Annotated in this window: 104 protein-coding genes; 52 read left to right on the top strand and 52 right to left on the bottom strand. The window is 60.2% G+C overall.

The features are described 5' to 3' along the window. The 4 genes from B5D49_RS09695 to B5D49_RS09675 all read right to left on the bottom strand — a co-directional run. A partial coding sequence (locus tag B5D49_RS09695) for an RHS repeat domain-containing protein (RefSeq protein WP_200806789.1) occupies positions 1 to 655 on the bottom strand: 655 nt, incomplete at its 3' end. Between the two features lie 997 nt (positions 656 to 1652). Beyond that, positions 1653 to 1883: a hypothetical protein gene (locus tag B5D49_RS09685; RefSeq protein WP_078717495.1), complete on the bottom strand. Its 231-nt coding sequence runs from the start codon at positions 1881 to 1883 to the stop codon at positions 1653 to 1655. 121 nt (positions 1884 to 2004) lie between these two features. Further along, the gene (locus tag B5D49_RS09680; protein WP_078717494.1) at positions 2005 to 2400 is read right to left on the bottom strand and encodes a DUF2784 domain-containing protein; all 396 of its coding nucleotides are present in this window, start codon (positions 2398 to 2400) and stop codon (positions 2005 to 2007) included. Between the two features lie 49 nt (positions 2401 to 2449). After that, the gene (locus B5D49_RS09675; protein WP_078717493.1) at positions 2450 to 3373 is read right to left on the bottom strand and encodes an alpha/beta hydrolase; all 924 of its coding nucleotides are present in this window, start codon (positions 3371 to 3373) and stop codon (positions 2450 to 2452) included. A gap of 259 nt (positions 3374 to 3632) precedes the next feature. Here B5D49_RS09675 and B5D49_RS09670 point away from each other — a divergent pair, with 259 nt between their 5' ends. After that, positions 3633 to 4016, top strand: coding sequence for a hypothetical protein (locus tag B5D49_RS09670; RefSeq protein WP_078717492.1), 384 nt, complete (start codon positions 3633 to 3635; stop codon positions 4014 to 4016). Between the two features lie 74 nt (positions 4017 to 4090). Here B5D49_RS09670 and B5D49_RS09665 read toward each other — a convergent pair whose 3' ends face one another. The 4 genes from B5D49_RS09665 to B5D49_RS14755 form a co-directional block, all read right to left on the bottom strand. Continuing rightward, positions 4091 to 4624, bottom strand: a complete 534-nt coding sequence (locus tag B5D49_RS09665) for a PsbP-related protein (RefSeq protein ID WP_078717491.1) — start codon at positions 4622 to 4624, stop codon at positions 4091 to 4093. A gap of 116 nt (positions 4625 to 4740) precedes the next feature. Beyond that, positions 4741 to 5481, bottom strand: a complete 741-nt coding sequence (locus tag B5D49_RS09660; RefSeq protein ID WP_078717490.1) for an SIR2 family NAD-dependent protein deacylase — start codon at positions 5479 to 5481, stop codon at positions 4741 to 4743. Between the two features lie 470 nt (positions 5482 to 5951). Further along, positions 5952 to 6632, bottom strand: a complete 681-nt coding sequence (locus B5D49_RS09655) for a response regulator (RefSeq protein ID WP_234990675.1) — start codon at positions 6630 to 6632, stop codon at positions 5952 to 5954. Beyond that, positions 6629 to 6832 carry a hypothetical protein gene (locus B5D49_RS14755; protein ID WP_144019379.1) on the bottom strand — a complete coding sequence of 68 codons (204 nt, stop codon included), beginning with the start codon at positions 6830 to 6832 and terminating at the stop codon, positions 6629 to 6631. The genes B5D49_RS09655 and B5D49_RS14755 overlap by 4 nt, the downstream gene beginning before the upstream one ends. Positions 6833 to 7046: 214 nt before the next feature. Here B5D49_RS14755 and B5D49_RS09650 point away from each other — a divergent pair, with 214 nt between their 5' ends. Beyond that, positions 7047 to 7949, top strand: a complete 903-nt coding sequence (locus B5D49_RS09650) for a M23 family metallopeptidase (protein WP_078717489.1) — start codon at positions 7047 to 7049, stop codon at positions 7947 to 7949. Positions 7950 to 8107: 158 nt separating this feature from the next. Here B5D49_RS09650 and B5D49_RS09645 read toward each other — a convergent pair whose 3' ends face one another. From B5D49_RS09645 to B5D49_RS09610, 8 genes are all read right to left on the bottom strand, one after another. Next, entirely contained in the window at positions 8108 to 8620 is a 513-nt protein-coding gene (locus B5D49_RS09645) for a hypothetical protein (protein WP_078717488.1), read from the bottom strand. A gap of 17 nt (positions 8621 to 8637) precedes the next feature. Beyond that, a complete protein-coding gene (locus tag B5D49_RS09640; protein WP_078717487.1) occupies positions 8638 to 9624 on the bottom strand; it encodes an HD-GYP domain-containing protein in 987 nt (328 codons plus the stop codon). A 153-nt stretch (positions 9625 to 9777) separates the two neighbouring features. Beyond that, positions 9778 to 13029, bottom strand: a complete 3252-nt coding sequence (locus B5D49_RS09635; RefSeq protein WP_078717486.1) for a PAS domain S-box protein — start codon at positions 13027 to 13029, stop codon at positions 9778 to 9780. A gap of 85 nt (positions 13030 to 13114) precedes the next feature. After that, positions 13115 to 14347 (bottom strand): lytic transglycosylase domain-containing protein, encoded by a 1233-nt coding sequence (locus B5D49_RS09630; RefSeq protein ID WP_234990674.1) that lies wholly within the window; start codon positions 14345 to 14347, stop codon positions 13115 to 13117. A 172-nt stretch (positions 14348 to 14519) separates the two neighbouring features. Further along, positions 14520 to 14855: a hypothetical protein gene (locus B5D49_RS09625; RefSeq protein WP_078717485.1), complete on the bottom strand. Its 336-nt coding sequence runs from the start codon at positions 14853 to 14855 to the stop codon at positions 14520 to 14522. Between the two features lie 12 nt (positions 14856 to 14867). Then, complete coding sequence (locus B5D49_RS09620; RefSeq protein WP_078717484.1) at positions 14868 to 16238, bottom strand: hypothetical protein; 1371 nt, start codon at positions 16236 to 16238, stop codon at positions 14868 to 14870. Positions 16239 to 16345: 107 nt separating this feature from the next. Continuing rightward, entirely contained in the window at positions 16346 to 16837 is a 492-nt protein-coding gene (locus tag B5D49_RS09615) for a hypothetical protein (protein WP_078717483.1), read from the bottom strand. Positions 16838 to 16937: 100 nt separating this feature from the next. Further along, complete coding sequence (locus B5D49_RS09610) at positions 16938 to 19055, bottom strand: phage tail protein (protein ID WP_078717482.1); 2118 nt, start codon at positions 19053 to 19055, stop codon at positions 16938 to 16940. A gap of 323 nt (positions 19056 to 19378) precedes the next feature. Here B5D49_RS09610 and B5D49_RS09605 point away from each other — a divergent pair, with 323 nt between their 5' ends. From B5D49_RS09605 to B5D49_RS09590, 4 genes are read left to right on the top strand one after another with little or no spacing between them, the layout of a single operon-like run. After that, positions 19379 to 19924 (top strand): cupin domain-containing protein, encoded by a 546-nt coding sequence (locus tag B5D49_RS09605; protein WP_078717481.1) that lies wholly within the window; start codon positions 19379 to 19381, stop codon positions 19922 to 19924. A 24-nt stretch (positions 19925 to 19948) separates the two neighbouring features. Continuing rightward, complete coding sequence (locus B5D49_RS09600) at positions 19949 to 20851, top strand: TraB/GumN family protein (protein ID WP_159447196.1); 903 nt, start codon at positions 19949 to 19951, stop codon at positions 20849 to 20851. Positions 20852 to 20859: 8 nt separating this feature from the next. Then, positions 20860 to 21513, top strand: coding sequence for a cyclase family protein (locus B5D49_RS09595; RefSeq protein ID WP_078717479.1), 654 nt, complete (start codon positions 20860 to 20862; stop codon positions 21511 to 21513). 32 nt (positions 21514 to 21545) lie between these two features. Continuing rightward, complete coding sequence (locus tag B5D49_RS09590; protein WP_078717478.1) at positions 21546 to 21785, top strand: SlyX family protein; 240 nt, start codon at positions 21546 to 21548, stop codon at positions 21783 to 21785. Between the two features lie 44 nt (positions 21786 to 21829). On the opposite strand, the gene B5D49_RS09585 is transcribed toward B5D49_RS09590, so the two are convergent. Then, complete coding sequence (locus B5D49_RS09585; RefSeq protein ID WP_159447195.1) at positions 21830 to 22720, bottom strand: putative phage abortive infection protein; 891 nt, start codon at positions 22718 to 22720, stop codon at positions 21830 to 21832. Between the two features lie 206 nt (positions 22721 to 22926). Here B5D49_RS09585 and B5D49_RS09580 point away from each other — a divergent pair, with 206 nt between their 5' ends. Continuing rightward, positions 22927 to 23427 carry an ImmA/IrrE family metallo-endopeptidase gene (locus B5D49_RS09580; protein WP_078717476.1) on the top strand — a complete coding sequence of 167 codons (501 nt, stop codon included), beginning with the start codon at positions 22927 to 22929 and terminating at the stop codon, positions 23425 to 23427. 72 nt (positions 23428 to 23499) lie between these two features. Continuing rightward, positions 23500 to 24219 (top strand): queuosine precursor transporter, encoded by a 720-nt coding sequence (locus B5D49_RS09575; RefSeq protein WP_078717475.1) that lies wholly within the window; start codon positions 23500 to 23502, stop codon positions 24217 to 24219. A 107-nt stretch (positions 24220 to 24326) separates the two neighbouring features. On the opposite strand, the gene B5D49_RS09570 is transcribed toward B5D49_RS09575, so the two are convergent. The 3 genes from B5D49_RS09570 to B5D49_RS09560 form a co-directional block, all read right to left on the bottom strand. Next, on the bottom strand, positions 24327 to 25067 hold the full coding sequence (locus B5D49_RS09570; protein WP_078717474.1) for an SPOR domain-containing protein: 741 nt from the start codon (positions 25065 to 25067) through the stop codon (positions 24327 to 24329). Between the two features lie 91 nt (positions 25068 to 25158). Next, on the bottom strand, positions 25159 to 26808 hold the full coding sequence (argS, locus tag B5D49_RS09565; RefSeq protein WP_078717473.1) for an arginine--tRNA ligase: 1650 nt from the start codon (positions 26806 to 26808) through the stop codon (positions 25159 to 25161). A 27-nt stretch (positions 26809 to 26835) separates the two neighbouring features. Further along, positions 26836 to 27768 (bottom strand): ACP S-malonyltransferase, encoded by a 933-nt coding sequence (locus B5D49_RS09560; protein WP_078717472.1) that lies wholly within the window; start codon positions 27766 to 27768, stop codon positions 26836 to 26838. Between the two features lie 259 nt (positions 27769 to 28027). Here B5D49_RS09560 and B5D49_RS09555 point away from each other — a divergent pair, with 259 nt between their 5' ends. After that, positions 28028 to 30043, top strand: a complete 2016-nt coding sequence (locus B5D49_RS09555; RefSeq protein WP_078717471.1) for an asparagine synthase-related protein — start codon at positions 28028 to 28030, stop codon at positions 30041 to 30043. Between the two features lie 15 nt (positions 30044 to 30058). On the opposite strand, the gene B5D49_RS09550 is transcribed toward B5D49_RS09555, so the two are convergent. Both B5D49_RS09550 and B5D49_RS09545 read right to left on the bottom strand, forming a co-directional pair. Then, positions 30059 to 30448 (bottom strand): hypothetical protein, encoded by a 390-nt coding sequence (locus B5D49_RS09550; RefSeq protein ID WP_078717470.1) that lies wholly within the window; start codon positions 30446 to 30448, stop codon positions 30059 to 30061. Positions 30449 to 30483: 35 nt separating this feature from the next. Next, entirely contained in the window at positions 30484 to 31716 is a 1233-nt protein-coding gene (locus B5D49_RS09545; RefSeq protein WP_078717469.1) for an HD-GYP domain-containing protein, read from the bottom strand. Positions 31717 to 31896: 180 nt separating this feature from the next. Between B5D49_RS09545 and B5D49_RS09540 the strand changes: the two genes are divergently transcribed. Beyond that, a complete protein-coding gene (locus B5D49_RS09540; RefSeq protein ID WP_078717468.1) occupies positions 31897 to 33429 on the top strand; it encodes a PP2C family protein-serine/threonine phosphatase in 1533 nt (510 codons plus the stop codon). 14 nt (positions 33430 to 33443) lie between these two features. Here the strand turns inward: B5D49_RS09540 and B5D49_RS15115 are convergent, their stop codons facing one another. The 3 genes from B5D49_RS15115 to B5D49_RS09525 form a co-directional block, all read right to left on the bottom strand. After that, complete coding sequence (locus tag B5D49_RS15115) at positions 33444 to 34076, bottom strand: CatB-related O-acetyltransferase (RefSeq protein ID WP_144019376.1); 633 nt, start codon at positions 34074 to 34076, stop codon at positions 33444 to 33446. 163 nt (positions 34077 to 34239) lie between these two features. Continuing rightward, positions 34240 to 34947, bottom strand: a complete 708-nt coding sequence (locus B5D49_RS09530; protein WP_078717466.1) for a hypothetical protein — start codon at positions 34945 to 34947, stop codon at positions 34240 to 34242. Between the two features lie 33 nt (positions 34948 to 34980). Beyond that, a complete protein-coding gene (locus B5D49_RS09525) occupies positions 34981 to 35175 on the bottom strand; it encodes a hypothetical protein (RefSeq protein ID WP_078717465.1) in 195 nt (64 codons plus the stop codon). A 264-nt stretch (positions 35176 to 35439) separates the two neighbouring features. Between B5D49_RS09525 and B5D49_RS09515 the strand changes: the two genes are divergently transcribed. From B5D49_RS09515 to B5D49_RS09495, 4 genes are all read left to right on the top strand, one after another. Further along, a complete protein-coding gene (locus B5D49_RS09515) occupies positions 35440 to 35895 on the top strand; it encodes a hypothetical protein (protein WP_144019373.1) in 456 nt (151 codons plus the stop codon). A 107-nt stretch (positions 35896 to 36002) separates the two neighbouring features. Then, complete coding sequence (locus B5D49_RS09510; RefSeq protein WP_144019370.1) at positions 36003 to 36455, top strand: hypothetical protein; 453 nt, start codon at positions 36003 to 36005, stop codon at positions 36453 to 36455. 474 nt (positions 36456 to 36929) lie between these two features. Beyond that, positions 36930 to 37652 (top strand): substrate-binding periplasmic protein, encoded by a 723-nt coding sequence (locus B5D49_RS09500; protein ID WP_159447194.1) that lies wholly within the window; start codon positions 36930 to 36932, stop codon positions 37650 to 37652. 79 nt (positions 37653 to 37731) lie between these two features. Beyond that, a complete protein-coding gene (locus B5D49_RS09495) occupies positions 37732 to 38586 on the top strand; it encodes a hypothetical protein (protein ID WP_078717459.1) in 855 nt (284 codons plus the stop codon). 55 nt (positions 38587 to 38641) lie between these two features. On the opposite strand, the gene B5D49_RS09490 is transcribed toward B5D49_RS09495, so the two are convergent. Beyond that, positions 38642 to 39235, bottom strand: coding sequence for a hypothetical protein (locus B5D49_RS09490; protein ID WP_078717458.1), 594 nt, complete (start codon positions 39233 to 39235; stop codon positions 38642 to 38644). 143 nt (positions 39236 to 39378) lie between these two features. Between B5D49_RS09490 and B5D49_RS09485 the strand changes: the two genes are divergently transcribed. Further along, on the top strand, positions 39379 to 39729 hold the full coding sequence (locus B5D49_RS09485; protein ID WP_078717457.1) for a carboxypeptidase regulatory-like domain-containing protein: 351 nt from the start codon (positions 39379 to 39381) through the stop codon (positions 39727 to 39729). An 83-nt stretch (positions 39730 to 39812) separates the two neighbouring features. Next, a complete protein-coding gene (locus B5D49_RS09480; protein ID WP_078717456.1) occupies positions 39813 to 40898 on the top strand; it encodes a protein-glutamate methylesterase/protein-glutamine glutaminase in 1086 nt (361 codons plus the stop codon). Between the two features lie 58 nt (positions 40899 to 40956). Here the strand turns inward: B5D49_RS09480 and B5D49_RS09475 are convergent, their stop codons facing one another. Beyond that, positions 40957 to 41184 (bottom strand): hypothetical protein, encoded by a 228-nt coding sequence (locus B5D49_RS09475; RefSeq protein WP_078717455.1) that lies wholly within the window; start codon positions 41182 to 41184, stop codon positions 40957 to 40959. Then, complete coding sequence (locus tag B5D49_RS09470) at positions 41181 to 41597, bottom strand: DUF5675 family protein (RefSeq protein ID WP_078717454.1); 417 nt, start codon at positions 41595 to 41597, stop codon at positions 41181 to 41183. The genes B5D49_RS09475 and B5D49_RS09470 overlap by 4 nt, the downstream gene beginning before the upstream one ends. Before the next feature lie 230 nt (positions 41598 to 41827). Here B5D49_RS09470 and B5D49_RS09465 point away from each other — a divergent pair, with 230 nt between their 5' ends. The 4 genes from B5D49_RS09465 to B5D49_RS09450 all read left to right on the top strand — a co-directional run bounded on the left by B5D49_RS09465 (position 41828) and on the right by B5D49_RS09450 (position 44959). Further along, positions 41828 to 42577 carry a S24 family peptidase gene (locus B5D49_RS09465; RefSeq protein ID WP_078717453.1) on the top strand — a complete coding sequence of 250 codons (750 nt, stop codon included), beginning with the start codon at positions 41828 to 41830 and terminating at the stop codon, positions 42575 to 42577. Between the two features lie 86 nt (positions 42578 to 42663). After that, positions 42664 to 43461, top strand: a complete 798-nt coding sequence (locus B5D49_RS09460) for a 2-amino-3,7-dideoxy-D-threo-hept-6-ulosonate synthase (RefSeq protein ID WP_078717452.1) — start codon at positions 42664 to 42666, stop codon at positions 43459 to 43461. 19 nt (positions 43462 to 43480) lie between these two features. After that, positions 43481 to 43882, top strand: a complete 402-nt coding sequence (locus B5D49_RS09455) for a DUF6941 family protein (RefSeq protein WP_078717451.1) — start codon at positions 43481 to 43483, stop codon at positions 43880 to 43882. Positions 43883 to 44113: 231 nt separating this feature from the next. After that, a complete protein-coding gene (locus tag B5D49_RS09450; RefSeq protein ID WP_159447193.1) occupies positions 44114 to 44959 on the top strand; it encodes a substrate-binding periplasmic protein in 846 nt (281 codons plus the stop codon). 87 nt (positions 44960 to 45046) lie between these two features. On the opposite strand, the gene B5D49_RS09445 is transcribed toward B5D49_RS09450, so the two are convergent. Then, a complete protein-coding gene (locus B5D49_RS09445) occupies positions 45047 to 45604 on the bottom strand; it encodes a hypothetical protein (RefSeq protein ID WP_078717449.1) in 558 nt (185 codons plus the stop codon). Positions 45605 to 45894: 290 nt separating this feature from the next. Between B5D49_RS09445 and B5D49_RS09440 the strand changes: the two genes are divergently transcribed. Next, the gene (locus B5D49_RS09440; protein WP_078717448.1) at positions 45895 to 46605 is read left to right on the top strand and encodes a hypothetical protein; all 711 of its coding nucleotides are present in this window, start codon (positions 45895 to 45897) and stop codon (positions 46603 to 46605) included. 3 nt (positions 46606 to 46608) lie between these two features. Here B5D49_RS09440 and B5D49_RS09435 read toward each other — a convergent pair whose 3' ends face one another. The 3 genes from B5D49_RS09435 to B5D49_RS09425 are packed head-to-tail and all read right to left on the bottom strand — an operon-like array spanning position 46609 to position 49971. Then, on the bottom strand, positions 46609 to 46983 hold the full coding sequence (locus B5D49_RS09435; RefSeq protein ID WP_078717447.1) for a hypothetical protein: 375 nt from the start codon (positions 46981 to 46983) through the stop codon (positions 46609 to 46611). A 22-nt stretch (positions 46984 to 47005) separates the two neighbouring features. Further along, positions 47006 to 49231, bottom strand: coding sequence for a HEAT repeat domain-containing protein (locus B5D49_RS09430; RefSeq protein WP_078717446.1), 2226 nt, complete (start codon positions 49229 to 49231; stop codon positions 47006 to 47008). Beyond that, entirely contained in the window at positions 49198 to 49971 is a 774-nt protein-coding gene (locus B5D49_RS09425) for a hypothetical protein (RefSeq protein WP_078717445.1), read from the bottom strand. Before B5D49_RS09425 ends, B5D49_RS09430 begins: the two co-directional genes overlap by 34 nt. A 149-nt stretch (positions 49972 to 50120) precedes the next feature. Between B5D49_RS09425 and B5D49_RS09420 the strand changes: the two genes are divergently transcribed. Then, positions 50121 to 50501: a hypothetical protein gene (locus tag B5D49_RS09420; RefSeq protein WP_144019367.1), complete on the top strand. Its 381-nt coding sequence runs from the start codon at positions 50121 to 50123 to the stop codon at positions 50499 to 50501. Between the two features lie 48 nt (positions 50502 to 50549). Next, positions 50550 to 51608 carry a TRAP transporter substrate-binding protein gene (locus B5D49_RS09415; RefSeq protein ID WP_078717443.1) on the top strand — a complete coding sequence of 353 codons (1059 nt, stop codon included), beginning with the start codon at positions 50550 to 50552 and terminating at the stop codon, positions 51606 to 51608. Here the strand turns inward: B5D49_RS09415 and B5D49_RS09410 are convergent. The 6 genes from B5D49_RS09410 to B5D49_RS14875 all read right to left on the bottom strand — a co-directional run bounded on the left by B5D49_RS09410 (position 51548) and on the right by B5D49_RS14875 (position 55084). Next, positions 51548 to 51991 carry a hypothetical protein gene (locus B5D49_RS09410; RefSeq protein ID WP_159447192.1) on the bottom strand — a complete coding sequence of 148 codons (444 nt, stop codon included), beginning with the start codon at positions 51989 to 51991 and terminating at the stop codon, positions 51548 to 51550. The genes B5D49_RS09415 and B5D49_RS09410 overlap by 61 nt on opposite strands. 2 nt (positions 51992 to 51993) lie before the next feature. Further along, a complete protein-coding gene (locus B5D49_RS09405; RefSeq protein ID WP_078717441.1) occupies positions 51994 to 53451 on the bottom strand; it encodes a hypothetical protein in 1458 nt (485 codons plus the stop codon). Between the two features lie 162 nt (positions 53452 to 53613). After that, positions 53614 to 54063, bottom strand: coding sequence for a hypothetical protein (locus tag B5D49_RS09395; protein WP_078717439.1), 450 nt, complete (start codon positions 54061 to 54063; stop codon positions 53614 to 53616). Then, positions 54063 to 54329 carry a hypothetical protein gene (locus B5D49_RS09390; RefSeq protein WP_078717438.1) on the bottom strand — a complete coding sequence of 89 codons (267 nt, stop codon included), beginning with the start codon at positions 54327 to 54329 and terminating at the stop codon, positions 54063 to 54065. Before B5D49_RS09390 ends, B5D49_RS09395 begins: the two co-directional genes overlap by 1 nt. After that, the gene (locus B5D49_RS09385) at positions 54326 to 54757 is read right to left on the bottom strand and encodes a hypothetical protein (RefSeq protein ID WP_078717437.1); all 432 of its coding nucleotides are present in this window, start codon (positions 54755 to 54757) and stop codon (positions 54326 to 54328) included. Before B5D49_RS09385 ends, B5D49_RS09390 begins: the two co-directional genes overlap by 4 nt. 165 nt (positions 54758 to 54922) lie before the next feature. Further along, positions 54923 to 55084, bottom strand: a complete 162-nt coding sequence (locus B5D49_RS14875; RefSeq protein WP_159447191.1) for a hypothetical protein — start codon at positions 55082 to 55084, stop codon at positions 54923 to 54925. A gap of 187 nt (positions 55085 to 55271) precedes the next feature. Here B5D49_RS14875 and B5D49_RS09380 point away from each other — a divergent pair, with 187 nt between their 5' ends. The 5 genes from B5D49_RS09380 to B5D49_RS09360 all read left to right on the top strand — a co-directional run bounded on the left by B5D49_RS09380 (position 55272) and on the right by B5D49_RS09360 (position 62797). Then, positions 55272 to 56843, top strand: coding sequence for a flagellar hook protein FlgE (locus B5D49_RS09380; RefSeq protein ID WP_078717436.1), 1572 nt, complete (start codon positions 55272 to 55274; stop codon positions 56841 to 56843). A gap of 851 nt (positions 56844 to 57694) precedes the next feature. Then, positions 57695 to 59035: an MFS transporter gene (locus B5D49_RS09375; RefSeq protein ID WP_078717435.1), complete on the top strand. Its 1341-nt coding sequence runs from the start codon at positions 57695 to 57697 to the stop codon at positions 59033 to 59035. Positions 59036 to 59190: 155 nt separating this feature from the next. Continuing rightward, positions 59191 to 60090 carry a sugar phosphate isomerase/epimerase family protein gene (locus B5D49_RS09370; RefSeq protein WP_078717434.1) on the top strand — a complete coding sequence of 300 codons (900 nt, stop codon included), beginning with the start codon at positions 59191 to 59193 and terminating at the stop codon, positions 60088 to 60090. A gap of 72 nt (positions 60091 to 60162) precedes the next feature. Continuing rightward, a complete protein-coding gene (locus B5D49_RS09365; RefSeq protein WP_078717433.1) occupies positions 60163 to 61797 on the top strand; it encodes a BCCT family transporter in 1635 nt (544 codons plus the stop codon). Between the two features lie 571 nt (positions 61798 to 62368). Next, complete coding sequence (locus B5D49_RS09360; RefSeq protein WP_078717432.1) at positions 62369 to 62797, top strand: Hpt domain-containing protein; 429 nt, start codon at positions 62369 to 62371, stop codon at positions 62795 to 62797. A gap of 105 nt (positions 62798 to 62902) precedes the next feature. On the opposite strand, the gene B5D49_RS09355 is transcribed toward B5D49_RS09360, so the two are convergent. Together B5D49_RS09355 and B5D49_RS09350 are read right to left on the bottom strand one after the other, a co-directional pair. Further along, entirely contained in the window at positions 62903 to 63463 is a 561-nt protein-coding gene (locus B5D49_RS09355) for an OmpH family outer membrane protein (RefSeq protein WP_078717431.1), read from the bottom strand. Between the two features lie 25 nt (positions 63464 to 63488). After that, positions 63489 to 64511, bottom strand: coding sequence for an FAD:protein FMN transferase (locus tag B5D49_RS09350; RefSeq protein ID WP_078717501.1), 1023 nt, complete (start codon positions 64509 to 64511; stop codon positions 63489 to 63491). 154 nt (positions 64512 to 64665) lie between these two features. On the opposite strand from B5D49_RS09350, the gene B5D49_RS09345 reads away from it, so the two are divergent. From B5D49_RS09345 to B5D49_RS09325, 5 genes are all read left to right on the top strand, one after another. After that, positions 64666 to 65736 carry an OmpA family protein gene (locus B5D49_RS09345; RefSeq protein ID WP_159447190.1) on the top strand — a complete coding sequence of 357 codons (1071 nt, stop codon included), beginning with the start codon at positions 64666 to 64668 and terminating at the stop codon, positions 65734 to 65736. 488 nt (positions 65737 to 66224) lie between these two features. Next, positions 66225 to 66422, top strand: coding sequence for a flagellar biosynthesis anti-sigma factor FlgM (locus B5D49_RS09340; RefSeq protein WP_144019364.1), 198 nt, complete (start codon positions 66225 to 66227; stop codon positions 66420 to 66422). A gap of 585 nt (positions 66423 to 67007) precedes the next feature. Next, positions 67008 to 68210, top strand: a complete 1203-nt coding sequence (locus B5D49_RS09335) for a PhoH family protein (protein ID WP_078717428.1) — start codon at positions 67008 to 67010, stop codon at positions 68208 to 68210. Between the two features lie 233 nt (positions 68211 to 68443). Then, positions 68444 to 68944, top strand: coding sequence for a bactofilin family protein (locus B5D49_RS09330; protein ID WP_078717427.1), 501 nt, complete (start codon positions 68444 to 68446; stop codon positions 68942 to 68944). A 1481-nt stretch (positions 68945 to 70425) separates the two neighbouring features. Beyond that, positions 70426 to 70785, top strand: a complete 360-nt coding sequence (locus tag B5D49_RS09325; RefSeq protein WP_078717426.1) for a hypothetical protein — start codon at positions 70426 to 70428, stop codon at positions 70783 to 70785. 356 nt (positions 70786 to 71141) lie between these two features. Here B5D49_RS09325 and B5D49_RS09320 read toward each other — a convergent pair whose 3' ends face one another. From B5D49_RS09320 to hflK, 7 genes are all read right to left on the bottom strand, one after another. Next, positions 71142 to 72653 carry a P-loop ATPase, Sll1717 family gene (locus B5D49_RS09320; RefSeq protein WP_200806788.1) on the bottom strand — a complete coding sequence of 504 codons (1512 nt, stop codon included), beginning with the start codon at positions 72651 to 72653 and terminating at the stop codon, positions 71142 to 71144. 542 nt (positions 72654 to 73195) lie between these two features. Next, entirely contained in the window at positions 73196 to 74158 is a 963-nt protein-coding gene (locus tag B5D49_RS09315) for a hypothetical protein (RefSeq protein ID WP_078717425.1), read from the bottom strand. Positions 74159 to 74166: 8 nt separating this feature from the next. After that, positions 74167 to 74541, bottom strand: a complete 375-nt coding sequence (locus tag B5D49_RS09310; RefSeq protein ID WP_078717424.1) for a VanZ family protein — start codon at positions 74539 to 74541, stop codon at positions 74167 to 74169. Then, positions 74538 to 75389 carry a 3-methyl-2-oxobutanoate hydroxymethyltransferase gene (gene panB / locus B5D49_RS09305; RefSeq protein WP_078717423.1) on the bottom strand — a complete coding sequence of 284 codons (852 nt, stop codon included), beginning with the start codon at positions 75387 to 75389 and terminating at the stop codon, positions 74538 to 74540. Before panB ends, B5D49_RS09310 begins: the two co-directional genes overlap by 4 nt. 135 nt (positions 75390 to 75524) lie before the next feature. Further along, positions 75525 to 76247: a LexA family transcriptional regulator gene (locus B5D49_RS09300; RefSeq protein WP_078717422.1), complete on the bottom strand. Its 723-nt coding sequence runs from the start codon at positions 76245 to 76247 to the stop codon at positions 75525 to 75527. Positions 76248 to 76719: 472 nt separating this feature from the next. Further along, on the bottom strand, positions 76720 to 77571 hold the full coding sequence (gene hflC / locus B5D49_RS09295; protein WP_078717421.1) for a protease modulator HflC: 852 nt from the start codon (positions 77569 to 77571) through the stop codon (positions 76720 to 76722). Continuing rightward, entirely contained in the window at positions 77568 to 78662 is a 1095-nt protein-coding gene (gene hflK, locus B5D49_RS09290; protein ID WP_078717420.1) for an FtsH protease activity modulator HflK, read from the bottom strand. The genes hflC and hflK overlap by 4 nt, the downstream gene beginning before the upstream one ends. An 80-nt stretch (positions 78663 to 78742) precedes the next feature. Between hflK and B5D49_RS09285 the strand changes: the two genes are divergently transcribed. The 6 genes from B5D49_RS09285 (at position 78743) to B5D49_RS09260 (ending at position 84711) form a co-directional block, all read left to right on the top strand. Next, on the top strand, positions 78743 to 80137 hold the full coding sequence (locus tag B5D49_RS09285; protein ID WP_078717499.1) for a phosphomannomutase/phosphoglucomutase: 1395 nt from the start codon (positions 78743 to 78745) through the stop codon (positions 80135 to 80137). A 130-nt stretch (positions 80138 to 80267) separates the two neighbouring features. Beyond that, positions 80268 to 80798, top strand: coding sequence for a hypothetical protein (locus B5D49_RS09280; RefSeq protein ID WP_078717419.1), 531 nt, complete (start codon positions 80268 to 80270; stop codon positions 80796 to 80798). Further along, the gene (locus tag B5D49_RS09275) at positions 80795 to 81868 is read left to right on the top strand and encodes an efflux RND transporter periplasmic adaptor subunit (RefSeq protein ID WP_078717418.1); all 1074 of its coding nucleotides are present in this window, start codon (positions 80795 to 80797) and stop codon (positions 81866 to 81868) included. Before B5D49_RS09280 ends, B5D49_RS09275 begins: the two co-directional genes overlap by 4 nt. A gap of 56 nt (positions 81869 to 81924) precedes the next feature. Further along, positions 81925 to 82587, top strand: coding sequence for an ABC transporter ATP-binding protein (locus B5D49_RS09270; protein WP_234990677.1), 663 nt, complete (start codon positions 81925 to 81927; stop codon positions 82585 to 82587). A 121-nt stretch (positions 82588 to 82708) separates the two neighbouring features. Continuing rightward, positions 82709 to 83674 carry a phosphotransferase gene (locus tag B5D49_RS09265; protein ID WP_159447189.1) on the top strand — a complete coding sequence of 322 codons (966 nt, stop codon included), beginning with the start codon at positions 82709 to 82711 and terminating at the stop codon, positions 83672 to 83674. Then, positions 83671 to 84711, top strand: coding sequence for a TIGR00341 family protein (locus tag B5D49_RS09260; protein ID WP_078717415.1), 1041 nt, complete (start codon positions 83671 to 83673; stop codon positions 84709 to 84711). The genes B5D49_RS09265 and B5D49_RS09260 overlap by 4 nt, the downstream gene beginning before the upstream one ends. A 43-nt stretch (positions 84712 to 84754) precedes the next feature. On the opposite strand, the gene B5D49_RS09255 is transcribed toward B5D49_RS09260, so the two are convergent. The 3 genes from B5D49_RS09255 to B5D49_RS09245 all read right to left on the bottom strand — a co-directional run bounded on the left by B5D49_RS09255 (position 84755) and on the right by B5D49_RS09245 (position 87158). Further along, on the bottom strand, positions 84755 to 85222 hold the full coding sequence (locus B5D49_RS09255; RefSeq protein WP_078717414.1) for a hypothetical protein: 468 nt from the start codon (positions 85220 to 85222) through the stop codon (positions 84755 to 84757). Between the two features lie 110 nt (positions 85223 to 85332). Further along, a complete protein-coding gene (trhA, locus tag B5D49_RS09250) occupies positions 85333 to 86010 on the bottom strand; it encodes a PAQR family membrane homeostasis protein TrhA (protein ID WP_234990673.1) in 678 nt (225 codons plus the stop codon). Between the two features lie 182 nt (positions 86011 to 86192). Beyond that, positions 86193 to 87158 carry a tRNA (adenine-N1)-methyltransferase gene (locus B5D49_RS09245; protein ID WP_078717413.1) on the bottom strand — a complete coding sequence of 322 codons (966 nt, stop codon included), beginning with the start codon at positions 87156 to 87158 and terminating at the stop codon, positions 86193 to 86195. Between the two features lie 96 nt (positions 87159 to 87254). On the opposite strand from B5D49_RS09245, the gene B5D49_RS09240 reads away from it, so the two are divergent. From B5D49_RS09240 to rsgA, 9 genes are all read left to right on the top strand, one after another. Next, positions 87255 to 88187, top strand: coding sequence for a radical SAM protein (locus B5D49_RS09240; RefSeq protein ID WP_078717412.1), 933 nt, complete (start codon positions 87255 to 87257; stop codon positions 88185 to 88187). 348 nt (positions 88188 to 88535) lie between these two features. Further along, positions 88536 to 90002 carry an Rne/Rng family ribonuclease gene (locus B5D49_RS09230; protein ID WP_078717410.1) on the top strand — a complete coding sequence of 489 codons (1467 nt, stop codon included), beginning with the start codon at positions 88536 to 88538 and terminating at the stop codon, positions 90000 to 90002. A 79-nt stretch (positions 90003 to 90081) separates the two neighbouring features. Further along, on the top strand, positions 90082 to 90693 hold the full coding sequence (locus B5D49_RS09225) for an epoxyqueuosine reductase QueH (RefSeq protein WP_078717409.1): 612 nt from the start codon (positions 90082 to 90084) through the stop codon (positions 90691 to 90693). Then, entirely contained in the window at positions 90665 to 91321 is a 657-nt protein-coding gene (locus tag B5D49_RS09220; protein ID WP_078717408.1) for a flavodoxin family protein, read from the top strand. The genes B5D49_RS09225 and B5D49_RS09220 overlap by 29 nt, the downstream gene beginning before the upstream one ends. A 15-nt stretch (positions 91322 to 91336) precedes the next feature. Continuing rightward, positions 91337 to 92551, top strand: a complete 1215-nt coding sequence (hemW, locus tag B5D49_RS09215; RefSeq protein WP_078717407.1) for a radical SAM family heme chaperone HemW — start codon at positions 91337 to 91339, stop codon at positions 92549 to 92551. A 60-nt stretch (positions 92552 to 92611) separates the two neighbouring features. Then, positions 92612 to 93601: a UDP-glucose 4-epimerase GalE gene (gene galE, locus B5D49_RS09210; RefSeq protein ID WP_078717406.1), complete on the top strand. Its 990-nt coding sequence runs from the start codon at positions 92612 to 92614 to the stop codon at positions 93599 to 93601. A 90-nt stretch (positions 93602 to 93691) separates the two neighbouring features. Next, a complete protein-coding gene (locus tag B5D49_RS09205; RefSeq protein ID WP_078717405.1) occupies positions 93692 to 94813 on the top strand; it encodes an NADH:flavin oxidoreductase in 1122 nt (373 codons plus the stop codon). Continuing rightward, positions 94810 to 95145 carry a TraR/DksA family transcriptional regulator gene (locus tag B5D49_RS09200; RefSeq protein ID WP_078717404.1) on the top strand — a complete coding sequence of 112 codons (336 nt, stop codon included), beginning with the start codon at positions 94810 to 94812 and terminating at the stop codon, positions 95143 to 95145. Before B5D49_RS09205 ends, B5D49_RS09200 begins: the two co-directional genes overlap by 4 nt. 388 nt (positions 95146 to 95533) lie before the next feature. Beyond that, positions 95534 to 96664: a ribosome small subunit-dependent GTPase A gene (gene rsgA / locus B5D49_RS09195; RefSeq protein ID WP_078717403.1), complete on the top strand. Its 1131-nt coding sequence runs from the start codon at positions 95534 to 95536 to the stop codon at positions 96662 to 96664. 114 nt (positions 96665 to 96778) lie between these two features. Here rsgA and B5D49_RS09190 read toward each other — a convergent pair whose 3' ends face one another. Further along, entirely contained in the window at positions 96779 to 97945 is a 1167-nt protein-coding gene (locus B5D49_RS09190) for a sensor histidine kinase (RefSeq protein ID WP_078717402.1), read from the bottom strand. 99 nt (positions 97946 to 98044) lie between these two features. Between B5D49_RS09190 and B5D49_RS09185 the strand changes: the two genes are divergently transcribed. Further along, positions 98045 to 99319: an ABC transporter permease gene (locus B5D49_RS09185; protein WP_234990672.1), complete on the top strand. Its 1275-nt coding sequence runs from the start codon at positions 98045 to 98047 to the stop codon at positions 99317 to 99319. Between the two features lie 146 nt (positions 99320 to 99465). Here B5D49_RS09185 and B5D49_RS09180 read toward each other — a convergent pair whose 3' ends face one another. Further along, complete coding sequence (locus tag B5D49_RS09180) at positions 99466 to 101424, bottom strand: methyl-accepting chemotaxis protein (RefSeq protein WP_159447188.1); 1959 nt, start codon at positions 101422 to 101424, stop codon at positions 99466 to 99468. 307 nt (positions 101425 to 101731) lie between these two features. Here B5D49_RS09180 and B5D49_RS09175 point away from each other — a divergent pair, with 307 nt between their 5' ends. From B5D49_RS09175 to B5D49_RS09165, 3 genes are all read left to right on the top strand, one after another. Continuing rightward, the gene (locus B5D49_RS09175; protein WP_078717400.1) at positions 101732 to 102601 is read left to right on the top strand and encodes a hypothetical protein; all 870 of its coding nucleotides are present in this window, start codon (positions 101732 to 101734) and stop codon (positions 102599 to 102601) included. Beyond that, positions 102598 to 103056, top strand: a complete 459-nt coding sequence (gene rnhA, locus B5D49_RS09170) for a ribonuclease HI (RefSeq protein WP_078717399.1) — start codon at positions 102598 to 102600, stop codon at positions 103054 to 103056. Before B5D49_RS09175 ends, rnhA begins: the two co-directional genes overlap by 4 nt. 79 nt (positions 103057 to 103135) lie before the next feature. After that, entirely contained in the window at positions 103136 to 104383 is a 1248-nt protein-coding gene (locus B5D49_RS09165; RefSeq protein ID WP_159447187.1) for a PAS domain-containing protein, read from the top strand. The last annotated feature ends 232 nt before the right edge of the window (positions 104384 to 104615 follow it).

Genomic DNA, 104615 nt, shown 5'->3' with positions numbered 1-104615 from the left:
CACCTCTATTTACGCTTTGCTCAAGACCCCAAATTGTAGAAGCCGTCGGAGCATCATTCTGTTGGATCTTGTTTTTGCCAACAATACTGAGCTGAGGCTGAGCGAGATCAACGCGCGTTTTAGGGGATGGAATGTTCCGCGTGTCGTTAACGGAATCCTTTTTTTCGAATTTGCCGTGTAGCCCTGTTTTGTCCACGGCGTTGACTGGGTCATCCAGGCAGTAGCCATACCAATCCGGGTCACCCCCTGCCGCGCCAAGGGGGTCTTGCGCGGTGAAGCGGCCGGTATCGGGTTCATAGTCCCGCCAGCCAAAGCGTACCAAGCCGGTATCATGGTCGTGCAGCCCTCCCGCAAAGCCCAAGGGGCAGGGCAGGTACGGGTTGGAGTCGCGAATCACATTTCCAAAACTATCGTACCAAATTTCTTTTATCATTTTTTGATTTGGTTCTTCAACAGCGCGAACGCTGCCAACTTGGTCCGTGTGCAGGTGCAGTGCGATGCCGTTGTCTTGCCGGACTAAGCCCATGGGTCGCCCTTTTCTCTCATAGACTACGGTCCACCAGTGTCCGTCATGCATCCAAGCCGCCAAATGAAATCGGTCATGCCATTGATATTGTTCGATCAATTCATCATCAACAAGTTTTCCGATGTGCAACCCCTTTCCGTCGCCCTGCCGAGTCATATGTATATCGTTCCACGCCAACCCCATTCTGAGCTACTTCACTTAGACGACCGGACTCGTCATAGCCATACCGCCATTCTACCGACCGCCCGTTGATGTCTTCTTTTTTGGTACGAATGCGTCCTCGTTCATCTCGTTCCAATCGCACTGAATAAATGTTTGCCATCGCGCTGTTCTCCTATGGAATTAGTTCGTATTCACAAGTAGTTGGGTGAGCAGAAAATACCACGGGTTTCAATGCTGGGATGCAAAAGGATGGGGATAGGAATGTAAAAAGACAATATTTCCCTGTTGACAAGGGAACGCTGAAATGCGGCAGGCATGACCATGCCTGGACCAAAGAAACAATCAATTACTCCGAGGTTCCTTTCCATCCCCTACGTCCCCGGCCGCGCGAAAGCGCGAGACCGGTAAACGGGATTCCAAAGGGTCGCGGACCCTTTGGCCGCCGGAGGCCTGCCTTTGAGATTTCGGGTAGCGGCGGGCATTGCTGTTCACCCGCTAGATACAGAGCCGGGCAGCGTAAACAAAGCCGGATGGTTATGTCGGAAAGTGGCGTAGAGAGGGGGGGAATGGAAAGAACAAAAAAAAGGTGCGCGGGACCGGTGACCGGCATGTCCTGCCGCTTGGCCTTTTGGGTTCGGGCTGGGCTGGACCTGATTATCCGCGCACGTGCTGATGCTGTGCTGAGGGCGACTCAGTTCGCCAGATTTGTGGAAAGGCGTCGGTTTCTATTTCCTCCTACCCTCCGTTGCGGTCCTGGCGTATCCCGGGTGTTCCGGGACGGGTCCAACGTTGATTCCAATATAGCCCTGTCCGGAAATCCTGTCCAGTGCTTTTCAGGGTTCGGAGTGCAGGTCATGGAAAAAGACCCCTGCCAAGGCCGCGAAAGGGGCGGGTGCCGTGAGCAGGCGGAATCACATCCGCTGCTGGGGCGGATGGTTGCTGGTCAACCGGTGGTTGGGGCGGTTTATTCGTCCCCGAACGGATCAGCGATCAAGCTGGCCACGCGGTCCGCGTTCAGGCTGTGGACTTTGTCCAGGTCTTCGATGTTCAGACCGATGCCGTCCGGGTCAAGCCCTTCCGGACCGGCTTTTTCTGCCGACTTTCCAGGCAGGTGCAATGTGCCGGTGCGAGCCTCTTGGATTTTGCCGGGCGCGAGATTTTCCAGGGAAAGACGGTCGATAGTGCCGATATTCATGCTTTCTGCCTCCTTGCGATAGCTGCCGTGGAACGCATTGGGACCACCTGGACAGAAGCAAGGAGCGTGCAGTGTTTTGAAAAACGTTTGTTTTTGGTGTGTTAGCCTGCGCGGGTAGGCATTATTTTCCGCGCCAGTTTACGGGGACGAGGATCAGGCACAGCAGGATGGCGAGGAAGATTACCGTGTAAAGCGCAGTGAACGCGGAATCCGGCCATGTAAAATAGAACAGCTTTTCAGCCCAGTAGTGCATGAACGACCCCTCGTACCGGGGGTCGCGGCCTGCGAGCTGCCGCAGTTGATATTCCCAGCGTGTCAGCGGGCAGACCCATCCGGCCAGGGCTTCCAGCAAAACAATGCCCATGGCGGCCAGGTGCGCGCCGCGAAACCAGCGGTTGCGGACCCACGGTCTGTCCAGGATCCGGCCCGCGATGATTGCGCCCAGCCCGGCCACAATGAACAGGGCAAAGCAAACGTGCAGAACAAGCAGGGCGTCGGCCAGAAAACCATACAGCATGCAGCATCGTCCGCGTTTAAATGTTTTGTGTTGAGTAGTTAAAAGATCGTCAGCTATCGTTGCGTTCCGATGTGAGCGTTCGGGAAACAAAGGCGTCCAGCCCTTGGTCATAGGCCGGACCCGTGAGCAGGTAGCCCTGGTTGTGGCTGCCCTGAATGGTCAGGAAATCCTTTGGACCCTGGTAGGTCGCATAGAGCGATTGCCCCAGGTCAAAGGGGACCAGCTCGTCTTCCGGACTGTGGATAACGAGCAGGGGAAGGCCGACACGGGCAAGGGACGGGAGCAGTTCCAATGTGCCATAGGTATGCCGGGCCAACAGACGGACCGGGAGCCAGGGGTAGAGGCGCGCACCCACGTCCGGCAGGGAGGTGAAGGTGGATTCCAGTACCAGTGCGGCCGGTTGGCGTCCCTGTGCTGCGAGGTCCGCTGCAAGACGCGCGGCCACGCCGCCGCCCAGCGAGCGCCCCATGAGGATGATCCGCTTCGGTGAAATGCCCCGTTCAGTAACGAGCCAATCCCAACAAGCCAGAGCATCGGTGCGGGTTTGTTCCTCTCCGGGATGTCCGCTGCTTTCCCCGTATCCCTGATAGTCAAAGGCCAACACGTTCAGGCCAAGGCGGTGCAGGATCTGGATGGTTTCCAAGCGATGGCCGAGGTTTCCGGCATTGCCGTGGCAGAACAGCACGGTTCCGCGGGCAAGGTTGCCCTCCGGCGCGGGCATGGGCGATGCGGACGTGCCTGGGCCGGATGCAGGCACAAACCAGGCCCGGATGCGCTGGGTGGTTTCCTGGTGCGCAGAGTCGATCCAGAGCGGTTCGTAGGCCAGGCCGATATCCGAGGGCGTGGCCGTCACAGTGGCCGAGGGATGATAGACCAGACGGGATTGAAACAGGGCCATACCCGCAACCACGAGCAGCCAGAGCGCGGCGCCCACGCCGAGAAGCCATTGCAGCAGGGTGAGGAGGGTGTGCATGTGTGTTCTCCGTGTCCGCGGGCAAAGGGTGCCGAGGCGCGGCCGTTGGGTCCAAAGCCCTGGATGCGCTTTGCGCCGCAGGGGTGTGTCAATGTAGCTGAAAGCCGGACCAAAGACCATGACCGCACATTGGCCAAAGGGGTCAAGTTATTTCCCGACCCGGCCGATGAGAGGGTGCGGTATCCGGCAGGACCGGCCGGATGCCTCCTGATGGCGGGGGCGAGAGATGTTCCCGCTGGAACGTGCACAAGGAGGTGCCATGGGACAGGTCATTGCTCTGAAGGAGTATCGCGGGCGGCGCTTGCCCGATCCGGAACCGGTTTCCATTCAGCGTCCCCGTTTTACGGCCGGGGATGTTTGGGGACGTGACTACACCGAGGAGGAGGCCATCCTCTACGGCGTGTTCAAGGTGCGGGACGCCCTGCTCTATTACACGGAGTACGACCCCGGGCTGGACCGGCTCCTGCTGGATGTGCTGGAGGCCGCCTACCGGCTTGAGGAGCTGGGCCAGGGCCACCTGCGCCGATGCGTGACGCCGCTGAAGGAACACATCCTTGACCACATGGATGAAACCAACGTGAAACATATGAAGACAGCGCTGATTTTGTTGGATCTTATCGAAAAGTCGCCAACATACAAATAGACGGTCAATGACCGAACAAAAAACGGCTTTCCGCGAATACGGAAAGCCGTTTTTTTGCGACTCGGGCGTGGTCGTCAGATCAGACGCAGGGAGCGGCCGGCTTGATCGAAAATGCCTTCGTAGTCTGCGAACTGTTCGTTCTGACAGCCGCCCGTGACCACATAGGCCATGTTGTCTTGAATGGTGGCGAATCCCACCAGGGTGAGTTGCTGTCCGTCAATGACGATGCTGTATTGGAAGCGGACCGCGTCGCGTCCGTCGATGGTTTCGTTTTGCTGGCCCAGGAACTCAAACTTGGGCATGACCTGCTTCATGACGATGCGGGCCTGTTGCAGATATTGCTCCGGGGTCATGCTGGAGTTGAGTTTTTCGCTGGTGACGCCGAAGTTGGGGCGGCCCTTGGCGCTTTCTCCCGGTTCGGCAAAGCTTACCAGCGTTCCCATGCCGTGCATTTCTTCCCAGTCCTGGGGATAGGCGATGGCAAAGCCGTTGCTTTCGTCCTCGTAGAGCGCGAACCCGTCGGGGACGCCGTTGGAACAGGCGCAAAGCAGGGTCAGGGAACACAGGCAAATGAAAAGAACGCGTTGTTTCCAGGCATGCGTGGCCATGGGTCTCTCCTTGTGGCGCGGCCCGGGCCGCGTTTCAGCGTCATTTCACCCTGAAATGACGTCAGATTCAGAGCGGTTGATAGCACACGGGACCGCGCCCCACAACCGAAAGCGCATCAGCCGATCACTGCCTGACGCAGCGTCTCCAGGGTGGCACCGGCCGGACCTTGAAGAAAGATGTCCGTGACGGAATCCGTATAGGCCGAGGGTTGCACATTGACTTCAATGACGGCCGCGCCGGCGCGTTTGGCCATGGGCGGGATGCGGGCCGCGGGATGGACATTGCCCGAGGTGCCGATCACGAGTATGGCCTCGCATTTTTGTGCCGCAAGATGGGAAAACTGCATGGCGTCTTCGGGGATAGGCTCGCCAAAGAACACGATGTCCGGCTTGAGCAGGCCGCCGCAGATGGGGCAGGGCGGGGGCAGGGTGTTTAATGAAACCTGATCCGCCGGGGTTTTGCGGCGGCATTGCAGACAGTCGAGCTGACCGAGTCCGCCGTGGTATTCATGCACTTCCACGCTGCCCGCCCGTTGGTGCAGTGCGTCGATATTCTGGGTGATGACCGCGTGCAGCCTTCCTGCGGCTTCCAGCCCGGCCAGGGCGAGGTGCGCCTTGTTGGGCTGGGCGTGTTCCAATGTGTCGTAGAAAAGTTCCTTGATCAGGGGCCAGCACTGTTCCGGATGCTGCACAAAGTGGCGTTTGTCAAAGTAGTTGGGATCATGCCGCTCCCAAAGGCCGCCCGGTCCGCGGAACGGAGCGATGCCGGATTCCACGGAGATTCCGGCTCCGGTAAAGGCGATGGTGTAGCGGGATGTTCGCAGCAGATCCGCGGCGCGCTGCAACGATTCGGACATGGTGGAGCCTCCATTTTGGGACAATGCGCCGGATGGCCGCATGTCGGTTGGACCGTATCCGAAGCTGTACCGAGGGGCAGGGGCGGACGTCAACAGAGGGAGAAGGGTGGGAAGGCAAAAGCACGGCCCGGAAAAACAGCAGGGGGGCACGGGGTCGTGGTGCTGTTCTTCCGGGCCGCGTGGTCCCCTGAGTGGGGAGGCCGAGGCCTCGTGAACAAAATTTGCCCAAAAAGGCAGGCGCTGTCGATAGGGGGGACTCCCGATTTCTTGGGCGAAAGACCCGATGTCGCGGCCTGGCGTCCGGGAGGGAGCCTGAGGATTGATTGTTGGTTGGATTCGGGAAAGCGGGAAAAAAGAGCCGACCCTGCCTGCTGTTCCATGAAAAGCAAACAGGGGGATCCCGCAGCGGGAAACACGGCCCGCGCAAAATGTACCGCACTAGGTTCCGTGGTGCGAGGCAGGAGCCTTTGTCAGCCGGCCCAGGTGTCCAGGTCGATGAGGCCGAGTTTTGCCGCGTAGCGGACCAGCTCCACCGTGCTTTGCAGGCCGAGCTTCTTCATGATGTTGGCGCGATGGTTTTCCACGGTTTTGGGGCTGATGTAGAGCCGCTCGGCCACTTCTTTGGTCACAAGTCCTTCGGCCAGCAGGCGCATGACTTCCTGCTCGCGCGGGGTAAGCAGCTTGTAGGGATCGTCGGAACCGGCCTGGCGGCCGTTGCGGGATTTGAGCAGCTTGTCCACCACCTCGCCGGAAAGGGCGCTGTCCAGGAAAATTTGTCCTCTGGCCACGTTGTTCAGGCCGCGGATCAAGCCCTCGCTTGCGGAATCCTTGACCATGTATCCAGTGGCTCCGGCCTGGAACGCCTCGACGATGTAATCGGCGTTGGCGTGCATGCTCACGATGATGAATTGGATTTCCGGCATGATCTGGCGCAGTTCACGAATAAAGGCAATGCCGTTTTTCCCGGGCATGGTAATGTCCACGAGCATGATGTCGGGACGTACGTCCTTGACCAAGCTCAAGGCCTCCTGGGCTGTTCCCGCTTCACCGCAGACGCGGAACCGATCGCTCCGCCCGATGAGCGCCTTGAGCCCCTCGCGAAACAGAGGGTGGTCGTCCACGATCATGACTCGGTGCATTTGTTCTTTCATGTGCGTATCACTTGTTGTTGCCTGTGGTCGTTGCGCAGGTGTGTTTCAAAGGGAGTGGTGTGCGGCTCGTGAAACGGGTGGCCGCCCATGTCGTTGAAACCGGGAGCCAGTGAGCCGATGGAACGAACACCAGAGCTGAACCCGACACGGTACGGCTCGACGAGATGATACATGGTTCCCGAAACAACGATCCTTCGCACGAGGACTGTAGCTCCTGGGGCAAGAAAAATCCAGAAGGGAACAGCCTCGTAATCACGACCTTGATTGTAATGACGCATCCATCTATAGAAGGTGGAGTCGAAAAGGCACGGACGCAGTGGAACAACAGAATTCCGCCGGGACCGCAACGAGCAAATGGAGAGGATTTCAACCGGTTGAAGGCAACCACCGGTCCCGGAGGCTGATCAGGGTCTTATGCTGGGTGCAAATTACCATTTCACCATTTTGGACGCGCAAGGAAAACGGGTAGTTGCACTGCATACCCGAACCGCGACCCTGTTGTTTCTTTTGGCGTTGGTGCTGGTGCTCGGTTTTGGAGCCGGATATCAGATGGTGCGCTATACCCATGTGCAGGACATGCTTGCCGAGCAGCATGCGCTTGCCGCGTTGCGCGGGCAGCTTTCAAGCGCTGTTTTGTCCCGTTCCGCGCAATTGCGGAACATGGAATACCATGTGGGCCGCATCAAGGACTTCAATACGAAGTTGCGGGTGATGTTGGCCATCGGCTCGCCTGTGGACGCCAGAACAGCCCTTGCCCATGATGAAATACCAGGCCGGGGCATGCGCCTGTTGCCCGTGCTGCTTGGGCGCAACCACCTGCGGAATTTAGGCCGCCGTGCCGACAGCGTCTACCAGGCCATGCTTTCGGAGGAGATCCAGCAACAGCGCATCGTGCATGCCGTTTCCGAACAGATGGAGAACCTGGCCACGATTCCCGTGATCGTCCCCACCCAGGGGCGGTTCTCCTCACCGTTTGGCTGGCGAACCGATCCATTTACCGGAGGGCGGCGTTTTCATAAGGGAATCGACATCACCGCACGCACCGGAACGCCGGTGCGGGTCACGGCCAACGGCGTGGTGGAGCAGGCCGCTCATTCGCCTTCCTATGGATTGGTCATCGTGGTGCGTCATAGCGACACCCTGCGGACCCGCTACGCGCATTTGAGCAAATTCGTGGTTGCGGAAGGGCAGCGCGTGCTTCGCGGCCAGGTCATCGGGCGGGTGGGGAATACCGGCCGCAGCGTTGCGCCGCACCTGCACTATGAGGTGCACCTGCATAACAAGCCTGTGAATCCGAGAAATTACATTCTTCAATAGCCACGGTTTTTCCGTGCTTCATGAAAACGCCCCCGGTCGCGCCAAGCGCGGAACCGGGGGCTGATTTTGCTGGCGATCGTCTGTCTGCCATGGGGGGGGGAGGGGACGGATCCTTTTGTCTTGCGCAACAGCCGGCTGCGATGAGTCCAACGCTTCGCTTATTCTTCGGGCGCCTGTTCCAGGGTGTAGGTCAGGGCGTGCAACTCCGAGTCGGGCACGGGACCAAGGGTCACGGAAAAGGTGTCCCAGGTCCAGCCGTAGAGGTGGCCGACCTGGCGGCCCGGGCCGAATTGATCAATGAGCTGGTCCTTGAGCAGAAAGGCGTTCACGTCGCCCTGGGCAGTGACCACCACGGAGCGGAGTCTGTCGTTGCGGAAGTAATAGGCCACGGACAGGATCACGGCTTCCCCGATGGTAGGCGGTTCGCCTTCCCGATAGTAGACATTCTTGTACTTGGCCGCGTTTCCGGGCAGGCGTTCGGCCACGGGGTGCAGGCCTTGAATGTCGTCCATGGATGCGCCGAACGGGACGCCGAGAAAGAATTCGGGCGCCGGGGTATCCGGATATCCGGGAGAACCGGCCCGTGCTGGATGCGGCAGAAGAAGCGGAAAGAGCAACATTGCCGCCAGCAGGGCCACGGCAACAGGGTGGGGATGATGGATGGGTCGCACGGAATGGTCCTCCTTTTTCAGACGATCTTTGCGCCGCTGAGCATGGTGATGAAACGTTTATACACGCCCAGGTCAATGGCCTGGGACATTTCGTCGCGCATCAGGATCAGGGCGTCATAGGGGCGCATGGCCGGGGCATAGGGCCGGTTGGACGTGAGCGCGTCGTAGATGTCGGCCACAGTGATGCAGCGCACGGCAAGCGGGATGTCCTCGCCCTTGATGCCCGAGGGATACCCTTTGCCGTCCATGCGTTCATGATGAAAGAGAATACTGTTGAACGTGCGCTGGGTGATTTCCAGATTGGCGCAGAGAGCCACACCCTGCACGGAGTGAGTTTGTACCAGGGCGCGTTCCTCTTTGGTGAGAGCGCCGCGTTTGTTGAGCACTTTTAATGGGATGCGTGTTTTGCCTATGTCGTGCAGCAATGCCCCCAGGCCGTATTCGTAGAGCTGGTCCTCGTCCGGTTCAAAGGAGCTGTACAAGGACACCGCGTAGACAAAGACCTGCAGACTGTGGGTGTAGCTTTTGTAATCGTGATCAATGAAGGGGGCCACGGTGCGCAGGGCGCGTTCATCGCGCAGAAAGTCCGTGCTTTGCCGGACCACGTCGCGCACGCGGGAGAAGTGTTCTTCCTCCAGCCGGGGGGGAAGTTTTTCGTCAAAGGCGTCGCGGATCACGCCGGCGGACGTGTCGTAGAAAAGGCGTGAGCGTTCTTCCAGGGGCAAGGATTCGTCCGCAAGGATGGCTCCGAGATTTTCCTCAATGTATTCATCGAATCCGGGCTTTTCCACGGTCTGGACATACACCTCGTCCACACCGCTTTCAAAAAGCTTGACGCGCTGGGTATGCGTAAAGCGTTCACCGGACCGGGAGTAGAGCACGAATTCCTGTCCCTGCCGGAGGTACACCGAGAATTCCCCCAGGGCTTCAGGCACCAGGATGAGCGGGGATACCGGGAAAAAGGAGGCTGGTATCCATTGTTTCGGCTGCGATTCTTGACCCATGCGTGCTCTGCGTTGCCGCCACTCCTCGTGGGGGTAGAAATGAAATAAACAAGGAAAGCCGGGAAAAAACTCACATGCCTGCGGAGATGTCGTGTCCCTTGCCGGAAAAGGTGTTCTGGATAACCGGTGCTCTCCTCATTGGTGCGGAACGTGTCAGGGCTTCCGGCCCTCGGACGGATTTTCGGAATCGGGATGGTCCGGGTGGTCCATGGACGGAAACAGTTCGCTCAAAAGATCTGCGAATACGGTAAAATCCAACGGCTTGGCAAGATATCCATCCATGCCAAGCTCCAGAAAACGTTCCATGTCGCCTTCCATGGCGTGCGCGGTGAGCGCCACCAGCGGGATGTCGCAAGGCACTGGCCCGTAGCCTGCACGAAGCAGGCGGGAGGCCTCGATACCATCCATTTCCGGCATCTGAATGTCCATGAACACAAGATCAAAGGGTTGATCGTCGTTCCAGGCCTGTTCCAGGGCGTCCAGGGCTTGCCTGCCGTTTTCCACGCCGTGGGACTCGTGTCCGAGCTTGTGAAGGAAGCGCTGCGCCAGGAGCATGTTCACCCGGTTGTCCTCAGCCACCAGAACGCGCAGGGAGGCGGGACCGTCATGCCGGATGGGGGGATGGCTCTGACGGAGGTTGCCTGCTGGCGGAATGTCGTTGTCCGCCAGGGTGGCGTTGGCGGTAAAGGCGATGGTGGTCCCTTTGCCTTCCTCGCTGACCACGCACAGTGTACCGCCGAGCAGGTTCACCAGCCGTTGTACAATGCCCAGGCCCAGTCCCGTACCCTGGAAACGGCGGGAGCTGGAGTCGTCCACCTGAACAAACGGTTCAAAAATGCGGGCAAGATCCTGATCCGCAATGCCGATGCCGGTGTCGCGGATTTCAAAATACAGCTGTACCCGGTCTGGATCATTGGGGCGGAGCAAGGCGTCGCCGCGCACGAGCACGGAGCCGTGGTCCGTGAATTTGACGGCATTGCCCACAAGGTTGAACAAGACCTGCCGCAGTCGGGATTCAGCGGCCTGAACCACTTCCGGCATGTTTGCTCCCAGTTCGAACCCGAGAGAAATGCCTTTGATCCTGGCCTGCTCTGAAAGAGACCGTTCCACGGTGTTCAGGATGTGTGCCGGGCGGACCCGGTTTTGCGTCGTGTCCATGCGGCCGGATTCGATTTTGGAAAAATCTAGGATGTCGTTGATGACGCACAGCAGCCCCTGTGCCGAACTCAAGGCCGTGTCCACGTATTCTTCCTGCTCCCGGGATTGGTCGGTGAGGCTGAGAAGCTGGAGCATGCCGATGACCCCGTTGAGGGGGGTGCGGATTTCATGGCTCATGTTGGCCAGGAATGTGCTTTTGGATTCCGCCAGGGTTTCGGCGCGTTCCTTGGCGCGTCGCAGTTCTTCCTGCATGCGCCGGTCATCGGTGATGTCCCGGATGGCGGCCACCAGGAATTGAGCGCCGCTGCCGTTTTGGAATACGGCTTTGTTGGAGGCCAGCAACCGCCAGACCCCTGCCGGATTCCAATAATCCTCTGCATCAATGATCTTTTGTCCGCTCTGCATGACCTTGGCATCGGTCTCGGCAAAGTGGATACCCTGGCCCCGGCTGTAGATTTCCTCGGCCCCCCGACCAAGAATATCCTCCCGCGGGCGGCCGACCATGTCGCACATGGCCTGGTTCACCAAAACGTAGCGCAGGTCTTCATCCTTGACGTAGACCGGATCGGGCAGGGCATCGAGGATGGCCATGAGAAATTCGCGTGCAGACTGGGCTTCGGCCTGGGCTGCCATGCGCATGGTCACGTCGTGCAGCGTTCCCACCACCTTGGGCGCGCCCGAGGCATCGTTCATGAGCCGGGCGTTGACGGAAAAATACCGCTGGGTGCCGTCCTTGTCCAAAAAGCCCATTTCCATGTCCGTGACGTAGCCGTCGCGGTGCAGAAAGGTAAAGAGCCGATCCCGGTCTGTAGGCGCGGCCAACAGAGGAAGCACGCCCTTGGCCAGGACTTCGCCCCGGGAATAAAAGCTGATGCGTTCCACAGCAGGGCTGACTTCCAGAACATTGCCCTGGCCGTCGGTTTCAAAGTAAATATCCTGAATATTTTCGAAGATATCACGGTATTTACGTTCGCTACGGGCCAGAGCCTCTTCCGTAAGTTTGCGCTGGGAAATGTTGGTCAGTCTGCCCGCTGTGCCGAGGTGCTGACCATCTTCGCGCAAGGCCCGGACAGCCAGGCGCACCCAGACGGTGTCTCCGTCCTGGGCCACCATGCGGCATTCCGTGAGCAGGTCGCCATTGTCCGGCAGCGCTTCCAGTACTTCCACAACGCTGTGGCGGTCCCCGGCGTGGACCAGTTCTTCGATGCGGCGGCCCTGGACGTGCTCCACAGGCAGACCGAGCAGCCGGACCACGGCAGGACTCACGTAGGTCAGCCTGCGTTGGGGATCCAGCGTGAGAATCACGTCGCTGATGTTTTCCACGACTTGGCGGAATCGGGAATCAGCTTGCTGCTTGCGGTCCTCAGCGCGTTTACGCCGGGTCAGATCGCGTGACACCACGACCACATGGGTCACGCCCTGGTCTTTTTCCCGGTAGGGCGTGTAGGTGACTTCGAAATATCGTTCCGGTCGGCCGGGGAAGCCGAACCAGGCTTCATAGGTGACTTCCTCGCCTGCAAAGCAGCGCTCCAGGGCCGGTTTAATGATGCGGGTGAAGACCCGCTTGCCCCATATGTCGGTGACGTGGCGGTCCACGGGCGAGGAGCAGACATTGAGTACGGAGCGGATAAAGGCCTTGTTTGCGGCGCGGTAGCGGTAGTCCCGCCCGATCAGGCTCATGGGATCGCGGGTGGAATCGGTCATGAACCTGTGCCGTTGCAGCACGCGGGCGTTTTCCCGCACGTTCGTGACATCCCGGGCCACGCCTTCCACGTGGGTGGGCTTGCCGTTTTTGCGTACCAGGGAGGTACGCACCAGCAGGCGGCGTTCCTCGCCTGCGCGGGTGATGATCGCTATCTCGAATTCACGGTCATTGATTCCGGCCCGCATGGCCTCCAGGGAGGATTGAACGAATCCCAGCCAGCGCGGATGGACCACCTCGCGGTACACACCGGGCTTGCCGCAGAATTCCTGTCGCAGGTAGCCGGTCATGGCCTCCAGGGCCGGATTGAGGTATTCAAAGACCTCGTCCGAGAGGCGCAGCCGAAAGAGTCCATCCGGAATGCCCTCGGCCAGCCGTCGAAACAGCCGTCCCCCTCCGCCTCCGCATTGGCGCAATTCTCGAGAGATGTCCCGCAGTTCGGAAAGCAGCGATTCCTGGTCCCGGCCGGTGGGCAAGCCGGAATCCAGACGCTCCAGACCGCGGTCCAGTTTGTCGAGCAAGGCCGTAATGCGGGGTGATGGCATGGGCGCTCCAAGTTTAAGATAGAACCCGGGGAGGATACCCAAAACTCCGGAAGCTTTCAATCAACGCGCCACCCCGGAATTATATTCATTGCGTGACGAGAAGCCGTTGTCCCGGCTGGATCGTGCTTTCCGGTGTCAGACCGTTGGGTGTCAGGAGCGAGCGGAGCGGCACGCCCAGTCTGCGGGCTATGGCGTGCAGGTTGTCGCCCTTGCGCACCACGTAGACCCGCAGCTCGTTGCGTCCCTCGGCCACCCGCGGCGTTGGCCGCGGAGCGGGTTTCGGCGCGGCCTGGGCTGTTCGGCCCGGCGATGGGGCGCTGGCTTTGGCGGACGGCGGGTCGGGCTTTAGCCCCAGTTTTGCCGCAAAGTCCCTGGAAGCCCCCTTTGGCAGCAGGAGCACATGCGTCCCGCGCACCAGGTCATTGCCCAGAATCTGCGTGTTCAGATCCTTGATGGCCCGGAAATGGGTTCCTGCGGCGCGGGCAATGTCCGCCACAGGCGTGTCCTTTTGCAGCGTGACAGTGACGCGGTCGAATTCCGGGGGACGGTAGTAATCGTCGTCGCGAAATTGGAAGCCGTAATGGGCCGGGTCGGAAAAGACCATCTTGGCGGCAATGGCCCGAAAAAGATAGAACATGGTTTCGCGGGGCAGGTAGAGTTTGTAATAGTCGGTTACGCCCTGGGTGCGGATGCGCTTGCGCATGCCGTTTTCGCCCATGTTGTAGGCGGCGCAGGCCACGGCCCAGGAGCCGAACATGTCGTGCAGTTCGGTGAGAAAGTCCAAGGCCGCTTCCGTGGACGTAAAGATGTTGCGGCGTTCGTCGATGTTGCCGTCCACGCGCAGCCCGTATTTTCTGGCGGTGGAGCGGATGAACTGCCAGTACCCCACGGCCCCCCTGTGGGAACCGGCGTGTGGGCGCAGAGCGCTTTCGATGACCGCAATGTATTTCAGATCGTCGGGCATGCCGCGTTTTTCCAGCCGGTCTTCGATGTAGGGGAAAAAGCGTCCCGAGCGTTTGATGTTCAGGATGATCTGCGCCCTGTCCCAAAGCAGTACCAACAGCGCTTTTTCCAGCTGTTCGCGAACCTCGGGCCGATCCAGGGGAACCGGTTCACCGCAAAATTCCAACGGCCCTTGCACGCGCAGGCTGGAGAGAAGCGAAGGGAACGCGGCCTGTTCGGTTTCCCGCGGCAGCCACTCCAGGGAATCGGCCGTGGCGAACCAGGGAAGGCAGAGTCCCGCCGTAATGCAGAGGCAAAGCAGCAGGGCCGCGTCACGAATGGACTGGAACCGGGCAAAAGGCATGGTTTTGAGCATGGGGTTGCATACCTCATGCATCGGCCCGCGCGCAAGAGAACCATGCGGACTGATTTGTTCCCGGCGAACCGGAAAAGGGGCTGTCCGTTCACCCAGCATGTTTTGACAGGGGAGAAGCATTGCCTGGGGCGCGATAACGGCCGGGAAGCCTGAGCAGCCTCCCGGCCGGGTATTACAGTTCCGCCAGTTCGTCCCGCAGGGCCAGCTTTTGCGCCCGGCGGTCCTGGTTTTCCAGGGACAAGTCTGCAAGCTGGATCACCCCCGCGTCCAGCAAGTCTTCCACACTGCGCGGGAGGAAGCGGTCAAGCGCCGCAAGTTCCGCCAGAATCTGCCGGCGCCGTGCCAGATCCGCTTCAGCCGCGTCCGCTACTTCGTCCCGAGGCCATGGCTTGCCCACGGCCATATCTTCTTCATACGCCGGCCAGTCTTGCATCCACTCCGGAACAGCATCCCCCGCAACCTCCGCGATGTTTTGAACGACCCCATCAACAATATTTGCACGTCGCATTCCCTGTCTCCTTTAATACTCAACTGTGATAGCGCCCCCGGTGCAGCGCGTTGCATCGGCACCCGCACCAATGACTACGGGGTAGTCTCCGGCTTCCAACCACACATCGTGAACGGAATAACCAATAATAAGCCATACTTCTTGGGTGCGATACATGTCACTTTTACAAATTTCGGCATCTACCCATTCTTGCGGACAGTTAGGAAAATAATCAGATAGCTTTAATGGGTCCCATCCCGTAGATGTAGGAAGTTCCAAATCACAGTATGCCACGTTGTATTTGTGACGTTCTTTTTCCAGTATCTTTTGTGTGAAGGTTCCAGCTACTCTGATCAGTGGCGGTGCGAATGTTAAGTTGCCGATAGTCGACTCCCCCCCGGAAGAGTACCTCCATTGATCTACGTTCGGGCTTGTTATGTAGTTTCCACCTCCAACTCCCCATATACGACAATACCGTCCCCCTTCGGGAATGGTCAGCGTACCGGACGCGAGAAAGGTCTCCCGGTGTTCCTGAAAGGGCATGACCGGGATGTCGGGAAGAACGCGAGGGTCGAGTTTCCCATTTGCCTCGACGACAGGAAGAGTTTGCGGAGCTATGCCGACATTGCGGTATGCCGCCGTGCCGACACCGCCGATGTCCGCCATTGCATGCCCATGTGCTGTGTCGGATTTTCCGTCCAGAGCGGACTGCAGGTCCGTAATGGCGGCAATGGGATGACTGTCTGCGGCGTCGCGGCTGGTCAGCAGGGCGTGTTCGTGAACAGCGGCGGCCAGGGCTTGATCCCGGGCCGTTTGGGCAGCATCCCGGGCAGCCTGGGCCGTGTCCCTGGCCGTTTCCGTGGCGGAGAGCGAGGTTTGGGCCTGTTGTGCATAGCTCTGGGCCGTACCCACATCCTCGACACTGGGACCGTTTTCCAGGGCCGTGCCATCCGCGTTCCAGGCCAGTGCGCGCCGGGCCTCGGGTTCGGGCAGGGTCAGGTTTGCCGACGGCGAGGACACGGGCAATTGGAGCGAACGGTCAATGCGTTCCCTGTTGGACTGTACAAACATGGTCAGCAGGTCCAGAGCGTTTTCTCTGGCCCGGGCCGAGAGCGGTACGCCCTCCTCGTAGACGGTTTCCTGAACAATGGGCGGATCGCGCCGGATGACGACGATCTCGCGGTTCTGCGGCGGGTGGATCAGTTCGCAGGTGCCGCCGTATTCGTCGTCGTCCCGCAGCAGGACGTAGTCCGTACCAGGCGCGAGAGCGCGTTCCAGGCCGTCTTCGTCGCGCAGCACCACATGCAGGTCCGCGTCCCGCAGGAAGCGAAACGGAACCGTGAACCGGCGCGTGGCTCCGTTTCCATGGTAGCGTACTTTGGATTGTTCCGATGCAATGGTCACGTGAATTCCTCCTCACCAGACGGCTCTTCGACGGCATATGGTCAAGACCGCCGAAGGCCGTGTCGCCCCGGTTGGTGGCGTCTGACTGGTTATGATTGCAGTAGGTTTCAAAAGTTCATGGACCGTGTGGACGGCAACATCCATTTGAACAGGTCCGCGCCGCCGGACAGGAGCGACCCGGAACGGTTTGTTCGGGTGCGTTGCCGATAGTGATCCGCGGCGCGTCGTCCCGCGACCAGTTCCCGGGAGGCGGCCCGATCGCCCTGGGCCAGTACTTCCGCCTGCTCCATGGCGTCGTCCGCAGCCTGCCCCTCCATGACGGACAACGGGGATCCCGACGAGAGAACCACACCGGAGGAACCCCAGTGGGTGCGGTTTCTGGCTTGATCCCGGCGCTGCTGTTTGCGGAGTTGGTCCCGGTCTTCCCTGGCCCGGCGTTGTTCCTGTTCCGCTTTGTCCCGGGCCTCGATTTCCCGGAGCGCGGCCTGTCGTTCCATTTGCCGTTGCTCGCTCCTGTCGGTATTGCCGGAAATGCTTCCGGAAAGTTGTCCTGCGGTCTGCATCAGGACGGTGGCCAATTGTGCCTGGTCCATTCCCATGTATCCTCCCTGACCGGGTCGGGTAGCCGGTTCATTTTTTGTTGCAATGTTGCGGAGTAAAACTAATTTTTAAGTAAAATAACATCATGTTAGATATTGCTTAAACATTGACGATAACTTCGGGGACAATGAGCAGGACGCTCATGGGCAGCGGCTGGGATTGCACCACGGCAAGACGGCCGTCCGTGGACCATCCCCGTCCGAATTTCACGGTCTTGTCCCCGCTCCACAGGGGCAGGGCACGTCCCTGCGGTGCGGAAGGCAGCAGATATTGCAACGGTTCCAGATGATCCGGGTCCGGTCCCACGCCGCCGCCCAGGGTGTTGTGGAATCGCACGGAAACCTGCACCACCCTGCGGCGCTTGGTTTGCGTTGTGCCGCGTGAAGAACCGCCCTCAATGTCCATGGGGCGCAGTACCGAGGAATAGGGCAGGCCCGCATGAATGGTGGACGCAGGCTTGTCGAGCAGCACCGTGCCGTCCTGGTGCACGGGCCGGTTGGTGAATACGAGTCCGTCCGCCAGCACGCTGACGGATTCCCCGGCCAGATGCTCCAGGCCTTCGAGCCGGTCTACTGGATCCCCGGCATAGGAAACGCCGGAATCGAGAAAGAATCCTTGCCTGGTTTCCGTGTGTTGAAACACGTCTTCCAGATATTCCACGAACCGCTCCCAACGGCCGTTGATCCGGCGACGCACCACGACCCACAGCTCGTCCAGGAGCGTGGCTCCGTTGTACACGGTGCAGATGCGTTCCACATGGCCCTGGGTTTCGTGCCTGGCCCAGGCCAGAACCTCTTGTTCGGGCTTGTAGGTCAGCGAAACCAGCTTTCCATCCGAACGAAGGCACCACACCAGGGAGTCCGGTTCCTGGGCATAGGCGAGTTGCAGCAGCCCCGGGGCGGTGATGTGTTCGGACAGAATGGTCAGATCCCGGGAGATGTATGCGTCAGAATCGAACCGGTAGCGCATTTCCCGCAGCTTGCGACCCGCGCGCTGGATGAACAGGCTGGCAGAGGCCACGGATTCCGGGCGGCCCGCGGATGCGCCGCAGGTACCTTCCTGCCCTGCCCGAATGTTGGCCGGAGAAAGTGGGTCGCCCGAACCGGACCCGCCGAGCGTCCATTCCCCGCCGCTGGTGCCGATCCAAAGCCTGGATTTGGGCACCAGAAATTCAATGGCGTTGGCCTGGGCCGCGCTGAGAGTCACCTCCATGCCGTCATCCGCCAAGGGTTCGCCCGCGTCGGGATTGACGATCCGGTCACCGACGCTCAGGGCGTCCCAGAAATCAACGGCAAGCTGACCGTCGGCGTCGTGGATCGGCTCCACTTCCCCGGCTTCGGGAGCCTCGGCAAACGTCACGCGCTGGTCTCCGCCCCAGGGTAAAAACGCGGCCTCGCCTTTGTAGCGGAAAAACCGTTTTTCTTTGTCCGGGTTTTGACCGCGCACCACCGAGCCTTTTTCGAACCGTCCACCGTCCAGCACCGTGAACTGTTGCCCGATCCGTCCATCCCTGGCGTTGCTTTCGTCTTCGCGTACCTCCATGTCGTCCCAATCCTCCAGGGGGACTTCCCTGGTGTTGGTGCGGAAATCAAAGTATTCCCCTGTGCGGGAGAGCCAGAGCGTATTGGGCTGCTTGGGCGTGGCCGCCAGCACCAGCCGTTCCTGAAAAAAGCAAGCCACATGGGGCCAATTGTCTTCGGTCCATTGTTCGGGCTGTCCGGTGAAGTCGATGCGTTCCAATTCCCAGACATGATGGTCCGTACGGGTCAAGCGGTGGGGCGAATGCATGGGGTGCGTCAGGATCAGGGTGTCGTTGGATTGCACGTAGCGCAGATCCTCCAGGTCCGATTCCACAAAGGGCGTTTCCACGCGCACGGGCTGGCCCGCTCCTTCCTCCCCCTCGGGCACCAGCACGATGCCCCGGTCCATGAACACGCGCAGGCAGCCCTTGCCGTCCGTGTCCTCGCCAAATTCCAGCACATAGGACTGCTGGGCGTTGTACTCAAAGGGAACCAGCAGGGAACGGCATTCCGGGTTCAGGGCGTGGCGTACGAACCGGAAACCGCTCCGGCGCGTTGCCCCGCCGTGCGGATGCACCACAAAGTTCAACAGGGTGTCGCACCCGTTGTAATATTTGGAGAGGTCCACCCGCCCGGCCAAGCGGGGGCTGATCTCTCCTGCCGTGAAGTTGGTAAGGGCCGGAGTGGCAATGCTCATGCGCTCTTCTCCTTGGATTGCCGCGGGCCATGCGGCCTGCGCGGGATTGAGGGCAGTATACCCCCAGGTGGGCGGACCGGATGAAAGCGGAAGGAAACAGCGCGGTGAAAGGATGAAATTTCCCTGTTGACAGCCTGCGAAAAGGGGGCGGATACGGGCTTTCCCGTGAGGTGCGGGTTTGCTATCGTCACCTGAACCGCTTCACCCTTTGTGAACAGTTTGCGGCGTGGATGGTTTCCCGGCCGGTCCGCTTGTGGCTGTTGCGGACCATTGGGGCGGACGGTTTTTCAACGAGCATTGCTGCGTGGCCTGCTGGAGGAAGTATGTCCAAATTCGAGTCATCGACGGTGTCCCGGCCTGTGCCTGAGGCGGCACAACGGATTATCCGGGAACTGGACCTCGTGCCGCATCCTGAGGAGGGCGGCTTTTTCACGGAGTCGTATCGAAGTGCCGAAACCTTGCTCCGCGAACATCTGCCGTCCCGGTACGCCGGGCCGCGTTGTATGGCCACGGCCATTTACTACTTGCTTACGCCCGACACGTTTTCCGCCCTGCATCGGCTGGAGAGCGATGAAATTTTTCATTTGTATGCGGGCGGTCCCGTGCGCATGCTGCAACTGGATCCCGGATCCGGGAAAGCCCGGGAAGTGGTGCTGGGCATGGATCTGGAAAAAGGGGAGCGGCCCCAGGTTGTGGTTCCCCGGGGCGTTTGGCAGGGCAGTTGCCTGGATCGGAGCGCGGAGTATGCGCTGCTGGGCTGCACTGTGGCGCCCGGATTCGAGTACGCGGACTATGAACACGGCTCCCGGTCTGAATTGGCGGAGCGTTGGCCCGGACATGCCGAACTGATCCACCGACTGACCACGTAACGTATGTGTACTCCAGGAGAAATAATGCAGTCGTCCCGAAACCGTTTTTGGAGTTTGTCGCCACGCCGCGGATCGCTGCTGGCCGTGCTGGCCGCAGGGCTGTTGCTTGGAGCGGTTTCGCCCGCCCAGGCATCGGGATTCCTCTGGCGTGTGCAGCACCAAGGCAACACCTTGTATCTGGCCGGATCCATCCATCTGGCGAAACAGGAGATGTATCCCTTGCCCCAGGCCTTTGAACAGGCGTTTGCATCCAGCGACACCCTGGTGGTGGAGGCCGATGTCATGGCCCGGCCCAGGGAGCAGGCCCGGCTGTTGTATGAACTGGCGGCCATGCCCAAGGGGCAGACGCTGAGCATGGTCTTGTCGGACGAGACCAAGCAGGCCTTTGAGGACGCGGGATTGGATTGGGAACGGTACAATGCGGTCCGGCCCTGGTATGCGCTCATGTCCATGCAGGTGCAGCAGTTGATCCGGCTTGGCTTCCAACCCGAGTGGGGCATTGACCTGCATTTCTTGCAACGCGCCCATGAGCAGGGCATGCGGGTGCTGGAATTGGAGGGCGCGGAAACGCAGTTCCGGCTTTTGGCCTCACTGGAGGAGATGGACCAGGAAGGGTTTTTGCGGTTTTCCATTCTCCAGATGAAAACCATGGACGAGTTGGCGGAAAAGCTGGTGTCCCTGTGGACCAGCGGGGATGTGCGCGGCATGGAAAAGGCTTTGTTCGGCAGTTTGTTGTTCAACGCCGTGTTCCGGCCCATCAATGAACGGCTGTTTTTTGAGCGCAATGAGCGCATGGCCGAAAAAATCATGGGCTACCTCAAGGAAGGTGTCTCCGCGTTCGTCATTGTGGGGGCCGGACATATGGTAGGGAAGGAAGGGCTGTTGCAGCGACTTCAGGAGCAGGGCTGTTCCCTGACCCAATTGTAGGAGAAGACATGCCCGTACTTGATCTGACCCGGTGCCTGAGCAGGCAGACGCCGGTGTATTCCGGCACGCCCGCACCGGAAATCGAGCCATGCGCCACCATGCGGGAGCACGGTTTTCGGGAGCGGACCGTTCATCTGACCACGCATACCGGAACCCACTGCGATGCCCCGGCCCATGTGCTGGCCCAGGGAGCCACACTGGATCAACTGCCCGTGGAGATCTGGACCGGTCCGGGCTTTTGCCTGGATCTGCGTCAAGGCGGAACCGTGGTCCCGGAGCGCGTGACCGCCGCGAGTCTGCGTCCCTTGCTGCCGCCGCCGGAAGTGTTGCGGGGTGGTTGGCTTTTGCTGTTGACCGGCTGGGCCGGAAAATGGGACGTGCCTCACTATTTTACGGACCACCCGGAATTGACGCCCGATGCCGCGAAGCTCCTGGCACAGAGCGGATTGCACGGGCTGGGCATGGATATGCCCTCGCCGGAGCGGGCGGACCGGCCCGGGCTTCCCGTGCATACGGCCCTGCTGGGAGCCGGGTGCGTCCTGGCGGAGAATTTGCACCGTCTGGAACGGCTGCCCGCTGCCGGGTTCACTGTTGTGTGTGCGCCCCTGCATCTGGCCGGGGCTGACGGCGCGCCCTGCCGCTGCCTGGCGCTTTGGACCTGACCGCCGCAATCTCCAACCAAACGAGAAACAACATGCCCCAACAAGATACCTCCAACCTGGAAACACGCGTCATGCGGCTGGAAGAAAGCCTGGCGCTGCGCGATCGTGAAGTGGAACAGCTCAATGCCGCGCTCACGGAACAGCAACGGGAGATCAATGAACTGCGAAAGCAGCTCGACCTCCTGGCCGGGCGCTACCGCTCCCTGCGCGAAGCCCTGCAACAGGATGAGGAAGGGCCGGAGCCGTTGCCCCCGCACTATTTGCCGAAATAGATTATTGCCGTGGAAGAGTGCGGGGGTGAGCAGGAGGACCGTAGTTAGTCGCAATGGTGGAACGCAGAATTGGCATATTGGCCTGCAGCCTTTGCGTCAAACAGAAGGGTTTCTTCATACCCATGGAGAAAGCAGTGTTTTTCAATGAGTTCTTTAAATTTGAAACGACTTTTCCCATTTTGGTCGTAGTCTTTGTGTAATAGGCCGTTGTAATACAGGACGGCTTGTTCATACGCTGAGAATTGGGCGCGTAAAATTGCCACATGCCATTTGGCATCATCCTCTCGGTAGAAACGGTCAATGAATTTTAGGGTCCGATATATTGTCTTGAAGTACGGCCAGAGGCTCCGTTGTGTTATCTCCTCAAAGGATCGATAGGCATGTTGGATTCGTTTCTCAGAATTACCCTGAATGGTTCCGTCTTCATCTCTGAGGTCATCGCAGAGGTCTTCAAATTGCTTTTTACATTCAGAATTATTGTCCAAGATTGTGGATTTGGGTTTTTTTACCTTTTCAGGATCAAAGTAGTGCGCAATTTCTTGAAAAAGATCGAGGTATGGTTTGAAAATATCCGCAGTTTGAGTAACAGAATGCTGGGCGCTTTCAGTATCGAAGATCGGGAATTTTATTTGGTTCCGAGTTTGGCGTAAACTTTCGAGCATAATTCCAAATTGTACCTCAAAATGTTGGCGTTGGAATTGTTGCTGTTGGTTCCAAATAGCATAAACAGCACCAATGGCTGCGATGGCGGAAAAAAAAGCGGCTTGTGGGGCGAATACATTTTCAAGATTGCCCGTTTTACCAAAGAAGCAGGAAAACGGGCCACAACCAAAAGAAAAAATCCATCCGAACACCCCCCAAATGAGCAAACCAAGGATTGCAGCACAGAGGAGCTTACCTTTATTTGATTTTGGGACGTGTATGCGATGGGGCATCAGACTGAATGTGGGAACTTGCGGTTGGGCGATAGAAGTGACCAAAATGAATAAAAAATAACACACTGCATGTAACCAATGAGAGAATAAAGAAAATCGACTTGCAAGGCAAACCCTAATAGTACTTAAGGGGCGGATAGCCCTTCTCATTTGGGCCATGTTCGGTTATTTGTAAAACAGTCAAGGCAAAAAAGGCGGAAAAGGGTATGCCTAACGAAGTACAATTTGCTGGAACCAAGGCAGAAGTTTGTCAAAGGGCAAAGGCTATTCGTAGCCAGTATTTTAAGGATAAGATGTCGGTGAACGACTTCTTGTCTTCCATTATGGACGAGAACAATGGCAACGTTCAGTACAGTGATACTGTTGAACGTGGTGAAACGCTCAAGGTAAACGCTGACGGCTCGTTTGTGATTTATTTGTCCAACGCGACATCACAACTTCGTGACAACTTTACCATTGCCCATGAATTAGGCCATTATTTCCTTCATACGGACATTAAAGCTCCCGGGGACTGTATCCATACACGTAGGGGGAGCAACCGAAAGGAGTGGGAAGCCAATTGGTTTGCCGCAGAGTTGCTTATGCCTGCAGAGGAGTTTACGGCAGCAGCAAAAGAGCACAATAATAATGCGTACCGGCTAGCAACCTTGTTCGAGGTTTCTCCATCCGCAGCAATGGTACGTTTGACGGCTTTGAATCTGGACTAGTTCCCCGCGTCACCACCTCCGCCACTTGACCCCGGGTACGTCCTGGGGCATGCCTCCCTGCGGAGGATGCTTATGAACGAACTTCTTTGGATCGGATTCGCCCTGCTGGACCTTTCCCTGGTCCTCTTGGTGTATCGCCTGTTCGGGCGGACCGGCCTTTTCGGGCTGGTGGTCTTCAATCTGATCATCTGCAATATCCAGGTGCTCAAGACTGTGGAACTGTTCGGCGTGACCGCCACGCTCGGCAACGTACTCTATGCCAGCGTGTTTCTTTCCACGGATATCCTGAGTGAGAAATACGGCAAAAAGGCCGCGCAAAAAGCCGTGCTGCTGGGGTTCACCACCCTGGTCATGACCACGCTGTACATGCAGATCGCCTTACGTTTTGAACCGGCCGCAAGCGACTTTGCCCAGCCCAGCCTGGAGACCCTGTTCGGGTTTCTGCCCCGGGTGGCCCTGGGCAGTCTGTGCGCCTATCTCGTGTCCCAGATGCATGACGTCTGGGCGTTTCACGCCATTAAAAAGCGCACCAACGGACGGCATCTCTGGCTACGCAACAATCTGAGTACCGTATTCAGCCAGCTGTTGGATTCCACGATCTTTTGCGTGGTGGCGTTCTGGGGGCAGTTCGGCTGGCCGGTGTTTCTGGAAATTCTGCTGACCACGTTTTTGTTCAAGTTTGTGGTGGCCGTGGCGGATACGCCGTTCGTGTATTTGGCCAAGCGCATCACGCCCCGGGACGAGCGCGATGAATCCGAACCGGACCTGGGTAGCGTGGCGGACTGCCGCTGAAGCCTGAGCCTGGGGCCGCGCTTGGCTCGGCGTTCGGACGCCAGAAAAAAGCCGCTTCCTCGTTGTGAGGGAGCGGCTTTTTTTTTGCGGACCGGGTTGTGGGATGATCAGTCCGTGACCTTTTTCTTGCTGGTGCGGATGGGCCGCTGACCGGTCACGTCTTCAATGGAATCCCGCAACGGGACGGTTTGCGTCGGGGTTCCCCGGAACCGGACCTTGACGCGGTGCCAGACCGTGCCGTTCACCGTGGCCGTCGAGACAAGAGCCTCCATACCGCGATCGGCCAGCTGGGTGCGCAGGCGTTCTGCGGCGGCTGCATCCTTGGACGCGGCCACCTGGTAGACATAGTCGAAGGTCGGTTCGTCGGGATTCGGTTCCTCGACGGCCGCCTGTGGCGTTGTTTCCGGAGCGGCTTCAGCGGATTCGGGCTTGGCGGTCGGCTGCTTCGTTTCCGCTGCTTCCTCGGTGTCCTTGCTTTCGGTCTGGGCCAGATTGTCGGGGTAGTTCAGATCTTCCGGACGAAGCACCACTTCTTCTTCTGGTTTGGTCTCGGTCGCGTTTCCGGCTTGCTGCGCGGCTGCATCAGCCGGCTGCGTTGCTTCGCCGGATGCGGATTGCCCGGCTGTGTCGTCCTGGCTGCCCACGGTCCCGTGCATCACGGTCACAGGGGCGGGGTCTTCAGGAGTGGCCGCCACATACCCGCGGCCAATGAGCAGTCCGAACAAAAAGAAAATGCTCAGGGCCAGGGCCGCGCCAACGCCGATCCAGATAAGGTCGGAAAAGCGAAGGGTCACGGTATAGGTCTTGGGCTCGCGGCTGCGCCTTCCGGCCACCACCTTTTTTGCCATGGGTTCTCCTTGATTCAAAAAAAGACGTCCCAATGCGTCCGGGACCGGCTCTCCAGGAACCGTCCCGATGATCCGGCCGGACGCACGGCAGTTACATACGTTCGGGCGCGTTCACGCCGAGCAGGTGCAGTCCGTTGGCCAGCACCGAGGCCACGCAGTGCATGAGCAGCAGTCTGGCCCGGCAGGGTTCGGGTTCGGCAGAGACTACATGATGCATTGTATAGTATTTGTGCAGGGTCGAGGCAAGCTCCTGGAGGAAATTACTGATCACATGCGGACTCAGGGTTTCGGCCGCGGCCTGCACCGCATCGGGATACCGCTCCATGATGCGCAGCAGGTCCATGTCCTCTTCGGTGTTCAGGTGCGTGAGGAAGTGTTCCTTGATGGGCGCCGGTCCCATGTTCAGTTCCTCGGCCTTACGGCGCACGGAATGAATACGGGCGTGGGCGTACTGCACGTAATACACGGGGTTGTCCATGGTCTTTTGCTTGACCAGTTCCAGGTCGAAATCCAGCTTGGAGTCGGACTTGCGGGAAAGGAAGATGTACCGGGCCGCGTCCGCGCCGACTTCGTCCACCACGTCCTTGAGGGTTTCGAATTTTCCGGCGCGGGTGCTCATGGCCACTTGTTCCCCGCCTTGGAGCAGGTTCACCAGCTGCACGAGGATGACTTCCAGATCCCCTTTGCGGCCCAGGGCTTCCACCGCAGCCTGCATGCGCGGGATGTAGCCGTGATGGTCCGCGCCCCAGATGTCCACCACGAGATCGAATCCGCGTTGGTATTTGTTGTCATGGTAGGCGATATCCGAGGCAAAATACGTGGTGTCGCCGTTGGATTTGCGCAGCACGCGGTCCTTGTCGTCGCCCAGGTCTGTGGATTTGAACCAGAACGCGCCGTCTTCGGTATAGGCCATGCCGCGCTGTTCCAGGTTGGCGAAGGTCTCGTCCACCTTGCCGTCGTTCACGAGGCTGGCCTCCGAAAACCAGACGTCGTGGTGCACGCCGAACTGACGCAGGTCTTCCTTGATGCCCGCGAGGATGGCGGTCATGCCGTATTCACGGCACAGGTCCACGGCCTGGCGCTCGTCCAGGTCCGGCAGTTCGGGATGCTGGGCCAGCACGCCCGCGGCGATGTCGCGGACATAGTCCCCGCGGTAGTAGTCCTCGGGTTCTTCGGGGCAGCGTTCCAGCGCCTGGAGCACGCGGTAGTGGATGGATTCGCCCAGGATGCGCATCTGGCGGCCCGCGTCATTGACGTAGTATTCAGCTTCCACGTCATGGCCGGATTTTTTGAGGATGCGGCACAGGGAATCGCCCAGGGCCGCGCCGCGCCCGTGGCCAATGTGCAGCGGACCCGTGGGGTTGGCGGAGACGAATTCCACCTGGACGCGCTTGCCGTGGCCCATGTCGGACTCGCCGTAGCGTTCGCCCTGTTCCAGAATGTCTTCCAGGGTCTGCCGCCAGAATTGCGGCGTGAAGAAAATATTCAGGAACCCGGGTCCGGCGATCTCCACATTGCGGATGGCCGGATCCTGTCGGCTTTCCAGCTCTGCGGCGATTTGCTCCGCGATCTGGCGGGGAGCCATTTTTGCTTCCCGGGCCAGCATCATGGCGACATTGGCGGCCAGGTCGCCGAATTTACGTTCCTTGGGCGGTTCGATCACGGCCTTTTCCGGCCAGGACCAGCCCTTGTCCTCCACAATACCCTTGAGCAGGGTTTCCAGATGTTGTTTGGCTCTCATGTGCGTATGATCCTTTGTCCGGCGCGGCTAGGCCAGAGCCTGGGCCATGTCGGAAATGTTTTGCGTGACCAGGCCGTCCAGACCTTTGAGGTTTTGACCGGCCAGTTTGCTGAGCACGTTTTTGGGACCGACCTCCACGAATCGGCGAGCGCCCATGTCCCACATGCCCTGCATGATTTCGATCCAGCGCACGGAAGAGGTCATCTGGCGTTGCATGACCGTGGCCAGCTGGTCGGGGTCGGCCTCGGGCCGGGCCGTCACATTCAAATATACGGGAAAAGTGGGTTCACGCCAATCCAGCCCCTTTATAAATGTGGCGAATTCGTCCGCGGCCTCCTGGATGAGCGGGCTGTGGAACGCGCCGGAAACCGCCAGGGGGACGGCGCGGCCCTTGCGTTCCTTAACAAGGGCGGCGGCACGCTCCAGGGCGTTGGTTCGCCCGGAGATGACGTACTGGGCAGGGGAATTGTAGTTGGCCACGAGCAGCAGTTCGTCGGATTCGGACCGGGCCTGCTCCACCACTTCCTCCACGGCGTCGCGGTCCAGCTTGAGCACGGCGGCCATGCCCTGGCTTTCGTCGCCGCATTCGGCCATGAGTCGGCCGCGCAGGGTCACGGCGCGCACCGCATCCTGGAGTTCCAGAGCACCGGAGGCGGCCAGGGCGGAAAATTCACCCAGGCTGTGTCCGGCCATGGCCAGGGGGGCGTCCGACCCACTGAAGCGCTCGCGGCACAAGGCCCAGAGGTTCAGGTTCACCACGGTGAGGGCGGGTTGCAGGGCGCGGGTGTCGGCCATGTCCTTGGCCTCGCCGTCCCAGTAGATTTCCCGCAGGGGCAGACCGGACTCACGTTCGGCCAGTTTCCAAAGGTCCATGGCCCAGAAGCGGTCCTCGGCAAGGTCGCGGCCCATGCCGGTCTCCTGCGATCCCTGGCCGGGAAAGAGTATCGCGATGTCACTCATGTGGCAGTTCTCCTTGTGGATCTGCGAAATAATGGAATCGGTTTCGTGTCCCCATGGGGCGCGAGCCGTTGTGGGCGCTCCTGCTGTGCGCGGGAGGTGAGTGTTCATTACCGCTTTTGGGCCATGGGTCAAGTTTCCGGTGCATTGCCTCGGGTTCCGGCCCGTAGTACACCGACCCGGCCGGGGTTTGCCGAACGCCCCCGGGGGCATCGGGAAAAGTTCATTGTGATGATTTTGTCAAGACCATACCGGAGGAACCGTGTCGCATGCCGTGAATCAAGCCGCTTCCATGACATCTGCCGCCATGGATCGAGCCGAGCCGCAGGCGCCTGTGCTGGCCGCGGTCTGGAGTACGTCGGGCCGGGTCGGGCCGCAGCGTCTGATTGAGGTGTTGCGTGCCGCGGGGGTGAGTGGAGCCGTACGGCTGTGGGGCTTGCCCCGGGAGGGGGGCGCAGGCCGCGTGTTGACCGTTGCCCTTGCCGGAGCGCACGCCGGAACCAACGACCTTGCCCAGGAACCGGGATGGGGTTCCGAGGAGCGGCTTCGTGCGGTGGTGGCGGTCTGTGGCGGGGCGGATCTGATGGTTGATCCGGAATCCGGGCGCGTGCTGGCGCTGACGGGGTGTCCGGTCAATGCCCGTTCCTTGCTTGGGGAGCGGGTGTCCGGGGTGGATCTGCCGGAGCATCCCGGGGAATGCCTGCTGGGGCTGTTGTCCCGTCGAGGCCCATCCGTAGTACAGGAGGTCGCCGGGGAATGGAGCATGCTGTATTGGGACGCTCCGGCAAAACGGCTGACCTTGGGGTGCGACCGGATCGGCGCGAATGGGTTGTACCATTGCGGCACCAGGGACGGCTTGGCCGTGGCTTCGGTGCCGGGAGTGGCCCTTGCCCTGGCGAATAGACGCCCCCGGGTGGCAGGCTCGGCGCTGTTGGCGGGGCTGGCCGCCGGGGAATGTCCGGTGTCGGAGCAGGGGCAGACCGTGTACACGGGATTGCAGCGCGTGCGGCCGGGCGGCGTGGGCGTGGTGGTCACGGATTCCGATAGTTTAGTTGTTGAAAATGAAAAATACAACCTGCTGGAAAATTTCATTGATCAACCTGTTGACCCCAAAAGATTGCAAAATGATTTGCAAGCCGTGATCCAGGACAGGTTCAGCACGGATGCCCGGCTGGGGCTGGCCTGGACCGGGGGACCAGGGGATCATGCCCTGGCCGCGTTGCTGGGGCGGCACAGGGAGCAGCACACAGGACGCATTCCCCGGGAGGAAGGAATCGGGCTGTTTGCCCTTGAGGATCACGACCAGCCCGGGCGCTGTGCTGATCCCGCGGCCGAACGGGTCGCGGCTGACCTGGGGCTGAAGCTGCATGTGGTGCCTTGGCCCGACCATGCCGCCGTGGAGCAGCAGCGGGCCAGGTTGGTGCGGGCGGCTGGCCTGCCCCTGGTCCGGCCCTTTCCCGCCCTGCAAATGGGCCTGCTGGCCCGGGCCATGCGGGAGCAGGGCGTCAGCTTCGCCTGCACCGGCCGAGGGGCGCGTTCCCTGCTGGGCGTATCACGGCGTATGGCCCGGCAGGCTGCCCAAGCCTTGGAACGCCGACGTCGCATCCTGCCCGCGTTGTTGGTGCGGCGCGCGTTGGATCCGGACGATTCCCTTGGGACGACCATCAAGGACGGAGTGGCTCTGGCGCTCCAGGCCATGACCCCCAGGCCGTACCGATCCACCCGTGAGCAGGTGAACATTGAACTGCTCTCCCACCATGCGCCCGGCGCGGACCACGTCCAGTTGCTGGAGTGGTACAAGGGCGCCTTTTCCTGGCGGGAAATGAACAGTCTGCGCCGCATGCAGGTGCAGCGTCTTACGCGCAGCCCTGGCCCGGCCCGGCACGCCGCACTGACCCTGGCTGCCAACCTGGAAGGCGTGCGACTCACGTTTCCGTTGTTGGACCACTCCCTGGCGCGCTACCTCCGCCTGCCTCTGAGCAGGCGGCTCCATCGGGGACGCGAATGCCCTTTGCTGTTGGATGCGGCCGCATGCCCCGGCGCATCGGACCCGCAGGCCGCCCCGCCAGACGCGACGATTTATGCCCTGGCCTCGGTACCGGCCCGGGACGATGCCGCGCTGCTGGATTCCCCGCTGCTTGGAGCGCTGTTCGCCGATGTTCCCGCCCTGCTGGAGGATCTGCGGCGGCACCGCAAGGACGGGCGATTCCGCCATGTGGCGTCCATGCTGGACACATTGGTGGAGTGGGAACGGCTCTGTGGAGTGGTCTTGGAGTGATTGTTTCCGAGCGCGTCAGGGGGTGATGCCCCGTTCCCGCAGCTCGCGCAGGGTTTGCTCCCGGCGTTGGCGCAAGGGACCGCTGTCGCAGCGTTGCCCCACGGGCTGGCTCAGGCTGATGCCGAACATGGAGCCGCCTCCGGTGGACGTTCCGGCGCCCACGGCAATATCCGGTCTGGTATCTGCGGGCGTGTCGCACTCCACAATGGCCCTGTCCAGGTCGTGCAGATATCGCCGCACGCCTGCGTCGGTCATTTCTGTGGGGTCGTGTTGCAGCAGGGGATGGGAACCGCCTGTGGCGCAGCCCCACAATCCTGACGTGCAGAGCGTCAGAAGCAGCGCCAATACAAAGGATCGGACGGGATTGCGCCGGAACGCGCCGGAAGGAAAAGAGGAACTGCGCATAATACATCCTTGGCCTGGCCCCGGGCCGGGGCGATTCAAAGCAAATGCACCCGGGGATCCACCGTGGGCAACAGGGGGTCTTCGTTCTTGCCTTCCAGAGAGGTGGCGATGTGCGGGGCGTCCATGCCCTGCTCCCGGGCCAGCGCGGCCAGATCCATATCCTTGGGCGGGATGGGCCGGCGCTTGGCATCAAAAATGATCCGCACCGTGGGCAGCAAAGGTTCCTCGGGCGCGCCCTGGACAACCACACCGCTTTCGCCGGTACTCAGGCGCACCAGGGTGCCGATGGGATAAATACCCAGGCAACGGATGAAGCGTTCCACCATGCCCGGGGCAAAGTCGGTCTCCCGAATGCCGTACATGATGCGCAGGGCTTTGCTGGGTGGCATGCCCGCCTTATAGACCCGCTTACTGGTAAGGGCGTCGTACACGTCGGCCACGGCGATGATCCGCCCGAACAGGCTGATTTCGTCTCCCCGCAGGCCCGAGGGATAGCCGGAGCCGTCATGTTTTTCGTGGTGGTCCAGCACGCCGCGGAGGATGTCCTTGTCCGCGCCCCGCACTGTGCCGAGCAGTTCATGCCCCTTGCCGGGATGGCTGCGCATAACCTCGAATTCATCTTCCGTCAGTCGTCCGGGTTTATTCAAAATGGCGTCCGGTATCAGCGCTTTGCCCACGTCGTGCAGCACCCCTGTCTGGCAGAGCCTGCGTAAGTCGGCGCGCTCCAGGCCCAGGGATTTGCCAAACACAGTGGCCACAACCGCCACGTTGACGGAATGGTTGAAGGTATATTCATCAAATGATTTGAGATACTTTAGAGCAAGGAGCGCATCCTCGTTGCGCATGACCGAGTCCACCAAAGCCGCGGAAAGCTCCACGGCCTGCTGCATGTCCACGGGGTTGCCCAGGCGGGCGTCGTGCAGCATCCCCCGAGAGAATTCCACAACCCGCGCATGGATCTGGCGGGCGGTTTCGATTTCCTTTTTCAGGGGGACATGGCGCAATTGGGCGCGGATGCGCTGCTCCGCCTCGGCGCGGTCCTCGGGGATATGGGCAAAGCGTTTGGCCAGGCTGGGTCCGCTGTGTTCCGGTTCGCCGGAGTCCACGAACACGGTGGCGTAGCCCTCGTCAACGATGCGCTGCACCTGGTCCTGGGAGCGGATGCGGCCTGCCGAGGAATAGACAAAGGGACGGTCGATCCAGGAAAGCCCGGTATCCACCACCAGCATGCCGGGTTTCAGGTCATTGACGGGAATTTCTTTGATCATCGGCTCTCTGGCTCCGGGCGGACAAAGGCGGATCCAACGGGTCTCATTTCAAACGATATCGTACTGTAACGCAATCGTGTATACTTGTCTGTACTACCTAAGAGGGAATTTGGCGTCCGCTGCTTTTGGCTGGACGCGGATCATGCTTGACGGGCCTTTGTGCCTGGGGAACAACAGCGTATGAAGGAAAATTTGTTGGAACGGTTGTTGTGCCGTCCGGGCGTGGCCGAGCTGTTGCGACAGTTGGGCAATGTGCTGGTTTTGACGCCGGCGGGCAGGGTTCTTCTGGATTGCGGCGTTGTGGATGTTCCGGCGGGGGATGCTGCCCGGCCCGTTTGTTTTGACGGCCGGGAGCTGGGCCGTGTGGCGGGAGCAAATGCGGAATTGGGTGCGTCCTTGCTGGCGCATCTGGCCCGGGAAGGGGAAATGGCCCTGACCGCGCGTCAGGAGGAGGATGAACTCCGCGAAGTGCTCCTGGCTCTTTCTTCGGAATTGAATCTGGAGCGGCTGCTCTGCCGGATCATGGAAGCGGCCTCCCGGCTGCTGAACGCGGACCGGGCCACGCTGTTTCTGCACGATGCGGACAAGGGGGAGCTGTGGGCGCCCGTGGCCCTGGGCGAGCAGGGCGGAAGCATCCGTATTCCCGAGGATCGCGGCATAGCCGGGCAGGTCTTTGCTTCCGGCGTGCCGGTGAATATCGAGGACGCCTACCGGGACGAGCGGTTTGATCCGCAAACCGACCGGCGGACAGGGTATCGGACCCGATCCCTGCTCTGCTGTCCCGTGGTGAACAAGCAGGGGCGCGTCATCGGCGTGATCCAGGCCTTGAACCGTCATGGCGGCCCGTTCACGGGCCGGGACCAGACCCGCTTACTCGGGTTTGCGGCCCAGGCCTCCATTGCCATTGAAAATGCGCGGCTCTACCACCAGATGGAGGAGCTGGTGCGCGAACGCACCCGTGAGCTGGATGATGCCCTGGCCCGGCTTTCCGGGGAATTGGAGGCGGCGGCGCGCTACGTGCGGCGGCTGTTGCCCGCGCCCTTGGACCATGGGGAGGTATGCTGCTCCTGGCGGTATGTCCCCTGCCATTCCCTGGGCGGTGACGCCTTTGGGTACCGCTGGATCGATGACGATCATTTCGCTATATATCTCAACGATGTGAGCGGGCATGGAGTGGATGCGGCCCTGCTCTCGGTGTCGGTCATGAACGTGCTGGAGTCGGAAATGCTTTCAGGGGTGGATCCGCGTGACCCCGGGCAGGTGCTTTCCGCCTTGAACAACGCCTTTCCCATGGATCGGCATGGGAATATGTTCTTTACCATGTGGTACGGGGTCTGGCGGCCCAGCCGGTCCGAGCTGGTGTTTTCCTCGGGCGGCCATCCTCCGGCGCTGCTGCTGCGCCACGGCGAGTGTCTTCGGCTGGGAGTGCCCAATCTGTTACTCGGCTGCCGGGCGGATCAGGAGTACGAGTCCGCCGCCCAAACCATCCGGCCCGGGGATCGCCTGCTGGTGTATTCGGACGGGGTGTATGAAATCGAGAAGCGCGAAGGGGGCATGTGGACCCTGGATCGGTTTGCGCGGTACATGGCCGAACCCGGCAGCTCCGGAGCCGGACATCCCACCCTGGATCAGCTCATGGACCACACCCGGTCCATGTCCGGGCGGGACGGCTGGGAGGACGATTTTTCCATTGTGGAGGCGCGGTTCGGCTGAGATCCGGTCTGGGGTTACACCCCGGCGAAACGACAGAGCGCCTCGAGATCGCGGCCCTGAAGCAGGGGCAGGGCTTCGGCAACGGTCGCGTCGTCCCAGAGCCACCAGGCCACCTGGTCCATGCGCTCCTGATCCTCGGGGGAGAATCGGTACTTGCAGATTTTGCCCGCACCGACCACCACGGCATAGGGCGGCACGTCCCTGCTGATCACGGCCCGCGCCCCAATGACCGCGCCATGCCCGATACGTACGCCGGGCAGGATCAAGGCTTCGTAGCCGATCCAGACCGCGTGGGAAATGACGGTATCGCCTGCGGGTTTCCACGCGGATTCGGCCTGAGGGAAAAAATTGAAGCTGTAGGGCGTGAGCCGGGAGAGATCGTGTCCATGGTTGCCGCCGAGCAGGATGCTCATGCCGGAGGCAAACTGGCAGAAGTTGCCCACCGTGAGACGGTCCACGGGGATCCCCTGCCAGGAATCCAGGTTCGCGGCCGCATACCGTACCCGTTCCTGAAAAGGCTCGCGGTGGTGGAAGCCGCTGTAAAAGCTGTGCCGCCCCTGGTCCAGGACAATGGCGGCGTGCTCACGAACGTCCGGGTCCATGTCGAGGCGTTGTACGTCGGTGAAGTTGGTGAATTGGTGAGGCATTGGTGCGGTCTTGATGATGTTGGTGGCTGGTGGATATTCGAAAAAGGGACGATGCAGGACCAGGATGCGGCGCTTTTGGAAAACAGGCAATGCCGGCGGGCGGGAGTGACCGCAGGGAGGGCGTATTTTTGGGGAGGCGAGGGGAGCCGCGATCAAGCGTGCTTCAGGGGCGTTTGTCCCCGGCGCCCAGGCAGAGGGAGTCCAGATCGCCCTGCAATTTTTCCATCTTCACATACTCTTCGGCTGCGCGACAGTAGAGCCAGTATTGGTTGCGGCCCAGGAGCCAGTCCATGCGCTTGAAAAAAATAGCGGCCGGGGCTGCCGATTCCGTCAGTTCCGCAAGCAGGGTTTCCTGGGGATTGATGGTGGCTTCGGCCACCAGACGGCCCGAGCCGGGACCATGGTCTTCGGCATGCAGCGAGGTTGCGGGGTCGGGTTCTGCCGTGCGCCGCAGCCGCAGCACGGAGCCGTCGCCCGAGGCGCGTACGTCAATATACCAAAAATCCGCGTGTTCCCGGTGGAACATGGTATCCATGCCCGCTCGCTCGCGCCAGGCAATGACCCCGCCGCGTCCGGCCAGGATGTGGTATCCGGCATGGGCCAGCGTGAACACGCGTGTTGCCGCGGCAATGGCTTGATCCGTGGAAACGCCGGGATATTCCATGGTGCGCTGGGTGTCGTATTGCCGCCGCAGGGAGGCCAGATCCCGTTCCGAATCAGGAACGGCCGCGTGATTGGCGCAGCCCGCTACGACCAGGGTCGAAAACAGGCAAAACAGAATCCGGACACACCGCACTGTTTTGCCGAATGCGCGGAATGAAGCCGCGGTCCGGGGGCTGTGCTTCCCGGTCCGAAAAGCGATATGGGGCATGGGTTCTCCTGGGAGGAGACCACAGGGACGGAATCAGCCGTGGCTTTCCGCTGGTTCGCCGTGGCCCGCCTCGTGCTCGGGCGCAGCATGATTGTGCCGCTCAATGTCAGGAGCCTGAAGTAACCCTGCTTCGTAGGGTTTGTCCAGCTTCTGCCCCAATGTGGGAGCCAGGCTCACAGCGCCGACGATGATGGCCGCAAAGAGGAGGAAGGAAAAGAATTTCTTCATGGACATGCTCCTTTGGTTTCCTGTCCGGAATGCCGATTCGGGCGGAACGTGGAAATTTTTTGCATCAAATATCGTAGTTCTGAAAAAAAGGCCATACCCGGGCCATGGAACCCTTTTCCCCTGGGCTGTCGGTCCGTTCCAACCGCAACAGGCCTGCGTGTCACAAGGGATGCGCAGGTTCCTTTTTATGCAGCATACCTGCTTTCCTTTGTGCATTGAATCGTATATGAGAAATTGAATCATATTGAATGCCGGATGGTTGGTATGTGCAAAAGAACGCAAAGAATACCGCCGGAGCACAAGCCGGGAGCGCGGGCCGCGCTGTTGCGGATGGCTTGGTTGCTGTTGCTGCTCTGGTGCGGTGTCGGAGTGGGATGCGGTCCTTCGGGAACACCGGAACAGGCCGTGGAATCGGCCATGTGCGCCTTTGCCCGGCTCGACGCCGTGGGCATGGAGCATTATCTTTGCGTGGAGTCCGGTATTTCCCTGGCCGCCCTGCGTGCGGGCATGGCTCAGACGCGGAGCCAGGGGGCGGGCATCGAGCTGTGCGACATGCGTTATGAATTGGTCGAACGCAACGCAGACCACGCACGGGTGCGCATGACGGGCATCATCCTGGCCGACCATCCCACCCAGGGACCCACGCGGGAGCAACTGGACGAAGTGGTTTCCTGCCGGGTGGAGCAAGGGCGCTGGAAGGTTTGCGGTCCCCTGCTCTGAGTCGTGAATTCAATGGGTTGGGAGATCCCGGTCGCGTTGACCCCGAGCAGGTTTCCCGCTACCTGGGGTGGGAGCGATATTCGGATCATTCCAAGGAGAAAAAAATCATGAAGCAGTTGTCCAAGCTCGTTTGCCTGGCTCTGACCCTGGCTGTCCTGGCCTTTGCGGTGGGGTGCAACGGTGAAGAGCAGCAGCCCGGCGATCCCCTGGCCGTGGCGCGCAAGGCCGTGGAAGTTTCCCTGGCCTTTGACCTGGACGGCCTGAGCGCCTTGTCCTGCGAGGATATGCGTCGCCAGATTGAGGAACAGCGTGCGGACTTTGAGGAAACCATGAACATCCTCAAGGGCATGGGCGTGGACCTCAGCCAGGTGCGGTACGATATGAGCGCGGTTACGTTTGAGTTGATCAAGCAGGAAGAATACACGGCCACGGTTCACATGGGCGGGGTGCTCAGTGTGAAGGTGCCGGGCCTGCCCGAAGAGTCCCAGGAGCAGGACCAGGACATTGAAATGCGCAAGGAAAACGGAAAGTGGTACGTATGCAGTGAGATTCAGCCCTAGCAGGGTTGGGTAACACGCGGCCGGAGGGGTTTTTCATCTTCTGAGCGCGTATTGATGCAAAGCTCCCGCCTTCAGGCTTTGGCCCGGAGGTGGGGGCTTTTTGCGTGCCGTGCCGCAGGATGGTGCGTCGCCGGAAAAGGCGGTGCGTGCGCCACGCCGGTTGGCGGCATGCGTGGAGCGCGCTGCCGGACTGCAGCGCATGGACCTCGGGGCATGCCCAAGCACGGTCCTGCATTTTGTATCGGACCGAATACGGTGTGGAGAACGTGCAATCGGCCGAAGGGCTTGCACTGATGGGCTGATGGGCGTAATTTGAGAACACTGTTAACTTCATCCCGCCATGCATGGGCAGAGCATCGCGGTATGGAACAAGGGCTGAGGGGGCTGCACATGCGGGGGATGATGGATCGGGAAGAGTGTGAGCCAGGGACGATCCAACGGAAGGCGATAAGGCGGCTTGTGGCGTTGGGAGTCATGCTGCTGTGTGTTCTGGGCCTTGCCGCGAATGTCGTTGCCGGGGACCAGCAAGGCGCAACGCCCCAGGAAGTGCTGCTGACCACGCACGAGCGGTGTCCGTACGGGTGTTATGACGAAGCAGGCTATTTTGATGGTACGGCGGTCCGCATGGTGCGGCAGGCTTTTGAATGTATGGGCATTTCAGTCCGGATTCTGGTGGTGCCGTGGAAGCGGGCGCAGAAAATGGCCTGGGATGGGCATGTGGACGGATTTTTCGCGGCATCGCACAATGCCGAGCGGGAACACAAGGGCGTGTTTTCCGAGGTGGTGGCCGGGCAAAAGTGGAACTGGTATCTGCTCAAGACCAGCCAATGGGATCCATTCTCCCCGGAATTTCGGTCAACCGCTTCGGTGGGGGCGTTTCAGGGAGCCAACATGCTGCACTGGCTACGGGAAAATGGCTACAATATCGGTGCGGCGCCAAGATCGCCGGCGTTGCTTTTGGAAATGCTGCTGGACGGACGCATTGACGCGGCCTTGGGCAGTGACCAGGCCATGGGCTTGTTGTTGGAGGAGCGGGGACTGCGTGAGTCCGTGCGCGAATTGGCGTTTCGCAGCATGCCGTTGGCCGTGTGTTTTACCCGGGATTTTGCCCAGCGGCGGCCGGAAGTGGTGCGCGGGTTCAACGAATGCGTCCGGCGGATTCGGGCCGCCATGGACAGCGGACCGGAGTGTCCCTAAGGCGGAGTTGGAAGTCGGTTGACCCCGAAGCGACGGCATGCGTATAGCTTGGCACAGGTAACCGCAACCGGAGAAGGTCATGCCGCGACAATGTCTTTTTTTATTTCTTATGCTTTTCCCTCTTTGTGTTTCCTCGGCTTGGGCCGCGCCGGAACCCGGCACTCCCGAGTACGCCGCCCGTATGGTCTATGAGGGCGGCCACACGCTCAATTTCGCCATGATGGCGGACCATGCCTGCATGACCGAGCAGGACCGGGAGGAGCTGAAGACCTTTTTCGCTTCCCAGATCGAGGAACTGCGCCGGGCCGGTGTGGATTACGACGCTGTCGGCTATGATTTTTCCCAGGTGGTCTACACGCTGGTGGAGCAGGACCGCGACCTGGCCCGTGTGCGCATTGCGGGTCCATACGCCATTATTATGCCCACGGGTACGGAATGGGACGAGGATCCCGACGTGATCATCGTGCAACGGATTGACGGTCAGTGGCGCATGTGCGGGGATCAGAGCCGGGCCAATATGCCGCTGGCCGAATACCGGGCCTGGCTGGAGGGTTCCGGGTCCGTGGCCGGGCAGGCACCTGTTTCGGGTCCGTCGCCCGTGGAAGTGACCCGCGCGTTTTGCGAGGCGGTCTACCGCATTGATGCACACACCATGGAAGCCAATATGTGTCGGGCCATGCGCGGTGCCGGATTGGTGGAAATGGCGGAAAACGCCCGAAAGGAATTTGATACCATGGGTGTGGACTGGAGCAAGGTGCAGCACGATTTTACGGGGCTGCGCTATGAGCTGGTGCGTCAGGAAGGCGGCATGGCCGAGGTCCGGTTGACCGGATCCTACGTGCGCACGCATCCCGTGATCGGCGGCAAGGAGCAGCAGGAGGACCAGGTCTTCATGCTCCGGGCCGAGGACGGACGCTGGGTGGTCTGCGAGTGAGTCGCCGCGTCCCGCCGCTGTACAGGCGGGACACGGGGTGGTGTCTGACGGCAGGCTAGAAAGGCTGCTCTTTTTCCATGGCCGCGATCATGGCTTCCACAGCCTGGGTGGTGATGTCCTGCAGGCCTTCGGCCAGGATTTGCGAGGGGGCGTCGTCCTTGAGCACAATGGGACGTTCCACGACCCCGGTGTGCGTGGCAGCGTAGAGCTGGTCGCCGCCCCTGGTGAGCACGTAGCGGATTTTCATCTGTGTTTTCCAGGTGCTCAGTCCCACTTTGTCCAAACGTATTTCCAGGATCTGTCCGCTGGCCACAAAGCCTTGGCCCGCGGTTTTCAGACTGGACGCGTAGGCGCATTCACAACCCCGGCTTTTCATTTCCTCAAGCAGGGCGCGTGTGGCCCAGTCGCCCACGTCCGATCCGGGCGAATATGCGCTGGTTTCGTCCCGTGTGCCGAGCACCTGCGGGGATGGCCGCTGGTCCTCGAACGCGGCGATGGTCATGTCCCAGCGGCACCAGGGTACGTCCGAAAGCTTGGCCGGATAGGTCAGCGGAACCACGCTGCTTCCGGCGCATCCAGCCAGGGCCAGGAGCAGGAGCAGCGCCACGGCATGGACCCGGCTCGGAAAATGCGGGAAAAGGGATTTCACGATGACACTCCTATGGGCTGAATTGATGATCTTCGGGACATACCGCGAGCATCGGAAAAAGTGAACCATGCCCGCGGGCTGGTCTGTGCGGGGCTTGCGCTCCCGGGGTACGGGATTGGCTGGCGCGTGCTTTTGGTGTATGCATGGTTGATGGGAACAAGTCCGGCATTGCCGCAACGTTCGAGGTGATTGTGCAGGTACGACACACGCTTTTAAGTTTGATGCTGGTGTTGGCGCTGGCAGCGCCGACATGGGCGCGGGGACCGGTGTCCGGCCTGGTGGTGGATTCCTCGGGTCCGCTTTCCGGCGTGCGGGTGGAATCCGTGGAAACAGGCGAGTCCACCGTCACGGCGGGGGACGGCAGGTTTCGTCTGCGCATCTCCCGGTCCGGCACGGTGAGCCTGCGTTTTTCCCGGCAGGGCTATAAAACCCTGACCCGGAAAATCGAAGAAGCGGCCACGGATATTATAGTTTCCATGAAGCCCCGTCGTTGAGCGCATACTCCGCTTGCGTACTTCCTTTTTTTGCTCCATTATGCCTGGATCGTCAAAACTGTTCCTCAGGACAGGGCATATCAATGACTAGAAAAATACAAGTTCTTGTTGTGGATGATCAGGCGCTGGTGCGTCAGACCATGACCGATATTCTGGAATCCGATCCCCAGATTCAGGTCATGGCCACGGCCGCGGATCCGTATGTCGCTGCGGACAAACTGCGCCGGTCGATCCCGGATGTGATCACCCTGGATATCGAGATGCCGCGCATGGACGGGCTGACCTTTCTGCGCAAGATCATGTCCCAGCATCCCATCCCCGTGATCATTTGTTCTTCCATGGCCGAATCCGGCAGTGACAACGCGCTCAAGGCGTTGGAATACGGCGCCGTGGAAATCGTAACCAAACCCAAGGTGGGGACCAAGAAATTCCTCGAGGAATCGCGCATCCGGCTCTGCGATGCGGTCAAGGCCGCTGCCCGCGTCCAACCTCGGAAAAAGGAAATCTTCACTGCCGCGGAGGCCAAGGTCCGGCCCAAGCTGGATGCGGACGTGGTCATTGCCAAGGGCAAGGGCTACACCATCTCCACCACGGAGAAGATGCTTGTGGTGGGCGCGTCCACGGGCGGCACCGAGGCGCTGTCCCAATTTTTGCAATCCTTGCCCCTGGGCTGCCCGGCCGTGGCCATTGTGCAGCATATGCCGGAAGGCTTTACCGCCCGTTTCTCCGAGCGGCTGAACCAGATTTGTCGCATTACGGTCAAGGAAGCCCAAGACAACGACACCATGCTGCGCGGCCAGGCGCTCATTGCTCCGGGCAACAAGCACATGCTGCTCAAACGGGCGGGCGCGCGGTACTATGTGCAGGTCAAGGATGGTCCGTTGGTCTCCCGGCACCGTCCCTCCGTGGACGTGTTGTTCCGTTCCGCGGCCCAGTATGCGGGCAAGAACGCGGTGGGCGCCATTATGACGGGCATGGGCGACGACGGCGCCAAGGGCATGAAAGAGCTGTTCGAAGCGGGCGGCTGGACCATTGCTCAGGATGAAGCCACCTCCGTGGTTTTTGGCATGCCCAAGGAAGCCATTCGCCTGGGTGGGGTTCGGGAGGTGCTGCCGTTGGGGTCCATTTCATCGGAAATGGTGCGCCGGGCCTTGTCGGGCTGGGACTGACGCTTCCGTAGGCAGGGGAAACAAAAAACGGGACGAATGCTTTCGTCCCGTTTTTTTGTCACATATCAAATTTTCGTCCGCACGTGCCCGCCACATCCAGATGCCGGTTGCGCTGGAGGCGCATCCACATGAGCAGATCCTCGGGCAGGGCGCGCCACGTGCCGCGGTTTTCGCGCTTCCAGGCGGGCAGTCCCTGCTCGCGTACCAGCCGCACGATTTCCTTGGGGTTCTCCCCCACGGCCATGCAAATGGCCTTGGCCCCCTTGATGCAGATCCGGTCGTTCATGCGCGGCACTCCGTCACGGGATGGATGTGCAGCCAAAAGGATTCGCATCCTTGGAATTGATGAAGAAAATCCCGGCAGGCATCCCGGGAGCGCAGCACGGCCCGCCGCCCTTGCAGGGAACCGAAATGCCGCCCGAGCAGCACGCATCCGCTGGTGTCTTCCACGGTATTGCCGGGGTGAAACAAAATCCGGCTCCGTCCCGGAACGTTGCGAACCTCGAAGGTGTTGCCGAAGCGCTGGGAGTGTGTCCGTTGGCAATGGTATTCTCCCGCGGGTATGCTGGAAACAAATTGCCGATTGTCCAAAGATGGCGGCTCCAACGTGCAGCACAGCACCAGCCCCCGCACGCGGAGCGCGCCCAAGGTGCCGTTGGTGGAGTCCTCCAGGCGAACGATTTCCACCTGAGAATGCATGTATCCTCCTTTGTTGCTCTTTTTAACAAAAAATCCGATAGATATCGGCAGAACCTGTGACGGTTGGCGTGCTCCGGGACAGGAGCGCGCCGTTCTCGGCCCCGGGATACGTTATAGCGATTTGACAAACGTAGTGTCAAATAATTTTGTCAGAAAGCATTAGACAAAGAGCCAAGCCCGCGGGTATGCTCCATTATGCAAAATGAGCGGAAATCCAATCCGGAGGGGGCATGGCGTTCACCGATGAGCTGCGAAATCGATTGAAGGAACTGGTGGGCAAGGGCAAGCCGTTTCCCAACAAGAAGCGTATGGCCGATGCTCTGGAGGTGGATCCGTCCCAATTGAACCGGTTTCTTTCCGGAGAGCGGGGGCTGACCGTGGACTCCCTGGGGCGCATTTTGGACCGGCTGGGGGCGCGGCTGGCGTTTCCCGATGACCCGGACGATGCGACGCGGGAAGTCTGTTTCGTGGTTCCGGAGCGCTCCCAGGTGGGCCGGGAAGCTCCGCCGCCGGATTCCGAGGATTACATCGCCGTCCCTCTGGCTGCCTCGCCCGTGGCCGCGGGACCGGGCCTGATCCCCGAAGATAAGATCGACGGCTGGGTGCTGGTCTGGCGGCATCACGAGGCCGTGCGCTTTCGGTCCAACATGGTGGCCGTGCAGATCGGCAAAAATGAACTCTCCATGATTCCCACCCTGCACCCCGGCGACATCGTGCTTGTGGACCGCAATGAACGGGATCCCGTTCCCGCGGGGAAGATCATGCTGGTCACCGAGCCGGGCGGCGACGACGCCGGAGCCATGGTCAAGCGCGTGTCCACCCACAAAACCTCCGAGGACATCGAATTGATCTTTTATTCCGACAACAGCCGGGATTTTCCGCCCATGGTCTATCGCCTGGCCCGCGATTACGACGACGACATCACCCGCGCCATTGTGGGCAAGGTGGTCTGGGCCTGGAGCGATATGACGAGAAAGTAACCTTCCGCCCCTGGCGCACCGCGTTGTTTTGCGGTATCACTTCCGGGTGACCACCTGGTCATTATTACCCGAAAAGGAGCGCCGCCATGAACACCGGAAAAGCCCTCAGGCTGGATCGGATCTTCAACCGCAACACCCGCCGCACCATCGTGGTGCCTATGGACCACGGCGTGACCGTGGGACCGATTCAGGGACTGGAAGACATCCGGGAAATGGTCACCCGGTTGGTCAACGGCGGAGCCAACGCCGGGCTGGTCCATAAGGGATGCGTGGCCTGCGGGCATCGGTCCGAGGGACGGGACTTCGGACTGATCGTACATCTTTCCGCCAGCACCAGTCTTTCTCCCTTTCCCAACCGCAAGGCCTTGGTCACCACCGTGGAAGAAGCGCTGCGCATGGGCGCGGACGGCGTGAGCGTGCATGTGAACATCGGGGACGAGAACGAGTCCGTGATGTTGGAACACCTGGGAAGCACCGCAGAACGCGCCGACTATTGGGGCATCCCTCTGCTGGCCATGGTCTATGCCCGCGGACCCAAGATCCGCAACGAGTACGAGCCTGAGGTTGTGGCCCATTGCGCCCGTGTGGGCATGGAACTGGGCGCGGACATCGTCAAGGTCAATTATACGGGTTCCGTGGAATCGTTTGCCCATGTGACGGAGAGCTGCTGCGTACCGGTGGTCATTGCCGGCGGGGAAAAGCTGGATTCCACGCAGGATCTTCTGGAAATGGTCAAGAATTCCCTGATGGCCGGAGGAGCCGGCCTTTCCGTGGGACGCAATGTGTTCCAGCATGACGACCCCACCGGACTGGTACGTGCGCTGCACCACATCGTGCATGAGAACGGTTCGGTTGACGAAGCCATGCGCCTTCTGGAAAACTGACCGGAAACCAAGGAGAGCCATGTTTCCCGAACTCGTATACGCGTTGCTTTGCCGGGATGTGATTGTGGACCGCGAATCCGGTTCCGCGTCCTTTATCCGAGCTTTTGAACACGGCACCGTTCCCAGCCTGCCCGCCACAGTGCCGTCCTGCTTTATCGTCACCCTTTGGGAGACCGGCCCGAACAGCAGCGGGTTCACCATCGGACTGAGCCTGGTGGCGCCGGACGGCACAGAAACCGACCTGGGCAGCAATCAGGTGCAACCCACAGGAGCCACTCTGCACAAGGTCAATTTCCAGCTTCCGGGGTTGAACGTGTCCCAGGAAGGGCGGCATACCATCAATCTTTCCGTGACGCAGGATGGGGAACAACGCCTGGTCAAGGGGTTGCCCCTCTACGTGTTGCCCCAGGAACAGTCCTGAGAAATGGACCAAAGGCGGCCATTGGCCTGACCGACTTTCTCCGCCCGAAGCGGGGGAAACGGCTCGCAGGGTTTTCTTTCCATGTGGAGGAACGCTGCGGGCTTTTTTTTCGCATACACAAGAAAATGTGGTTGAATGGTCCGCAGCCACGGCAAAGCAGCAACATGGAACGATTACGGACTTCAGACGAACATTCTTTTGTGGTACCACAAGGGGAAGGGGGATCAGCGCATGAGCACGCGACAGGGCGTTGCCGCCCGTTTTTCCATGCGGCTTGCCGCGGCGACCGGGATATTGTCCTGGATGCTGTTGTGTTCCGTGGTCCAGGCGAAGCAGTCTGTTCTCATTGTCGGTGATGATGACTACCCGCCGTACTCGTACCTGGAGAATGGAAGCAACCAGGGAATATACCACCGGATATTGGAGCGCGTGTTCGCGGCCATGCCCGAATATGACGTGGAGGTACGCCTCTATCCCTGGAAACGCGCCCTGCGCATGGTGGAGCAGGGCCGGGCTTTAGGGGTTGTCCCGCCCTATCTGGGGTATGAGGAGCGGCCCTATCTGGCTCCCTATTCCGATCCGATTCTGGAGGAGATCACGGTCGCCTGGTGTCGCGATGACGCTGGCATGGAGCCGGGAGCCGCGTTCCCAAAGGATTATGACGGCGTCACCTTCGGCCTGAATACCGGTTTTCACGTGGTGGCCCGGCCGTTCCAGCGGGCCGTGCAACAGGGTCGCGTCAGCGTGGATCCCGTACCCGGAACCCGGCGCAATATTGAACGCATGCTGCTGGGGCGTGTGGATTGTTACATCAACGACCGTCGTTCCATTATCTGGACGCTCCACGAGATTGCAACACAGGAAGGAAGCGCCCGCATCAAGGGCGTGCGTGAAATTTCCGAAGTGGCCCGTTATGCCGGACACATCGGGTTTTCTGCCCGTCGAGCCGAGGCCCGGGATTTTGTGGCGCGGTTCAACACCGAGTTGCGGCGGCTTCGCGAAACCGGAGAGATTGATGCCATTGTGGAGGCCTATATGCGAGAGGCCACGGAAGCGGTGAACCACCTGGCCCGGTAAGGCGGGAAAAGGCGAAAGACTGGCGGGACAGGCCGTGCGCGGACCAGAACCGCTGGAAAACGGTCCCTGGTCCACGCACGAACACAGTTATTGTTGGTTTTCAGCAGGCCGATCCATTGTCCCCTGGTCCGGGGATTCGGCAGCGGGCGTCTCCTGAAGGGCGCCGCCCAGCTCCTGATTCATTTCATATTCCATTTTATCCAGCAACAGTCTGGACATGTTTACGATTTGTTCGAGACCTTCGCGAACCACCTGTTCCTCAAAGGCTTTGTCGTCGCCAAGGTCGATGAGCGGGGTTTGCCCCTCGGCATCGCCCTGCATTTTCGGCTCCTGGGTTCGGCCCGTGAGTTGGTCGATGCGGCGGGCCTGTTTTTCCAGGCGGGCTTCCAGGGTGTTCAGCCGTTCGGTCAGGGTGGCCACCTCGGTTTTCAGGGTGTCCACTTGGGAGGATGCTTCGGGAAGCACGGCAGCCGCATCTTCCGTGAGGTCGGGAGATTGCACTGTTTCGGCATCCAGGTTGGGCTGCTCCAACCCCTCCACCTGCGAAAAGTCTTTGGGATCTTCGGTTCCGCCCTGTTCCACGGTGCAGCCCGCGAGCAGGGACAAAGCCGCCAGCAAAGCGGCGCAAAGCATAAAATGGCGCATTGTTCCTCCGTATCTCGGCCAGTGGTGCCGGGCCGTGTGATCGCCTTTGGACATAACCTCGGGCATGGAAACCATGATCCGGGCTTCGGGCCAGGGCCGCTTCCTGCGGCAAACCCTCGGACGCCCTGATCCATTGGTACCAGAATGGGCAGGCTCTTGTCGAATACATTGCAGGGGTTGACCACTGGACGCGCCCCGCGGGAACGCGTATTTATCTATACCGTACTGTTGAAAACGGATTTTGCACGAGCACATGCCCCATTGCCCGGCTCAACATCCAGGAGGTTCCAATGGCCCTGGTTCCGTGTCCCTTACAGCGGATCCCCTTGTCTGCTGGTTGTCCCTGCCTGAAATCCGCTGCGGCCCGGGTGCTGCTTTGTGCGCTGGCCGTGTGCTTGCTTTGGCCCGCGCTGCCAGGGCGGGCGGATTCCCAAATCATATTGTTTGAGAACTATGTCCGGGGCATGCCCCGGGAGCGGGTGTTGGAGTTGCCGGGAGCCTTTGACTGCGCGGAACAACTCGGTTCCGAAGCGGTGTGCCGGAACGGGGCGCGCTATCTGGACCATGGCTGGGACATGGATTTCGCGTTTGACCAGCAGGGATTGCGAAGTGTTTCCCTGCGTACGCCGTTTGTGCGGTCCGTGTATGTGCGGGCGTTTGCGGCGTTGGACGAGCGTTTTGAACTGGTGGCCCTGCAGTCCTCGGAACCGACCCTGGATCTGGTGGCCCTGTGGCGGAATGCGCCGCATGCGGGGTACGCCTCCAAGCAGATGACCGAATATGAGACCCGCGCCATGCAGCGGCGGGAGTTGGTGTACGTGTTTTTGGAACGTTCCGGAGTGCATCAGGCCTTGAAAAAGGCAGCCGATGTGCGGGATTTGCTCGGTATGGCCCGGCCCGACACGCGACAGGCCGCCCTGGCCCTGTTGCACGACGCCGATGACCGCGAATGGATCGTGCTGCAATACGACCTGGCCCGAGAGGTAAACCAGGGAAAATAGGCGTCAGTTGCCGCCATTGCGCCGTAGGTAGCCCTGGCTCCCGTCGTCATAAGGTTCCCGGGGCAGCAGCACCCGTTCCTGATATTGCCGGATGCAACGGGCATAGCAACGGTTGTAGGCGTTTTCCGCGGCAATGCGGCGTTGATACTGGGCCGGTGTCTCCGTGCCGGAAAAGCGTGGAAATGAGGGGCAGGCCGCAATGCAGCGCTGTTCCTCCGCCTTCCAGCGGGCGTTGGGAAATCCGCGGGACTCGGCCGCGCCTGGATGCAGCAGCAGGACCAAGAGAAGCAACGCCGCGCCCGGGAGCAGACCTTGCGCTCGGGAGAGAAAACGGCCTGGGCGGGATCGATCGGAAAGTGGTCCGGTCCGGATGTTCATGCGTCGTCTCCTTGCCTGTCCGTTACTCGCGCATGGCCTTGAGCCGATCCCCGGCAGCGGGATGGCCGCGCTTGGCGGCGCGTTCATACCAGCGCCGGGCCGCGTCCACATCCCGAGGCACTCCCAACCCGTGTTCATACATCCAGCCCATGTTGTAGTAGCCAGCGGCGTCGCCCAGAGCCGAGGCGTGGCGGAACCAGCGTAAAGCTTCCTCATTGTCTTTGTCCACGCCGCGCCCTTCACGAAAAAGCATGCCCAATAGTACCTGCGAAGGGGAGTGGTCCGTTTCCGCGCCTTGGCGCAGGGTTTGGGCCGCGTCCTCGTATCGACCCGAGGCGTAGAGCTTTCTGGCCTGAGCAAAGAGATGCGCCTGGGGGCTGCCCGCAGGGTCCGGCGCGGCAGGGGAGGGCTGGGCAAGGTCCGGAAGCGCCGTAACTGGCGGCGTCTGGGGTGTGTCGGGTTTTTGGGGCGCAGGAATAACAGGCGTTGCCGGAGGTGTCGGTTCGGGCGAGTCCGTGACGGAGACAGGAAAATCCGGGTAGCGCGGATCCGGCTCCAAATCCTGGAGGGACGTGGGCCACGGGGTGTCGGTTTGTTGATCGTCCCGGGCCGAGCCGTCCATGGAAGGGTCTTGGGGGGGCTGCGGTGTGCCGGTGTCCGGTATTGCCGGGTCCGTGGGCTGGGCCGGCAGTGTGGCGGACGGCGATATGGAGCGAATGGCGTTCAGGGCGGCCGATCGCACGCTGGAATTTGGATCGTGGGCCAGTCCGCGCAGGCGGGGCAGGGCCGCAAGAGAGAGGGGACCAATGTTGCCCAGGGCTTGCGCTGCTGCTGCTCGGACCTTTGGATCACCCAGGGTCAGGGCGTCCGTAAGGGCGGTGACGCTCTGGGCGGCGCGGGGACCGGTGTTGCCCAAGGCCCGGCAGGCCGCCACCCGGGCCGCATCCGGTCCCGTGGAAAGCACGTCGGTCAGGCCGGGAACCGCCTCGGGCAGTTCGTGGTCGAAACCGGCCAACGATTGCGCTGCGGCCGTGCGGACCAGAGGATCGGCATCGGAAAGGGCGCGGGCGAGCTGGGGCAAGGCGCGCAGACCTGTTTGACCCATGGCGCCGAGAGCGCGGGCGGCCTGCTCACGCACGCGAGCATCCACATCGCTGAGGGCGCGGCCCAAAGCGGCGCGGGCCGGGGCGCTTTGTTCTCCCAGGGCCGCGAGTACGCTGGCGGCTCTTCGGCGCAGGGTGGCATCATTGCCGTCCAAGGCCCAGGCCAGAGCCGGAACAGCGTCGGCACCTCGCTGCTTCAGTTCCTGGGCCGCGGCCTGCGCCGGCGTTTCTTCGCCTTGCAACCGGCGTACGAGTTGGGCCACGGATTGCCCGCTCTGGGAGCGTTCCGGGTCGTCGGCAAGGGCGGAATCCGAGGTTACATCGTCAGTTATCGATTCATTCCGATCTTCTTGTTCCTTGGAGAGCAAGTCTTCCAGGATTTCCGATGCAGCATCCCGCACAGCCTGGGAGGTGTCGGTGGTTGTGATTTTTTTCAGGCTGGGCAGCAGCTCGGGATGCTCCGAATCAATGCGGGGCAGAGCGCGTACCGCCTCAGAGCGCACCTTGGAACTGCGATCCTGCGTGGCGGTTTCCAGCAGGGCTGCCATGGCAGGGCGTGCTCCCGGGCCGATGCGTCCAAGAGCCAGGGCCGCATTGCGGCGCACCCAGGGACTGGGATCAGCCAATATCCGTTGCAGGTCCGCAACCGCCGGTTCGGAGTCCGCGCCGATTTCCGCCAGCGCAGCCGCGGCATTGCCGCGAACGTCTTCCACATGGTCGTGCAGGGCGCGGGAAAGGGGGCGCACCGCGTCCGAGGCTGTGCTGCCCATGAGGCCCAAGGCAATGCCCGCCTGAATGCGGGCGGACCGGGCCTGATCCTCCAAGGTCCGGGCCAGCTCGGGTACGGCGGGAGCGCCGATGCGCGCCAGTACGCGGGTGGCGGCGCCGCGCAGGGACCGGTTGGTGCCGCGCAGGGTTTTGATCAGCTCGGGTACGGCTTCGGTTCCGCGGCGCACCAGTTCGTCAAATGCGTTGCGGGCAACGTCCGCGTTTTCGTCGTTCAGGCGGCGGATCAGGTCGGCCGTGGGCGCGTCGCCATCGGCATGGGCCGGAACCCAGGCAAGGGCGAGGAGAAAGAGAAACGTGCTGCAAACGAGGATGCGGAGCATGGTCAAATGCGCATGTCGATGCCCCGGAGTTTCCATTCCGGGTACTCGAACACGAATTCCATGCGAAAGCGCAGCGGCCCGCGTTCATGCGGGAAGTATCCCTTGAGCACGAGCGCGTCTTCCGCGTTGATGACCGGGGGTTCACTAAAAACAGGGGCCACTTGGTCATACCCCGTGAGGTCGGATTTCCCGGCCAGGAACGGGGCAAAAGCCTCCATAAGCTCCTCGGGGGTGGCACGGCAGGCCCAGATGCGGGCGATCTCGTCGTGAAAGCGATGGAAATCCTTCAGCCGAACCGCTTCGGCGAACAGGGCCGCCGTGTCCGAGGCCATGCGTTCCAGCACTTCCTGGTCCGGAATGTCCTTGGTGATCTCCCGCCGCGCCAGTCCGGGCAGACGGGCATCAATGAAGTGAATGCGCCATTCCTCGTTTTCACGGACAAAGGTCAGTTCCAGGGGCGTGACGGTTCCGTCCTGGGCGTAGAGGGTTCCTTTGAGCAGTCCGGTGTCTCCGTCGTATTCCCTGGAAGTCCAGGCCGAGGTCATGTAGCGGTCCAGGGAGCCGCGCCGCAAAAACGCGCGAAGTTCCCTCGGCGTCACGGTATTGCGAAACCCTTTGGAGAGATAATTGTAAGCGGTGTCGTACTGTCCGTCCCGCACGGTTTGGAAGAATGCGTTTGCATTTTCAGACATGCCGGACGTCAAATTTCCGACCAAGAGAAAGCCGCCCAAAACCAGGGCCGCCAGGAATGCGAACACGCCGAAAAAACGGGTCATACCACCTCCGGAAGAGTGTCAGCGCTGTGTCCGGACACAAGGAATCCCTGCATGTGTCCCTTTGATGCACGAGGCATACCAGTTTTCCCAACGAAGCACAGCCCCGTTCCCCTGTTGACTCCCGAGGCCCGTGACGGCATGGTTACAGTATGTGTGAACGCACGATCCACGGGACCGCATGCGCCTGGAGCACGCGCGAACAAGCCCAAGGGACCGGTCCGGCACGGGCCGTGGGACCAATGCTTTTGGTGCTGTTGGTTTTGGGTCTGGCCGGGGCTGGGGCCGACGCCGCCCATGCCCAGGGACCGGCGGACTGGAAGCGGCAGGAACAACGCTGCATCGCGGCCTGTCCCAAGCCGTCCCTACGGTACCAGGCCGGGGAGAGCGCGGCGCAGCAGCGCCGCCGTCTGGCCCAGGAGGACCGATACAATGCGTGCTATCTGCGCTGCACGCGGGATTATGTGCGGCACTATCCCAACCTGGGAAAGGGCCAGGGCGGGGACAGCGTGAAATATTACCGCAATCGTTGATTGCGGACCCGGACCGGAACAGCGGTCCATCATACCGGTGGGGGAAACATGCGCCGAAGGGATTTGCTCAAAACATTGGGAATGGCCGCCGTGGGCGCGGCCGGATCAATGGCGGTTCCGGCCCGGGCCGGACAGCGCCTGGAGTGGCGCATGGTCACGGCCTGGAACCGGGACATGGATGTGTTCTGGCCGGGGTTGTCGCGGTTTTGCCGCCGCGTGGCCCAGCTGACGGATAACACCTTGCAGATCACCCCGCTTCCCGCCGGTGACCTGGCCGGACCGTTGGAGGTCTTTCAGGCCGTTGCCGAGGGGCGGGCCGAGATGGGGCATTCCACCGCGTATTATTGGGCGGAAGAGATTCCCGCTGCCCAGTGGTTTTCCTCGGTGCCGTTCGGCATGGACAAAAATTGCCTCAATTCCTGGTTGTACGACGGCCAGGGGCTGCGCCTCTGGGAAAAAGCGTATGAGCCTTACGGCGTGATTCCTTTGCCCATGGGGGATACGGGCGGGCAGATGTTCGGCTGGTTCCGCAAGCCATTGGAAACGGTGGAGGATCTCAAGGGCCGCAAACTGCGGTTCCCGGGTCTGGCGGGCCGCGTGCTCCAGCGCGTGGGGGCGGATGTCTCCCTGATGCCTGCTCAGGAATTGAGCGAAGCCTTTGCTTCCGGCGCTCTGGACGGCGTGAACTGGATCGGTCCGCATCATGACATGCAGCTCGGGCTGGCCCAATCCCCGGTCTGGTATTATGGTCCGGGATGGCAGGAACCGTCCGGCCGGTTGGAGACGTTGGTCAATCGGACGGCCATGGACAAGCTCACCGTGTCGCAACAGGCGGCCCTGCGCGCTGCCGCCGCGGAAACCGATCTTTGGATGCAGGCCCGGTTCGATACCCTGAACGCGCTTTCGCTCAGCTCCCTGCGTCAGTTGCCCGAGGTCTGGGTCCAGGTCTTGCCGGACAGCTTCCTGAACCGCATGTGGATGATCAGCCAGGAGGTGGTGAACGAACTGGCGGCCACCTGCCCGCTCTGCCGCAGTATCAGCGAGGATTATTCCCGGGTGTGGCGGCATTGCGAGACCTGGTCCCTGTTTTCCGGGCCGGAGATGTGACGCTTCGGCCTGGCGTCCGTATCCAAAAAGGCGGTCTGCACCAGGCTTTGTTCGGTAAAGCCGAATGCGCGGGTGAACCGGAACCAGCGATCCTGGGCTTGTGCATCGGAAGCCGCGTTCAAATCGGAAATCTGCCGTAACCCGACGATTCTCATGATCCCCTTTTTTGCCATGCGCTGGCGAAACAGCTCCAGATCCGCGACCATGCCGCGCATGGCCCGTGGTCCGGGCCGGACCACCTCCAGGTGGAGTTCTGCGCACACGGTCCGTTCTGCCACGGCAGCCAGGGCATAGGTGCCATGCGCGTCAAACAGGCGCAAAAAGGCGTACTCCCCGGCCGGGAAATGGGCATGGCAGGGCGGCGCACAAAGCAATCCCTGCATGCTCATACGCTTCTACGAAACGGATTATAGTGGTTTTCCGCCCGGGCCGGGCGCGGTCCGGCATCGCGTCCAAGCACGGCGCGACCTTCTCCCGCCCCGATCATCAGGTATTGGGCCGCATCGCAGACGTGGGAATAGCGATTTTTGTCCGGTTCATCCTTGTACCGTTCCTCCCCGCTGATCTCCACGCGCCGGTAGCGATATGCGCCGCACATGCCTTTGATGAGCGTGCGGCATTCCGGCGAGGTCAGCAGTCCCGGACCGCCGTCCACCATGCGCGTGAGGGGCAGGGCCACGGCTTCGCGCCGCAGCAGGGGATCATTGCTGGGAGCGGGCCTGGCATCAATGCCTCCGGCGCGAAGGATGTCGAACGGTGTGCGCTCGTCCACCTGGGAGCGTTGGGTTCCCGCAGGGTCGCCGTACAGAACCACCTCCATTCCCGGCCAGCGTTCGTTGAGGGTTCGGCGCAATTCCCGGGCAAAACGGGTCATGCCCATGTCCTCGGCCACAAGTTCCCCGAGCCAGAGCCAGCGCCCGTTGATCTCCCGCTGACCAAACACGGCCGCCGGGGTCAGCCCGAAATCCAGGCCCACGAACAGCGGCGATTCGGGCCGGGCGCGCAAGGGCGTGGAAGCAACATGCACAGTGGCGTGAAATTCCGGAAACACGGGCTTGCCGTCCTGTACGCTGCCGTATTTGGCGCAGTAATAGACGCGGATGTGATCCGCTGGCTTTCCGGCCATGCGCCGCAGATAATACTGCTCCGGCAGGTTGGTCAGGTTTTCGGCATTGGGATTGGGCGCAAAACGTGGGCGTCCGTTTTCCTCCCCTTTTTCAAGCAGGCCGCCCGGTTGCCGGAAGAACGCCCATCCCCGGGGGCGGTCCTCCTCGGCGAGGCGATACCACCAATGGTCCGTGTCCGGGGGGTTGGTGTCCATGATCACGCCCGCCCAGGAACAGCCGCCCATGCGCCGGGGCGGAAAGCGCTCCACCCGGTCGCCCATGGCGTCCACGATGGCTTTGGGCATTTCCCGGCATTCATTGAACCAGGCGCCGGTCAGCTCCAGGGAAAGCAGCTTTTTTACGTCCCCGGGCCGGTCCAGTGAGCGGAACATGAATTCCGCATGCACGTCCCCGAAACGTACGGTGTGGGTCATGCCGGTCTGGTTGTACTGGCCGAAGAGGTCTTCGGGAAACCAGTCCAGCCAGGTCTTGAGCGTGGTGTCTGCCAGCTCCCGGTAGGTGTTGCGCACAATGGCGAAGCGGGAACGGCGCATGCCGTCCGGTCCGGGTTGCTGGGCCTGGGCGCGCCGCATCAGCTCCATGCACATGGCCGTGGACTTGCCCGACCCCACCGGTCCCATGACGCCTCGGTAAAAGGCGTCCGATGCGTGAAAACGGGTCAGTGTGGGCGGGGCCGCGTAGGTTATCCGTTGAATGGGGTGTTCGTTGTTTGTCATGGCCGGAGCATACCCCCGGCTTGCGGCAGGGGATGAAATGACCTGCTGTACGGGCGAAATTGGAAAGGAAATTCCCTGTTGACAGGGGGAGGAAAGGCGGGCGCATGGTCGCGGTATCCGCCATGATGCAAAGCGGGCAGGTGGATGGGGGCGGCGGTGAAATCACGCCCCGGCATCATCTTCCGTGTCGGGAGGCGCTTCGGTGGCCGCAGGGCCGTTTTCAGACTCGGGTGGCCCAAGGTGCAGCTCAAAAATCACGGGTGCGGAAGGGCTTTCCTTGTTGGTGGCCTCGCCCCGGCGCTCCTTGAGCAGGAACATCAGCAGTTGGTCCGAATATTTTCGTGCGGCCCCGCGCTGTTCTCCCTGGTAGAAATACGGCTCCTCGGTTCCTTCCACGGCGCGCCGCACGGCCTCGGCTTCGAGCAGGTCCGCGCTTTCGGCCAGGGCTTCGTCCCATTCCTTTGCCAGCTCCGGATCCGTTTTACGCAGTTTATACAGACGGCTGCGGGAAATGCCTGCCTGGTGCGCGGCCCAGGTCACGTTGCCCCGCAGGGCCAATGCCTCCAAAAACGCGGCGCGTCGCTGGCGGGTCCAGGCGGGTGGGCGGGCCATTATCCACGCCTCCGCCGCAGTTCCGAGCGGATGTCCACCAGCATTTCCTGGATGCCCGCGACCCGCTCCTCAATGCGTTCCACCTTCACTGCGGTGCGCCGGGTTTCGTGAACCCGTTCCTCCAGGGTGCAGAGTTTTTCCTCCATGACCTGCAACCGTGCTCCAAGCCCGGCACCGGCGGCCAGGGCCATGAGCAGGCAGGAGCCGAGGGATACCAGTGTGGCCAGGTTGATGCGCCGGTCCAGTTGCCAGGATGCGCCGCTCATGCCGGACCCCCGGAATCGGATCGGGATTCCCGGGCCAGGGCGCGACGCACGCCGCGCACCGTGGCGGGCAGGTAGTCGCCGATTTTTTTAACCCCGAGCACCGCGGCCACAATCCAAAACGTGACCTGGAGAAACCATTCGGGAAGATTGCTCCAGGCCTGGAGCACCTGGTCCGCACCCTGGGGATCGAAACCGGACCAGATGAAAAACGCGAGCCAGGCGTAGAACAGCACGTCGTCTTTCCAGCCTGCGTTTTCAAGCTGCTTCATCTCCCAGGCCTGGTTGAACTCCTGACTGGACTGGGCCAGCCGGACCTTGTTTTTGACCACGGCGCGCCGGATTTCCCGTCGGCCGCGCAAGTGCTCGCGCACTCCGTCCACCACCAGGGAAAGCAGCCCGGCCACCGCACCCACGATAGGAATTGCCATAGTCGTCCTCCTTGTTGTGTTTGCCGCATCCTAGCCCGGGAAAAAGGCGCAGGATGAAAACGGAAGCACAACGTGCGGCAAAAGGATGAAAAAGCCCCCTTGACAGGGCTGGAGGACAAGGATGGTGGAAAAGGCGGACCGTGTTGAGGGAGCCGGAGCAAACGCTCAGCCTATGAGCCTCGACAGCCGCAGAAAATTGTCCATCATGTGGCCCAGCGGGCTGCCCGGTGCCTGCTCCACGGCCTGGGAGTAGCGCAGGCAAAAAAGCGCCACCGCGAGAACCACGGCCAGGGCCAGCGCATCATAGCGGGTAAAAAGATGTTTCATGAACGAACCCCCGTTGCTTCATGTGTCCGCGTTATCGGGCGGGAACCCATGACACGCCCACTACCTGCGCCTGAGTGTTGTGTCAACGGGGGCTATGGTTTTGGCACGTCCGTTGCTTTCTTCCCGGTGGGGAATTTTTTGCCGGTGGCTGCGTTGCCCCCGGTTGAAAGGAACGGAAGGAGTCGTCATGGCATTTTCATCGCTCTTCATCGGATCCACGGGGTTGATCAGTCACGGCCAGCGGATGGCCGTGATCGGCAACAACCTCGCGAACGTGAATACCTCCGGGTATAAACGAGCGGAAACCCATTTTCAGACGCTCATCAGCGAGCAGATGGCCTGTGGATCCAACCGGCGGGGCGAAAGCGCGGTGCATATCTCGCAAAAGGGCATGGGCGTGGGCGTTGCCGAGGTGCGTACCAGTTTCATCCAGGGATCCTTTGAGCCTTCCAACACAGCCACGGATATGGCGGTGGCCGGGCATGGATTTTTTGGTGTGGTGAATCCCGAGGACGGCAATCAATATTTTACGCGTTCCGGTGTGTTCCGCTTTGATAAGCAGGGCTACCTGCTCACTCCCCAGGGGTACCGCGTGCAGGGCGGGGCCGTGGACAGGGAAACCGGAGCCGTGGGCAGCATGGAAGACATCCGGTTGCCGTTCCAGGAAATCGACGTCAACGGGGAGACTGTTCCCGCAGTTGTGTCCGCACCGCGGGCCACCACCTCTGCCGTACTGAATACCAACCTGGATTTCGCCACTGTGGACGCGCACACGGATCCCTCGAACCCGTTTTTCTCCATGGCTTCGGCCTGGAACGGGTTGAACGAGGAACCGTTGACCCCGGCTCCAGGGTACGAAACAAATTTGAAGGTCTATGATGAAAACGGGGCTGCCCATAATCTTACCGTGCGGTTCGACCCGGTGGACACGGCCACGGTGAGCAACGCGGCACCCGCGAACCAGTATTGGGAATACGTGGTGACCATGCCACCGTCTGAGGACGGTTCCGCGGCGGCCGGCACATCCGGTGCCGGTCTGGTGGGAACGGGCGTGCTGACCTTTAACAAGTATGGGGAACTGACGGGCCAGAGCGCCTTTTCCCTGACCGGGGGCGACCCCTCGGTGCTCAGCAACTGGACACCGGCCGCGTTCAACGGGGACGGCGTTCCCACGTTCAACCTCCAGTTCAATGGGGCGCAGGCCCAGGAAATCGGCCTGGACATGGGGCTAAGCACGTCGTCGGCATCCTGGGCCGGGGGCATGCCGGCTTCGGCCGCCGAGGTAGGGCGGAATGTAGCCAATCTGGGCAGTATGGCCACGCCGGGCAAAAACGCCATGGCCACGACCAACTATGAGCTGGGTTCCATGACATCGGCGGCGCGGCAGGATGGCTATGCCGAAGGGTATTTACGCGCCCTGAATGTGGACGAAAAGGGGTTTGTGGTCGGCCAGTTCAGCAACGGGAAGAGCGAGAAGTTGTACCAGGTGGGGCTGTACCGATTCAACAGCGAGTACGGCCTGCGACGCGAGGGGAGCAATCTGTTCTCCGCCAGTCCGGATTCCGGAGATGCCCTGGCCGGTTTTGCCGGCGAGGAGGGCCGGGGTTCCGTGTACGGCAACTCCCTGGAGACATCCAACGCGGACATGGCGGACCAGTTCGCCAAGATGATCGTGACCCAGCGGGGATTCCAAAGCAATACCAAGGTGATCACCACCTCGGATTCCATTTTGAACACCACCATCGGCATCAAGCGATAGCGCGAGACAAGCGCACTTGCCCGGCTGGTGAAAAACGCACGGCTGCGTTGCGTTTTTACCGGCCAGGTAGCTTGTGTTGACCGACGCCCCGGAAGCGCCATGCATCCGGGGCGTCTTGCTGTGTGGTGTGTTTCCGGATTCTGGGCAGGCGCTTCAATGACCCGAAAAAAATTCGGGCCGGTGAGGTGCGATTGTTCGGCGCGCCAGAGGTTATTTTGCGGTTTTTGAAATAGAAAAAGCGATACAGTGACACGAAAAAAGATTTAAAATGTGCATGTGGATATTGCGCGAAGCGTGCAATGTACCATTATATGAAACGAAGAAAAAAATAATGGCACAGACGACATGTGCCAAAACGATGGTAAGAGAAGAAGTGAAAAGGCTTTCCAGCGATATACTTTTCTATTTATGCGCTAATAATACATAAAAATCGTCACTAAAATTTAATGAAACGTGTTGACGGGAATCAAAACGGTGGATTATGTTCAACGCATCGGTATTAAATACCGATATGTGGTATAGATCATTTCCGTAACAACGATGTCCGTAGCACGGTTTCATTCTATTGGGAGACGGCCTGGGAATCCTTTTTCTCTTGGCCGGTGTAGGTGAAGCGCAACAAGCCGCGAACAACGGGACGGAACATTCTTTAACGTGTTTGCGAGCGGCATGGATTCCGGCGGGAACTGATGATGTCCATGTTCAAACAAATGGAGGTGAGCCTATTCGCGGCAAGAAGAGCCGCGATACAACCGCCCATAGGTCTCTGCTGAATCACGGCCTGCGCTTAGGGTGAGCGCGGGAACGTATCGGAGAACAACCATGGAAGTGGTCATTATAAGGAGAGGATAATGGCGACAGCGGAATCGATTATACACTACGAAAACGCCCCCCACGCGCCCATACATCGGAAGATTGTTTCCGGCGCGTTCCTGGGCCAGATTACGGACGGGTACATGCTGGGCATCGTGGGCATAGCCATGAGCTACGCCACCAAAGTGCTCGGACTTACCAGTTTCTGGCTCGGTCTCATCAACGCGGCATCCATGCTCGGCATTCTGTTCGGCAGCCTCTGTATAGGCTACGTGGCGGACCGGGTCGGCAGAAAGCAGATCTTCACATACGTGATGCTGGCCATGGTGCTGCTGTCCATCGCTCCCTTCTTTACCTCGGATCCCCTGACCCTCACGTTGTTGCGATTTGCGCTCGGTCTGTGCATCGGCGCGGACTACACCGTGGGCATTGCCATGCTGGCGGAATGGGTGCCGGAAAAGAAACGGGCCAGGGTGCTGAATACCCTGCTCGTGACCTGGTCGGTGGGCTATGTGATCTCGTACATCACCGGCGTGCTGCTCAACACCATGGGCGTCACGTCCTGGCGGATGATCCTTTGTTCCGCGGCCATTCCGGCCTGCGCCTCCTTCCTGATCCGCATCGGCACCCCGGAATCCCCGGCGTGGCTGGCCAAGAACGATCGCATCCGGGAAGCCATGGAACTGATCCGTAAACACATCGGACCCGGCTACGGCCTTGCCCCGCAGGAAGCGGAAGAGGAAAGCTCGGGTTCCTGGCTCCGTCTGTTCAGCCCGGAATTGTGGCGCAATACCGTGGTGGGCGGAGTATTCTTTGCCGGGCAGGTGCTGCCGTTCTATGCGGTGAGCCTGTTCCTGCCGCAGGTCATGACGAGCCTGCACATCGACAGCCCGTACTTCTCGGGCGTGCTCTACAACGTCTGCACCATGGTGGGAGTGCTTTTCGGCACCTATTGGCTGGCGGATCGCATCGGCAGACGCGCCTACCTCACATCCACCTTCTACGTAATTACCGGGATTCTCGCAGTCATGTTCCTGTGGCGCTCCATGCCCGGCTACGTAGGCCTGCTGTTCATTCTGGCTCTCTCCCTGGCGCTGGCCGTGGCCATCGTCATCGAGTTTTCCTACCCCTCGGAGCTGTTTCCCACCGAAGTGCGCGGATCAGGCGTTGGCCTGTCCGTGGCCATCAGCCGCCTGGGAGCGGCCTCGGGAACGTTCCTGTTGCCGATCATTGTGGAGCACTTCGGTGTGTACGCGGCCCTGGCGGGCTGTGCCGGAGTCACGCTCTTCAGCGGCATCATCTGCCAGATGTGGGCACCGGAAACATCCCGGCCAAAGCGCCGTAGCGCCACGGCCGAAGCACAACCACAAACCGTCTAGAAGCCGGTCACCGTACCCGGCGGCATTTCGCGTGCCTTGTCGCACCCGCGTGAACGCGGGGGCGCGGTTCCGCACAACCTTTGCCCCGGAAAGCGGACAACCAAACAGGCATATAGAATATTAACTATCAACCAACTAATCAATTGGAGATTGTCATGGCTGAAAGAAAAGATCTGAAGCTCGGTTTGCATTCCTACACACTGCATCTCTGGGGTCTCGGCCAGAACTGGGGTATCCAGGCGGACCCGCGTCCCAAGGAAATGAACCTGTTCCAGCTCATGGACAACGCGGTGGAGTGGGGTTTGGATGGGCTGCACATCACGGGATGCGACCTGGAGAGCAAGGATGACGCCCGCCTGGCCGAAGTACGCAAGGAAGCGGAAAAACGCGGGTTGTACCTGGAGTACAACTTCTCTCTGGATGAGGAGTTCGACTCCCGCCTCACCGACACCATTGCCGAAGGCGTGCGTATCGCCAGCGGCCTGGGATCCGACCTGGCCAAAATCAGCCTGGATATTCGGCGTCCCCGCCCGTTGTACGGAAGCTGCTTCCACCCGCAGGTCATGCGCCAGCTCTGCAACGTCTATGACGAGGTCATGGAAGTGCTGCCCAAGCTGGAAGAGACCGGCGTTCGCCTTGCCCTGGAAAACCACACCGAAACCTTTGCCGACGAAGTGCTCTGGCTGATCAATCGTGTGAACCACCCGCTGGTCGGTGCCTGCGTGGACACCGTCAACTCCATGGGCGTGCTGGAAAATCCCGAATACGCCACGGAAGTGCTGGCTCCCTACGCCTTCAGCAACCACTTCTGCGACCATAAGCTGGATCGCGACCAGTTCGGCATCCGCTTCCACGGTGTGGCCCTGGGCGACGGCGACATTGATTGCTTTAAAACCCTGAACACCATCATTGAAAATTCGCCTACCGATCGCATCACGTTTGAGATCGAGTGGGACATGGAAAATGATTCGTTGGAAGAAGCCCGGAAAAAGCAGTTGGATGCCTGCATCCGCAGCATCAAGTACGCACGTGAAGTGCTGAAGATCGGTCGGTAAACAACAATAAAGGGGGACGGCAAGCGGTGCGGTCCCCCTTTCTCCTGAGGGAATGTAACAAGGAGTGGGTTTATGGATAGTCATAGTGGATATACGGGCGGCAAAAGCGGACTTTTCAGCAACGTGCGACAGGGAGTTTTCTGGCCTCCGGCGCTGCTGGTCATTGGTCTTCTGGTCATGGGCATCGTGGATAGCGAGGGATTCCTGAATGGTGCCAATGCCGCCCTGGCTTTTGCCGTGGGACAATTCGGCTGGATGTATTGTCTTTTTGTGTTTTTATTCTTTGTTTTTGTGGCCTTTGTCGCGTTCTCGCCCATTGGGGACGTGAAGCTCGGGGGGGAAAAGGCCAAACCCATATTGTCCTATTGGAACTGGTGGGCCATTGCCCTATGTGCTGGAATCGGCTCCGGAATTGTGTTCTGGGGGGTGGCTGAGCCGCTTTACCACTTCCACAATCCGCCGAGCCTCTATGGAGGGACTCCGGAAAGCACGGGCGCGGCATTGGATTCCATGAAGATATCCATCCTGCACTGGTCCTTCCACCCCTATGCCATTTTCTCGGTTTTCGGACTGGCCATTGCCTATAGCCATTACGAACTCAAACAGCCGCTCAAGGCCAGTACGGCCCTGTATCCCATCTTCGGAACGCGGCTCCAGGGGCGGTTCGGGCAGTTCATCGACGCGCTGTGCATCTTTGCCACGGTCGGCTGCGTGATCACGTCCACCGGGTTCGGTACGCTGCAAATCACCGGTGGGATGGAGTATTTGCTGGGAGTGCCGCAGAGCGACGCCATGTTTGTGGTTGTGGTCTGCGGATTGACGCTGCTGTTTGCCTTTTCCAGCTATACCGGCCTGCAAAAGGGCATCCGGTTTTTCAGCAGTCACAACGCCAAGCTCTTCATCTTCCTGCTGGTGTTTATTTTCCTCACTGGTCCCACAACGTATTTCCTGAATCTGGGTACGGAAAGTTTCGGAGGATTCCTGGGCGATCTGCTCAAGATTTCCCTCTGGACCGACAGTTTTCAGGAGGGCAACAACTGGGTCGGCTCCTGGACGGTGTTCTTCTGGGCCTGGTGGTTGACCTTTGCCCCCATTCTCGGGGTGTTCCTGGCAAAAATCGCCTATGGCCGGACCATTCGTGAATTCCTGACCGTGAACGTGCTGGCGCCGGCCACGTTCAGTGTCATGTGGATCATCCTGTACGGCGGCGGCGCCATTGCCATGGACATGGAAACCGGGGGCACGCTTTGGTCCGTGATCAATACCAAGGGCGTGGAATACACCATCTACGAGTTCCTGAAGGGCTATCCCCTGTCGGCGTTGACCCTTCCTCTGGCTCTGATCGTCGTGGCCATCTCCCTGATCACGCTGGTGGACTCGGGCGTTTCGGCCATTGCGGAAATCTGCACCCGCAAGGTGAAGACCGCCAATGGCGAACCCCCGGCAGGTATGAAACTGTTTTGGGCGTTCCTGGTGGGTTCCATGGCCATCTTGTTCCTGCTCATTGCGGGAGTGGCCGCCACAACGGCGCTCCAGACCACCAGTATCGTAACCGGGCTTCCCATTCTGGTTATTGAATTGATCTCCATGTTCGGGCTGATGAAAGCCTTCCGCGAACGGCGGATACGCAATCGCAAGCGGCAGGCCGAGGCCGAACAAAAGGTCGCGGTTGCCGAACCCGTGATTACCCTGGGAAAGACCGGCTGATGGAGTTGAACGTCTGACGCATGAATATATGTACGGGCTGCCTTGCCGCGGCCCGTACTTTCCGAAAGAAGAACGAAAACGTTTCCCTTCGGCATGTGGCCTGATCGGGACGTTGCAAAGCAGCCCTCTACCCCTATACCATGCCGATTCCGGCGTGGCTTTCGCGCTACAAGAAAAAGAATACGATTCGCGGGTCTCTTTCCATGGCGGTACAAGGCCGCGCTCTTGTTTCTGAAAACGTCTTGCAACGGCGTGCGCCCCAAAAATTCCTTTGTCCATGGCGTTGTGTTGCGGAAGATGCATTGGCGGGAATGTCGATTGTGCCTTTCCTCGCATGCCTCTTATTGCGCCATGAGAAGGCGTATGCGGCGGTAAAGGAAAAATACGGACGCATCTGTTCAAAACGCGACGCTACGGTGCCGTTGCGGCCTGGAACCGTCCCATTGCTTGAAAAGTCGTTTCTCAAGAGTTGCACTTTCCGACCGGCGTGGTACAAGATGAACGTAAAGGTCGATAACGGTGTTTCCCTCTGCCGCCGAACGGACGTTTCAGCAATCGCGGTACACGGAACATGCAAAAAAGCAGTACTGCGGCCGTCCGGGGCGGAACCAAGGAACACGAACCCGAAAGTCGGTCGAGGGGGCTGAATATGGGGCAACGGGTGGATTTTGATCCCGACGCGTTGATGCAGAATCTGGAGTATGACCGGGAGCTGCTTTGTGAATTGTTGCAGGCATATGTGGAAGATGCTCCCATTCGTCTGGCAGCGCTCACAAGCAGTGTGGAGAATGATGAACCGGGCGGCGTGGTCACGGCGGCCCACTCCCTGAAAGGCATGTCCAGCGTCATCCGGGTGAACGGCCTGGAGCAGCAGGCGCTGGAACTGGAGATGGCAGGCCGGGACGGGGATATGGACAAAATACGCACGCTGTTTTCGACATTTCAACACGATTTGGAACGGGTGCTGGTTCAAGCCAGAGAGTATTTGGCAACGAATTGATGCCGAGCGTGCGTTGTTCCGGTGCGTGGTTATCGCCATGGGCCACAAAAAAACCCGCAGCAATGCGGGTTTTTTTGTGGCCCAAACAGGCCGGGAACGTCGAAGCTACTCCTGGGCTTCGGCTTCCTCGGGCTGCTCTTCCGCCGGGACCGGGGCTTGGTCCTGGGCTTCGGCTTCGGGAGCGGCTTCCATCTCGGGCTGGGCCTGCGGGGTTTCCAGTCCGGGATCAAGCGCATCCAAACGGCTCAGGATCTCATCGGTCACGTCCAGGGAGGGATCCATGCTGGCCACGGCTTCCTTGAGCAGCAACGCGTCCAGCCCCTTTTCCGCACGATACTCTTCCATAATCCGTTTCAGCTCGTCACCCAGAAAACCGCCCAGGCGCTCTTGTTCGGCATACATTTTTTCCTGCAGGCGGGTCATGGTCTCGTTAAAGGCCTTGTCGGTCTCTTCGCCGGGCGCATCCTTGCGGGCTTGATCCGCTTGCATGGCCTCGGCCATGAGGCTTTGGTTCATGGCACCGAGATGGGCCTGAATACGTTGCACCAGCTGGCTTTCTTGCTGCACGCGGGCCAGGTCCACCACGGCCGTGCCGCCGGATTCCTGATTGCAGCCGACCAGCAGGGTCAGGGCCAGTAGAGGAAGCAGAAGAAGTTTGCGAAGCATGGAAATTCTCCGTTGTGTTTCAGGTTCAGGAATGGAGTCGATCCCAGCCGCGGGAGGCCAGGCGGGAGCCTTGGGCCGAGAGCAGCAGGGCTTCGACCCCGGGCAGGGAGTCGATGAGCGCCAGCCCCTGCCGCGGCGAAGCCACGAACAGGGCAGTGGAAAGGGCGTCGGCCTCGGCCACGCTGGCGGCGCGAACCGTGGCGCTGGAAAGGGTTCGGGGTGAACGGCCCGTGCGCGGATCCACAATGTGGTGCGCGAGGCGGTTGTCGCCGAACCAGACTTCATAGGCTCCGGAAGTGGCCACAGCGCCGTCGCGCAGGCGGATCACATCCGGATACTCCCCCCCCTTGGGATTTTGAACGGCCACGACCCAGGGACGCCGGGCCGTGCGACCGCCGGAAACGCGGATATCTCCACCCGCGTCCACCAGGTGATCGTGCGCGCCCAAAGAGCGCAATGTTTCGGATGCCGCATCCACGATGCGTCCCTTGGCGAGTCCGTCCAAGGTCAGGCCCATGCCTTGCCGCTCCAGGACCAGGGAACGGGCATTGGAACGCAGGGCGTCCAGGTCCACCAAAGCCAGACGTTGCCGCAGTTCCTCTTTGTTTAGGGGAACGTCCGGATTGCGTCGGGCTGTTTCGGCCATGAGGTCGAGCACGGGTTTGACCGCGGGGTTGAACGTGCCGCCGGTGAGGGCGTGGTATTCCCGCGCCTGTTCCAGCAGTTGGGTCAACTCCGGCGGCGCCCCGCGCAGAACGCGCTGGTCGTTGAGCACGGAGAGGGGCGATGCCGTGTCAAACCTGTTGAACACAGGGATCAGCTCCTGCATATGCTCAAAAGCACGGCCAACGGCGTCCTGCGCAAAGTTGCGGGACTCGTGCGCCACGCTCACGGTCACAAAGGTTCCCATGAGGGCGCGTGTTTGGCTCACGCAGGGCGTTTCCGCCCGTGCCGGGCGGACCAACCCGGAAAGACCGCCCGCAGCCAGCAGCGTCAGGGCTGTTCCGGCTTTGAGAAACGTTCGGCGGCTGGTTCCGTTTTGGGGCATGGATTCCTCCTCTGGTTGAAGGCCAATCAGGGTAAAGAAACCGCCGGGCCTTGTCCAGACATGAGGAGGTGGAAGAGTGGGTGCTTCCTATCCTGTTGACCTGACGCTCTTGGGCGTACATAATAGAATGATAGGCAAATCCAGGGAGGATGCCATGAGAAACATACGTTTCGTAACCGTTGTGCTGCTGTTGACGGCGATGGTCTGGGCGACCGGGGCGGCTGCCGGTGAAATCATGGTTCGCAAGGCGGACAATGTTTTTTTCTGCGTGGACACGTCCGGTTCCATGATGTCGGAATATCACGGCGACGGCATGTCGGACCTGGCTGCGGCAAAAGTGTTGCTGGACCGCATGGTGCGGGCCATGCCTGATTTAGGGTACAAGAGCGCGCTGTATCGCTTTGCTCCGTTTAAGGAATTGCGTGGCCTTGAGCCGCAGGAGCTGGGGAACATAACGCAAGCTGTGGCGGATCTGCCGAGCACGGTACCCATGTTCGGCAACCGTACGCCCCTTGGCCAGGGGTTGTATGACCTGGCCTGGCCCATAGCCGAGGTGCCCGGACCCACGGCCGTGATTTTGTTCACGGACGGCGGCCAGAATGAGGGGGAGCACCCCTTGCCTGTGGCCGAGCAGCTGTTTGCCAACTATGACGTTTGCCTGCATGTGGTCAGCTTTGCAAATTCCGAGCGAGAGCAGACCACCATCAATGAACTGGCCGGGCTGAGCGATTGTAGCGTAATGGCCCGGGCTTCGGATCTGTTGGCGGACCAGGCTGCGTTGGATGCCTTTGTCCGCGACACCCTCTGGACCATGAAGCCCGAACCCGCGCCCCCGGCGCCACCCGTGTCCAAACGGGAATTTCACACCGTGCGTATGGATCTCTATCTGGAGTTTGACACCAACAGCGCGGAGATCCGACAGGAATTTCATGACGAAGTGGCCAAGCTGGGCGAACTGTTGCAACGCTATCCCGAAAGCACGGCCATGATCGTGGGCTACACCGACGATGTTGGTTCCTATACCTCCAATATCCGGCTTTCCACCCGCCGGGCGCAGGCTGTGAAAAAGCATTTGATGCAGCAATTCAACGTGGCTCCCGGGCGTCTGGAGGCCGTGGGCTACGGGGAGAACTTCCCGGCGCAGGAAAGCACCACCGCGGAAGCCCGACAGCGAAACCGCCGCGTGACGGTGTTTGTGACGGGGTGGTTCGTGGAAGTGAAATAAGTTGTCATTGATGGCCATACTGTCGGCGCGCTTCGGACCACCGGGGCGCGCCTTTTTTGTGGACCAGCAGGGTCCACGGACCTCATCGGTGTCGTTTTTGGGCGCTCCTGGCGGGCGGTATATGAGTTGTTCCATGTTCACGACAGGTTGGGGAAGTTCTGGAACAACACCGATAACTTCTTGATTTTCAGTTACAAAAAATATGGTCCATACCCTAATTATCTGCGGCCGGAGTCCGATAAGAAAACCAACGGCGGACGGGAAACCGCACTGCCGGAAACGAGCGAAAGGGACGTCGTTTCGGATTCCAAGGAAGGAAGGCCGGATGGAGGCGAGCACCGCCTCCGCCAGCTTGTGACGGCAAGCGCCGCCGTGCGCTCCATGTCGCCCTCTGTGGAAGCAGGTACATGCAACGTCGCCGAACATACGGATGGTACTCCGCGTTCAACGCTCATACGCGTCAGAAAGGTTCGCCACGGGGAGAAGGCATGCAGGATCGGATCGACATGGAGGCGTATCGTCGCGCCCAACGGCAAAAGGGTGAAGCCCGCAGCCATGGGCAAAGCGAGTACGAGCGTGCGGAAAAGCTCCGACGCCTCAAGGAGCAGATCCGCGCCGGAACCTACTGTGCCGACATCAAGGACATTGCCATGCAGCTCGCCGCTGCCATGGACCCCATGAGCTGAATCCGCTCAATCTTCGTCATACCTTTTCTGGGCTTTTGCCCGGCCCGCCGAACGTGCCGCGTTCAGGACACCGCCAGTGCCTGAGGGATATATCTTCCAGGGAGGGACAAGGCTCCGACCCGCACCCTTGGCAGGTTGTTGAAAACGCACGATTGCTGCGTTGCTTCAAAAACATCAAATCCTCGCAGGGAATACGCCTGGGCCTGGATGGTTCCTCGCGCCTTGCTCCCGTACTGTTATGAACAGCCTGGGGTATTGATTTTTCAACGGTCCGTTTCGCTCCTTTCTTTTTGAACGATCCAAACGACCGGGCAAAAACCTTCCGATCTGATCTCCCATCTTTTCAGCCCACGTGCAGAGCCTCTGTCGCCGCTCCCCCATCGGGGTGCATCGCACAACAGCGCTGTCACCTGGATTTCACTTTTCGGAGCTGGTTGTTTCATGCTAGGTCTAGAGTAACTGTAGATCCAGAAAACAGGAGCGATGCCTTTGCTTGAAAATCTCTAGAGAAAGTTGTGAGTCATGGTGACCCACCGGTGTCCGGATTGCCGGCGATCGGCCAACCCCCAGCCAGGGAGCCAAATCATGGCGGAAAAACGCTTTGTCCTTGATACCAATGTGCTGATCGAAAATCCCAAGTGCATTGCCGCTCTGCGAAATGGACAGGAAAATCAAATTCATGTTCCCTATACTGTGTTGCGCGAGCTGGACAAGCTGAAAAAGGATGCCCGTGTGGGGCATGTGGTCAGTCAGGCCGTGCGTACCCTGCTACAGGATGAAAAAGTGCGCGTCATGGACCCGGAGTTCGCGCATTCGCTTGTGGAGGAGTGCTATGATGACCGCATTTTGCGGGAAATAGGGCATGCCAGCCAGGGCGGGCTGTTGGATGCGCCCATTTTGATTACCAATGATCGGATTTTGCAGCTCAAAGCCCGGGTCCATGGCATACCTTGCGAGGAATATCGCGATTCCGATCCGTTTCGGTCCGCGTCCCAGCGCTACACCGGCTTTGTGGACGAAGGGGACGAGCACGTCCCGAATTGTTTTACCTGGGATTCCGGCACTCCGGTATTCCATGGTCCGGATGGGCCGAAGGCCATGGCCTTCCAGCATGAAGCCTGGGGGGTACGGCCCCGCAACGTGTATCAGAATTTGGCTCTGGAACTGCTGCTCAACCCCAAAATAGATTTGGTATCCATTCAGTCCGAGGCCGGATACGGCAAGACCTTTCTTTCCCTGGCCGTGGCCCTGCTGCTGGCTCTGGAGAAAAAAGATAATCCGCACCGCAAAATTTACCTGGTCAAACCCGTGGTGGAGATCGGGTCCAAGCTCGGGTACCTGCCGGGAGATGTGGAAGAAAAAATGCTGCCCTATGTGCGCTACGTGCACGACCTGTTGCTCAAGCTGCATGACCTTCGCCCGGCCAACCGATTGTTTTTGGATCCGTCTGCAGACAATCTGCGCCTGAATCCCAAGCGGTTTGAGGTGCAGCCCATTGCCTACATTCGAGGCATGAACATTGAAAATGCCGTGGTCATCGTGGATGAGATGCAGAACCTTTCACGCAACGAAACCCGCGCCCTGCTCACGCGCATGGGCGAAGGAGTCAAATGCGTGTGCCTGGGGGATACCCGCCAGGTGGATCATCCCTACCTTAATGAATCCAATAACGGGCTGAACTGGGTAGTGCGCAAATTCAAAGGATTCCAGAATTATGCGCACATTGTGCTCAAAGGAGAACGCTCCCGCGGTCCTATTACAGATATGGTTATCAAAAGCAAGTTGTAGACCATTGGAATTCTATAAGTTTTGTTGATGCATCCGCGCCATTTGCATTGGCGTCGGCGATGCTGTGATGTTTTTTGCATTGTGCTCCACCCTTCTGTGGTTTGCTCCCTTCCTTTGAAAACCGCATCAGATCAAGAAAAGTCTTGGTTTTTGGATGGATTCAACGTATAGGAGATTCGGAATTTCTACAGTGCGGGGCACGATCCGCCTGGGGAGCGAAAGGAGTTTTGCGCATGGGTTTTTTCCGGAAAAAATTGTCTGGTACAGGGGATCGTTCTGGCAGTGAACTGAACGCGTTTCTTGGTGCCGGCACGGAATACAGCGGTAGTCTGGATTTTGTGGGTACGGTCCGTATCGACGGCATTTTCAACGGGGAAATCGCCTCCGAAGGAACGTTGGTTCTTGGCAAGGACGCGGTGATTCGCGGCGATATCAACATCGGTGGTCTGATCTCCAACGGGCAGATTTACGGAAATGTAACCGCCGAGGAGAGAGTCGTGCTGCAAAAGCACGCGGTTCTCGAGGGCAGCCTGCACACCAAGGCGCTGGTTGTGGAAGAGGGCGCCACCATTGAGGGCGATGTGGAAATGCACGGCAGTGGCTCCTCGACCCTGACAGCGGTGGACGCTACCATGAAATCGTCCCTGCCGGGTGCTGACGCTGATGCCGTGGCTTTTGGTGAGGAAGAACCCAAAGACGAAAAAACGGACGTGGAAAAAATCGAAATGGGCTGACGGGGTGCTCCTGAACGACGTCCTGCATCGACGTCAGAAAAAGTTCACTGCTCGTGGGAAAATACGCCCTCAGCATTGAACTTTTTCTGTTTTTTACACCCGCTTCCGGGCGGGGCCGGTATCGTTGGTCGTTCCTCGGGTCGGTGGAGCCTGTTCTTGTGGTTTGTAATTCGACCTGCCCTTTGCGGATTCTCAGGTTGAAAAATGAGAGCCCCTGCTTCCGTTATTGGAAGCAGGGGGTTTTCATATGCTCCTGAGGGGGAGCCGGACCCGCAGCCGCGGGGAGGGAGGGGGCCGCTTGGCAGGGTTCGCGCGTCGGGAGGGTACGAACCCGGCCCGCTGCGGGGCCCGAAATATGAGGGGCCGGAGAACCCGGCCCCTGCCCAAAAAAGGAGGGAGTAATGGACAGGAAATGCTCCGCCCCGCACCCACTTCAACCGTTTTTATTTTTCTGCGGGACGTGCTTCCTGCGTGGAATGTAGCATCACCTGTGCCAATAATATATTTATTCATGTAAAGCAGACTGTTGCAAAAAACAGAGTGCTTTCATAGAGATTTTTCCCCTGCGTGTTGTGAACCAACGTGCACCCTTTTGTGCAAACAGGGCGTTTGCACTTTGCACAAGCGTGCAAAACGCTTGGGACTCAAGGCTTGCACGGATATGCACATCCTGCCGGGGAATGGTTCGGTTTTGCAGCGAGGAAATGATTCCAGGTCAAATGCTCAAGAAGCGCGGAACCTTAGCCCCGTTCATACAGAATCAGCTAGTATACCAGACTGCTGTCGGCAGATCCCATCGACAGCCAAATCCACTTCGTCAGGTTTTGATCTACGCGGTTGATGTACGTTTGATTGCAAGGGGATGCCTAGAGGTGGCGGGGAGTGTATTTGATCTCTCCCCTTCAAATCTAGGGGTGCTGGCGGAGAGGAGAGGATTTGAACCTCCGGTGGCCGTGAAGCCACACACGCTTTCTAGATGGCTTCCTATGTTTCGACTCTGATTCCGGATGGTTACATAGTATTTGAAAAGCGTCCTACAGTCTGTTTTTCAGCAAGTCACCGCAGCAACTGCTCGCTCTGCTGCAGCAAGTTGCTGTAGCAAAAGCAAGGGACTCGATACGAAAAAAATCTTACTAAAAATTGAAGCCACCCTCCGATTACCTCAGAGGGTGACTTTTCTTTTTGGCGAAAGTGTACAGGAACCTGTCGTCATGGGGGACTTGGTGACAGTCTATCGCTTCGTGATAATTGACGATTTTACCTGTCCTCTGCTTGTATCGTCATTGCCAGAATGACCAAAAATCGTCCGCTTTTCAAGTGCCTTTCTGAATGATGGACGACTGCCCCTCCTCGGTGGCTATACCATCGGTACGACATGAGGCTGTTTTTGTGACTAAACAATTGAAAGCTTCTTCATATTTTGATAGCAGATACCAATTGTTATATCATGTTGTTAACCCTGTTATTTATATGGAGTCATAATGCGAATTCTTGCTATCGCTTGTTCCTTGTTCATGCTGCTCTCCCTTTACGCTTGTGGTGGATCGTACCGACAAATCTCAACCATGAATCAGAATGAGATTGATAAGGTTGAGCAGATTAAACACAGCTATGCGAAGTGCATTGTTCAGAAGAGCCTCGACTTGGATGATGGGAAAATTGATCCCAAGCTCATAGTTGATGCGAGTTCCAAGGATTGCAATGATCAGCTTGTCCAGATGGCTCTTGATCTCAAAAGGCGGGATTTTGCTCCGATCCAAGTTGATCAGTATGTTGAAGAAGCAAAAACTGAAGGAAAGCGAAAAGCTCTTGAAGCAATTTTGAGAATGCGAACTCAATAGCCAATTTCATGGGAAGGCTCGTAGTTGAATCTGCGAGCCTTTCTTTTTTGCATTCTGCCCCTAATGAGATTTCTGTTGCCACTAGGGAAGCTAGAGCTCATGCGCTTTTCCTCAAAAAAAGCAGGACAACCAAATTCACGACTGATCAGTGACTAATCTGTGTGACAGGCCGAGAAAAACTACAGGAGTCGAACCTGCCCGTCACATCACTGCCGCACATTTGTTTTGATTAGCCAGATATTTCAACATTTTATCAACGAAATAATCCGTTGTTTACCATGCCGGGAAACGTCGAATTTCAGTCAAAATGGTCCAAATTTGGACCAAACGCAAGGGGAGGAGGTAGGGTCGCCTCTTTATTCGAAATCGATCAATTCTAATCGTTGATAAATGCTTGTGCCGTCATCGGGTTCAAGTGCCCATCGGTATGCAGGATGTACCTCCCACCCAAAGCCAAAGTCGACAAAGCTTGCAGTAAGATATTTGTTTTCCTCAAAAGTTTTTCTGACGGTAACATCGTCTTTGTTGACTCTGCGAGCGGTCAAAAAATTGATTTTGTATAAGAAAAACAACAAGTCATTAGCAGTTGCAGGTCGATCCGGCTTTTTCGAAAAAAAGAAGGGCGATTCTGCTGCAACTGTTGAGATTTTAGATTCAATTTGCTCTGTTGAATATACGTAGGAATCAGAATATTTGCGGGCTTTTTTAACCGAGGGCTTTAATGCGAATAACAAGCGCCGGATATCAGGAAGTTCTGATCGGAATTCATTGTCAATGTCTTGTATTCTTTCCAGAGAATAGTTTTCAAAAATACCCTGAAAATCTATTGTTTGAATAATCGAATGTTTATTTAGTCGAGCTTGTCTTGCAGCCAAAGAACACAGTTTGACAAGGTCACGAGGACGTTTTCGTACAAGGGACATGAGAATTCTATATATCGGTGCTCCATTCCATTTCCCGACGCCGTCGAATGTCTGCGTCATAATCGGCTTCAAGTATTGGGCGATTTTGCTTTGGTGTAAGGACATTAAGTCTTCTTCTGCGATTTCTCGACCATAGAATGTCTCAACCCTTTTTGCGAGCAAGGCAAGAATTTGTGTGTTATGCCAAGTATACCAAACAACCGAACCTTCGATTTTGTCTGTTGATTCGTCTGAAGTTCTGACAAGATAATATACATCTGACCTTAGTGATACTTTAAAATGTACGTTTTCTAACTCATTGCTTATATCTCTTACTGCATTAAGCAGCGCAGAAATTCTTGTTATATCCTCATTTTTTCCCTGCCAACCTCTGTCAAGATCGTCAATGTATACATTTATTCTTTTATTGCGTTGAAAATTCTCATATACAGACATCTTCGCTTTGTCTGCGATTGCAATGCCTTTTAACGTGTCTGATATTGTCGTCAGCAATTTCCCAGTTGAAGGGATTTTATTTGACATTTTTTTTGAACTTTCTTCCGTGAAATAGCGTATGGCCTTGTCCGCAATAATTCCGCGTATCCCTTCGTTCCAAGCTCTAATAAGTTCAAGGAATCGGTCAGTTGACTCGGCTATGCCAGAGACGTCGTTCGGTTTGATTTCAATTGGTAAAATGCCATTGTCAAAGTCTTCAGCCGCAGCAATCTTGAAAAGGGCGGATTTCCCAATGCCCTTATGTCCAACAAGAATTCGCAACTTGAGGTCTGCACTCACTTGTTCAAAGATGTCATTCTTAAAATAGTATTCTTTCAATCGGTCGGTGTTTTCATCTTCTGCAGCTTCGTGACCAAAGAGGCGTTGGATGTTTTCTTCTGAAAAAATATTGTGGATTTTCAGTTTCTTGTTTTTTACCTGTTTGGCAAGATCTTTGAAGGGCGATGACATTGTTACTCCTGACACGTTGGTGCTATAAAATTTTCTGAGTAGTATCTAAAGATGTGCGTTGTGACAATGGGTAAACGGTTGACGGCGCACTATGGCAGTGGCTGTTGTAAATAAGAATGTGTTTAGATTTTGTTTTCGATGCGAGTCGAGCCTGGCGTGAGATGAACGGCAGGTGGCCTCCTTGGGTACAAGGTAGGATGTTTGGCGGTCTATCCCATATTTCTTTGCCGAAGTTGTTTTCATCAACTAGCACCTTGATTTCTTTCATTTGTGCATCGGAGAGTATGGCCGTGGTCTGAGCTTTGGCGATGCCGTTAACGAAAAGCCCATCTAGAGTATACCCATCTTGGACAATCTCAGTGGGTGAACATCTGTCGCTTCATAACAATGAAGGTTCACCCTGATATACTCACAGTATGTCAGGGTGTCTTTCATGCGCCTGGGCGGAAAAATTCTGTGAAAAAATAGACGATTACAACGGATGCAAAGCTGGGTCAGTGATTCCGAGCGGGTGCGCGTTGAATGCCGGGTATTGAGGGATGTTAGAAAAGCAAGGCATATCCCGTGGCCACCAAGGCCACGCTGATCACGCGCAGGCTCTGGTTGAACACAATGAGCCGCAGGGCCATGCCCGCAGGGAAGATGCCCGCATAGTAGGGGAACTGGTGGCGCATGGCCCGCATGGGGGAAGAAAGCACATTACCCACCAGCAGGGCCAGTACGATCTGCTGGGCCGTGAGTCCCCCGTCGTTAATCAGGGCGCCTGCCGCGGCAAGTCCCGCCGTGAACTCGCCCACCATATGAAAGGCCACGATGCCGAGCGCTTGGGGTTCCAGCCAGGAAAGCAGGGAAACGTGTTCGGCCATGAATGCTTCCAGCATATCCATGGCGCCCAACTGCTTGAGCAGGAAGAAGGCCGTGTAGATGGGCGTGGTGATGTACATGATTTTGGGCAGCCGTTTTTTGAACCGCTGCCAGGTCTTGCGCAGTGCCTTGCGGAACTTGCTCTCGCTGCTTGGCTCATCGTCGAGCAGGCAGACAACACAGCCTTCGGGCAGGGGCGGCAGCATAAAGCGGCCCAGCAGCACGATGAACGCGGTGCGCAGCAGTGCCGCGAACGCGGTCAGGCCCACATAGTGAAACGCGGCCTCGGCAATGAACGGCGCTGTGATGAAGAACACTGTGGGCAGGTGGAGAAAATAGGTGGGCAGGCTGTTGAACAGGTTGGAAAAAATCAGCTCTCGCCGGGTCAGATCCCCTTTTTCGTAGGCTTCGGCCAGCATGGTGTTGGCGGCCACGCCGGAAAAAAAGGCCAGGGAAAAGCTTGCCCCGGAAATATCCTTGAGCCGGGCCGTGCGGATCAGAGGTTCCGCGAGCTTGGCCACGCCCCGGGTCCAATGCAGGGACTCAATGAAGTTGCCCACCATCAGGCCTACGCTGATGAAAAAGGTCAAGCGCAGCAGCGGCCAGAAAAGTCCATCCCAAAGCAGTGTCGGATCAGGCATAGGCGGTGTTATTGTCGTGTGTTGCGGTGTTGCAGAAAAAGGCGCAGCCCCAGCCCGGCCAGACCTCCGGCTACACCGGCGAAAAAGTCCAGAAATTCCGGATGACGTCCCCAGGTGGGCGAGAGATCCTGGGCCAGTTCAATGAAGCCTGCCAGAACCACGGTAAGGGCTGTGGGAATCCAGAGGCCGGGCCAGGTGATGCGGAACGGAAACGACAGCACCATAACCAGAAATGCGCCAAAATGCAGCAGCTTATCGTTCAACTCCAGACTGGCCTGTACCGAGGCAGGCCCAAGGGCCATGCAGAGCACCCAGAGGACGTACCCTACCCAAACGGCTCGCCAAAAGAGAAGGGGCAGACCCGTGATGCAGCGGCGGTTCATGCGAGTTTATCCCGTTCCTCAGGAGGCAGGCGGAAGGTGTGCTCCGGCGCGGGAAAGGCTCCCGAGCGAACCTCGTCGCAGTAGCTTTGCAGCGCATCCACCATGGCTGGACCGATTTGCGCGTATTGTTTGACGAATTTCGGCACAAAGCGGTCAAACAGGCCCAGCAGGTCGTGCAGAACCAGCACTTGGCCGTCCGTGACATTGCCCGCGCCGATGCCAATGGTGGGGATGGTCAGCTCCCGGGTGATCAGGGCGGCGGTTTCCTCGGGAACGGCTTCCAGCACCATGGCGAATGCGCCCGCTTCCTCAAGGGCTTTGGCGTCTTCCAGCATGGCCCGCGCCGATGCAGCGCTGCGGCCCTGGGTTTTAAAGCCACCCAGTGTATTGAAATATTGGGGTGTAAGACCCACATGCCCTACCACGGGGATGCCCGCGCCCACCATGGCGGCCACGTGCGGGGCATAGGCTTTGCCGCCCTCAAGTTTGACGGCGTTGGCACGGCCCTGGGCGAGGAATCGCCCGGCATTGCGCACGGCCTCGGCCACGTCGGCCTGGTAGGAGAGAAAAGGCATGTCCCCCACGAGCAGGGCGCGGGAACGGCCCCGGGAGGCTGCCAGGGTATGGTGGAGCATGTCTTCCATGGTCACGCCGAGGGTGTCCTGCTGGCCGAGCACCACCATGGCCAGGGAATCGCCCACCAGGATCATGTCCACCCCGGCCTGATCCGCTATGCGGGCGGAGGGGTAGTCGTAGGCCGTGACCATGCAGAGTTTACGTTCGCCTTTGGCGGCGCGGATTTCGGGAACGGTGACGGGCTTGGCGTCGGAACAGGGGCGGCTGGACATGGAAACAACCTCCAGGCGTTGCGGCTCTATGACAGGGGGTATGAAACTAGGCCGCGCCGTACGGGGAGTCAAGTCCGGGAAAAAGAAAAGGCCGGACAGCGGACTGCCCGGCCTGATGAGAGCGATGCAACCGGCTTAGAGCGGCGCAAAGTTTTGCAGAACCCAGATGACGCGGCCCACAGTGCGGGAGTCCATCTGGTCGGCGGGAACATGGATGTCTTCATGCTCCTTGTTGTCGGCGCGCAGCACGAACTGGTCGTCGCGGAAGTAGACGCGGCGGATGAGCAGCCCCTGGTGGGGGAAGTGCACGGCGCAGAGATCGCCGTCCGGGTGCTGACGCTGCTTGGTGTCGATGCCGATGAAGCCGCCGCGCAGAAGCAGAGGCTCCATGCTGCGGTTGTCCTGTCGGACCACGAGCAGACCGTCGCGGTAGTAGGACTCGGGAATGGACAATTCCTCGACGGGCAGCGGTTCCCAGGTGTCCGAACCGGCATCTTTTCCGCCGGTGGAGGAAACCGGGACAACCCGACCCCGGGAATGGGGCTTGCCGTAGGGAGCCGGCGTCTCACGAAGAATCTGGTCCGCGGAGACCTTGGCCATGCTCGGGTTCAGATAGACCGGCTCGGAACCGTCCGAGAGCCAATCCGGATTCAGTCCATGGCTACGGTAGAGCTTGAGAAACCACTCCGCAGGAATGGAACAGCGACGCTTGGCGTCGGAGATGCTGGATTGACGGACATTGAGAACCTCGGCCAGCTGCACCTGGGTGCGCGCTCCCGTGGCTTTCTTAATGCGCTCAAGCGCGGATTCAAACCATTTTTCCAACGCTTCGTCGCATTTCTTTTTGGGTTTGGGCATGTACAAATCTCCTTATTCCTAACCTGGCTTTGTGTCCGAGAGTGTGGGGGGAACGGAAGCACCGCAAGGAACCCGCAATACCGCGGGCGCATTGCAGGCAAAAATGAGAGCGGGTTGAGTTCGAACAGCAGACAGACCCAGCCCGTGCAGGCATGGGCGCAATGGCTACGAACGGCAGACGCGCCTCGGACAAAAAAGCGGGAGTTGCCTCCCGCACCCCTCGTTGATTGATCGGGAGAAAACCCCGATCCCCTCGTTTTTAGCACCCACACGGGATGCTGGTCCATGTACTATACAACTGTGTCAAAATGTCAATAGGTTTTGCGATTTTTCAAAAATGTAATTATTCCAGAAGAATGAACATTGTTCAGGAAGGCAAAATACAGGACAGCAAGCTATAGGGCATAAAAAACCCTACCTCCCGTATGTTGCGGAAGGTAGGGTTTAAGTCTGTTACGCGTCAGGTCGGGGGCTATTGAAAGTGCTTCAGGAAGGGGGACTTGGGCGTCATGATCACCCGCGTGCCGTCCTTGAGGCTCTTTTCATAGGCTTCCAGGCTGCGCTTGAATTCGTAGAAGTCGGGAGCTTCCTCCAGGGCGGTAGCATAAATGCTGGTGGCCTCGGCCTCACCCTCACCTCGGATGATCTGCGACTTTTTTTGCGCTTCGGAAAGCAGCACAGCCCGTTCTTTGTCTGCCTGGGCGCGGATTTTGGCGGCCATTTCCTGGCCTTCGGCGCGGTACTGCTTGGCCTGGCGTTCACGCTCGGCCCGCATGCGGTTGAAGATGGCGCGCTGGTTTTCCGGGGGCAGGTCCGTGCGGCGAATGCGCACGTCCACCACGCTGATGCCGAAGGATTTGAGTTGTTCGCGGGTGCGCACCGTCACTTCCTCAAGCAGTTCCTTGCGCTTGTGGGCCACGATTTCCTTCAGCTCATAGCGGCCGAGCACCTCGCGCAACTGGCCGCGAACCACGTCGTCCAGTCGGGCCAGCGCCCCGGGGATTGTTTTGAATTTACGGTAAAAGGTAAGGGGATTCTCAATGCGCCATTTGGCGTAGGAATCCACCACCATGTTCTTTTTGTCTTCGGTGAGGATTTCCTCGGGCTTGGCGTCGTAGTCCAGAATGCGGGAGTCGAAGTAGAGCACGTCCTGCACGAAGGGCAGCTTGAAATGCAGGCCCGGATCATAGGACGATTCACCCACGGGGCGACCGAATTGCAGCAGGATGGCCCGCTGGGTCTGGTCTACGGTAAAGGCGCATTCCAGCGCCGAGACAACGACGACGAAGAGCAGGAGCAGGAGAATGATGCTGGAGCGCTTCACTGGGCACCTCCCTGGGTCTTGGCTCCGCCGGTACGCGGGCGGGCGTCGGGCAACTGGCCCAACGGCAGGTAGGGAACGGCCTTTTGCAATGCGTCGTCCGAAAGGATCAATTTTTCGGTATTCGGGTTCTGGAGCACGTGTTCCATGGTTTCCAGGTAGAGGCGGGTGCGGGTCACGTCCTTGGCCTTTTTGTATTCATCGGCCACGGCCTTGAAGCGGGAGGCGTCACCCTCGGCGCCAAGCACCTGCATGGCCTTGAAGGCTTCGGCCTCACGGATCATGGCTTCAGCCCGTCCCTTGGCCCGGGGCAGGATGTCCCGGCGGTAGGCTTCCGCCTCGTTGCGCAGCCGGTCCCGGTCTTCGCGGGCGCTGACAACGTCCTTGAACGCGTCGATGACTTCGTTCGGCGGATGCACGTTTTGCATCTGGAGGTTCACGAGCAGGATGCCGGTCTGGTACATGTCCAGGATGTGCTGCATCAGTTCCTGGGTCTGGTTCATGATGCGCTGCTTGTCCGTGGTCAGGGCCGCATCAATGCGGTTTTTGCCGATGACCTCGCGCATGGCGGCTTCGGCCGCGGATTTCACCGTGGCGTCGGGTCCGTCCACATTGAAAAGATAGGACATGGCATCCGCGACCTGGTACTGAATCGAGAACTGCACGTCCACGATGTTCTCATCGCCGGTGAGCATGAGGGACTCATCCTCCACGCTGCGCGTCTGGCCCTGCTGGAAGTTGCGGTCCTGCGAGGCCGAGCGGAAGCCGATTTCAATGCGCCGCACCTGGTCCACGTTCAGGGTGATCACGCTTTCGATCGGGTAGGGGACGTGATAATGCAGTCCCGGCCCGGTTTCCCGGTTGAATTCTCCGAACCGTTTGACCACGCCCCGTTCCGCCGGTCCGACGATGAAAATGCCGGTCAGCAGCCAAAGTACCACGACCGCCACAATGAGCAGCTTGAAGCCGGGGAACTTGAAATTTTTGAATTGTTTGAGTTTCTCGGAGAATTCGTCCATGTTTGGTGGACCACCGCCGAGAGGGCCGCGCCGTTGTTGCTGCTGCTTTTGCAGTTTTTCCCAATCCCAGTTCATGGGGTTGACATAGGCATTGTACGCAAACAGGTCAAGATGATCCGGCGGCGGAAAAGGGAAAGATCGGTATGGAAAAGTCGATGCAACGGAGTGGGGACGCCGTTTTCCGGGCCTATGACATTCGTGGTGTGGTTGGTGTGGATTTTACCGCATCCTGGATGGAGCGTCTTGGAAGGGCTTTTGGAACCTGGCTTTCGGAGCGCGGTTTGGGGCGGGTTGTCCTGGGGAGGGATGGGCGGGCCTCCTCGCCGGAATACCAGCTGGCCATGGCGCGGGGGCTGCTCGCCACGGGGCGGGACGTGCTCCTCGGGGGCTGCATGGCCACTCCCGTGCTGTACCATGCGGTGCATTCCCTGGGGACCAGGGCCGGGGGCATGGTCACGGCCAGCCACAATCCGCCGGAGTACAACGGTTGTAAGTTGTGGGGCGGGGACACCGTACTCAGCCCGGAAGAAATTCAGGAAGTACGTTATATTTTCGAGCGCGGGGTGTTTGCTGTCGGTCGCGGGGTGCTCGGCAGCCACGATCCCATTCCCTCCTGGCTGGAAGAGGTGGCCGGACTGGAACGCATTCAGCCGCCAGCCAATGGGGCGAAACCGCTGCACATCGTGGTGGATGGCGGCAATGGTCCGGCCGGAACGCTCACCGCGGATCTGCTGGAGCGGGCCGGAGCCGAGGCCGGTATCCGGGTGGAGCGGCTATTTTGTGACGTGGATCCCGCATTTCCCAACCACCATCCCGATCCGGTTGTGGAAGAGAATATGCGCCAGTTGCAGGAACGGGTCAAAACCGTGGGCGCGGACCTTGGCCTGGGCCTGGACGGGGATGGCGACCGCTTGGGCGTGGTGGATGAAACCGGGGAATTATGGCCTGGTGACCGTTTGTTGGCTCTCTTTGCCCGGGATGTGCTGACCCGCGTTCCCGGAGCGCGCATCATTGCGGACGTGAAATGCAGCCAGCGGCTGTTTGACGACATCGAGACCCATGGCGGGGAAGCGGTCATGGGCGTGACCGGCCATTCCATCATGAAACGGGCGCTTCGGGAGCAGGGCGCGGCCCTGGCCGGGGAACTGAGCGGACACATTTTTTTTGGGCAAGGCTTTTTCGGTTGGGACGACGCCGCGTACGCGGCCTTGCGGCTCACGGCCCTGGTGTCCCGCAGCTCCCGGCCGGTGTCGCGCATGTTGGAAGATTGGTCCCCGGCGGAGTCCACTCCGGAAATACGCATCCCCTGTCCCGATGAACACAAGTTTGAAGTGGTGCGCCGGGTGCAAAAAGATTTGGAAAAGCAGCATCGCATCATTGACGTGGACGGGGTTCGCGTGCTCCACCCCGGTGGGTGGGGTCTGGTGCGCGCCTCCAACACGCAGCCCGAGTTGACGCTGCGTTTCGAGGCCGCAACCCGCACACAATTGGAGGAATTACGCACTGTCGTGTGCGATGCAGTGAATCGCGCTGTACGCGCATTGCAATGACGGGGCGGTCCGGTGACCGGCTTGCCTTTTGAGGGTGGCCGGCTGCGGTTCGGACCGTTGCCGAAGGAGAACCAAGCCCCTTTCCGCGGGGGAACACGCGGGCCGGACCCGGATCCGGCCGGAGGCGGCCATGCTGACCGTTTGGGCGGCACGCTCATTGTGGCGAAGGCTGCTTTGTCTGCTCACCCGGCAAAAGCCCAGGGTGGAGGGACATTGCCTGCAATGCGGAAGCTGTTGTCGGGAAATCGCGTTGTGCGACAGCGGTCACTGGGTTCGGACCCGGCGACATTTCCGACAGCTCATGGAAAAACAACCCGGGTATGAGCGTCTGAACATGGTCGGGCGCGACACGGACGGCCGTATACTGTTCCGATGCTCCTGGCTCGCCCCGGACGGGCGTTGCCGTTGCTATCGGGATCGCTTGCCCCTGTGCCGGAATCATCCAAGCCCCTCTTTGTGGTTGCGGGGCGTGGACCTTCCCGACTCCTGCGGGTATACTCTGACGGGACCGACCCTCTCGGGGCTGCTGCGACGCAAGACCCCGACGTGGGACAACCCACCGGACCAGTTCAACGACGTGTTGCAACAGGAACGGAAAAGCCGTGCGAAATCGGACGGAAACGGAACCGAAGGAGCCGTGGAAGCGGAAAAGGATCCATGAAAAAATTCATTCTCCTGGGCTTGATCCTGGCGGTAGTGGCCGGGGTGCTGATCTGGCGTTCCAGCGGCACCCAAAGGGAAATCACCGTGCTGCAGACCGCTTCGGTGGAACAGGGCGAGGTGCGCCACCTGCTGGAGGCCACGGGTATCGTCAAGGCGCAGGTGGGCGCGCAGGTCAAGATCGGCGCGCGCGCCACCGGCGTGCTGGTGGATATCCCCGTGAAGGTGGGGGACGAGGTCGAGGCCGGACAGCTTGTGGCCGAGATCGACGACCGGGAAATTCGGGCCAAGCTCGCCGAGGCCCAGGCCCGGGCGCGTCTTGCCGATGCCAAGGCAGTGCGCGCCGCCAAAGACCTGGAGCGCAAAAAACGGCTCGTCAGTCAAAAATTGGAGCCGCAGTCCTCTCTGGATGAAGCCCTGGAAGACGCCCGCGTGACGCGTTACGAATCCCAGGCCGCGGCCGCGGCTTTGGAGAGTCTGCGCGTGCAGCTTTCCTATTACCGCATCTTCAGCCCCATCCACGGAGTGGTCTCCAACATCACGGCCCAGGAAGGGGAAACCGTGGTTTCGGGGTTGCAGGTCTCCAACCTTATCACCGTGCTGGATCCCACCCGTCTGGAGATGTGGATCTATGTGGATGAAACCGACGTGGGCCGCACCCATCCGGGCCAGGATGTGGAGTTTTTCGTGGACGCCTACCCGGACCGCGCTTTTACCGGCAAGGTCAAGCTGGTCTATCCCGAACCGGAAATCCGTGACAACATTGTGTACTACCGCGCGTTGGTGGACGTGATCTTCGACCCCGAGCATCCCTTGCGCCCGGAGATGACCACCCAGTGTCGCATCGTGGTGGAGCGGCGGGAGAACGTGCCCACCATGCCCAATGAGGCCGTGAAGTGGGTCAACGGCGAGCAGGCCGTGTTTGTGCTGCGCGGCGGCGTTCCCGAGCGTGTGGACGTGGAGCTGGGGCTGCGCGGACTGGAGCGGAGCGAAGTGCGGTCCGGTCTGAACGTGGGTGACGAGGTGGTTACCCAGTTGGTGTTGCCGGACGTGGGGGCGGGGGCGCGATGAACCGTCAGGAACGCCCGGACATGATCCGGCTGGAAGGATTGGGCAAGGTGTTTGCCATGGCCGGGGAGGACGAAAACACCGGCTCCGGCGGCACCGTGGAAATCCTCAAGAGCATTGACCTGCGCATCCGGCCCGGCGAGTTTGTGGCCTTGCAGGGAACCTCCGGCTCGGGAAAATCCACGCTTCTGCATATTATCGGTCTGTTGGACCGTGCCACCTCGGGCCGGTATTATCTGGACGGCGCGGATGTCTCCACCCTGGACGACAACGCCCTGTCGGACCTGCGCAACCAGCGGCTCGGATTTGTGTTTCAGAGTTTTTACCTCATTCCCTATGCCACGGCCCTGGACAATGTGCTCCTGCCCGGCATGTACGCGGACCGGTCCCAGGCGGAACTGCGTCGCCGGGCCGCTTCCTTGTTGGAACGCGTGGGACTTGGCGACCGGATGCGCTTTAAACCGACGCGGCTTTCCGGCGGCCAGCAGCAACGGGTGGCCATGGCCCGGGCCATGCTCAACGACCCGGACGTGATTTTGGCGGACGAACCCACCGGGCAGCTGGATTCGCAGACCAGCGCGGAGATTTTGGAATTGTTTACGGAAATCAATGCCGCAGGCACCACCATCATTCTTGTGACCCACGACGAGGCCACGGCCGCGGCCGCGCAACGGGTCATCCGCCTGCATGACGGCCGGGTGGTGGAGGCAGAGCCTATCTAACCGTTCCGGCCATGGTTTCCCTGGCCGCGCCTGCTGCCTTGTACGGCAGCAACGGCCTGCACGCCGTGATCAGGGCCGTTTTTTGTTCAACGACCCGGCAGGCGTCGTCGGAGGTCGATCCATGCTTGATCCCCTGGAAATGTTCGGATTGCGTACCCGTCGGGTGTTGCCGGGCGTTGCCTTGTGCGGCAGTCCGCAACGCTGCGCGGCACGCTCCGTGCGCGAGGACCGGCAGGGCAGACAATGGATCCTGGAGCAGCTTCGCCGGGATCAGCTGGACCGTCGGCGCGCCGTGGCCGGCATCCTGGAGCGGTTGCGCGCTATGGGGCTGGAGCGTCTGCCCGAGATTCGCCGCAGCGTGAACCAGGAGCATGTGGGCCGGTGTGCGGGCATGCATTGGCAGCTGACCCGTTATGTGCCGAGCGACCCTCTGCCCAGGCCGGGATATCTGGATCATGCCGAACGGGGCGTGGAACTGGCCGCGTTCCTCACGGATTTTTCCCCGGCCTGCCGGAACCTGCCTTTGAAAGCGGCTGATCCGTTGGGTCCGGCTCTGGATCCACTTGCCTATGCCCGGGATCTGGAGGAAACGGTCCGGCGCGCCCACCCCCGGGTCCATTCCCGGCTTTGCGCTGTATTGCGCGGTTTGAAGTCGCATCAAGACGCCTTGTCCGCGTTGCCCGTATCCTGGCAACACGGGGATTTTCACCCCCTGAACGTGCTCTGGCGCGGCCGCAAAGCCGTGGCCGTCATTGATTGGGAATTTCTCGGGTTGCGGCCCGAGTGCTGGGATGTGGGGAATATGCTGGGTTGCCTCGGGTTTGAGCATCCGTCGGGGCTGGTGGGTCCGTTGGCGGCCGGGCTGGTTCAGGGCGTGGCCCGGGCCGGGATCCTTTCGGCCGCGTCCTGGGCTGTGCTTCCGGAGTTTATGGTTTTGCAACGCTCGGCCTGGCTTGCCGAGTGGCTTCGGCAGGGCGACGGGGATTTGGTGGACATGGAATTGGACTACATGGAATGGCTGCTGCGCGAGGCGGATCACCTGCGATCTGTTTGGAATAGTGCCGTTCCAGAGGGAGAAGCGGCATGAGTCTGCGCATGGTGGAAATCGTATGCGACAACGCGGGCAAGGATCGCGTGCTCGCGGAAATGCGACAATTCGACGACGACCGTTTTCTGAGCTGGAGCGCGGGCGAGGACGAGGACGATGAGCCGCTGCGGGCGCGGGTGCTGTTGGACGGGGATGTGGCTTCCGGGCTGGTGGACCGGCTGGAGCGACGCTTTTCCGGGGAAACCGGCTTCCGCATCGTTATTTATCCGGTCCAGGCCACGATTCCCCGATTGGAACCGCCGGAAAACAACAGCGAACCTGGATCGGAACCTGAGCAGACCGAGACGCCGGACGCGTCCCCAAAGCGTGAGGGCGTGATTCGGGAAGAGTTGCGGGCCGCGGTGCAGGAGGGAGCGGAGTTCACCGGGCTGTTTGCGCTGCTGGCCACGCTGGCGTCGGTGGTGGCGTCCATCGGCCTGTTGCGGGACAACCCCGCCGTGGTCATCGGCGCCATGGTCATTGCGCCGCTGCTTGGTCCCAATGTGGGGCTGGCCTTGGCCACGGTTCTTGGGGATGCGCGGCTGGCCCGCGCCTCGTTGGGAACCCTGGCCGGGGGCATTGCTCTGGTTGTTGCTCCGGCGCTGGCGCTCGGCTGGTTGCTGGGCGCTGATGCAGGGTCCGGGGAATTGGCTGCGCGCACCGTGGTGGGCCTTTCGGACGTGGCCCTGGCCCTGGCGGCTGGCGTGGCGGGCATCGTCTCGTTGAGCCGGGGGGCATCCACGGCCCTGGTGGGGGTCATGGTGGCTCTGGCGTTAGTGCCGCCGCTTTCGGCCTGCGGGTTGTTTTGGGGAGCCGGAGAGCTGGACCATGCCGCAAGTGCGGGGTTGCTCGCCCTGACCAACGTGGTCTGTCTGAATCTGGCCGGGGTATTGACCTTTGCGATCCGCGGAGTGCGGCCTCTCTGGTACCATGAAATCCGGTCCGCCCGGTCTGCTGTGTTTCGCGCCCTGGCATTTTGGACGATGCTTTTGTTGGCGGTGACCGCTGTGATCGTTTTGAACTGGCGCTTTTTTTGACCGCATCCGGGTGAAGGTGCGGGGTTGGCTGCCCCTGCGCGAATCAGAGATTCATCAGCGTGGAGCCGGGATTCACGCCGTGCTTGCGCTGCATTTGCCGATAGGTACGCATCGCGTGGTCGGCCGAGCGGTTCAAACAGCGGTCCAGATTGGACCAGGGGCAGATATTCTCCCTGGTTTTGAGCACCACGTCATTGGTCAGTGCAAGGGTGATTACAAAGGATGCCTTGCCCGTGGCGGAACGGAACCCGGTGGCGTCGATCCTCTTCTGTTCCGTAACCAGTACATGGGCGTTTTGCAGCAGATCCCGATGGCGGGAAAGGGTTGCCATGAACTGGGGCAGTCCTTTTTCATTGACGTTGTGTTCGCGCAACGTGCCGGGCATGCCAAAGAATTCGACGTCCACCCCGGAGCTGGAGCGCGCATGGCCCATGCCGGACCAGAGCAGCGCCAAAAGAAGCGTTGCGATTCCATACCCCATGGTCTGCAAAAAACGATGGTTCCCTTGCATCACGTACCCCCGAAGACAGTCTTAAGCAGCACGCAGTGTAGCATGGAATGCGCAAGGGAAAAACCGTTGCCGCAATATTTACGGCCTTGTCAGGCAATGGCTGGGAAATGTCAGGGCAGTTGGGCGATGTAGGCGTACATGACCCAAAAATGGCAAAAGCTGCCCAGCAGCACAAAGATGTGGAAGATCTCGTGGAATCCAAACACCCGGGGCCAAGGATCGGGTCGGCGCAGGGCATAGACCACGCCGCCCAGGGTGTAGCTCAGTCCGCCTGCCAGCAGCCAGAGCAGCGCTCCCGGGGTCAGGGCTTGCACCAGCGGCCACACCGCGGCCACCACCACCCAGCCCATCAAAATATAAAATCCTGTGGAAAGCCAGCGCGGGGCGTTCATCCAGCAGAGCTTGACCGCACTGCCCGCCAGGGCCAGCCCCCAGACCACGCCGAAAATGGACCAGCCCCATGCGCCGCGAAGCGGCACCAGGCAGATGGGCGTATAGGTACCCGCGATCATCACGAAGATCATCAGATGGTCCAGCTTGCGCAGTCGCCGGGTGCGCCGCTCTGCGTAGGGGATCCAGTGGTAGAGCGTGCTGGCCGTGTAGAGCAGGATCATGGCCGCGCCGAAAATAGCGAATGAGGTCACATGCCAGGCCGTGCCGTGGGTCGCTGCACGGACCAGCAGGACCACCAGGGCCGCAATCCCGCCGAGCGCGCCCAGCAGATGGGTCAGGCCGGCCAGGGGGTCGCGCAGTCCGCAAAAGGGACGGCGCATCACGGAATCACTCATTTCGCATCCTCCTGTCGGAAGTATAGCCCGGGCAAGCGCGTAACGCAAAGGCGCGTTGCCCGCCGTGCCAAAAAAACAGGGAGCAGCCCGGGCCGCTCCCTGTGGAGTGTTTGTGGCAGAACCGACCAGACATGCCCGTAGGCCGGGGCAGTGGGTTGGTCGGCATCGCGTTGGGCCGCGAATTATTGGGCGTCGCTGCCGTCGTCGTCCGCTTCGGGGGCGGCGGTGTGCTGGCCGGGTACGCCGAATTCGGCCTGCATGCGTTCGCCGGGTTCCGGATTCGGCACGGCCTGTTCGGAAGCGGCTTCCAGGGTGCCGCCGTCGGTCTCCGCGGGATGTTGTTCCGTCTGGGGGGCCGCGGTTTCAAGCGCATCCTTGGGAGAATCCGCCTCAATGTAGCGGGCAAAGACCAGGAAACCGGTGTGGGCCACCATGCGGTCTTCGGGCCGCAGCCGGTCGGCCACGGGCTTGTAGCGGCGGACCAGGATTTCCAGCACTTCCACATCCTGGAACGGGCCGCGCTCCAGGCCGCGCAGCAGGTCGCTGACCTGGTTCACCGTGGGCAGCAAAAAGCCGCACATGGCTCCGGGGATCACGGCGGAGGGGATGGATTCTAGGTAATCCCAGGGCGTGCGTACGTCCAGGAACAGAGCGTGGGCGCCGTTGTGCCGGAATCCTTCGGAAATATCCTGGTTGACCTGCTCCACACGATGGGCCAGGCCGACGCGTTCCAGGTTCTTGCGCGCCAGGCGGTAGAATTCCTCGCGCCGTTCGTAGGTGATGACCTTGCCGGTATCGCCCACGTACCAGGCCAGAGCCGTGGTCAGGCCGCCGGATCCGGTGCCGGACTCAATTACGGTCATGCCCGGGCCAACCCCCAATTTCAGCAGCAGATAGCCGATTTCCTTGGGGTACATAATCTGGGTGGACCGCTTCACGTTTTTGATCAAATCGTGCACAGTGGGACGGAGCACGAGATAGGGTCTGCCCAAATGGGTGCGGACGCGGCGTCCGTATCCTGCCTCGGCCACCTCGGACATGAGAATGCGGCCGTCGTGGGTGTGGACCTCGGCCTGGGGGTCGAGCTTATGCAGATACCGCTTGCCCTTGGGGCTGATGAGCAGTACCAAATCTCCAGAATTCAACATGGAAGCCTCCTCGCGCTGTTCGCGCACCATCAGGTACGGTAGCGGCCCGTACCTCGTCAAGCCGAAGACGGCTCCAAACCATCGGAAACGGACGCCATGGCATTCAAGTATATTTTCGGACCGGTCATGTCCGGCAGGCTTGGCCTTTCATTGGGCCTGGACCTGCTTGGGGAAAACATCTGCAGCATGGATTGCGTCTACTGCGAGGTGGGCGCCACCACCACCCTGACCCTGGATCGCCGGGCCTGGGTACCCGCCCGGGTAATTTTGGACGAGCTTTCCCGCTGGGTTGCGGAGGGCGGGGATACCGAGTACGTGACCCTGGGCGGTTCGGGTGAGCCTACGCTCAACGCGGACATGGGCGAGGTCATCCGGGGAGTGCGGCGCATTGTTCCGGGCAAGCCCGTGGCCGTGCTCACCAACGCCAGCACCCTGCACCTGCCCGACGTGCGTCGGGAGCTTTGCCTTGCCGATGTGGTTCTTCCTTCCCTGGATTCTCTCGTACCCCAGGAAATGCGCCGACTCAACCGTTGTGTGGCGGGTGTGGATCCGGAAACCGTTGCACAGGGGCTGTTGGCCTTTCGTGAGGAGTTTTCCGGCGCGATTTTTCTGGAGGTGCTCCTGGCGGCCGGATACAACGATTCCAAGGAAAACTTGCAGGCGTTGCAGGAATTCGTTCCCCGCCTGGACCCGGACCGTGTGGACGTGGTAACCCTTACCCGGCCCGGAACCCTGGATGCGGCCAGGGCCGTGGATGAAAGCACCATGGCCCGCTGGCGCGAGGCGCTGCACGCGCATCAGCCGCACGCGGCCCATGCCGAAGCCCGGGTCCGGCAATTGCCACCCGAGCAAGCTGCCGATGCGGTGCGATCCTCGCTTGCGCGCAGACCGCAAACCGTACTACAGTTGGCGGGTGGAATCGGGCTTGCCCCGGAACGGGTGCGCGAGGCGCTGGAACGGCTGGAGCGGGAAAACGCTCTGGTCACCCGGGAAGGAGAGGGCGGCCCGTATTATTCCGTGCGCCGCTGAGCGCCCTGGCGCGCGTCCGTTGCGTATCGGCGTCCGCGCCCGGCCCGCCATGTGGTTGCCGGGGATGCATCCCCCGGAATCCTGGCGGCAAACAGCGGCGGTCGGATGATTTTTTCACTTGCGGCAGGACGCAAAAGCCCCTGTTTTCGGATTTCGACGTGTTGCCGTCGAACCGGGCTGGCTGTTCGCGCCGCATGAAAGGTTTCGCCGGGGAGAGGTTCCCCGGACGGAGCATGCATGTTTCCTGGACGGTGAACCGGTCAACAGACCGGCCAGCCGTCATCTCCCTCCCGCTGGCGTGCCGCGGGGCGGAAAAAATTTTATTGTATATTTCAGTACGAGGATTCAATGACGAAAAAACGACAGAAGATGTTCATCAGTTCGCTGCCCGGCGAGCAGGTGGAAGTGGTCATCGCCGAAGAAGGCAAGGTCATGGAGTACTATGTGGAAATGGCGCACATGGCCAAGACCAAGGGCAATATTTATAAAGGCTATATCCACAACATCGACGTGGGCCTGCAGGCCGCGTTCATCAATTACGGGGCCGAGCGCAACGGATTTCTCCAGATCGACGAGGTGCATCCCGAATACTACCAGGGCGGCTACAAGTTGCAAAAGGGGCAGAAATATCCCCCGATCCAGCATGTGCTGCGTCCGGGCCAGGAAATGCTGGTCCAGGTGGTCAAGGAACCCACGGGCAAGAAAGGGGCGTTTCTCTCGTCCTATCTCTCCCTGCCGGGCCGGTTTTTTGTCTACACCATCGGCCGCGGGCAGGTGGGCATCTCCCGCAAGATCGAGGATGAAAAGGAACGCGCCCGCCTGAAAAAAATCATTGAGCAGGTCAAGACCGAAGAAGGCGTGGGCCTGATCGTGCGCACCGCGGGCGTGGGCCGCAACAAGCAGGATCTCACCAGGGACTACAAGTACCTCAGCCGATTGTGGAACGACATCAAAAAGCGGGGCATGGCCGCCAAGACCCCGGCCCTGATCTATCAGGAAATGGAATTGGCCACCCGGGCCGTGCGCGATTACCTTTCCACGGATATGAGCGAGGTATGGGTGGACGACAAGCAGGTGGAAGGCAGCATCAAGGAATTCATGCGTCTGGCCTTCCCCCGCACCGCATTGAACCTGCGCCTGCACAGTGATCCGGAAAAAAGCCTTTGGGAGCGGTTCAACCTGCACCGCCAGATCGAGGAAATTTATTCCCGGGAAGTGACCTTGCCCTCCGGCGGCCAGCTCGTGTTCGACGCGGCCGAGGCGCTCACCGCCGTGGACATCAACTCCGGCAAGATTTCCGGGGAGCGCAATTTTCAAAAAATGGTGCTCAAGACGAACATGGAGGCGGCCGAGGAAATCGCCAAGCAGCTCCGGCTGCGCGACATCGGCGGCCAGGTGGTCATCGACTTCATCGAGATGAAGAATCCCAAGGACTGCCGCGAGGTGGAAAAGACCATGCGCCAGGCACTCAAGTCCGACCGGGCGCGCACCGTGGTGGGCCGCATCTCCGAGTTCGGGTTGATGGAGCTGGTGCGTCAGCGCATGGGTTCCTCGGCCCTGGCCGTGACCACGGAGCCGTGTCCCTGCTGCGGCGGCACGGGCCTGCGTCGCAACATGGAATGGCAGTGCCTCCAGGTCATCAAAGACATGTACCGCCAGTTGCGCAAGCCGGGCCATCCTTCGCCCCTGGTCATGCGTCTGGGCGAGGAACTGGCGCTCTACATGCTCAATCATAAGCGGGAACAGCTGCTGGAGCTGGAACGCCTCTTTGAAACCCGCATAGATTTGCTCATGGATCGGCCCATCAGCGACTGACCATGCCGCCATGCCAAAGCGCGTCCCTCGGAACCGACCGGTTCCGGGCGGCGCGGGCGCATGGCAGAAAGGACCGCCCATGCCGCATCCCGCCACAGTAAAACAGATCGAACGGCCCGCACCGGGTGACCGTGTGCTGGTTCACGTCTGTTGCGGTCCCTGCTCCATCGCTACGGTGGAGATGCTTCACGACGAGGGGTTTGAGGTCACGGGCCTGTTTCTCAATCCCAACATCCACCCCCTTTCCGAATACCTGCGCCGCAGGGACGGCGCGCTGGAAGTGGCCGAACGCATGGGATTCAAACTCATTGTGCGCGACGAGGAATACGACCCCGTGGGATACATGCGGGACATTACGTTCCGCGAGGCCAACCGTTGCCTGCTGTGCTACCGCATGCGCCTGGAGCGGGCCGCCCAGATCGCCAAGCGGGGCGGGTTCGCGGCCTTCACGTCCACATTGCTGTATTCCAGACAGCAGCGGCACGACGACATCCGGGGGCTGGGCCGTGATCTGGCCGCCCGGGGCGTTCCGTTTTTGTACCGGGATTTTCGCGTGGGTTGGCAACGGGGCATTGAGGAATCCCAGCGCATGGGCATTTACCGTCAGCAATATTGCGGTTGTCTCTACAGCGAGGTGGAACGCTTTCATAAGGAGCTGGGTCATGACCCCATCCGACCGTACCGAGGCTGATTCGTGTGTTTCCGGATTGACGCCGGTGTTGGGCTGCTCGGGCAGTCCGCGCAAGGGCGGCAATTCCGATTTGCTGCTGCGGGCCGCCCTGGACGGCGCCGCGCAGGGCGGGGCTGCCGGCTTTGCCGCGCATCTGCCGGACTATCGCTTCGATCCTTGCGTGGGCTGTGAGCAATGCCGCACGGCCAAGGCCTGTACGCGCCTGCAGGACGGCATGCAGCTGCTCTATCCCCGGGTCCAGGCGGCTCACGGGTTGATCCTGGCCTGTCCCACCCACAATTATAATGTCACGGCCTGGATGAAGGCGTTCATCGACCGGCTGTACTGCTTTTATGATTTCGACATGCAGGCGCGGCCCCGGACCTGGGGCAGCCGACTGGCCGGACAGGGACGCGTGGCCGTGGTCATGGCCGTGTGCGAGCAGGAATCCTCCGACGACATGGGCGTGACCCTGGAGGCCATGACCCGCCCCTTGCAAGCCCTGGGCTACGAGGTGCTGGACCAGTTGGCCGTACTGCGCATCTTCGACAAGGCCGGTGTGCGCGACGACCGGGAAAGCCTGGAGCGCGCCCACGCCCTGGGCCAAATCCTCGGACAGCGCGTCGCCTCGCTTGTGGACGGGCAATAGCAACGGGGAAAGGCCGTGGCGCGAATCTTTGGCGAATCTCCCGCTCCCCAACGGCCGCAAACGTCGGCTCCCGTGCAACGCGAATGCGCGGACAAAAAGCTCCTGCTGTACGTGCATGTGCCGTTTTGCCGGTCCAAATGCCGGTATTGTTCCTTCCATTCCCAAGCCTTCGACTCCGCAGCATATGCCTGGTACCTGCAAACCCTGCAACGCGAGATCCCTCTCTGGGCCGAGCGATTGGGCCGGGTCCGGCTGGATACGGTCTATTTCGGCGGGGGAACCCCCAGCCTCATGCCCCTGGCCGACCTGGACGACGTGCTCGGGCTGCTACGGGATAATTTTTGGCTGGAACCGGAAGCGGAAATCACCCTGGAGGCCAATCCCGAGTCCACGCAGGATGTAAGCTGGTTTCGGGGGCTGCTTTCCCTGGGCGTGAACCGGCTCTCCCTGGGGGTGCAAAGCCTCGCGGATGAGGATCTGGTGCGCCTGGGCCGCCCGCATACCGCGCGCATGGCCGTGGAAGCCTATGGAATGGCGCGTCAGGCCGGATTCGGCAACATCAGCCTGGATTTCATCTGGGGATTGCCCCGACAAAAGCTCAAGCACTGGCTGGATCAACTGAAAACCGCGGCCAAACTCGGGGCCGAACATCTATCCTGCTACGGCCTGAGCATTGAGGAAGGCACGGAATTGCATCGCATGTCCGCGGAGGTGGACTTGCAACTGGCCGGGGAGCAGGAGCAGTCCAAAATGTTCGTGTATGGAGCGGAACTGCTGGAGTCCCTGGGGTATCTGCAATATGAAATTTCCAATTTCGCGCGCATGGGCTACCGGGCGGTTCATAACAGCGGCTATTGGGAAGGCCGCGACTACCTCGGGCTGGGACCATCCGCGGTCAGCACCCTGGGCCGCCGCCGGTTCACCAACCCTGCCTACCTGGACGCCTATGACGCGGCCGTGCGCGGGGATTTTGCGGGCATGGATTTTGAGGAGTTGTCCGACCAGGACCGTTTGGTGGAGTTGGTCATGCTTTCCCTGCGCACATCCCAGGGGCTGGAGCTGGCCCGGCATCGCAAGCTGGCCGGGTTTGATCTGATGAAGCGGCATGAGCGCCTGATCCAGGCGCTGGTGCAAAACCGGCTCGTGCGCATCAATCGCGGCCGTTTGCGGCTCACCAAGGAGGGCATGGCCGTTTCCAATGTGATTATTTCGCGGCTCACGGAGGCTTGATCTCCGACGCGGTTTTGAGAATTGCTTGCCGTTCCATCCTGCCGGGGGTATTCTGCATTTATGTGCGCCGTACTCATCACAGGCGGAGCCGGGTATATCGGCTCCCATGTCAATAAGATGCTCAACGCCCGGGGCGTGGAGACCGTGGTGCTGGATTCGTTGGTCACGGGCCACGCGGATTTTTTGCGCTGGGGCCGTTTCGTGAAGGGCGATCTCCGGGATCCTTCGGCCCTGGAGCGGGCCTTTGCCGGACCGCGTATCCACGCGGTGCTGCACTTTGCCTCGTTCATTGCGGTGGGCGAGTCCGTGGCGGACCCGAATAAATATTACCACAACAACGTGGCCGCCACCCTGAACCTGCTGGACGCCATGGTGCGACACGAGGTACCCGGGCTGGTGTTTTCCTCCTCGGCCTCGGTCTACGGGGAGCCGGAGCAGGAACTGCTGGACGAAGCCCACCCCATGCGGCCCCTGTCGCCCTATGCGCGGTCCAAGGCCATGGTGGAGCAGATGCTTGCGGATTATCACCGCGCCCACGGCCTGGCCTCCTGCCGATTGCGCTATTTCAACGCGGCCGGAGCCGATCCGGACGGGGAACTGGGCGAGCGGCACGAACCGGAAACGCACCTCATCCCCCTGGTCCTGCACACGGCCCTGGGCCTGCGGTCCCATATTTCCATCTTTGGCACGGACTATCCCACGCCGGACGGTACCTGTGTGCGCGATTACATCCACGTGCACGACCTGGCCCAGGCCCATGTGCTGGCCCTGGACTGGCTGGACCGGGGCGAGACCCGCGCCTTCAACCTGGGCAATGGCAACGGCCATTCCGTGCGCGAGGTCGTGGACGCGGCCCGCGAGGTCACAGGCCGGGATATTCCGGTGCAGGAAGCCGCCCGACGCCCCGGAGATTCTCCCGTGCTGGTGGCCTCGTCAAAGCGTGCCCGCACGGAGCTGGGCTGGCGGCCCGCCCACGGCGACCTGGAAAGCATTATTCGCTCCGCCTGGGATTGGCACCGCAAGGATTGCCGCGCTCCGGTCCGATCATAATTCCATTTTATCCGTATCATAGGACATTTTGCTCACGGCTCGGCTCTCATTGTCGACCCGCACCCGCCCTCACCGTCACAAGGAGGATTCATGACCACGGGCATCTCACCTTTCGACCCCCTGGAAATCAATGGTATGCGGCTGCGCAACAGGTTCATGCGTTCCGCCACCTGGGAAGGCATGGCCGATGCGGACGGCCTGGCCACGGAAAAGCTGGCCCGGTGCATGGGCCGACTGGCCGAGGGCCGGGTGGGGTTTGTGGTCACGGGACACGCGTTTGTGCAGGCCGACGGCCGCGCCGGGTCCGGCCAGCTGGCCGCGGACCGGGACGAGTGTTTGCCCGGCTTGGCGTCGCTGGCCGAGACCGTGCATGCGCACGGAGGCGCCTGCGCCTTGCAGTTGGCCCATGCGGGCGCGCACGCTCTGTCCTCGGGGTCGGGGAACCAGCCCAAGGGACCGTCCGCCCTGGATCTTGGCCGGGGACAATCCTGCGAGGCCATGACCTGCGCCGAGATCGGCCGGATCGTGGATGCCTTTGCCGATGCGGCCCAGCGCGCCAGGAGCGCGGGATTCGATGCCGTGCAGATTCACGCGGCCCACGGATATTGTCTGAGCCAATTTCTTTCGCCTCATTACAACCAGCGTACGGACGAGTACGGCGGCCCACTGGAAAATCGCGCCCGGTTCCTTTTGGAAACCCTGCAGGCTGTGCGTGCGGATCTTGGGCCGGACTTTCCGGTGCTGGTCAAGCTCAACAGCCGGGACTACCTGGACCGTGAATTGACTCGGGAAGAGAGCCTGCTGCTTTGTCGGCGTCTGGAAAATATGGGCGTGGACGGAGTGGAGCTTTCCGGGGGAACCCAGTTTTCCGGCCGGAACATTCCGGTGCGAACCGGTCGTCCGGAAATCCCCGGGGGCGAGGCCTGGTACGAGGATGCGGCCAGGCAGTTCAAGGCGGAACGGGCCATGCCCCTGATGCTGGTGGGCGGCATCCGCAGCCTGGATACGGCGGAGCGGTTGTTGGATGAGGGCGTGTGCGACGTGGTTTCCATGTGTCGTCCTTTGATTCGGGAGCCGGACTTGGTGCGCCGCTGGGAGCAGGGCCGCCGGGAGCCGTCGTCCTGTGTTTCCGATAATCTTTGTTTCCGGGCGGCCATGCAGGGGGATCTTTCCTGTCTGACCCTGGAACGCCAATCCAAGGATGAAGCATGAACGACGCGGATCGCGACCGCATGAAGCGGTGTTTGGCCGAGGAAATGGAACGCTGCCGCGCGGAGATCGCCCGTTTGGAGACAACGGCCGATCCCGTGGCCGTGGACAGTGCCGTGGGCAGACTCTCGCGCATGGATACCCTGGTGAACCAGGGCGTGAGCGGCCAGTCCCTGAGCAAGGCGCGGCGGCGGCTGCTTCTGTTGGACAGGGCCTTGCGCAACGCGGATTATCCAGGATTCGGCGAGTGCGTGGAATGCGGGAACCCCATCCCCGTGAAGCGGCTGCTTCTGGTGCCGGAAACCGAATATTGCGTTCATTGCGCGCCGGAGTGATGGGATTGATTCGTGTTGGCCGAGGATTGACGGCTGAGCGCTTTTGGGGCATCGGAAAAGCGCAACCAAGGAGATTTGATGTTCCGTAGGAACGAGGAGCTTGTGTCCCGGGTCGCCGAAGTCCGGCGCGTGCGGGCCTAGCTGCTGAGGAACCACTGTCCCCGTGCTGTGAAACCGGCCAGAAGCGGCTGGTTTTCGCGCCTGTGGACATTGTCCGGGCATCCGGCCTGGTGAACGCGTTTCATCCGAAACCGTTCTTTTGTTGCGTCCATTGCTTTGGCGATCCCTTCACCTCATGACGAATTGTCCCGGTCGCAGCCGCTCAACGCGGTGCGCGGCCATGCTGCACGGCCGATGCAATGGTCGGCCAAAGACAAGGTGAAGAAGAATGCACGATGACAACGCATATCCCCTCATTGACACATCCCTTCGGGAAGACTTGGTCCGCCTGGGCTGGTGCGGACATTTTGACCGTGAACTCGCTACCATGGAGGAACACCTGCCCCGGAACGAACCCTGGCGCATGGCCAGGGTGGTGAGTGTGGGGCAGGACATCTTTCTGGTGGCGAACGGCCGGGAGGAATGGTTCTGCACCCCGGCCGGACGGCTTCGATCCCGCCGCACCCGGGACTATCCCGTGACCGGCGACTGGGTGGTGACCTGCGAGAACACGGTCCGGGCGGTCGTACCCCGGCGCAACATGCTGGCCCGGGGCGAGGCCGGATTTCGCGGAGCTGAAACGCGAAGCGCCGTACGCGAGCAGCCCATCGCCGCGAACCTGGACATGGTTTGCATTGTCTGCGGCCTGGATCGGGATTTCAATCCCCGGCGGCTTGAGCGGTACCTTACGCTGGTATACAATTGCGGTCTCACGCCCATGGTGGCGTTGACCAAGGCGGATCTTCACGAGGATCTGGAGTCGTTTCGGTGGGACGCGCAGCTCGTGGTCCCCGGCGTACCCGTGTTGCTTTGCTCCGTACCACAGGGACGGGGATTGGACGAGCTGGCCGCCTTGCTCGAACCGGGCCGTACCGCGGCCCTGGTCGGCTCTTCGGGCGCGGGAAAGTCCACGCTGGTCAACGCGCTCTACGGCAGTGATGTTCAGGCCACCCGGGATGTGAGCCGGAGCGTGGGAAAAGGACGGCATACCACCACGTCCCGAGAGTTGATCCGGCTTCCCGGAGGCGGGCTGCTGGTGGATAATCCCGGCATTCGCGAGATAGCGCTGAACCGGGAAGGCGAGGGAGCCGTGGGCGCGTTTCCTGACATCGACGCCCTGGCCGCGCAGTGCCGTTTTGCGGATTGTTCGCATACGGCCGAACCGGGATGCGCTGTCCTTGACGCGGTTGCAGCCAAGGAACTCTCGGCGCAACGTCTGGAGAGCTATCATAAGTTGCAGCGCGAAATGCAGCATGCCGAAGCCCGCATACAGCGCGGATCGGACCGCGTGGAAAAGGAGCGCTGGCGGGAGGTGAGCCGCCTGCAACGACGCATGAAAAAGCAAGGGAAACGGAAGTAGGCCACGCGCAGGCGCGGCGTTTTTCAACCAATGCGAGGGGTATCGGTGTGGCCGCCGGTACCCCGTTTCGCTTTTTGGGGAAGGGGATTTGCCGTGTCGTGCTGTTTATTGCGGTCAGGCCCGGGGCAGGCGCACCTCAAACACGGTGTCGGGTTCGTGCTCCAGCAGCTCCAATTCTCCGTTCAGGTAGCGGCGCACCAGCAGCCGCGCAAAATACAGGCCGAATCCGCGTCCGTCCCCTTTGGTGGAAAAGCCGCGCTGAAAAATCTGGCGGCGTACGTTTTCCGGCAGAGCGCCCGGATTGTGGACGCGCAGCCCCACGGTTTGGTCATTCCTGGTGCAACGCAACTGCACCGCACCCTGGCCTTGCACGGCTTCCAGGGCATTTTCCACCAGTTGCCGTAGCGCGTAGACCAGGAGTTGGCGGTCCGAAACCGTCTGCGCATCGGCGCAATCCGGGTGGAGATAGATTCGACCTGGATCCGGCTGCTCGGGCGGGGCGGTCTGTTCCAGTTCTATTTCCACTCCTGCGAAGCGCAATCCCTGGACGGCTTCGGCAAAGGCTTCCCGGGCGTCCACGTGTTCTTCCACCACCCCGAGAATGCCCTCCTCGGCCTCAAACAAGCGGGACTGGCTGTCGATTTCCTCCAGCAGTTGCCGCGAGGCATAGCCCAGGGCGAATACCCCGCCACGAATTTCGTTGCCCATGTCCCGGCTGATGCGCACATACATGCGGTTGATGGCCTCGGCCCGTCGGCGCACGTCGCCAAGCACCTTGCGCCGGATGGATTCCAGTCGCAGTTCATGGCTGATGTCCATGATGCTGAAGATGACAAAGGAAGAGCCGTTGACTTCCAGGGGTTGGGCAAAGACCTGGAAGTCCAGGCAGGATTGGTGTTCGTCCCGGCGCATCAGTCGGCAGATCTGTACGGAATGTTCTCCTTCCAGGCTGCGCAAAATGGCGCGGGCGGCCCCGCAAAAGCGGCAGAACCTTGTGGTGCCGCAACCGCCGGGATTGATATTCGCATAGGCGCACCCCAGCGCTTCACCCGGGCGGCGTCCAAGGGGCAGCACCTGCTCATGTTCGCAGCTAAAGGCTTCGAATTTATCGTTGCAATACACGATCTGGCGTTTGTCGTTGACCACTACGATGGGCAGTGGCAGACCGTTGATGAACCGTTCCGGGGTTTCCCGGGCGATCATCTCGGCTTGCTTTTCAACGATACGTTGCGATTCGCGTTCAGCAGGCGCGAAATCCGTGTTCAGTTCGTTTGTTGCCACACCGTACCTCCTAAGAGTGAATCACACGGATACCGTTCAATACATATTGAACCATCATCCTTTAATTTTGCATGTTCGCAAAGGAATGGCAAGCCGTGCATGGACTCGGAACCGGCTTTGGCATATCCTGCTTGCATGCATTCCCTGCGTCTGTTCAACCGGGTGGTCAACATGGCCCTGGAGGCGGTCTGGGCCGCAAAATTGCGTTCCCTGTTCGTGATTCTGGGCGTGGCCTTCGGTATTTCCTCCCTGACGCTCATTGTCACGTCCGTGGACGGCGCCAATCGCATGGCTCATGAAATGGTGGAAATGTTTGGGCCGGACGCGGCGTTTGTGCTGGGCGGCAACATCAAGAAGCGGGCCGTGGGCATGCGGCGGCTGACCCTTTCCTGGGAGGATGCGCGGCGCATCCGTCAATCCCTGCCGGGCGCGTATCTGGTGGTCCCCATGCGCGGCAAGAGCGATCTCACGGTCAAGCATCGCAACCGCAATTTCAGCGGGGTGCAGGGCGTGGGAGCTACGGCCAATTATGCGGACTCCTGGAATTGGCCCCTGGCCGAAGGCCGCGATCTCACGGACGAGGACGTGCGCCGCGCCGCCAAGGTCTGCCTGCTCGGTTCCCAGCCTGCCAGGGAGCTGTTCGGGGAGGAATCCCCGGTGGGCAAGGTCATTTTCGTGAATAACATCCCGGTGCAGGTGGTGGGGCTGCTGTCGCATCGGGGCATGGCCTCGGGTGGCGGCCGCGACCTGGACAACCGTCTGATCATGCCGCTCTCCACCCTGACCGTGCGTTTTAATCTGGATCGAAAATATTTTCGGGCCTTGCGCGTCAAATTCCTGCAGCCGGAATACATGAAGGCGCACACCGAGAACCTGCGCTCCCTGTTGCGGGACGCCCACAACCTCCGGCCCGGGGAAGACGACGATTTCACAATTCTCACGGCGGACGAAGTGCTCAAGTTCGTGGCCATGTTCAAGGGCGGATTGCTTGCCTTTCTGGGCATAACAGCGGGTATTGCCGTGTTGGTGGGCGGGTTCGTACTCGTGAATCTCTTCACCTTGTCCGTGAGCGAGCGGAGCGAGGAAATCGGGTTGAAAAAGGCTATGGGCGCGCGCTCCTCGGCCGTGTTGGTTCAGTTTCTTGTGGAGTCCGTGGTCCTGACCCTCACCGGCGGGGTGCTGGGGCTGTTTTTGGGACTAGGCCTGGGGCAGTTGCTGACCGGGCTGGGTATCTTGACCATTCAATTTTCCTGGAAGGTCTTTTTTCTTTCCCTGCTCAGCGCCCTGGCCATCGGCGTGATCTTTGGCCTCAAGCCAGCGCGTCAGGCCGCTGGACTGGATCCCATCCAGGCGCTTCGCGGCAATGAGGAGTAGCGTGACCGGGAATGGCCGCACACGATTGCGGGGCAGTCGTCTCCAGACGCCTGCCCCGCGGGGTGATCCGCCGCCGCAACGTGCCGCTCGCTGCCGCCTTGGTCCTGGGAATTGTTCGTTCAATGGCGCACCGATGCGCCGCCGGTTTAATACCTGCCGAATTCGTCGTCATCCAGGGAGATGATCTCCTCCGGGGAGGCGGCGTCCCACGCACCGCGGGCCGCATTCCTGGTTGCTTTGCCCTTGGCCGGGGCGGTACCCACCTCTGGTTCGGAAGTCTGCTTCGGCGGTGTGGGGGCGTTTGATTCGTTCTTCTTTTCGGTCGATTGTGAATCCTGACTGCCAGGAAGCGGAGCCGCTGGTGTACGGCGAACCGCATAGGTGCGGGCCGGGGATGCGCTCGGGCGGTCTGATCCGGCGGCAGCATTGCGGTCGCGAACCTGGAAACGGGCCAGCAATTGCCGCAGTTGCGAGGTTTGGGCTGAAAGCTGCTGGGCCGAGGATGCGGTCTCTTCAGCGTTGGCCGTGTTGCGCTGGGTTACGTCGTCGATCTGCGAAAGCCCTTCGGAAACCTGTTGGACGCCCTGGGCCTGACCATCGGAATCCCGGGCGATTTCCGCCACCAGTTCCGCCACGTCCGCAGCCTTTTCCACGATCATATGCAATGATTCCGATGTTTGGCGAACCATGGCGTCACCATCCGAGGCACGCTGTACCGACCCTTCGATGAGTTCGGCAGTCTCCTGCGCTGCTGTGGCACTGCGCGACGCCAGGTTGCGCACCTCCTCGGCCACCACCGCGAATCCCTTGCCGTGTTTGCCTGCCCGAGCCGCTTCCACGGCGGCGTTTAGTGCCAGCAGGTTGGTCTGGAAGGCGATTTCATCAATGACCTTAATGATTTTGCCAATGGCCTGGCTGGATTCATTGATGCGCTGCATGGCCTCCACCATCTGGTCCATCTGTTCGCCGCCTTTTTCTGCGGCAAGGCGCGCATCATCTGCCAGGGTGTTGGCTTTGGTGGCCTTTTGTGCGCTGGAGCCGACCGTGGAGCCGATTTCCGCCATGGAGCTGCTGATTTCCTGGATGGAAGCGGCCTGCTCCGTAGCACCTTCGGAAAGGGACTGGCTGGATTCCGAAACCTGCCCCGCGCCCTCGTCCATTTGTTCGGTGGCTTGGCGCACCTGCCCGATGAGGGTGTTTAGCTCGTTGGTCATGCGTTGCAGGGCCATGCCGAGCGTATCCTTGTCCGAAGCCACCTGCACCGAGGCCGTGAGATCGCCTGCCGCGATTCGTCCCGCAAGGCGCGCCTTGTCTTCAAGGTTGTTCGTCATGTCGTTGAGCGCGTCTGCCAGTTGCCCCAACTCATTGCGTTGCGGAAAGTCCACGCGCTGGGTGAGATCCCCGTCGCGGACCGCGTCGGCCATGGTTACGGCCCGTCGCAGCCGGATCACGATGGCCCGCACCACCAGATGGACCAGCACGAGAAATGCAATGACCCCCAGCACAAAGGGGAGGAGAATGGCCCAGCGAAGCGCGGAGGTCTGGGCGTTTACGTCGTCCACGTAGATGCCGCTGCCCACGATCCAGCCCCAGGGCTTGTAGAGACGCACAAAGGATACCTTGGGTTGAGGGCGTTCACTTCCGGGCTTGGGCCATTCATAGGTGACGAATCCCTGCCCCTTGGCCCGGGCCACGTCGGCCATTTCCACGAACAGGCGCTTGCCGTTCGGGTCTTTGGAGGAGGAGATATCCTGGCCTTCCAGTTCCGGCTTGAAAGGGTGCATGACCATGCGCGGTTCCAGGTCATTGATCCAGAAATACTGGTCCCCCTGGTAGCGCATGTCCCGCACGTCCTCTAGGGCGCGCTGTCGGGCCTGTTCGCCGGTCAGTTGTCCTTCGGCCTCCAAGCGGCCGTAGTGGTTGAGCACGGACCAGGCCACGTCCACGTGGCTTTGCACGGCGTGTTGTTTTTCGCTCATGAGCGTGCGCTCGAATAGCGGGAGGTAGTACAGCAGCATCCCGGCCAGAATCAATATTGAGAACCCGCTGAACAGGCTCATGATTTTAGTGAAAATGCTCCAGTCCCGGTAGGCTTTGATGCGCATTGCGTCCCCCTTGGATGCGGCTTGGCCATGGCCGACAAGAGTATACGGTAGGGACAATAGCACATTTGCGCCAAAAAAAAAGCGGGCTTCCCGGGCAGGAAACGCGCTATTCACCGCATGCGCCTTTTTTGTTATATTTCCCCTTCGCCACGGGGTGCAGGAGGCATTATCGTGGATGGGGCATGCGCCTATTTTGCGTTTTTCCCGCAACGGCTTCCGGGCCAGGATCAAATCGGAACGCCACCCGGGCATTGCTGCCGATCCGATTTTTTCGTTCCTCCCACCAATTCGACGAGGTATTGTTCCCATGCGTCTGCTTACGGTTCACGGTAAATCACCCTTGGAAAGAATCATCCGCATGCTCGCCTTGCTGCTGGTGGTTCTGGTGGTGGGCTGGGCTTTTTGGAAAAATAATCAGAACATGCTTGAACGCGTGTATGCGGACAATCCGTATTGGGACGAGACCGGATTGGTTCAGGCGCCCATGCGGGCTTATGCCAAGGACTTCATCCGTACCATGGGGGAACAGTTCGGCGTGCGCGTCAAGCTGCGCATCCGTCGTACTACGCCGGACCGACCCAAGCCGGAAAACGGACGGCTTTTCCTGGGCGTGGTCCCGAGCGATCGCGCCGTGGTGTTTGTGCCTCCCGCGGACTGGCCCGGAGAAAAAGCTGCGGAATTGCAAGACTACCTGGAACAAAAACATTTTGCGCGGCATTGGGACGCTGATTGGCAGCTCGGGCTGAAGTCCGCGCTCGTGCTCATCTGGAACCAGCAGCGGGACAGAAACGCCAGCCTGGAGCAGGCGATGCACGAAGACGCCGTGCTGCTTGATGAAACCGGCACCCTGTCTCAGGAGGACCGTGCCTTTGTGCAGCGTTTTGCCTCGGCGCTGGAACGCGATTTTGCACAAAAGGCCGTAATTCGCATTTTCCGGGGAAATATCATCGTTCCGGACCTGGACAACCAGACCATGTTTCTGGGAATCTCCCCGACCCGCAATCAGGCTGTGGTCAGCTTCCCGCCCATTATGCGCCGCGCCCTGGGCAAGGGATTCGACCGCACCCTGACGCGGGAGCACTTTCCCGAAACATTCGGGGACGGGGACTGGTCCCGTGGATTGAAAACCGCCCTGATACACACCTGGCAACAATTGGCCGGAGAGGAGTTCAAGTGAGCGAAGTGACAATTTATACGGACGGCTCCTGCCTGGGAAATCCCGGTCCTGGAGGCTGGGCCGCGGTACTGCTCTGCGGCGAAACCCGCAAGGAGCTGGCAGGCGGATACGCCGGGACCACCAACAATCGCATGGAGCTGCGCGCCGTGATTGAGGCGCTTTCCGCCCTGACGCGCCCTTGCAGCGTGACCCTGCATACGGACTCCCAATACGTGCGCAACGCGCTGACCAAGGGCTGGCTGGACGGCTGGCAGAAAAACGGCTGGAAAACCGCGGCAAAAAAACCAGTCAAAAATCAGGATCTTTGGCAAAAACTGCTCCCCCTGACCCAGCAGCACCAGGTGGATTTTCGATGGGTGCGCGGCCATGCCGGGGATCCGGAAAATGAGCGCTGCGACGTGCTCGCCCGGACCGAAGCCGGCAAGCCCGGTCTGCCCAAGGATACCCCATCCTGAAGCCCGCTCTTGGCACCGGTCGTAGATCATGGCACAATCGGGGAGCAAACACTCCCCGATTTGTTTTTCGGATACGATCATGACCGATGAATCAACCGGCCGGAATATGGATTCAACACCCATTCACGCCCCCTCGGACGTGGTGGACGCCCTGCGCGACCATATGCTCTTCACCGATGCACAAGGACGCGTAATCCACGCAAATTCCAAGGCGCAACGATTCTATGGCAACAGGGTGCACCGTGGGCGGCCCTTTTGGGAAGTCCTGGGGCTGACTCCAAACAACCATGCCGATCAATCGCCCGGGCTGCAAAGCGTGCTCAAACGCTGGCCCCCGGATCGCGTACACGAAATTCGCGCCCCCAAGGGCGATACCTCCTGGTCTCTTCGCATTGTGCGCCTGCCCGAGGCGTGCGGTGCCAAAGGGTTCGTGGTCATGGCCACGGACAACCGGCCCATCGTGGAGCTGCATGAACGCGTTCAGGAGCGCGTGGGCGAAAGCGTGGCCTTGTTGGACTACTCCGTGCGATTGTTCAACACACTCTTTGATACCGCGCTGGACGCCATGTTCCTGCTGGACGAAGAGCGGCTTATCCGCACGGTCAACCCCCGGGCATCACGTCTGTTCGATCCGGAACAACAGGGCTTAACCGGACGGGACATGGTGGAATTGCTCGCCCCCGAACAACGCAACCCCTTCAGTGCGGCCCTTGCCACCCTGGACGACGGAGAGACCTGGAACACACGGCTCACCGCCCTGGGCGGCCAAGGCCTGGACCTGCCCGTGCGGGCCGTGTTGCGGCGTATTGATCTGGATCAGCATTGCCTCTACCACCTCAGCCTGCGCGACCTGACCAACCGAACACGCCTGGAACGCGGCCTGGAGCGCAAAAGCCGGGAAGTGGAAGGCATGAATCTGGCCCTGCAAAATGTGGTGCGCTCCGCGGATGAAGCCCGCAATGAAGCCCGTAAGGAACTCGTCGATGACCTGCGGCGCGATCTGTTGCCCGCTATCCGGCGTATGGCCCGGGAGCCGGACGCCCAGCGGCGTGTCGGATATCTGGAAATGGTGCGGGAACGGCTGGACGGACTCTATTGCGGCGATGGCGAAGAATTGTCCCCGTTGCTGCTGCGCCTGACGCCCCGTGAACTGGAGGTCTGCCGACTCATCCGAACAGGGCGCGGGGGCAAGGAAATTGCCGAACTGCTCAACGCTTCGTTTGAGACGATTCAAACGCACCGCAAAAATATTCGGCGGAAGTTGGGTCTCAAAGGGCGTCGAGTGGCCCTGGCATCGTTTCTACAGGGATTGCCGGGATTGGAGTAAGGCGCGGCCGTTCGGGCTGTCTGTGGGGCTGAAAGGCATGCCTCCGGCGGCCAGGAGGCCCGCGGCCCCCTGGACCCCCATTTACCGGTCTCGCGCTGCGCGCGGCCGGGGGCGTGCGGTGGGATGGAGTCCGGGGAGTGGCAAGGCGGAGCAGCGCGGCGGCGTGTCGTTCTGTTGCCGCGATTTCCGGGATGGCTGCGCCCTCCCGAAACTCGCGGCAACGGTGCGCCCC

The organism is Paucidesulfovibrio gracilis DSM 16080 (genome assembly GCF_900167125.1).
GTDB lineage: Bacteria > Desulfobacterota > Desulfovibrionia > Desulfovibrionales > Desulfovibrionaceae > Paucidesulfovibrio > Paucidesulfovibrio gracilis.
The sequence above is the reverse complement of the archived record's forward strand: the minus strand, read 5'-3'. Positions and strand labels throughout refer to the sequence as shown.

Excerpts from the sequence above, each read along its gene's own strand:
- B5D49_RS09685 (WP_078717495.1), bottom strand. The coding sequence starts at position 1,883 with ATGAATATCGGCACTATCGACCGTCTTTCCCTGGAAAATCTCGCGCCC.
- B5D49_RS09680 (WP_078717494.1), bottom strand. The coding sequence starts at position 2,400 with ATGCTGTATGGTTTTCTGGCCGACGCCCTGCTTGTTCTGCACGTTTGC.
- B5D49_RS09675 (WP_078717493.1), bottom strand. The coding sequence starts at position 3,373 with ATGCACACCCTCCTCACCCTGCTGCAATGGCTTCTCGGCGTGGGCGCC.
- B5D49_RS09670 (WP_078717492.1), top strand. The coding sequence starts at position 3,633 with ATGGGACAGGTCATTGCTCTGAAGGAGTATCGCGGGCGGCGCTTGCCC.
- B5D49_RS09665 (WP_078717491.1), bottom strand. The coding sequence starts at position 4,624 with ATGGCCACGCATGCCTGGAAACAACGCGTTCTTTTCATTTGCCTGTGT.
- B5D49_RS09660 (WP_078717490.1), bottom strand. The coding sequence starts at position 5,481 with ATGTCCGAATCGTTGCAGCGCGCCGCGGATCTGCTGCGAACATCCCGC.
- B5D49_RS09655 (WP_234990675.1), bottom strand. The coding sequence starts at position 6,632 with ATGAAAGAACAAATGCACCGAGTCATGATCGTGGACGACCACCCTCTG.
- B5D49_RS09650 (WP_078717489.1), top strand. The coding sequence starts at position 7,047 with ATGCTGGGTGCAAATTACCATTTCACCATTTTGGACGCGCAAGGAAAA.
- B5D49_RS09640 (WP_078717487.1), bottom strand. The coding sequence starts at position 9,624 with ATGGGTCAAGAATCGCAGCCGAAACAATGGATACCAGCCTCCTTTTTC.
- B5D49_RS09635 (WP_078717486.1), bottom strand. The coding sequence starts at position 13,029 with ATGCCATCACCCCGCATTACGGCCTTGCTCGACAAACTGGACCGCGGT.
- B5D49_RS09630 (WP_234990674.1), bottom strand. The coding sequence starts at position 14,347 with ATGCTCAAAACCATGCCTTTTGCCCGGTTCCAGTCCATTCGTGACGCG.
- B5D49_RS09625 (WP_078717485.1), bottom strand. The coding sequence starts at position 14,855 with ATGCGACGTGCAAATATTGTTGATGGGGTCGTTCAAAACATCGCGGAG.
- B5D49_RS09615 (WP_078717483.1), bottom strand. The coding sequence starts at position 16,837 with ATGGGAATGGACCAGGCACAATTGGCCACCGTCCTGATGCAGACCGCA.
- B5D49_RS09610 (WP_078717482.1), bottom strand. The coding sequence starts at position 19,055 with ATGAGCATTGCCACTCCGGCCCTTACCAACTTCACGGCAGGAGAGATC.
- B5D49_RS09605 (WP_078717481.1), top strand. The coding sequence starts at position 19,379 with ATGTCCAAATTCGAGTCATCGACGGTGTCCCGGCCTGTGCCTGAGGCG.
- B5D49_RS09600 (WP_159447196.1), top strand. The coding sequence starts at position 19,949 with ATGCAGTCGTCCCGAAACCGTTTTTGGAGTTTGTCGCCACGCCGCGGA.
- B5D49_RS09595 (WP_078717479.1), top strand. The coding sequence starts at position 20,860 with ATGCCCGTACTTGATCTGACCCGGTGCCTGAGCAGGCAGACGCCGGTG.
- B5D49_RS09590 (WP_078717478.1), top strand. The coding sequence starts at position 21,546 with ATGCCCCAACAAGATACCTCCAACCTGGAAACACGCGTCATGCGGCTG.
- B5D49_RS09585 (WP_159447195.1), bottom strand. The coding sequence starts at position 22,720 with ATGCCCCATCGCATACACGTCCCAAAATCAAATAAAGGTAAGCTCCTC.
- B5D49_RS09580 (WP_078717476.1), top strand. The coding sequence starts at position 22,927 with ATGCCTAACGAAGTACAATTTGCTGGAACCAAGGCAGAAGTTTGTCAA.
- B5D49_RS09575 (WP_078717475.1), top strand. The coding sequence starts at position 23,500 with ATGAACGAACTTCTTTGGATCGGATTCGCCCTGCTGGACCTTTCCCTG.
- B5D49_RS09570 (WP_078717474.1), bottom strand. The coding sequence starts at position 25,067 with ATGGCAAAAAAGGTGGTGGCCGGAAGGCGCAGCCGCGAGCCCAAGACC.
- argS (WP_078717473.1), bottom strand. The coding sequence starts at position 26,808 with ATGAGAGCCAAACAACATCTGGAAACCCTGCTCAAGGGTATTGTGGAG.
- B5D49_RS09560 (WP_078717472.1), bottom strand. The coding sequence starts at position 27,768 with ATGAGTGACATCGCGATACTCTTTCCCGGCCAGGGATCGCAGGAGACC.
- B5D49_RS09550 (WP_078717470.1), bottom strand. The coding sequence starts at position 30,448 with ATGCGCAGTTCCTCTTTTCCTTCCGGCGCGTTCCGGCGCAATCCCGTC.
- B5D49_RS09545 (WP_078717469.1), bottom strand. The coding sequence starts at position 31,716 with ATGATCAAAGAAATTCCCGTCAATGACCTGAAACCCGGCATGCTGGTG.
- B5D49_RS09540 (WP_078717468.1), top strand. The coding sequence starts at position 31,897 with ATGAAGGAAAATTTGTTGGAACGGTTGTTGTGCCGTCCGGGCGTGGCC.
- B5D49_RS15115 (WP_144019376.1), bottom strand. The coding sequence starts at position 34,076 with ATGCCTCACCAATTCACCAACTTCACCGACGTACAACGCCTCGACATG.
- B5D49_RS09530 (WP_078717466.1), bottom strand. The coding sequence starts at position 34,947 with ATGCCCCATATCGCTTTTCGGACCGGGAAGCACAGCCCCCGGACCGCG.
- B5D49_RS09525 (WP_078717465.1), bottom strand. The coding sequence starts at position 35,175 with ATGAAGAAATTCTTTTCCTTCCTCCTCTTTGCGGCCATCATCGTCGGC.
- B5D49_RS09515 (WP_144019373.1), top strand. The coding sequence starts at position 35,440 with ATGTGCAAAAGAACGCAAAGAATACCGCCGGAGCACAAGCCGGGAGCG.
- B5D49_RS09510 (WP_144019370.1), top strand. The coding sequence starts at position 36,003 with ATGAAGCAGTTGTCCAAGCTCGTTTGCCTGGCTCTGACCCTGGCTGTC.
- B5D49_RS09500 (WP_159447194.1), top strand. The coding sequence starts at position 36,930 with ATGCTGCTGTGTGTTCTGGGCCTTGCCGCGAATGTCGTTGCCGGGGAC.
- B5D49_RS09495 (WP_078717459.1), top strand. The coding sequence starts at position 37,732 with ATGCCGCGACAATGTCTTTTTTTATTTCTTATGCTTTTCCCTCTTTGT.
- B5D49_RS09485 (WP_078717457.1), top strand. The coding sequence starts at position 39,379 with ATGGTTGATGGGAACAAGTCCGGCATTGCCGCAACGTTCGAGGTGATT.
- B5D49_RS09480 (WP_078717456.1), top strand. The coding sequence starts at position 39,813 with ATGACTAGAAAAATACAAGTTCTTGTTGTGGATGATCAGGCGCTGGTG.
- B5D49_RS09475 (WP_078717455.1), bottom strand. The coding sequence starts at position 41,184 with ATGAACGACCGGATCTGCATCAAGGGGGCCAAGGCCATTTGCATGGCC.
- B5D49_RS09470 (WP_078717454.1), bottom strand. The coding sequence starts at position 41,597 with ATGCATTCTCAGGTGGAAATCGTTCGCCTGGAGGACTCCACCAACGGC.
- B5D49_RS09465 (WP_078717453.1), top strand. The coding sequence starts at position 41,828 with ATGGCGTTCACCGATGAGCTGCGAAATCGATTGAAGGAACTGGTGGGC.
- B5D49_RS09460 (WP_078717452.1), top strand. The coding sequence starts at position 42,664 with ATGAACACCGGAAAAGCCCTCAGGCTGGATCGGATCTTCAACCGCAAC.
- B5D49_RS09455 (WP_078717451.1), top strand. The coding sequence starts at position 43,481 with ATGTTTCCCGAACTCGTATACGCGTTGCTTTGCCGGGATGTGATTGTG.
- B5D49_RS09450 (WP_159447193.1), top strand. The coding sequence starts at position 44,114 with ATGAGCACGCGACAGGGCGTTGCCGCCCGTTTTTCCATGCGGCTTGCC.
- B5D49_RS09445 (WP_078717449.1), bottom strand. The coding sequence starts at position 45,604 with ATGCGCCATTTTATGCTTTGCGCCGCTTTGCTGGCGGCTTTGTCCCTG.
- B5D49_RS09440 (WP_078717448.1), top strand. The coding sequence starts at position 45,895 with ATGGCCCTGGTTCCGTGTCCCTTACAGCGGATCCCCTTGTCTGCTGGT.
- B5D49_RS09435 (WP_078717447.1), bottom strand. The coding sequence starts at position 46,983 with ATGAACATCCGGACCGGACCACTTTCCGATCGATCCCGCCCAGGCCGT.
- B5D49_RS09430 (WP_078717446.1), bottom strand. The coding sequence starts at position 49,231 with ATGGAAACTCCGGGGCATCGACATGCGCATTTGACCATGCTCCGCATC.
- B5D49_RS09425 (WP_078717445.1), bottom strand. The coding sequence starts at position 49,971 with ATGACCCGTTTTTTCGGCGTGTTCGCATTCCTGGCGGCCCTGGTTTTG.
- B5D49_RS09420 (WP_144019367.1), top strand. The coding sequence starts at position 50,121 with ATGTGTGAACGCACGATCCACGGGACCGCATGCGCCTGGAGCACGCGC.
- B5D49_RS09415 (WP_078717443.1), top strand. The coding sequence starts at position 50,550 with ATGCGCCGAAGGGATTTGCTCAAAACATTGGGAATGGCCGCCGTGGGC.
- B5D49_RS09410 (WP_159447192.1), bottom strand. The coding sequence starts at position 51,991 with ATGCAGGGATTGCTTTGTGCGCCGCCCTGCCATGCCCATTTCCCGGCC.
- B5D49_RS09405 (WP_078717441.1), bottom strand. The coding sequence starts at position 53,451 with ATGACAAACAACGAACACCCCATTCAACGGATAACCTACGCGGCCCCG.
- B5D49_RS09395 (WP_078717439.1), bottom strand. The coding sequence starts at position 54,063 with ATGGCCCGCCCACCCGCCTGGACCCGCCAGCGACGCGCCGCGTTTTTG.
- B5D49_RS09390 (WP_078717438.1), bottom strand. The coding sequence starts at position 54,329 with ATGAGCGGCGCATCCTGGCAACTGGACCGGCGCATCAACCTGGCCACA.
- B5D49_RS09385 (WP_078717437.1), bottom strand. The coding sequence starts at position 54,757 with ATGGCAATTCCTATCGTGGGTGCGGTGGCCGGGCTGCTTTCCCTGGTG.
- B5D49_RS14875 (WP_159447191.1), bottom strand. The coding sequence starts at position 55,084 with ATGAAACATCTTTTTACCCGCTATGATGCGCTGGCCCTGGCCGTGGTT.
- B5D49_RS09380 (WP_078717436.1), top strand. The coding sequence starts at position 55,272 with ATGGCATTTTCATCGCTCTTCATCGGATCCACGGGGTTGATCAGTCAC.
- B5D49_RS09375 (WP_078717435.1), top strand. The coding sequence starts at position 57,695 with ATGGCGACAGCGGAATCGATTATACACTACGAAAACGCCCCCCACGCG.
- B5D49_RS09370 (WP_078717434.1), top strand. The coding sequence starts at position 59,191 with ATGGCTGAAAGAAAAGATCTGAAGCTCGGTTTGCATTCCTACACACTG.
- B5D49_RS09365 (WP_078717433.1), top strand. The coding sequence starts at position 60,163 with ATGGATAGTCATAGTGGATATACGGGCGGCAAAAGCGGACTTTTCAGC.
- B5D49_RS09360 (WP_078717432.1), top strand. The coding sequence starts at position 62,369 with ATGCAAAAAAGCAGTACTGCGGCCGTCCGGGGCGGAACCAAGGAACAC.
- B5D49_RS09355 (WP_078717431.1), bottom strand. The coding sequence starts at position 63,463 with ATGCTTCGCAAACTTCTTCTGCTTCCTCTACTGGCCCTGACCCTGCTG.
- B5D49_RS09350 (WP_078717501.1), bottom strand. The coding sequence starts at position 64,511 with ATGCCCCAAAACGGAACCAGCCGCCGAACGTTTCTCAAAGCCGGAACA.
- B5D49_RS09345 (WP_159447190.1), top strand. The coding sequence starts at position 64,666 with ATGAGAAACATACGTTTCGTAACCGTTGTGCTGCTGTTGACGGCGATG.
- B5D49_RS09340 (WP_144019364.1), top strand. The coding sequence starts at position 66,225 with ATGCAGGATCGGATCGACATGGAGGCGTATCGTCGCGCCCAACGGCAA.
- B5D49_RS09335 (WP_078717428.1), top strand. The coding sequence starts at position 67,008 with ATGGCGGAAAAACGCTTTGTCCTTGATACCAATGTGCTGATCGAAAAT.
- B5D49_RS09330 (WP_078717427.1), top strand. The coding sequence starts at position 68,444 with ATGGGTTTTTTCCGGAAAAAATTGTCTGGTACAGGGGATCGTTCTGGC.
- B5D49_RS09325 (WP_078717426.1), top strand. The coding sequence starts at position 70,426 with ATGCGAATTCTTGCTATCGCTTGTTCCTTGTTCATGCTGCTCTCCCTT.
- B5D49_RS09320 (WP_200806788.1), bottom strand. The coding sequence starts at position 72,653 with ATGTCATCGCCCTTCAAAGATCTTGCCAAACAGGTAAAAAACAAGAAA.
- B5D49_RS09315 (WP_078717425.1), bottom strand. The coding sequence starts at position 74,158 with ATGCCTGATCCGACACTGCTTTGGGATGGACTTTTCTGGCCGCTGCTG.
- B5D49_RS09310 (WP_078717424.1), bottom strand. The coding sequence starts at position 74,541 with ATGAACCGCCGCTGCATCACGGGTCTGCCCCTTCTCTTTTGGCGAGCC.
- panB (WP_078717423.1), bottom strand. The coding sequence starts at position 75,389 with ATGTCCAGCCGCCCCTGTTCCGACGCCAAGCCCGTCACCGTTCCCGAA.
- B5D49_RS09300 (WP_078717422.1), bottom strand. The coding sequence starts at position 76,247 with ATGCCCAAACCCAAAAAGAAATGCGACGAAGCGTTGGAAAAATGGTTT.
- hflK (WP_078717420.1), bottom strand. The coding sequence starts at position 78,662 with ATGAACTGGGATTGGGAAAAACTGCAAAAGCAGCAGCAACAACGGCGC.
- B5D49_RS09285 (WP_078717499.1), top strand. The coding sequence starts at position 78,743 with ATGCAACGGAGTGGGGACGCCGTTTTCCGGGCCTATGACATTCGTGGT.
- B5D49_RS09280 (WP_078717419.1), top strand. The coding sequence starts at position 80,268 with ATGCTGACCGTTTGGGCGGCACGCTCATTGTGGCGAAGGCTGCTTTGT.
- B5D49_RS09275 (WP_078717418.1), top strand. The coding sequence starts at position 80,795 with ATGAAAAAATTCATTCTCCTGGGCTTGATCCTGGCGGTAGTGGCCGGG.
- B5D49_RS09270 (WP_234990677.1), top strand. The coding sequence starts at position 81,925 with ATGGCCGGGGAGGACGAAAACACCGGCTCCGGCGGCACCGTGGAAATC.
- B5D49_RS09265 (WP_159447189.1), top strand. The coding sequence starts at position 82,709 with ATGCTTGATCCCCTGGAAATGTTCGGATTGCGTACCCGTCGGGTGTTG.
- B5D49_RS09260 (WP_078717415.1), top strand. The coding sequence starts at position 83,671 with ATGAGTCTGCGCATGGTGGAAATCGTATGCGACAACGCGGGCAAGGAT.
- B5D49_RS09255 (WP_078717414.1), bottom strand. The coding sequence starts at position 85,222 with ATGCAAGGGAACCATCGTTTTTTGCAGACCATGGGGTATGGAATCGCA.
- trhA (WP_234990673.1), bottom strand. The coding sequence starts at position 86,010 with ATGAGTGATTCCGTGATGCGCCGTCCCTTTTGCGGACTGCGCGACCCC.
- B5D49_RS09245 (WP_078717413.1), bottom strand. The coding sequence starts at position 87,158 with ATGTTGAATTCTGGAGATTTGGTACTGCTCATCAGCCCCAAGGGCAAG.
- B5D49_RS09240 (WP_078717412.1), top strand. The coding sequence starts at position 87,255 with ATGGCATTCAAGTATATTTTCGGACCGGTCATGTCCGGCAGGCTTGGC.
- B5D49_RS09230 (WP_078717410.1), top strand. The coding sequence starts at position 88,536 with ATGACGAAAAAACGACAGAAGATGTTCATCAGTTCGCTGCCCGGCGAG.
- B5D49_RS09225 (WP_078717409.1), top strand. The coding sequence starts at position 90,082 with ATGCCGCATCCCGCCACAGTAAAACAGATCGAACGGCCCGCACCGGGT.
- B5D49_RS09220 (WP_078717408.1), top strand. The coding sequence starts at position 90,665 with ATGACCCCATCCGACCGTACCGAGGCTGATTCGTGTGTTTCCGGATTG.
- galE (WP_078717406.1), top strand. The coding sequence starts at position 92,612 with ATGTGCGCCGTACTCATCACAGGCGGAGCCGGGTATATCGGCTCCCAT.
- B5D49_RS09205 (WP_078717405.1), top strand. The coding sequence starts at position 93,692 with ATGACCACGGGCATCTCACCTTTCGACCCCCTGGAAATCAATGGTATG.
- B5D49_RS09200 (WP_078717404.1), top strand. The coding sequence starts at position 94,810 with ATGAACGACGCGGATCGCGACCGCATGAAGCGGTGTTTGGCCGAGGAA.
- rsgA (WP_078717403.1), top strand. The coding sequence starts at position 95,534 with ATGCACGATGACAACGCATATCCCCTCATTGACACATCCCTTCGGGAA.
- B5D49_RS09185 (WP_234990672.1), top strand. The coding sequence starts at position 98,045 with ATGGACTCGGAACCGGCTTTGGCATATCCTGCTTGCATGCATTCCCTG.
- B5D49_RS09180 (WP_159447188.1), bottom strand. The coding sequence starts at position 101,424 with ATGCGCATCAAAGCCTACCGGGACTGGAGCATTTTCACTAAAATCATG.
- B5D49_RS09175 (WP_078717400.1), top strand. The coding sequence starts at position 101,732 with ATGCGTCTGCTTACGGTTCACGGTAAATCACCCTTGGAAAGAATCATC.
- B5D49_RS09165 (WP_159447187.1), top strand. The coding sequence starts at position 103,136 with ATGACCGATGAATCAACCGGCCGGAATATGGATTCAACACCCATTCAC.